We start from the raw sequence: 113,644 nt of genomic DNA on the forward strand, positions 1-113,644 counted from the left end.
GCTTGACCAGCCCGCTGGCCAAGTTCGTAGCATGGGGCCTCCTGTCCTCTCTTCTGTATCACCTGGTAGCCGGTGTGCGCCACTTGATCATGGACATGGGCATCGGTGAGACGCTGGAAGGCGGCCGCCTGGGCTCGAAAATCATCGTCGCCATTTCCGTGGTGCTGATCGTTCTGGCAGGAGTTTGGATATGGTAACCAGCGTAACGAATCTGTCGCGTTCGGGCCTCTATGACTGGATGGCACAGCGTGTGTCTGCGGTCGTTCTCGCGGCTTATTTCATTTTCCTGATCGGATACCTCGTCGCAAACCCGGGCATCGGCTATGAGCAATGGCACGGCCTGTTTTCCCACAATGCGATGCGAATCTTCAGTCTGCTGGCCCTTGTAGCCCTGGGCGCTCACGCCTGGGTTGGCATGTGGACCATCGCGACTGACTACCTGACGCCGATGGCGCTGGGCAAGTCCGCGACTGCAGTACGTTTCCTCTTCCAGGCAGTATGCGGCGTTGCGATGTTCGCTTACTTCGTCTGGGGTGTGCAGATTCTTTGGGGTATCTGATTCATGGCTAACATTCCAACTATTTCATTCGACGCCATCATTATTGGTGGCGGCGGTGCTGGCATGCGCGCTGCGCTGCAGCTGGCCCAGGGCGGTCACAAGACTGCCGTGATCACCAAGGTGTTCCCGACGCGCTCGCACACCGTATCGGCCCAGGGTGGCATCACCTGCGCCATCGCCTCCGCCGACCCGAACGATGACTGGCGCTGGCACATGTACGATACCGTCAAGGGTTCCGACTATATCGGTGACCAGGACGCTATCGAATACATGTGTCAGGAAGGCCCGGCCGCGGTGTTCGAGCTGGACCACATGGGCCTGCCGTTCTCCCGTACCGAGCAAGGCCGTATCTACCAGCGTCCATTCGGTGGCCAGTCCAAGGATTACGGTAAAGGCGGGCAGGCTGCCCGTACCTGCGCTGCGTCCGACCGTACCGGTCACGCGCTGCTGCACACTCTTTACCAAGGCAACCTGAAAGCTGGTACCACGTTCCTGAACGAGTACTACGCTGTCGATCTGGTGAAGAACGGCAAAGGCGAGTTCGTCGGTGTGATCGCCATCTGCATCGAAACCGGTGAAACCACCTACATCCGCGCCAAGGCTACTGTGCTGGCGACCGGTGGTGCAGGTCGTATCTATGCGTCGACCACCAATGCCCTGATCAACACCGGTGACGGCGTCGGCATGGCTCTGCGTGCTGGCGTACCGGTACAAGACATCGAAATGTGGCAGTTCCACCCGACCGGCATCGCCGGCGCCGGTGTACTGGTGACAGAAGGTTGCCGTGGTGAAGGTGGTTACCTGATCAACAAGCACGGCGAGCGTTTCATGGAGCGTTATGCTCCGAACGCCAAAGACTTGGCCGGTCGTGACGTTGTGGCCCGTTCGATGGTTAAAGAGATCATCGCCGGTAACGGCTGTGGCCCGAATGGCGACCACGTACTGCTCAAGCTCGATCACCTGGGCGAAGAAGTGCTGCACAGCCGCCTGCCTGGTATCTGCGAGCTGTCCAAGACCTTTGCCCACGTTGACCCGGTAGTTGCTCCGGTTCCGGTTGTTCCAACTTGCCACTATATGATGGGCGGCGTGCCGACCAACATTCATGGCCAGGCAATCACCCAGAATGCCGAAGGCGTGGACGAGATCATTCACGGTCTGTTCGCGGTAGGTGAAGTGGCTTGCGTATCGGTTCACGGTGCCAACCGCCTGGGCGGCAACTCGCTGCTCGACCTGGTGGTATTCGGTCGCGCGGCCGGCCTGCACCTGGAAAAGGCGCTGACCGACGGCATCGAATACGATGACGCCACCGACGCCAACATCGAAGCTGCCCTGGCGCGCCTGAACGCTCTGAACGAGCGCACGGATGGCGAAGACGTAGCAACCCTGCGTCGCGAGCTGCAAAGCTGCATGCAGAACTACTTCGGTGTGTTCCGTACCGGCGAATACATGCAGAAGGGTATTGCTCAGCTGGCTGACCTGCGCAAGCGTATCGCCAACGTCAAGATCAACGATAAGAGCCAGGCGTTCAACACCGCTCGTATCGAAGCCCTTGAACTGCAAAACCTGCTGGAAGTGGCTGAAGCGACGGCGATCGCCGCCGAGGTTCGTAAAGAATCCCGTGGTGCTCACGCTCGTGAAGACTTTGAAGATCGCGACGACGAAAACTGGTTGTGCCACACCCTGTACTTCCCGGGTGACAAGCGCGTAACCAAGCGTGCCGTGAACTTCTCGCCGAAGACGGTGCCGACGTTTGAACCGAAGATTCGGACTTACTAAGGGTGGCTGCCATGTTGAAAGTCAGTGTTTATCGCTACAACCCTGATCAGGACGCTGCGCCGTTCATGCAGGAATTCCAGGTCGATACCGGCGGTAAAGACCTGATGGTGCTGGATGTATTGGCACTGATCAAAGAGCAGGACGAAGGTTTCTCCTATCGTCGCTCTTGCCGTGAAGGTGTGTGCGGTTCCGACGGCATGAACATCAACGGCAAAAACGGCCTGGCGTGCATCACGCCGCTGTCCGCCGTGGTCAAAGGCAACAAGCTGATCGTTCGTCCACTGCCAGGTTTGCCGGTTATCCGTGACCTGGTCGTCGATATGAGCATCTTCTACAAGCAATACGAGAAAGTTAAGCCGTTCCTGCAGAACGACACGCCGGCTCCGGCCATCGAGCGTCTGCAGTCCCCGGAAGAACGTGAAAAGCTCGATGGCCTGTACGAGTGCATCCTGTGCGCTTGCTGCTCGACATCCTGCCCGTCCTTCTGGTGGAACCCGGACAAGTTCCTGGGTCCAGCTGCGCTGCTGCAAGCCTACCGCTTCCTGGCAGACAGCCGTGATACCAAGACGTCCGAGCGTCTGGCTTCGCTGGATGACCCGTTCAGCGTATTCCGCTGCCGCGGGATCATGAACTGCGTCAACGTATGTCCTAAAGGCCTGAACCCGACTAAGGCCATTGGTCACATCCGTAACATGCTGCTGCAGAGCGGCGTGTAACTGACGTTGTAGTAAAAGCAGGACCGTTGTGCCCGTAAATGCTGCGGCGCAGGCTTCAACCGGCGCCGTAGTTTTAACTTGAGCAGCGACTTACAAAGCCGCGGCTCTTATTTTGAAGAAATGAGACAAGCAGGGGCATTCGGGTTGGTACCCGAACTATCAGCGTGATCCTAAGTGGCTTGTTTTGGTCGCTGCACTTGGCCTTTTGCAAGCAAACTCGGTGTTTTCGCCGGTGGTGTCCCCAAATCGAGGGTGACCAAGCATGCAAGAAAGCGTGATGCAGCGCATGTGGAACAGCGGCTATCTTTCAGGTGGTAACGCTGCCTATGTGGAAGAGCTTTATGAGCTCTACCTGCACGACCCTAACGCTGTGCCAGAAGAATGGCGCACCAAATTTCAGACGTTGTCTTCAGACGGCAACGCTGCCACCGATGTATCGCACGCAACAATTCGCGATCAGTTCGTGCTGCTGGCAAAGAACCAGCGCCGCGCCCAACCGGTTTCCGCCGGCAGCGTGAGCAGTGAGCATGAGAAGAAGCAAGTTGAAGTACTGCGACTGATCCAGGCCTACCGTATGCGTGGCCACCAGGCAGCCCAGCTTGACCCGCTGGGGCTGTGGCAGCGTCCTGCACCTGCAGACCTGTCGATCAATCATTACGGCTTGACCAATGCCGATCTTGATACGACCTTCCGTGCCGGCGACCTGTTCATCGGCAAAGAGGAAGCGAGCCTACGCGAAATTCACGAAGCGTTGCAGCAGACATATTGCCGCACCATCGGCGCTGAATTCACGCACATCACCGATTCCGAGCAGCGCCACTGGTTCCAGCACCGCCTGGAAGGCGTGCGTGGCCGTCCGGTATTGTCCGCCGATGTGCGCGGCCACCTGCTGGAGCGCGTGACCGCGGCCGAAGGCCTCGAGAAATACCTGGGCACCAAATACCCAGGCACCAAGCGTTTCGGCCTGGAAGGCGGCGAAAGCCTGATTCCGATGCTCGACGAGTTGATCCAGCGTTCCGGTTCCTATGGCACCAAGGAAATCGTGATCGGCATGGCTCACCGTGGTCGCCTGAACGTGTTGGTCAACACCTTCGGCAAGAACCCGCGTGAGCTGTTCGACGAGTTCGAAGGCAAGAAGAAGGTCGAGCTGGGTTCCGGTGACGTTAAATACCACCAGGGCTTCTCGTCCAACGTGATGACCACCGGCGGTGAAGTTCACCTGGCCATGGCATTCAACCCCTCCCACCTGGAAATCGTTTCGCCAGTGGTCGAGGGTTCGGTACGTGCTCGCCAGGACCGTCGTAACGACGCCACCGGTGAGAAAGTGCTGCCGATTTCCATCCACGGTGACGCGGCATTCGCCGGTCAAGGCGTGGTCCTGGAAACGTTCCAGATGTCGCAGACTCGCGGCTTCAAGACCGGCGGTACCGTTCACATCGTCATCAACAACCAGGTGGGTTTCACCATCAGCAACCCGTTGGATGCGCGCTCCACCGAGTACGCCACCGACGTTGCCAAGATGATCCAGGCGCCGATTCTCCATGTGAATGGCGATGATCCGGAAGCCGTGCTGTTCGTGACCCAACTGGCTGTCGACTACCGCATGCAGTTCAAGCGTGACGTGGTCATCGACCTGGTTTGCTACCGCCGTCGCGGTCACAACGAAGCGGACGAGCCAAGTGGCACCCAGCCGTTGATGTACCAGCAGATCACCAAGCAGCGCACCACCCGTGAGCTGTACGCCGAAAGCCTGACCAAGGCCGGCGTGGTTGACGATGCGCGTGTTCAGGCGAAAGTCGACGAATACCGCAACGCGCTGGACAACGGCCTGCATGTAGTGAAAAGCCTGGTCAAGGAACCGAACAAAGAGCTGTTCGTTGACTGGCGTCCATACCTGGGTCACACCTGGACTGCACGTCACGATACCTCGTTCGATTTGAAGACGTTGCAGGAACTGTCCGCCAAGCTGCTGGAAATTCCCGAAGGCTTCGTCGTACAGCGCCAGGTTGCGAAGATCTACGAAGACCGTCAGAAGATGCAAGCCGGCGGCCTGCCGATCAACTGGGGTTACGCCGAAACCATGGCGTACGCGACCCTGGCGTTCGAAGGTCACCCGATCCGCATGACCGGCCAGGACATCGGCCGCGGTACGTTCTCGCACCGTCATGCTGTATTGCACAACCAGAAAGACGCGGGCACCTACATCCCGTTGCAGAACCTGTACGAAGGCCAGCCACGTTTCGACCTGTACGATTCGTTCCTGTCCGAAGAAGCCGTACTGGCGTTCGAATACGGTTACTCGACCACCACGCCTAATGCGCTGGTGATCTGGGAAGCCCAGTTTGGCGACTTCGCCAACGGTGCCCAAGTGGTGATCGACCAGTTCATCACCAGCGGCGAGCACAAGTGGGGCCGTCTGTGCGGTCTGACCATGCTGCTGCCACACGGTTATGAAGGTCAGGGGCCAGAGCACTCCTCGGCCCGTCTGGAGCGTTACCTGCAACTGTGCGCCGAGCACAACATCCAGGTGTGCGTGCCGACGACCCCGGCCCAGATCTACCACTTGCTGCGTCGCCAGGTGATCCGTCCGCTGCGCAAGCCGCTGGTGGTGCTGACACCGAAGTCGCTGTTGCGTCATAAACTGGCCGTTTCGACCCTGGAAGATCTGGCCCAAGGTTCGTTCCAGACCGTGATTCCAGAGATCGACACGCTGGACGCCGCCAAGGTCACTCGCCTGATCCTGTGCAGCGGCAAGGTCTACTACGATCTGCTGGAAAAACGCCGTGCCGAAGGCCGCGAAGACATCGCCATCGTGCGTATCGAGCAGCTTTATCCGTTCCCGGAAGATGACCTCATGGAGATCATCGCGCCTTACACCAACCTCACGAACGTTGTGTGGTGTCAGGAAGAACCGATGAACCAGGGCGCCTGGTACAGCAGTCAGCATCATCTGCGTCGCAGCATCGGCAACCACAACAAGGCTTTGGTCCTTGAGTACGCCGGTCGTGATGCTTCTGCTGCACCTGCCTGTGGTTATGCGTCGATGCACGCCGAGCAGCAGGAAAAACTGCTGCAAGATGCTTTCACTGTTTAACGCCTTCGCGCTGACTGAAACCGAATTTTAAGGACCTACAGATAATGGCTATCGAAATCAAAGCCCCGTCATTCCCGGAATCGGTTGCCGATGGCACCGTTGCCACCTGGCACAAGAAACCAGGCGAGGCCGTCAAGCGTGACGACCTGATCGTCGACATCGAGACCGACAAAGTCGTACTGGAAGTGTTGGCCGAAGCTGACGGCGTGCTGGGCGCGATCGTGGCTGAAGAGGGCGCTACCGTTCTGTCGAACCAGGTACTGGGTTCGATCGAAGAGGGCAGCGCTGCTGCGGCTCCTGCTCCTGCCGCCGCTGCACCGGCTGCTTCTGCGCCTGCCGCACCGGCTGCGGGTGGCGAAGACCCAATCGCTGCACCGGCTGCGCGTCAACTGGCGGAAGAAAACGGCATCAACCTGGCTTCCATCAAGGGCACTGGCAAAGACGGCCGCGTGACCAAGGAAGACGTGGTTGCCGCCGTTGAAGCCAAGAAGAACGCTCCGGCTGCCGCACCTGCCAAGCCAGCCGCGCCTGCTGCCGCTGCACCTGTGTTTGCTGCGGGCGACCGCACCGAGAAGCGCGTACCGATGACTCGCGTACGTGCCACCGTGGCCAAGCGCCTGGTTGAAGCACAGTCGAACATGGCGATGCTGACCACCTTCAACGAAGTCGACATGACCGAAGTCATGGCCCTGCGTTCGAAGTACAAGGACCTGTTCGAGAAGTCCCACAACGGCGTGCGCCTGGGCTTCATGTCGTTCTTCGTGAAAGCGGCCACCGAAGCGCTGAAGCGCTTCCCGGCAGTCAACGCTTCCATCGACGGCGGCGACATCGTTTACCACGGCTACTCGGATATCGGCGTTGCCGTCTCCAGCGACCGTGGCCTGGTGGTTCCAGTACTGCGTAACGCCGAGCTGATGAGCCTGGCCGAAATCGAAGGCGGCATCGCCGGCTTCGGCAAGAAAGCCCGTGACGGCAAGCTGACCATCGACGAGATGACCGGCGGTACCTTCACCATCACCAACGGTGGTACCTTCGGTTCGATGATGTCGACGCCGATTGTCAACCCACCGCAAGCCGCGATCCTGGGCATGCACAACATCATCCAGCGTCCGATGGCCATCAACGGCCAGGTTGTGATCCGCCCAATGATGTACCTGGCACTGTCTTACGATCACCGCCTGATCGACGGTAAAGAAGCCGTGACGTTCCTGGTGACCATCAAGAACCTGCTGGAAGACCCGGCTCGCCTGCTCCTGGACATCTGATAGAAGCAGTTGCACGTTGCGAGCTACAAGCTGTAGGAAAAAGCAGCTTGGCTTGCAACGTGTGGCTAGAAGCTTGTCGCAAATAGAGGATCTATTTTCATGACACAGAAATTTGACGTTGTAGTGATTGGTGCAGGCCCTGGCGGCTATGTTGCCGCCATCAAGGCCGCGCAACTGGGCCTCTCCACTGCTTGCATCGAAAAATACACCGACAAGGAAGGCAAACTGGCGCTGGGCGGTACTTGCCTGAACGTAGGTTGCATTCCGTCCAAGGCGCTGCTGGACAGCTCCTGGAAATTCCACGAAGCCCAAGACGGCTTCGCGATCCACGGCATCAACCATGCTGGCGTGACCATGGACGTGCCAGCAATGGTCGGCCGTAAAGCCAACATCGTCAAAGGCCTGACTTCCGGCGTTGCCACCTTGTTCAAGGCTAACGGCGTTACGTCGATTCAAGGCCACGGCAAGCTGCTGGCCGGCAAGAAAGTTGAAGTCACCAAGCCAGACGGTTCGGTTGAAGTCATCGAAGCCGAAAACGTGATCCTGGCCCCAGGTTCGCGTCCAATCGACATCCCACCTGCACCTGTTGATAACAACGTGATCGTTGATTCGACCGGCGCCCTGGAATTCCAAGCCGTACCTAAGCGTCTGGGCGTGATCGGCGCTGGCGTTATCGGCCTGGAGCTGGGTTCGGTATGGTCGCGTCTGGGCGCTGAAGTCACCGTGCTGGAAGCCCTGGACACGTTCCTGCTGGCTGCCGACACCGCGGTGTCCAAGGAAGCGCTGAAAACCCTGACCAAACAAGGTCTGGACATCAAGCTCGGCGCCCGTGTTACCGGTTCCAAGGTCAACGGCGAAGAAGTCGTAGTGACCTACACCGATAAAGACGGCGAGCAGACCATCACCTTCGACAAGCTGATCGTCGCCGTGGGCCGCCGCCCAGTGACCAACGACCTGCTGGCTTCCGACAGCGGCGTGAACATCGACGAGCGTGGTTTCATCCACGTTGACGATCATTGCGCCACCACCGTGCCTGGCGTCTATGCCATTGGCGACGTGGTTCGTGGCATGATGCTGGCCCACAAGGCTTCCGAAGAGGGCATCATGGTCGTTGAGCGCATCAAGGGTCACAAGACCCAGATGAACTACGACCTGATCCCATCGGTTATCTACACCCACCCGGAAATTGCATGGGTCGGCAAGAACGAACAGCAGTTGAAAGCTGAAGGCGTTGAAGTTAACGTCGGCACCTTCCCGTTTGCCGCTTCTGGCCGTGCCATGGCAGCTAACGACACCGGTGGTTTTGTCAAAGTCATCGCTGATGCCAAGACTGACCGCGTATTGGGCGTCCATGTGATTGGCCCAAGCGCTGCAGAACTGGTTCAGCAAGGCGCAATCGGCATGGAATTCGGCACCAGTGCCGAGGACCTGGGCATGATGGTCTTCTCCCATCCGACCCTGTCCGAAGCGTTGCACGAAGCCGCGTTGGCAGTGAATGGCGGCGCCATCCACATCGCCAACCGCAAGAAGCGCTAAGCGAGATAATAAGAAACCACGGCGGAGTTGCCCGTCGTGAGCCTTGCGCGCAAGACTCACCGCGGAATATCCGCTGGACGCAGCCTTGCGCAGCTTTACGGGCCATAAGCCCCGCAAGTTGCGCAAGCAGCAGTCACAGGTGGCGCGGCACTCATAATGAGCGCAGCGCCGAATGCGCAGTACCTAACGAAGACGGTAAAAAGCATGAATCTTCACGAGTATCAGGGTAAGCAGCTGTTCGCTGAATACGGCCTGCCAGTTTCCAAGGGCTACGCAGTAGACACCCCGGAAGCAGCAGCAGAAGCTTGCGACAAAATCGGCGGCAGCGAGTGGGTTGTCAAAGCCCAGGTCCACGCCGGTGGTCGCGGTAAAGCGGGCGGCGTCAAGCTGGTTCGCAGCAAAGAAGACGCCAAGGCCTTCGCACAGCAGTGGCTGGGCAAGCGTCTGGTGACTTACCAGACTGATGCCAATGGCCAACCAGTCACCAAGATCCTGGTTGAATCGTGCACTGATATCGCTAAAGAGCTGTACCTGGGCGCTGTCGTTGACCGTTCGAGCCGTCGCATCGTGTTCATGGCTTCCACCGAAGGTGGCGTGGACATCGAGAAAATCGCTCACGAAACCCCAGAAAAAATTCTGAAGGCCACTATCGATCCACTGGTTGGCGCACAGCCATTCCAGGGTCGCGAGCTGGCTTTCCAGCTGGGTCTGGAAGGCAAGCAAGTTGCCCAGTTCGCCAAGATCTTCGTTGGTCTGGCCAAACTGTTCCAGGATCACGATCTGGCCCTGCTGGAAGTGAACCCGCTGGTGATCAAGGCTGACGGCGATCTGCACTGCCTCGACGCCAAGATCAACATCGACGCCAACGCCATGTACCGTCAGCCTAAGCTGAAGACTTTCCACGATCCGTCGCAAGACGATCCGCGCGAAGCGCACGCTGCCAAGTTCGAACTGAACTACGTAGCCCTGGAAGGTAACATCGGCTGCATGGTCAACGGTGCTGGCCTGGCCATGGGTACCATGGACATCGTCAACCTGCATGGCGGCAAGCCAGCCAACTTCCTCGACGTAGGTGGTGGCGCTACCAAGGAACGCGTTACCGAAGCGTTCAAGATCATCCTGTCCGACTCCAACGTCGCTGCAGTACTGGTCAACATCTTCGGCGGCATCGTTCGTTGCGACATGATTGCCGAAGGCATCATCGGTGCAGTGAAAGAAGTCGGCGTTAAAATCCCGGTTGTTGTTCGCCTTGAAGGTAACAACGCTGAACTGGGCGCTAAAGTACTGGCAGAAAGCGGTTTGAACATCATCGCGGCTACCAGCCTGACCGACGCTGCTCAACAAGTTGTCAAAGCTGCGGAGGGCAAGTAATGAGCGTCCTGATCAATAAAGACACCAAAGTTATCTGCCAGGGTATTACCGGTTCGCAAGGTAGTTTCCACACCCAGCAAGCCATCGAATACGGTACCCAGATGGTTGGCGGCGTAACTCCTGGCAAAGGCGGCACCGAGCACCTGGGCCTGCCCGTGTTCAACACCGTGAAAGAAGCCGTAGAAGCCACTGGCGCCACCGCCAGCGTGATCTACGTTCCAGCTCCTTTCTGCAAGGACTCGATCCTGGAAGCGGCATTCGGCGGCATCAAGCTGATCGTCTGCATCACCGAAGGCATTCCTACCCTGGACATGCTGGACGCTAAAGTTAAGTGCGACGAGCTGGGCGTAGTCCTGATCGGCCCTAACTGCCCAGGCGTGATCACCCCAGGCGAATGCAAGATCGGCATCATGCCAGGTCACATTCACTTGCCAGGTAAAGTCGGTATCGTTTCCCGTTCCGGTACCCTGACCTACGAAGCTGTGAAGCAGACCACTGACGCCGGTTTCGGTCAGTCGACTTGCGTCGGCATCGGCGGTGACCCGATCCCAGGCTCCAACTTCATCGACATCCTGAAGCTGTTCCAGGAAGACCCGAAGACCGAAGCGATCGTGATGATCGGCGAGATCGGCGGTTCGGCTGAAGAAGAAGCGGCTGCCTACATCAAGGCCCACGTGACCAAGCCGGTTGTTTCCTACATCGCTGGTGTGACTGCCCCTGCGGGCAAGCGCATGGGCCATGCTGGCGCAATCATCTCTGGCGGCAAAGGCACTGCAGACGAGAAATTCGCTGCACTGCAAGACGCAGGCGTTAAAACCGTGCGTTCGCTGGCAGACATCGGCAAGGCCCTGGCCGAGCTGACCGGTTGGGCTGTCAAGTAAGCCTCGCGCTTAGCTGACGCTTCACCACACAAAGGCCACCTTCGGGTGGCCTTTGTGCATTCTGGGTATACGCAGATTTGGGGATGTACTCGGTTCAATGTGGGAGCTGGCTTGCCTGCGATGCAGACACCTCGGTGCATCAGCCATACCGAGTCGATGCCATCGCAGGCAAGCCAGCTCCCACAGGGTGGGTATTGCCCAATTAAGTATGAAAACGCGACATTGAAATGTCGCTTATCGGACAGTCCGCCCCGCAACAGTGCGTTTGTCAGCCTAATTCTGTACTCTAGCCGCCTCTTTATGCGTCCGCGTCCCAAAAGGAAGCTGCGCGCTAGACCGGTCGGTCCCCACAAGGGCCGGCAGCATTTCCCTCATCCATAGGGAAGCCCTCTCTAAATTCCGATTCAGTAGTGTGGTATTTCCTCAAATGAAAGTGTTGAAAAGCCAGGATATCCTGGCGCTGGGCTTTATGACCTTTGCCCTGTTCGTGGGCGCCGGCAACATCATCTTCCCGCCTATCGTTGGTTTGCAGTCCGGGCCGCATGTGTGGATGGCGGCGCTGGGCTTTCTGATCACCGCAGTCGGTTTGCCGGTGGTCACCGTGATCGCCCTGGCCAAGGTCGGTGGTGGCATGGATGCGCTGAGCAGCCCGATTGGCAAGATCGCCGGTGGCCTGCTGGCGGCAGCGGCCTACCTGGCCGTGGGCCCGCTGTTTGCGACCCCGCGCACCGCAACCGTGTCGTTTGAAGTGGGCCTGGCGCCCTTGACCGGTGAAAGTCCGTTGGCGCTGTTCCTCTACAGCTCGGTGTATTTTTTGGTGGTGTTCTTTGTCTCCCTGTACCCAGGTCGACTGCTGGACACCGTGGGCCGTTTCCTGGCGCCGCTGAAGATCATCGCCCTGGCCATTCTCGGCATCGCTGCGTTTGCCTTGCCCGCAGGTGAGGTGGGGGTTGCCACGCCGGAATACGTGGCCGCGCCATTCTCCCAAGGCTTTATCAATGGTTACCTGACCATGGATACTTTGGGCGCCCTGGTGTTCGGCATCGTGATCGTCAACGCGATCCGCTCCCGTGGCGTCGAGTCGCCCAAGCTGATCACCCGCTACGCGATCATTGCCGGGCTGATTGCCGGCGTGGGCCTGGCGCTGGTGTACGTCAGCCTGTTCCGCCTGGGTTCGGGCAGCCATGCCGTGGCCGCGGGTGCCAGCAATGGCGCGGCGGTACTGCACGCCTACGTGCAATACACGTTCGGCTCCCTGGGCAGTGGTTTCCTCGCCGTGCTGATTTCCCTGGCATGCCTGGTGACTGCCGTGGGTCTGACCTGCGCCTGCGCCGAGTACTTCAGCAAGATCCTGCCACTGTCCTACAAGACCCTGGTGGTGATCCTGGCGCTGTTCTCGCTGTTTGTGTCCAACCTGGGCCTGACCAAGCTGATTGCCTTCTCGATTCCGGTGCTGACCGCGATCTACCCGCCGTGCATCGTGTTGGTGGCCCTGAGCTTCTGCAAAGGGTTCTGGCAGGAACAGGGCCGTATTGTCGGCCCGGTGATGCTGGTGTCGTTCATCTTTGGCTGCATCGACGCACTCAAGGGTGCAGGCCTGGCGGGTTGGATGCCAACGCAGTTGGTAAACCTGCCGTTGAGCGAACAAGGCTTGGCGTGGCTGGTGCCGTCGGTGATGACGCTGGTGGCGGCGGTGGTGATTGACCGTATGCTGGGCAAGCGCAGCGAAGCCATCGCGTAACACGCGGTTCGTGCTGTACTGAAATGCCCCGTATCAAACGATACGGGGCATTTTTTTTGAGTCGATGGCAGTGTCTTTTTTTTGGGGATGGCGTCAAAAATCTCAAGTTGAAAACACTGGTCGGTGTGGGAGCTGGCTTGCCTGCGATGGCGGCACATCGGTTGTGCGCGGTGGTGACTGCAAAGACGCTATCGCAGGCAAGCCAGCTCCCACATTTGGACTGTGTCGGCCCTATCATCCTGTGTACAAGGACCTGCATGTCGTTCGTTGAAGCCAATTGGATCCACCTGATCGCCGCCCTCTGGTTTGTTGTCTGCTGGGGCGGCTACACCCGTTACGCAACCTGGAAAGCCCGGGACACCGCGTGCCTGGCCAGTGTGTTGCACCTGTACCGTGAAGACTGGATGCGCCGCATGCTATTGCGCGACAACCGCATCGCCGACGCCAGTGTGATCGGTAACCTGGAGCGCAATGCCTCGTTCTTCGCGTCCAGCACCTTGATCATCCTCGCCGGTATCCTCACTGTGCTGGGGGCTTCGGAGCGGGCGGTGTCACTGCTGGCAGATATTCCCATGGTGCAGCAGGCATCCCAGGGCATGTCGGAGATCAAATTGCTGTGCCTGGCACTGGTGTTCGTCTACGCCTTTTTCACCTTCAGCTGGTGCATGCGCCAGTACAACTTCGCGGCGGTGCTGGTGGGCTCGGCGCCCATGATCGGTGAACGGCATGTGTCGGAGCAGGAGCGCAAGGCATTTGCTTTGCGGGCGGCGCGAGTGATTTCGATGGCGGCCAACCAGTTCAACTTTGGCCTGCGTGCTTATTACTTTGGCATGACCATGCTGGCCTGGTTTGTCAGCCCCTGGTTGTTCATGTTGATGAGCAGCGGGGTGGTGTTGGTGCTGTACCGCCGTGAGTTCCATTCCGATGTATTGCAGGTAATGGTGTATACCCCGACCGATATGCCAGCAGTCGAGGCTGTAAAAGACGGCGCATCGTAGCGCTGGCGGCAAATCGCAGACAAAGAAAAGCCCGCTTAGTCAGCGGGCTTTCTTTTTGCTGCAATACAGCTTTAAACCGTGCGATTACTGCTTGGCAGGTTCTGCTGGTGCGGCAGGTGCAGCTTCTTTTGCAGCAGCTTCGTTCGATTCGGCCTGAGCTTTGGCAGCTTCGGCGTTTTCTTTCGCAGCGTCGTTCACTTTATCCTGTGCTTTAGCCATATCTTGCTGAGCTTGCTCAGAATGTGCGGCAGCGTCTTGAGCTTTGTCTTCGGATTTCTTGTCGCAGGCAGCCAGACCGAGAGCAGCGGCCAGCATCATGGAAATAGCTAATGTCTTACGCATGGGGTGTTTCTCCTTATTGAAGATATCTACTGGCCTTTCGAACCCAAGGGGCCAGCATTAGTTCCTTATGTCCCACAGATATATAGCATGTTTCGTACAGGAACTTTATCCAGTCATTCCCATCCGCTGAATTCACACTAATAAGAGTCTAAAAACAATGACCGAAAACCCTTTGTTAGAGCGTGCGGTGCGCTTCGTTTCGGCCCTGCGCCATTGCCAGGTGCTGGGTGTGGCTGTGCATGAAGCCAGCGAGGAGGGCATGACTCTCGTACTGCCGTATGGGCCGCATATCGTCGGTGACCCCCTGAGCGGGGTGATCCACGGCGGCGCGCTCACCTCGTTGATGGACACCGCGTGCGGCATGGCAACCCTGTGCGTACTGCCCGAGTTCGAAGTGTGCCCCACCCTGGACCTGCGTATCGACTACATGCATCCCGCCGAACCCCATAAGCCGGTGTATGGCTTCGCGCAATGTTACCGGGTGACCACCGACGTGATTTTCACCCGTGGCGTTGCCTATCAGGATGACCCGCAACAACCTATCGCCCATGTGGTGGGCACGTTCATGCGCATGGGCAAGCGCCTCAAAGGCACCCAAGGCTTGGGTACGGTCATCAAGGGAGAGCAGGCATGACGCATCGGTTCAAGACCCGTCTGGAGCAAGCCCTCGATCGTGGCAACTATGACGCGCTGCTGGAGTTGGTGCCCTATGCCAGGTTGATCGGCATCGAATGCACCCGTCTGGGGGATGAGTTGCTGTTTCGCCTGCCGGCCAACAAGGACAACATTGGTAACCCCATATTGCCGGCGTTGCATGGCGGGGTGATCGCAGGCTTCATGGAGCTGGCAGCCGCCCTGCATCTGATGGTGTTTACGGGCGCTCCGGGCCTGCCGAAAATCATCGATTTCTCCCTGGATTATCTGCGCGCCGGCCAGTTTCGTGACACCTATGCCAAGTGCCAGGTATGGCGCCAGGGCCGGCGCGTGGCCAACGTGGCGATTACCGCCTGGCAGAGCACCCCGGCCGAGCCGATTGCCACCGCCCGGGCACATTTCAAAATTGAGGAATTGGCCCGCCCTTGAAATCCTGGCCTGAGCCCCCAACTTTGATGACAACCCGCCGCCAACCCTTTCGGGCGCGGCCACTGCCATCCAATTGGAGTTTGATGACCATGAGTGTGGAAACTCAAAAGGAAACCCTGGGCTTCCAGACCGAGGTGAAGCAACTGCTGCACCTCATGATCCATTCGCTGTATTCCAACAAGGAAATTTTCCTTCGCGAATTGATCTCGAACGCCTCTGACGCTGTCGACAAATTACGTTTCGAAGCCCTGTCCAAGCCTGAGTTGCTGGAAGGCGGCGCGGAACTGAAGATCCGTGTGAGCTACGACAAAGACGCCAAAACCGTCACTCTCGAAGACAACGGTATCGGCATGAGCCGTGACGATGCGATCACCCACCTGGGGACCATCGCCAAATCCGGCACCGCAGATTTCATGAAGAACCTGTCGGGCGACCAGAAAAAAGACTCTCACCTGATCGGCCAGTTCGGCGTGGGCTTCTATTCGGCCTTCATCGTCGCCGACAAGGTTGAAGTCTTCAGCCGCCGCGCCGGCCTCGACGCCAGCGAAGGTGTGCACTGGGCTTCCAAGGGCGAGGGCGAATTTGAAATCGCCACGATCGACAAGGCCGACCGCGGCACCCGCATCGTGCTGCACCTGAAAGCCGGTGAAGATGAATTCGCCGATGGCTGGCGCCTGCGCAACATCATCAAGAAGTACTCCGACCACATCGCGTTGCCGATCGAGTTGCCCAAGGAGCAGACCGTTGCCGAAGGCGAAGAAGCCCCGGCGGTAGAGTGGGAAACCGTCAACCGCGCCAGCGCCCTGTGGACCCGTCCGCGTACCGAGATCAAGGACGAGGAATACCAGGAGTTCTACAAGCACATCGGGCACGATTACGAGAACCCGCTGAGCTGGAGCCACAACAAGGTTGAAGGCAAGCTCGAATACAGCTCGCTGCTCTACGTCCCGGCCCGTGCTCCGTTCGACCTGTACCAGCGTGAAGCACCAAAAGGCTTGAAGCTGTACGTGCAGCGCGTGTTCGTGATGGACCAGGCGGAATCCTTCCTGCCGCTGTACCTGCGCTTTATCAAAGGCGTGGTCGACTCCAACGACCTGTCGCTGAACGTCTCGCGGGAAATCCTGCAGAAAGACCCGATCATTGACTCCATGAAGTCGGCGCTGACCAAGCGTGTACTCGACATGCTGGAAAAACTGGCGAAGAACGAGCCTGAGCAATACAAGAGCTTCTGGAAGAACTTCGGCCAGGTGATGAAAGAAGGCCCGGCGGAAGATTTTGCCAACAAGGAAAAAATCGCCGGCTTGCTGCGTTTTGCTTCGACTCAGGGCGAAGACGGCGAGCAGGTTGTGTCCCTGGCTGACTACCTGGCGCGCGCCAAGGAAGGTCAGGACAAGATCTACTACCTGACCGGCGAAACCTATGCCCAGGTCAAGAACAGCCCGCACCTGGAAGTCTTCCGCAAGAAAGGCATCGAAGTGCTGCTGCTGACCGACCGTATCGATGAGTGGCTGATGAGCTATCTCACCGAGTTCGACGGCAAAACCTTTGTCGACGTGGCCCGTGGTGACCTGGACCTGGGTAACCTGGACTCCGAAGAAGAGAAGAAAGAAGCCGAAGAAGTCGCCAAGTCCAAAGAGGGCCTGGTTGAGCGCATCAAGGCTTCCCTGGGCGACGCGGTCAGTGAAGTGCGGGTTTCCCACCGCCTGACCGACTCCCCGGCGATCCTGGCCATCGGCGAGCAGGACCTGGGCTTGCAGATGCGCCAGATCCTTGAAGCCAGCGGGCAGAAAGTGCCGGACTCCAAGCCGATCTTCGAATTCAACCCGTCTCACCCGCTGATCGAGAAACTCGATGGCGAGCAGAGCGAAGAGCGGTTTGGCGACCTGTCGCACATCCTCTTCGACCAGGCCGCCCTGGCAGCCGGCGACAGCTTGAAGGACCCGGCCGCGTATGTGCGCCGACTGAACAAGCTGTTGGTTGAATTGTCGGTTTAACACCGTTGTAGAAAAACCCGCTTCGGCGGGTTTTTTCATTTGTAGGAGCGAGCTTGCTCGCGAAAAACGTCAACGATAACGCGTACATCCTGAATCAACGCGGTGCCCTGAAGTTTTTCGCGAGCAAGCTCGCTCCTACCGTTGCATTACCGTTTCTGCGTGTACCTCAACTGGAGTGAATCATGAGCCAAGTCACTGTACGTTCCGTGGTCTATCAGATTGATGGCCAGTCTTATGAAAGCCGTCTGGCGTTCGATGCCAGCCACAAAGCCCCGCTTCCGGGCTTGCTGATGGCGCCGAACTGGATGGGCGTGAGCGCGGGGGCCGAAGAGATCGCCAAGGCTGTCGCCAGCAAAGGCTATGTGGTGTTGATTGCCGACCTCTACGGGCAAACCGTGCGGCCTTCAAATGGCGATGAAGCCGGTGCGGCGATGATGCCGTTGAAGAATGATCGCCCGCTGCTGAACAAACGCATGCAAGCGGCCTTCGAGCAACTGCAAGGCCAGACTGAAGCCGCAGTGGACACGTCGAAACTGGCCACCTTCGGCTTCTGCTTCGGCGGTTGCTGCTCCCTGGAGCTGGCCCGTACCGGTGCGCCGTTGAAGGCCGCTGTGTCGTTCCATGGCACCCTGGATACACCGAACCCGGCGGACGCGAAGAACATCAAGGGGGCAGTGCTGGTGCTGCATGGCGCCGCGGACCCGTTGGTGCCCAAAGAACAACTGCCGGCGTTCGAAGATGAAATGAACGCGGCAGGTGTGGATTGGCAGTTGCTCAGCTACGGCGGCGCGGTGCATTCCTTCACCGACCCCCATGCCAATGTGCCAGGCAAGATGATGTACGACGCGAAGACCGCTGCTCGGGCGTTCCAGGCGATGCATAACTTGTTGGATGAAGTGTTCAAGGGCTGATTTCTCAGCGCCCGATCGGACGCCATCGCAGGCAAGCCAGCTCCTACATTCTAAAATGTGTATACCCATCAAATGTGGGAGCTGGCTTGCCTGCGATAGCTATTTAACAGGCAACTCGATTCTTTCTGACTCCCCCGGCACAGTGGGCCAGTCCCCAGCCGCCCAGCGCTGCCTCGCCTGCTCGATCACCGCCGGATCGCTCGCCACAAAATTCCAGTTGATCCGTCGTGGCCCATCCAGCGGCGCCCCGCCAAATACCATCAGGTGGCAATCACTCTCGGCATACAGGGTCATCTCCTGCCCAGCCGGCAATACCACCAGACTGTTCACCTCCAGCGCTTCACCGTCCAACTGCACCTCACCCTCCAGCACATACACCGCACGTTCCTCATGCTCATCGGCAATCAGCAGGGTCGTGGCGGTTTGCATCTGCACTTCGGCATACAGCGTCGGCGACAGCACCGGCACGGGTGATTTGAGGCAAAAACCATTACCGGCGATCAAGCGGATTTGCACACCGAGGTTATCGCTCACCGGCAAGCTTGCAGCGGGGTGATGGCTGTAGTGTCCAGGCCCCGTCTCGTGGTCCTTGGGCGAGGCCAGCCACACCTGCAGGCCATGCAGGTTGAAACCCCTGGCCTTGAACGCTTGCGGTGTGCGCTCGACGTGGGCAATTGCGCTGCCAGCGGTCATCCAGCTGACATCGCCGGCTTGCACCACCTGGTCCGAGCCAAGGCTGTCCTTATGCTGCAAGGCGCCTTCAAACAGGTAGGTGAGGGTGGACAGGCCGATGTGGGGATGCTGGCGGATATTCATGCCGGTACCCGGCGCATAGCGGGTCGGCAGCATATGGTCGAAAAACACAAAGGGCCCGACGCTGCGGCATTCACGCGAGGGCAGGGGGCGCAGGATGGGCTGGCCTTCTACATCTTCGGGGCGAGGGCGAATTACGGTGAGGGGGGTCATGGGCATCCCAGTCTGAGCGGGTTGGATGCGATGAAGCATAACCCGCTCGGTGGGAAGTTGGGGCTATTGGCTGAAGGCGCCTTCCGACAGTTTTGTCTCAATAGTGACTTCGGCGGTGGTCATCAGCTTATGTACCGGGCACTTATCGGCCACCCGATGCAGTTCATCGCGCTGGGCGTCGGTGAGCACGCCCTTGAGGGTCAGCTTGACGTTGAGCTTGTATTTACCCTTCTGCTCCTCGGTGCTGTCGTGGGTGACCTCCACGGTCACGCCGGTCAGCGGGATACCTTTTTTCTGCGCGTAGAGCCTTACGGTCAAGGCTTTGCACGACGCCAGCGCAGCATCGAAATAATCGTGAGGGGAGGGGGCCGAATCGTCACCGCCCAGGCTCTTGGGCAGGTCGGTAAACAGCTCGTGATTATTGATATTCACGCTGTGACGGAAGTTTTCAGCGTTCAGCGTATTGACGGTAACAGGCATGGCAAACCTCGTAAGGGCGCAGGATGAAGGTCATGCAGTTATAGAGCATGCTGGCACTCCAGTGTTCCGGTTTTTTCCATGCTGAACCCGCAAGGCTGGCGCAAGGTCTACCCGTATCCGCCCTTATTGAGGTTTTACCGTGTTTGGAGCCCGCCTGAGTCTTGCCTTGTTGCTCGCCGTCAGCAGCCTTGCCGCGCAGGCCCGTGACTACGCCTACAGCGACGCGCACCTGCATTACGTGGATTTTTTCCAGGAAACCGCCGGCATGGACAAGCTGCTCAAGGCCATGGCGGACAACCGCATTGAGCACGTCATGATTTCCGGGATTCCCGTGGCCAAGAAATGGCACGAAGACGAGCCCAAGCGCCCGCGCTACTACGCCGGTGACGACGCCGACGCCTATTGGTACAGCGCCACCGATGTCATCGTCGCGGCGGCGGTCAATAAACTTTCCCGTGAGCAACGCCAGCACTTTCATCCGTTCCTGGCCGGTTTCAATCCCAACGACAAGAACTCCGCGGCCCACATCCAGCGCATGCTCGACCTCAACCCAGGGCTGTGGCAGGGCATTGGGGAAGTGTTCACCCGCCACGATGACCTTACCGCCCTGACCTCGGGTGATACGCCCCGCGCCAATAACGAGGCCATGACACGCATTTACCACCTGGCGGCCGAAAACGATCTGCCGGTGATGCTGCATTCCAACATCACCTCCAAACGTGAGCGCAACCCACTGTACCTGGCGGAAGTCGAGCAGCCGTTACGCAACCACCCGCACACGCGTTTTATCTGGGCGCATGCGGGTACCAGCAAGGAAATCCACCGTCATCAAGTACAGATGGACTTTTTGCTGCCCACCTTGAATCGTCTGCTTGAGGCGTACCCCAACCTGTATATCGACTTGTCCTGGAGCATGCTCACGCCGTATCTGCTGGATGAGGCGGGTAAACCTCGGCCTGAGTGGGTAAAGCTGGTGGAGCGTTTCCCGGATCGCTTCATGCTCGGCTCCGACGTGGTGGGGCGCTTCAATAAGCTGGGCAAGGAAATGCGCCGTTTCGATCCTTTCCTCGATGCGTTGCCCGAAGACGTTGCCCACAAGGTCGCGCGCGACAACTTCCTGGCCATCCTGCCCAAGCCGCCTCGCGATGGCGAGGCGCGTTGATATCGCGTTTTGGTCTTACGCCAATGACCTGAGGTGCCGATAACGTCCAAGAGACCCGCTGCAGGTGGATGCAGTACTTTTGGAAGGAACCCTGGCATGAATATCCGCAGTTTGAATATCGCCCCTCGCGCCGGCCTGGGCTTTGGTGTGCTGGCGTTGATGGTGTTCGTCTTGGGCGGCTTTGCTCTGTTGCAGATGGCCAATATGCGCCAGCAGTCGGACCAGGTGGAGACCAACTGGCTGCCCAGCGTGATGGCGGTGGGGGAGATGAACCAGGATGTGTTGCGCATTCGGGCGCTGACGTTACGCTTGGTGGTCAACCGCGACCCCCAGGCGGTGGCGCAGAACGAGCAGAAAATCGCCGAGATCAAAACCGGTTTGTACCACGCTGAAGGCGTGTACGACGCGTTGATCGTCTTGCCTGAAGAGCGCGTGCTGTTTGATCGCTTCAAGGTCGAGGAGCAACAGTACCTGCAACGCCAGGAGCAGGTGGTGGGCCTATCCAAGGCGAATCGGCTGGAGGAGGCCATTGCGGTGGTCAATGGCGAAATGAATCAGATGGCCGACCAAATGGCTGTCACCCTGCGTGAGCTGGTCAATCTGAACAAGTCCAGCGCCAACGAGGCCGCCCGGCTGGCACAGCAGGTGTTCAGCCAGTCGCGGGTCTGGGTGATGGGCATGATTGGCGTCACGGCGCTGATCACGATCGGCCTGGCGGTGTGGCTCACACGCAGCATCGTGCTGCCGCTGGCACAGTCGTTGAAAGTAGCCCAGGGCGTTGCCAGTGGCGACTTGACCGGCGAGATCAGGCTCAGTGGCAGCGACGAACCGGCGCGCTTGCAGCAGGCGCTCAAGCGCATGCAGGAGAGCCTGCGCGACACTATCCGGCGCATATCTGAATCGTCGAACCAATTGGCGTCCGCGTCCGAAGAGCTCAGTTGCGTTACCGAGGATGCGACCCGTGGTTTGCACCAGCAAAACCAGGAAATCGAACAGGCGGCCACGGCGGTCAATCAGATGACAGCGGCGGTGGAGGAGGTGGCGAGCAATGCCGTGGCCACTTCCCAGGCATCTCGCGAATCCGACCGGATTGCCCAGCAAGGGCGTGAACAGGTGCAGCAGACGGTGGTGTCGATTGAAGCCCTGGCGACCGATGTGACCGCCAATGTGACCCAGGTCGAGGAGTTGGCGCAAAAGGTCTATGGCATCAGCACAGTGCTGGACGTGATTCGCTCGATTGCCGAGCAAACCAACTTGCTGGCCCTGAACGCGGCAATTGAAGCGGCGAGAGCCGGGGATGCCGGGCGCGGGTTTGCGGTGGTGGCCGATGAGGTGCGGGCCTTGGCCCATCGCACGCAACAGTCGACCCAGGAAATCGAACAGATGATCAGCGGCATTCAGCAGGGCACCGACCTGGCCGTCAGCTCGATGCAGCAGAGCAACACACGGGCGCGGTCCACGTTGGACATCGCCAAATCGGCGGGCATGGCCCTGGAAGAAATTGCCTCGGCGTTCACCTTGATCAACGAACGCAACCTGGTGATTGCCAGTGCCTCGGAGGAGCAGGCAGCGGTGGCGCGGGAGGTGGATCGCAACCTGATGAATATCCGCGACCTGGCGCACCAGACGTCGACCGGGGCTAACCAGACCAGTGCGGCGAGCCAGGAGCTGTCGCGGTTGGCGGTGGATCTGAATTCGATGGTGGCGCGGTTTTCGGTGTAGGGCTGGGGGCCGGGTTGGCCCATTCGCAGCATAAGTATCTACACAACTTCGGGATGACGCCGAACCTGTGGCGAGGGAGCTTGCTCCCGTGACGGCCTGACAGCCGGCACTTATCTACCTGCCGCCCCGCGATCAAACTGTGGGAGCTGGCTTGCCTGCGAAGACGGCCTGGCAGTCAACACAGGTGGACTGTGTACATATCCATTCCTGCGGTAACGGCCACTTAGGGTTCCGCCCTGACGGCGGCTCACTTTTGAAAAGCGCAAAAGTAAGCAAAACGCTCTTGCCCCACCACTCGGCACCTCGCCTAGGCTCGGTGTGCCCGTAATCCGCCAGTGATTTGGGGGGCCGCCGCCACGCGCCATCCATGGCGCGGGGCGGCTAAACCGGCATCCCTGCCGGTTTACCCCCCAAATCCCTGTCGAATTCCGGCCAGCGTGGTTTAACGGGGCGCTTAAGATCAAGATCAAAAGCAGATCAAGAGCGGCTCGCTTCGCATCGTGGTTACCGTGTGCTGCTATAGCCCACAAAGTTGTGTAGCTACCGATGCCATTCGCAGGCAAGCCAGCTCCCACATTTGACTGGATTCACAATTCAAAGGTGGGGCTTGCCTGCGATAAAGGCGACGCGGTTTCAAATCAAAGCGCAAAAAAAAGCCCCGAACCAGTCGGGGCTTTTTCATGTGATCAACCTGCGGGGCTTACTTGCCCTGCCAGCGCTTCAGTACCAGGGTGGCATTGGTGCCACCAAAGCCAAAGCTGTTGCTCATCACGGTGTCGATCTTGGCGTTTTCAACGGTCTTGGTCAGGATCGGCATATCGGCCACAACCGGATCAATCTCGTCGATGTTGGCCGAGCCGGCCATGAAGTTGCCTTCCATCATCAGCAAGCAGTAGATCGCTTCGTGAACGCCAGCGGCGCCCAGGGAGTGACCCGACAGGCTCTTGGTGGAGCTGATCTTCGGAGCCTTGTCGCCGAATACCGCACGCACACCTTCCATTTCCTTGGCATCGCCGACCGGGGTCGAGGTGCCGTGGGTGTTGAGGTAGTCGATTGGGGTGTCGACGGTGGACATTGCCATCTGCATGCAGCGGATGGCGCCTTCACCGCTTGGCGCAACCATGTCGTAGCCGTCGGACGTCGCGCCGTAGCCAACGATTTCCGCGTAGATCTTGGCGCCACGGGCCAGGGCGTGTTCCAGCTCCTCGACCACCACCATGCCACCACCGCCGGCGATGACGAAACCGTCACGCTTGGCGTCGTAGGCGCGGGAGGCTTTTTCCGGGGTTTCGTTGTACTGGGTGGACAATGCACCCATGGCGTCGAAGAGGAACGACTGGCTCCAATGTTCTTCTTCACCGCCGCCGGCAAATACGATGTCCTGCTTGCCCAGTTGGATCTGCTCAACGGCAGTCCCGATGCAGTGGGCGCTGGTGGCGCACGCGGAGGAGATCGAGTAGTTCACGCCCTTGATCTGGAAGGGCGTGGCCAGGCAGGCGGAAACGGTGCTGCCCATGGTCCGCGTGACACGGTACGGGCCGACGCGCTTCACGCCTTTTTCGCGCAGGATGTCCAGCGCTTCCATCTGGTTGAGGGTCGATGCGCCGCCGGAGCCGGCGATCAGGCCGGTGCGTACGTTCGAAACCTGATCTTCGCTCAGGCCGGAGTCGGCGATCGCGTCTTTCATGGCCAGGTAGGCGTAGGCGGCAGCGTGGCCGACGAAGCGATAGATCTTGCGATCAATCAGTTCTTCGAGGGGCAGGTCAATGGAGCCGGAAACCTGGCTACGCAGACCCATTTCGGCATATTCCGGGTTGAAGCGGATGCCAGGGCGACTTGCACGCAGGTTAGCGGTGACGGTCTCTTTGTCATTGCCCAGGCAAGAAACGATGCCCAGACCAGTGATAACGACGCGGCGCATGCGGATAACCCTTAAAAGTTGTCAGTGGAAGTGAATACGCCGACCCGAAGGCCTTCGGCAGTATAGATCTCGCGACCGTCGACAGTCACCGAACCGTCGGCGATGGCCAGGTTCAGCTTGCCCTTGAGGACGCGCTTGATTTGAATGTTATAGGTGACTTTCTTGGCGCTCGGCAGTACCTGGCCAAAGAACTTCACTTCGCCCGAACCCAGGGCGCGACCGCGGCCCGGCAGGCCTTGCCAGCCCAGGTAGAAACCGACCAGCTGCCACATGGCGTCAAGGCCCAGGCAGCCTGGCATCACAGGGTCGCCTTCGAAGTGGCACGCGAAGAACCACAGGTCAGGGGTGATATCCAGCTCGGCGACCAATTCACCTTTGCCGTACTTGCCACCCTCTTCGCTGATATGGGTGATGCGATCCACCATCAGCATGTTCGGGGCGGGCAGTTGCGCGTTACCTGGGCCGAACAGCTCACCGCGACTGCAGCGCAGCAGGTCTTCCCGAGTAAAGGCGTTTTGTTTGGTCATGCGAGCTCCTCAATAATCCCATGCGGCAGGGTAGGGCAAATCTTCCCGAACCGAATGAAGCGTTCATGCCTCATAGCGGCAGCCTACACATAGACTATTGCGTTGTAGTGAAAGTCACAGCGGCAAGGCACTGAATGTACACTTGTTCACTGAAATTTTAAACCGGGCCTGTTTATCGGCCCGTTCGGGTGCCTAAGACTGCCGCACTTTCGTCTTTCACGCCAGTCGCAGTTGGCTGATGGCGCGGCGCTACTGTACCCAGCGCTGTAGGATTTGCTGCAAATCCGTGCGTTTGAACGGCTTGGCCAGGTAATCGTTCATTCCAGCTGCGAGGCAGGCTTCGCGGTCGCCCTGCAAGGCGTTGGCCGTCAGGGCGATGATTGGCAGATCGGCGCAGCCGGGCAGTTGGCGAATCTGCCGCGTGGCTTCGTAGCCATCGATCAAGGGCAGGCGGCAATCCATCAGGATGGCGGTGAAAATCAGGCTCTCGGCGCTGCGGATCGCCTCGGCGCCGTCCGTGGCCAGGCTGACTTCAAAGCCCAGGCTGCGCAGCATCGCTTCGACCACGGTGCGGTTGACCGGGTTGTCTTCCACCAGCAGCACGTGGCGCCCGTCGCCGGCGCTGGCTTTGCCGAGTGCGTCAGGCGCGGCCACCGGCACATGCTGCTGGTCGATGGCCAGCGGAATTTCCAGGGTGAACACCGAGCCTCGACCCTCTTCGCTCTGGGCGCGCAAGGTCCCTCCCATGCGCTCGGCCAGGGTGCGCGCAATCGGCAGGCCCAGGCCAGTTCCACCGTAACGCCTGGAAATCGAGCTGTCGGCCTGCTGGAAGGCATCGAACATCAATTCCAGGCGCTCAGCGGAAATGCCAATGCCGCTGTCGCGCACGGTGCAGGTGAACCACACCAGCTCATGGTCCAGGGTTTGCCAGTGGGGCTCGACGGTCACGCTGCCACGTTCGGTAAATTTCAGTGCGTTGCCGATCAGGTTCACCAGGATCTGGCGGATCCGTGTCGGATCGCCGCGCACCCGCAGGGCCTCCATGCCCATGGGAATCGGCAGTTCCAGGCTCAGCCCGCGCTGCTGGGCGCTGTGCTGGAAAGCCTGGGCGCAACTGTTGATAAGGTCGGCGAGGTTGAACGCAATGTGTTCCAGTTCCAGGGCGGCGCGTTCAATGCGCGAGAAATCGAGGATGTCATTGATCACCTTGAGCAAATGCTCGGTGGACTCGGACGCCAGCGCCGCGTACTCGGTCTGCTCCTCGGTCATCTCGGTGGTTTCCAACAGTTGCAGCATGCCCAGCACGCCATTCATGGGCGTGCGCAGTTCGTGGCTCATCATCGCCAGAAAATCCGACTTGGCGTTGTTCGCCCGCTCGGCTTCTTCACGGGTCTGGATCAACTGGGCCATGGCTTGCTGCTGTTCGCGACTGGCCTGTTGAAGGCCCTCGGCCAGGTTGTTGATATGCCGCGAAAGGTCGCCCAGTTCCGAGTCATCTACGATGGGCAGTGGCGTTTTGTAGTCGCCTTGCTGGATGGCCTTGACCGCATGCCCCATGGCGCTGATCGGTTTTGACAGGCTCGCCGACAAGCGTCGCGCCAGCAGGAAAGTAAACAGCAGGGCAAACAGCGCCAGCACCCCGGCCTTGAACAGGATTTCCTGCTGGCGCTGGCTGAACGCATCGTTGGACATACCCACGATCACCCGCCCCAGGTAATCCGCGCGGGGGGCCTTGGGTTCGTTGAGGTTGTCCTGGAAAAAGTCATTGTTGAGCTGAATGTGTTGCAGGCGGATCGGTGCCTGGAACACCTTCACCGACAGCGAGCGGTCGTGCCGCTCGGATGGCTGCTCCACGTACACCAGGATGTTCTCGGCGCTGTCCTGGATCTCGAGGAAGCGCACATGGGGGGTGGCCAAGGTCGCACGCAGCAGGGTTTCAAGCACATCGTTGTTGCCGGAAATCACGCCGTACTCAGTGGCAGGCGCCAGCTGGTTGGCGATCAATTGACCGGTGTGGTCCAGCTCCTGGCGCAAATCCTGGATGCGCACGAAGGTGAAGAAGGTGATGAGCAGCAGGGTCAACAGCAGCGCGGGGCCCAGCGTAATGAGCTGGGTGCGGGTGTTGATATCCCAACGACGACGCAAGGTCATGGGCGTTTTTCTCCTTCGGCCAGGCGGGCGGCAACGGCGACTTCATCGACCTGTTCTATGCCCAGTGAGCGCGCCACTTGCGGGTTGCCTACGACTTTGAAGTGTTGCGGGTAGAGCGTGTGCGGCCAATTGGCCGGCGGCTGGTCCAGCAGCTGGCCCAGCACGGCGAGCCAGTCGGCCTGATCGCTGTAGGTGCTGGCCAGGCTGCCGGCTCGCACAAACCCGGCATTGGGCCCTACTAACGGCAGTTGCTGGGCATAACTGCTCAGCAACAGGTTTTTTACGGTCTTGGGGTTGTACAGGTTCGGGTCGTCGAGGCCCAGTAGCACGTCGCTGTTCTTGAACAGGTTTTGCAGCGGGCGGCTGTCACTGGTGTTCTCCCAGAGCTGGGGCACGATTTCCAGGCCCATGGGCTTGGCGGATTGAGTCAGTTCGCGCAGCAGGAACTCGCTGCCAGACTCGTAAAGCACGCCCACGCGCTGGGCCTGGGGCAGAATATGGGCGATCAGGCGCAACTGACGGTCCAGTGGCGGGTCGCTCCAGAGCAGGCTGACTTTAGCCGGATGGGTGTTGCCCAGGCGTTGCCGGGCCTGCAGGCGGCTGATGCGCAATACCAGGGTGGGCGGCCCTTGGGCATCCTGCAGGCGCCAGTCCAGGCCGGGCAGGTCGAGGAGGATCAGGCGGGTGCTGGCGGGCAAGTCCCTGGGCGCCGGCAACTCGCTGAGGGGGGTGAAGCTGACCTGGTCGTCGGGGCGCTGCTGGGCAAGATCCTGGGTAAAGGCGCGCACGCCGGCGCTGTCTTCGGCGGCCGTCAGCAGGATGTTGGCGCTCCACGCTGGCGCCGTCAGCAACAGGCACGCGAGCAGCAGGCCGCGGCGCCAAAACCGTGAAACCAAGAAGAGGGTCATCCGTGACTGATCGGCCATGTCAGAAGTCCAGCTCGGCGCTGAAGTAGAGAACGTGGCGATGGTCGTAGTTGTTGTCGGCCCAGGTGGTGGGTTGGTTGTCCAGGCGTTGTTGCAACATGCCCGCCAGCTCCACATTGGTTTTGCCTACGGCGATGCGTTTGGCCACCCGCAGGTCGACCCGCTGGAAGCGATATTGGTTGAGTGCGTCGTCGCCATAGTAGAACAAGGCGCTGGACCAACCCTGGCCCCATTCACGCAGCCAACCGGCCGAGCCGCTGTTACGCGCGGTTTGCGCCTTGTCCCGCGGGTTGCTGGAGGTGGCGTCTACATAAGCATAGGTCAGGCGCAGGCGGTCGGCGTTACTCACGCGCCAGTCGAACTGCGACTCGGCACCGCTAAAGCGCGCACTGTTGGCGTTGCTGGCGATGTATTGGTTGTTGCGCAGCGGCGAACTGATCATGTCGGTGATTTCGTCATAGAACAGCTTCACGTCGACATTCAGCCCCAGCTCGGCAAAGAAGCCGTTGTAGCCCAGCTCGCGCGAGCGCATCAACTCTTTGTCGAGGTTGCCGGGGCCGCGCGTCACGACAAAATATTGCCCGGCGTTTTGCCCATAGGTCGGCGAGCTGAGATTGGTGACGCGGTAGCTCCAATTGACGTTGTTCTCGAACATGTCCGGCGAGCGGATCGCTTCGGAGTAAACCGCGCGCAAGCCGTGGCGGGGATTGATCAGGTAATTGACCGCCACACGCGGGGTCAGCGAGTTGCCGCTCAGGTGGGTGTCTTCGTACATGGCGCCACCTTGCAGCAGCCAGTGCTCGCTGGCGCGCCATTCAAGGTGCCCGAACAGGCGCCAGGTGGTGTCGTCCAGTGTGCCATTGAAGTAGGTCTCGGAATCGGCGCGGTCGTAGCGGTAATTCATGCCGCTGACCAGGCGCAGGCTGTCGGAGAGGCTGAGCGTGTCCTGGATCTCCAGGTCGTAGCGGCTTTCACGGGTGCTCTGGTCGATATCGCCGCATACGCTCTGGTTGGCACCGTTGCGCCACTGGTCCAGCACCTGGTTGGCCAAGGCTTGTTCGGCGGCGTTACCTGGTGGGGCGGAGCCTTGGCTGTAAGTGTCCATGTGCCGCGCCAGCAATTCGGCATAGTTGGGGTTGAGCTGCCATAGCTGGGTCAATTCAGGGCTGAACGAGACCTTGGCGTCACAGGCTTTCCAGATTTGCTTGCGGTCCCATTGCTGTGCCGAGCCCTGGATATACAGGCTGTGGTCGGGGTTGAAGTCGAAGTTCCAGCGCAGGGAGCCGGCGTAGTCTTTGGCGGTGACGTCGGAATTGCTGCCGCCTTCGGTAATCCCGGCAAACACTGGGGTGTAGGTGTATGGGCGTTGGTTGGTGCCTTCCTTGACGTTCAGTTGCCAGTCGAGGCTTTGTTGCGCGTTCAAGGTCTGGCTCACCGCCAGGCTGAAACGGTTGAGACGACGCCCGTCACGGCGGTCGGCGCCGGCCGCGTCGCTGTCAAAACCATCGTCCTGTTGCCCGGACAGGGACAAGCGCAAATCGCCGGTCTCCCAGCCCACACCCTGGCTGGCATAGAAGTCATTGATGCCACGCTCGCCACGGATGACCTTTACCCGAGAGCCGTGGCTGTTGGCCGGCGAGCGGGTGAGGATATTCACCACCGCCATCAGCGCATTGGCACCGTAGCTGACCGTGTTGGGGCCGCGAAACACCTCGATGCGCTCGATATCTTCCATGGCCACCGGGATATCGCTCCAATCCACCGTGGCCAGGCCGGCGCGGTAGACCGAGCGCCCGTCGATCAGCACCTGCATGCGCCGTGCATCACTGGCGCTGGTGCCGTGGTAATTCACCGAGGCCTGGTTGCCGCTGGTGTAGCCGACCATCATCCCGGGAACCAGCCGCAGCAGTTCCGAGATGTCCCGGGCGCCGCTGGCCTTGATCAGCTCACTGTCGATCACCGTCATGCTGCCGGGCACGGCGGCGGCCGATTGCTTGAGGCGCGTGGCGGTCAAGACCTGCGGCAGCGGCTGGCTGTCGAGGAATAGATCGTCGGCTTGCGCGCAGGTAGCGCACGCCAGCATCAATAACAGTGATGAGCGAGGAGGGGGGCCTAGATACACGGCACGGCCTTGTTAATTGCGGATAGCCGCCCATGTTAACCGAGGCGCGGCTATTTGCCAGTCGTAGGACTTGCAATTACTTCGCACCTGCATGGCATTTTCCGACAACCGCGCGAATTGATACGGGGGCTGGCCGCAAGCCGGGCGCCCCGTATAATGCCGCCATCGCCACTGGTATGGATTAACGGATTGCATATGACTGAACAGCGCCCTATTGCGGTCCTGGGAGGCGGAAGTTTTGGTACCGCCGTGGCTAACCTGCTGGCCGAGAACGGCCACGCGGTGCGCCAGTGGATGCGCGACCCCGAGCAGGCCGAAGCCATTCGCGTGCATCGCGAAAACCCCCGTTACCTTAAAGGTATCAAGATTCATCCTGCCGTCGAGCCGGTGACCGACCTGCTGGAAACCCTCACGGCCTGCGACCTGTGCTTCGTCGCGCTGCCTTCCAGCGCCTTGCGCTCGGTATTGGCGCCCCACGCCGAACGCCTGGCCGGCAAGCTGCTGGTCAGCCTGACCAAGGGCATCGAGGCCCACACCTTCAAGTTGATGAGTGAAATCCTCACCGAAATCGCCCCTCAGGCGCGCATTGGCGTGCTGTCCGGGCCAAACCTGGCGCGGGAAGTTGCCGAGCACGCATTGACCGCCACCGTGGTTGCCAGTGAAGACGAAGCCTTGTGCGAGCGCGTCCAGGCGGTGCTGCATGGCCGTACTTTCCGGGTCTACGCCAGCGCCGATCGCTTCGGCGTCGAATTGGGCGGGGCGTTGAAAAACGTCTACGCGATCATTGCCGGCATGGCTGTGGCCCTGGGCATGGGCGAAAACACCAAGAGCATGCTGATCACCCGGGCCCTGGCCGAGATGACCCGTTTTGCGGTGAACCAGGGTGCCAACCCCATGACCTTCCTCGGCCTGGCGGGCGTGGGCGACCTGATCGTCACCTGCTCTTCGCCTAAAAGCCGCAACTATCAAGTCGGGTTTGCCTTGGGCCAAGGGCTGAGCCTGGACGAGGCGGTGACCCGTCTGGGCGAAGTGGCCGAAGGGGTCAACACCCTCAAGGTCTTGAAGGCCAAGGCCCAGGAAGTGGGCGTATATATGCCGCTGGTCGCCGGGCTGCACGCGATCCTGTTCGAAGGGCGCACCTTGAACCAGGTCATCGAGTTGCTGATGCGGGCCGAGCCCAAAACCGATGTCGACTTTATTTCCACCAGTGGTTTCAACTGAGGAACGCGTCATGAACGATCCCAAAGCTGCCCCTCCTTACGAGTCGATTGTCTTGCGCATCCTGTGGATGCTGGTGTTTGCGCTGGTATGGCAGGTGGCGCAATTCCTGCTCGGCGCGCTGGTGGTGGTGCAATTGATTTACCGGCTGATCTACGGCGCACCGAACCTGGGCCTGATGAATTTTGGCGACAGCCTCAGCCAGTTCCTGGCGCAGATCGGCCGCTTTGGCAGCTTCCACACTGAACAAAAGCCTTGGCCGTTCGCCGATTGGCCAACCCCACGTGCGCCCGAAGGTGAAGCGGCCCACAGCGTACCGCCGGCACCGCACCCGGTGCGTGATGAAGAGCCGAAGCTATGAAGGTATGGATTTTGCGTCACGGTGAGGCCCAAGCGCATGCGCGCACGGACGCCGAGCGCAACCTTACCGAGCATGGGCGTGCCGAAGTCTTGCGCAGTGCTGCGCACCTGATTGGCCAGCCCTTGGGCGCCATTATTGCCAGCCCTTATGTACGGGCGCAGCAGACGGCGCAGTTGGTGCGTGATGTGCTGGGGTTTCAGCCCGAGATCCTTACGGTGCCGTGGTTGACGCCCGATGAGGATGTTCGACAGGTGCTGAAGAAACTCGATACCGATGACGACGTGCTGTTGGTCAGCCACCAACCGTTGGTGGGCAGCCTGATCAGTTTTTTGCAGCATGGTCATCAGCGTCAGCCACAGCCGATGTACACGGCCAGTTTGGCGCAGCTTGAGGGGGACTTTCCGTTGGCTGGCTTGATGAGTCTGGTGGATGTGAAGAATCCCTAGGTACTGTGGGAGCTGGCTTGCCTGCGATGACGGCCCGCCAGCCGACGCCTGTCTACCTGACACCCCACAATCCAACTGTGGGGGCTTGCTCGCGAAGGCGGCTTGGCAGTCAACACAGTTGGATTGGGTACATATCCATTGCTGCGGTAACGGCCACTTAGGGTTCCGCCCTGACGGCGGCTCACTTTTGAAAAGCGCAAAAGTAAGCAAAACGCTCTTGCCCCACCACTCGGCACCTCGCTTAGGCTCGGTGTGCCCGTAATCCGCCAGTGATTTGGGGGGCCGCCGCCACGCGCCATCCATGGCGCGGGGCGGCTAAACCGGCATCCCTGCCGGTTTACCCCCCAAATCCCTGTCGAATTCCGGCCAGCGTGGTTTAACGGGGCGCCTAAGATCAAGATCAAGAGCAGATCAAGAGCCAGATCAAGAGCGACTCGCTTCGCATCGTGGTGACCGGCAGGTCGTTTCCTTTTCCTGTGCTATACAGTCAACCAAGCAAGTGCTTGGTTGACTGTATCTCGTATCACAAAGGAGCGCGTCCCATGCCTGTCGCTTTTCGTTTGCCGTTGCAGGTCTTCTTTGAACGTGAAGCGCGGCACCCGCGTAAAGTTTTTCTTGTTCAGCCCATCGGCGGCGGTGAGGTGCAGACCCTCACCTGGGGCGAGGTGGGCCACCAGGCGCGTTGCGCTGCACACTGGCTGCGTGCGCGGGAGTTGCCCCAGGGCTCGCACATTGCGCTGATTTCAAAAAACTGCGCCCACTGGATCATCGCCGACCTGGCGATCTGGATGGCCGGGCATGTGTCGGTGCCGCTTTATCCCAACCTTACCGCTGAGTCCGTCGCGCATGTGCTGACCCACTCGCAGGCGCGGTTGGCGTTGATCGGTAAGCTCGATGACTGGCCGGCGATGGCGCCTGGCGTTCCTGCGGGGGTGCCGACTATCAGCCTGCCGCTGTGTCCCAGCGGGGCTTTCGATTTCAGTTGGATGGACATGCAAGCCTGTTCTCCTATCCAGGACAACCCGCTGCCGGATGCCGCCAGCCTGGCAACTATTATCTACACCTCCGGTACTACCGGCCTGCCTAAAGGGGTGATGCACAGTTTCGGCGCCTTGGGGTTTGCTGCCACGCGCGGTACTGAGTTGTTCGGCCTGGGGGAGGGTGACCGGTTGCTGTCGTATCTGCCGCTGTGCCATGTGGCGGAGCGGATGTTTGTAGAAATGGCGTCGATCTATACCGGGCAAACCGTTTTTTTCGCCGAGAGCCTGGAGACCTTCCTCACCGATCTGCGCAGGGCGCGGCCGACGGCCTTGTTTGGTGTGCCGCGCATCTGGACCAAATTCCAATTGGGCGTCTACGCCAAAATCCCGGGAAAACGCCTCGATACCTTGTTGCGCCTGCCTTTTATCGGCAAGCGCGTCGGCCATAAAGTCCTCGCCGGTCTGGGGCTGGATGCGCTGCGTATCGCTCTGTCCGGCGCGGCGCCGGTGCCCGAGGCGTTGCTGCGTTGGTATCAGCGCCTGGGCCTGGATGTGCTGGAGGTGTATGGCATGACCGAAAACTGCGGCTATTCCCATGTGTGTCGCCCTGGCGGGCAAAGGCTCGGTTGGATCGGCCAGTCCTGCCCAGGTGTGCAAGTGCGCATCGACCCGTCCGGCGAAGTGCAGGTACACAGTGACGCGACCATGTTGGGCTATTTCAAGGACCCGCAGAAAACCGCGGATACGCTCACCGCAGATGGCTTCCTGCGCACCGGTGACAAGGGCGAGCAGGACGCTGACGGCCGACTGCGCCTGACCGGGCGCCTCAAGGAGATCTTCAAGACCAGCAAAGGCAAATATGTGGCCCCGGCGCCGATTGAAAACCGCCTGGCCGAACATGCGCGTATTGAACAGGTGTGTGTGGTCGGCGAGGGGCTCAGCGCGCCGATCGGGCTGTGCGTGTTGTCGGCGCCGGGCGAGGACCGCCACGCCCTGGGCAGTGGCCTTGAGCGTTGGTTGGCACAGGTGAATGCTGGCCTGGACAAGCATGAACGCATGGGGCAACTGGTGGTGGTGAAAGATCACTGGGCGGTGGAAAACGGTTTTCTCACGCCGACCCTGAAGATCAAGCGCAACGTGATCGAGTCGACGTACGGGCCACAATTACAAGCGTGGAGCGCGCGCGCCGAAACCGTTCTGTGGCAGGATTAGGGCCGTAATAAAACCAACAAGGACAACCGTATGAGCCTGTGGCGTACCCAACCGAATATCGAACACCTCAACGCGATCCAGAAAAACACCATCGGTGAATTGCTGGATATTCGTTTCGAAAGCTTCGACGACGAATCCCTCACCGCCAGTATGGTGGTCGACCACCGCACCCATCAGCCCTACGGCCTGCTGCACGGCGGCGCCTCGGTGGTTCTGGCCGAAAGTGTCGGCTCCATGGCTGCCTATTTGTGCATTGATGCCAGCAAGTTCTATTGCGTGGGCCTGGAGGTCAACGCCAACCACCTGCGGGGTGTGCGCAGCGGGCGGGTGACGGCGGTGGCCAAGGCTATTCATATCGGGCGCACCACCCAGGTGTGGGACATCCGCCTGAGCAGCGACGAGGGCAAGGCCAGTTGTGTCTCGCGCCTGACCATGGCCGTGGTGCCGCTGGGTGAACAACCGCCGGCGCGATAGGCGTGGCGTGAGTGTCATCATTCCTGGCAGTTACAGTCATTGCTGTAGGCGCCGGGCATGGTGACAATCCCCCTCTGTTTTGGTTGATGGAAACTGTATGTCGCAGCACGTGTTTTTTACCCACGCCAATGGCTTCCCTTCGGCCACTTACGGCAAGCTGTTTGCCGCCCTGGCCCCGGAGTATGCGGTGGCCCATCTGCCGCAGCACGGTCACGACCCCAGGTTCCCGGTGGATGATAACTGGCAGAACCTGGTGGACGAACTCATCCACCATCTGGAGCAGCAGCCAGAGCCGGTCTGGGGCGTAGGCCATTCCCTGGGCGGCGTGCTGCATTTGCACGCGGCCATGCGTTGCCCGCACCTGTACCGGGGCGTGGTGATGCTGGATTCGCCTGTGCTCACCCGCGCAGACCGCTGGGTGATCCGCGCTGCCAAGCGCTTTGGCTTTATCGACCGCCTCACCCCAGCCGGGCGCACGCTTGGCCGGCGCGAAGAATTCACCGACCTGGACACCGCGCGCAGCTACTTCGCCGGCAAGACCCTGTTCCGTGGCTTCGACCCCGATTGCTTTGACGCGTACCTGCAACATGGCCTGCAGCAAGTGGGCGACCGCCTGCGCCTGCGGTTCGACCCGGCCACCGAAATCAGCATCTATCGCGGCGTGCCCCACACCAGCCCGGGCCAGGTGCGCCAGTTGAAGGTGCCGCTGGCCGTGGTACGTGGTCGTCAGAGCCGGGTGGTGATGCGTCACCATGCCAGTGGCGTCGACCGCCTGCCCATGGGCGAAATGCTCACCATGCCCGGCGGCCATATGTTCCCCCTCGAACGCCCTCAGGACACTGCTGCCTTGATCAAGACGCTGTTCGCTCGCTGGCAGGCCCGTGAGCGAAATTGCGCATGAGCACGCCTGTCGAAGAGGTTCGCCTGAGCCTGCCGCACATCGAACTGGCCGCGCATCTGTTCGGGCCCGAGGACGGCCTGCCGGTGATTGCCCTGCATGGCTGGCTGGACAACGCCAACAGCTTTGCGCGCCTGGCGCCCAAGCTGCACGGCTTGCGCATCGTTGCCCTGGACATGGCGGGGCATGGGCATTCGGCGCACCGCCCGGCCGGCGCCGGTTATGCCTTGTGGGATTACGTCTACGACGTGCTGCAGGTGGCCGAGCAACTGGGCTGGAAACGTTTTGCATTACTCGGCCACTCTCTTGGCGCCATCGTCTCCCTGGTGTTGGCCGGGGCCTTGCCGGAGCGGGTGACACACCTGGGCCTGATCGATGGCGTGATCCCGCCGACCGCCAGCGGCGAGAACGCGGCCGAGCGCCTGGGCATGGCCTTGCAGGCGCAATTGAGCCTGCAGGACAAGCGCAAGCCGGTCTACAACAGCCTTGATCGAGCGGTTGAGGCGCGGATGAAAGGTGTGGTGGCAGTCAGCCGTGAAGCGGCGCAGCTCCTGGCCCAGCGCGGTTTGATGCCGGTACCGGGCGGTTACACCTGGCGCAGCGATAGCCGCCTGACCCTGGCGTCACCGATGCGCCTGACCGAAGAACAAGCCATGGCTTTCGTGCGACGGGTAGGGTGCCCTACGCAGTTGGTGGTCGCGGCTGACGGTATGCTGGCGAAACATCCCGAATTGCTTTCTCAGCTACCCTTCACGGTTACCACGCTGCCAGGCGGCCATCATTTACACCTGAATGACGAGCCCGGCGCGGTTCTTGTTGCAGACTGTTTCAATCGGTTCTTCTCCACGCCTTGACTTGGCGGGGTCAACTGCCGAGGCTGGGCGGATTGAAAGGGAGTCAACCATGAACACACTCAATATCGCTGTGACCAATATTGGCCAGGGCTCACTGATCCGATGAGCCTGGGTAAAGGAAGTATCCGTGCCCTTGGCCTTTGCTGTTTCAGCCCCCTGGTATTTGCCGCCGACCTGCCCGGCAGCCAGGATTTACCGGCGGTAGCCCGCCAGGTTGATGCGCAAATCGTCGATTACCGCCCCGCTGAAGACAAGGAACGCATCTACCCCATGGGCGCGATTCGCAAGATCAGCGGCCAGTTGCGTTACGAAGGCCAGGCCATCGCACGCGGCCCGGCCACTGCCATCACCTATGAACTGCCCGCTGAACACAGCTCCAGCGCTGCCTTTACCGCAACGCGCGAAGCCTTGCAGGCCAAGGGCGCGCAGTTGTTGTTCTGGTGCAAGGCCCGCGATTGTGGCGAAAGCAGCCTGTGGGCCAACGAAGTGTTCGGCAACGCCAAGCTGGTGGGCGCCGACGGCCAACAGGAATACCTGCTGCTACGCCTGGCCGCCCCGCAGGACAATTCCCTGGTCGCGCTGTACGGCATCACCCGTGGTAACCGCCGCGCCTACCTGCATGTGGAGCAACTCGACGCCAGTGCGCCCTTGGGCGACCTGTTGCCCACCTCGGCCACCCTGCTGCGTGAACTCAAAAGCACCGGCGAGCTGGATTTTCCCGCGCTGGGCGCCGAACCGGATGACACCTGGCTGACCCTGATATCCCGCGCCTTGAACCTCGACACCACCCTGCGCGTCAGTCTGAGTGGGCCGCAGGCCGAGGCCTGGCGCCAGGCGCTGGTGGAGAGGGGCGTGCGCACCGCCCGTCTGGAAACCGGTAGCGGTGAAACCCAAGGGCTGCATCTGCATCTGATACGCTAAGCACCACAGGGCGAACGGACCCGCGCCGTTCGCCTAAGCTCTCTTTCTACAGCCTTCTTCTCGAGATACCCGATGCTCAATAACGATCGCCTGCTGGTGCAAATCCTGCTGCTGGTGCTGTTTGGTGCCAGCTTCTGGGTCATGGCGCCGTTCTGGTCGGCGCTGTTCTGGGGCGCGGTGCTGGCCTTTGCCAGTTGGCCGCTGATGCGTTTGCTCACCCGCTGGCTCGGCGGCCGGGAATCCCTGGCCGCCGGAATCCTGACGCTGGGCTGGATGTTGCTGGTGGCGGTGCCATTGGTGTGGCTGGGGTTCAACCTGGCTGACCATGTGCGTGATGCGGTGGCGCTGATCAAGGACATCCAGGTCGACGGCTTGCCCGAGGCGCCGACCTGGTTGGGGTCGATCCCTTTCGTAGGCGAGCGCCTGGTGGCGACATGGGACAGCATTGATCAACAAGGCGCGGCGCTGATGGTCAGCATCAAGCCTTACCTGGGCCAGGTCGGCAATTGGTTGCTGGCGCGCAGTGCGCAAATTGGTGGCGGCATTCTTGAGCTGACCCTGAGCCTGGTCTTCGTGTTCTTTTTCTACCGTGACGGGCCGCGCCTGGCGATGTTTGTGCACCGCCTGTTGGAGCGCCTGATCGGCGAGCGCGCGGGCTATTACATCGAACTGGTGGCTGGCACGGTGCAGCGGGTGGTTAATGGTGTGATCGGCACCGCGGCGGCCCAGGCGCTGCTGGCGCTGATCGGCTTTCTGATCGCTGGCGTACCCGGCGCACTGGTGCTGGGTATCGTGACTTTCCTGCTCAGCCTGATTCCCATGGGCCCGCCGCTGGTGTGGATCCCGGCCACGGCGTGGCTGGCGTGGAAGGGCGACTACACCTACGCGGTGTTCCTGGGCGTGTGGGGCACGTTCGTGATCAGCGGCGTGGATAACGTGCTCAAGCCGTACCTCATCAGCCGTGGCGGCAACCTGCCGTTGGTGATTGTGTTGTTGGGTGTGTTTGGTGGGTTGATAGCGTTCGGCTTTATCGGCCTGTTTATCGGCCCGACGTTGTTGGCGGTGGCTTACAGCCTGCTGACAGACTGGAGCGCGAGCCAGGCGCAAGTGCGCCGTGAAGATAAGCCGTGTAACTGATCGGTGACTACATAACTGTCATGCGACGCTGCACCTGTGGGCTGGCTTGCCTGCGATAGCCATAGGTATCTACACAGCTTTGTAGCCTGTAGCAGCCGACGGTAACCACGATGCGAAGCGAGCCGCTCTTGCTCTTGCTCTTGCTCTTGCTCTTGCTCTTGCTCTTGCTCTTGCTCTTGCTCTTGCTCTTGATCTGCTTTTGATCTTGATCTTAGGCGCCCCGTTAAACCACGCTGGCCGGAATTCGACAGGGATTTGGGGGGTAAACCGGCAGGGATGCCGGTTTAGCCGCCCCGCGCCATGGATGGCGCGTGGCGGCGGCCCCCCAAATCACTGGCGGATTACGGGCACACCGAGCCACAGCGAGGTGCCGAGTGGTGGGGCACGAGCGCTTTGCTTACTTTCGCGCTTTTCGAAAGTGAGCCGCCGTCAGGGCGGAACCCTAAGTGGCCGTTACCGCAGGAATGGATATGTACACAATCCAACTGTGTTGACTGCCAGGCCGCCTTCGCAGCGATGCGGCGACCCGACAAGCCAGCTCCCACAGTTTGATCGCGGGGCGGCAGGTAGATAAGTGCCGGCTGTCAGGCCGTCGCGGGAGCAAGCTCTCTCGCCACAGGTTCGGCGTCATACCGAAGTTGTGTAGATACCTATGCTGCGATAGCGGCGGGCCAGCCAACACTTCATCGACTGACACTGCGCAATCGCAGGCAAGCCAGCTCCCACATTTGGATCGCGGCGCGTCATGTAATGGGAGTGCTTAAACCCTCGGCAACCACATCACCGCCGTCAAACCACCACCCGGTGTGTCCTCCAGGCTCAGGTGGCCGCCGAGTCGCTCGACGGCCTCCCTGGCAATGGTCATCCCTAAACCGACCCCTCCAGAATTGCGGTTGCGCGACCCTTCCAGGCGAAAGAACGGCTCGAACACCGCTTCGCGCTTATCGGCGGCGATCCCCGGGCCGTGGTCGATCACCCGGATCACCAGGGCGCCACGGCTGTCGGCCAGTTCCACCCGGGCGGTGCCGGCATAGCGCAGGGCGTTGTCGATCAGGTTGTTCAGGCAGGAACGCAGGGCCATCGGCTGCACCTGCAACGGCGTACAGGTGCCGGAAAATTGCACGTCGCGGCCTTGGTCCTGGGCGTTTTCACTTAAAGACTCCACCAATGCCTGCACATCGAGCCAATGCCGTGTCTCGCTGGTGCGCTGTTCGTGCAGGTAGCTCAAGGTGGCATCGAGCATGCCGATCATGTCGTCCAGGTCCTGGCGCATCTGGCCTTGCAGCTTGGGGTCTTCGATTTGTTCCAGGCGCAGCTTGAGGCGCGAGAGCGGGGTGCGCAGGTCGTGGGAGACCGCGCCGAGCATGCGGGCGCGCTGGCTGACTTGTTCGCGAATGCGCTTTTGCATCAGGTTGAAGGTGGAGGCCGCCTGGCGTGCTTCGCGAGGGCCGGATTCCACCAGGGGTGGGCTGTCGAGGTCGACGCTCAAGCGCTCGGCCGCCGCGCTCAGGCGCTGGATCGGCCGGCTCAGCAGTTTGGCGCCGTACCAGGCGGCGATGATCAGCGAAATAAACTGAAATGTCAGCGGCACCACCGGGCCGCCAAACCAGGGGCGAGGCGCTTTGCGCAAAGGCGTGAGGCTGCCGTCCGGTTGCTCGACGAACGCCGCGCGGGGCGGTGGCGGCGGGCCGTAGTGGTGGAACCAGAAGAACGCCAGCACATGGGCCAGCACAATCGCCACCAGCAACAGGCCGAACAGCCGCCCGAACAGCGTGTTGAAGGGGGCGCGCATCAACCGATATCCCTGGCGTCGAACAGGTAGCCTTCGCCGCGTACGGTCTTGATCAATTGCGGAGCCTTGGGGTCATCCCCCAGCTTTTGGCGCAGGCGCGACACCAGCAAGTCGATGCTGCGATCAAAGGCCTCAATGGAGCGTCCACGGGCCGCGTCCAGCAGCTGTTCGCGGCTCAGCACACGGCGGGGGCGTTCGATAAATACCCACAACAAACGAAACTCGGCGTTGGACAGCGGCACCACCAGGCCATCATCGGCCACCAGCTGGCGTAGCACGCTGTTCAGGCGCCAAGTGTCGAAACGGATATTGGCCCGCTGTTCGGTGCGGTCATCACGCACCCGGCGCAGGATGGTCTGGATACGCGCGACCAGCTCCCGGGGTTCGAACGGCTTGGACATATAGTCATCGGCGCCCAGTTCCAGGCCGATGATGCGGTCGGTGGGTTCGCAGCGGGCGGTGAGCATCAGGATCGGAATGTCCGACTCGGCGCGCAGCCAGCGGCATAAGGTCAGCCCGTCTTCGCCCGGCAACATCAGGTCGAGCACCACCACATCGAAGGTCTCCGCTTGCATGGCCTGGCGCATGGCGGTGCCGTCGGTGACACCCGAGGCGAGAATATTGAAGCGTGCCAGGTAGTCGATCAGCAGTTCGCGGATCGGCACGTCGTCGTCGACAATCAGCGCGCGGGTGTTCCAGCGCTTGTCTTCGGCGATCACCGCGTCTTTTGGCGCTTCGTTTACAGGGTCGCAAGGGGTATGCATAGCGAGGTCATCTGCCTGGTTGTGGCTGTCAGCATAGGCGCCCAGTTCCAGGGCTGGAAGTGCTGGGCGGGCGGTCATGTGCGCGAGGCTAGCCGGGCGGCGTATTGGGGGCGTGTCGTGAATGTATCGGGGTTGAAACAATTGCCCCGAATCGCCGGTATTGGGCGCTTGATCGGTATTTACCGATCATCGGATCCCGCAACGGCGCTGCTTGCGCTACAATCCGCGCCGATTTCGACTTGCCTGAGAGCCCATTCCAATGTCCGTCTGCCAGACTCCTATCATCGTCGCCCTGGATTACCCCACCCGTGACGCCGCACTGAAGCTGGCTGACCAGTTGGACCCCAAGCTTTGCCGGGTCAAGGTCGGCAAGGAATTGTTCACCAGTTGCGCGGCGGAAATCGTCGGCACCCTGCGTGACAAAGGCTTCGAAGTGTTCCTGGACCTGAAATTCCATGACATCCCCAACACCACGGCGATGGCCGTCAAAGCCGCGGCCGAGATGGGCGTGTGGATGGTCAATGTGCACTGCTCCGGTGGCCTGCGCATGATGAGCGCCTGCCGCGAAGTGCTGGAACAGCGCAGCGGCCCCAAACCGTTGTTGATCGGCGTGACCGTGCTCACCAGCATGGAGCGCGAAGACCTGGCGGGCATTGGTCTGGATATCGAGCCGCAGGTGCAAGTGTTGCGCCTGGCAGCCTTGGCGCAGAAGGCCGGCCTCGACGGCCTGGTGTGTTCGGCCCTGGAAGCCCAGGCCCTGAAAAACGCGCATCCGTCGTTGCAACTGGTGACACCGGGTATCCGTCCCACCGGCAGCGCCCAGGATGACCAGCGTCGTATCCTGACGCCGCGCCAAGCCCTGGATGCGGGCTCGGATTACCTGGTGATCGGCCGTCCGATCAGCCAGGCGGCGGATCCTGCAAAAGCGTTGGCAGCGGTCGTCGCCGAGATCGCCTGATTTTTAGAGTGAGCAAAAAATGTGGGCTGCCCACAGAATCAGTGCCAGGAACAGATCCCCTGTGGGAGCGGGCTTGCCCGCGATGGCCATAGGTATCTACACAATTTTGGGTCGACACTGGTCCTGTGGCGAGGGAGCTTGCTCCCGTGACGGCCTGACAGCCGGCGCCTATCTTTCTGACGCACTTGATTCAAATGTGGGAGCTGGCTTGCCTGCGAAGACGGCATGACAGTCGACACAGTCATACCGAGTACATATCCATTCCTGCGGTAACGGCCACTTAGGGTTCCGCCTGACGGCGGGTCACTTTGGAAAAGCCCCAAAGTAACCAAAGGGCTCTTGCCCCACCACTCGGCACCTCGCTTAGGCTCGGTGTGCCCGTAATCCGCCAGTGATTTGGGGGGCCGCCGCCACGCGCCATCCATGGCGCGGGGCGGCTAAACCGGCATCCCTGCCGGTTTACCCCCCAAATCCCTGTCGAATTACGGCCAGCGTGGTTTAACGGGGCGCCTAAGATCAAGAGCAGATCAAGATCAAGAGCGGCTCGCTTCGCATCGTGGTTACCGTCTGTTGCTACAGCCCACAAAAAGTTGTGCAGATACCTATGCCGCGATGGCGGTGGGTCAGATTAATTAATCTGCAACTGAACCACCGCTTTCGCAGGCAAGCCAGCTCCCACATTTGTTTTTGTGGTGTTTCAGCTGACTTTGAGCACCAACTTCCCGAAGTTCTCGCCGTTGAACAGCTTCATCAGCGTTTCCGGGAATGTCTCCAGCCCTTCGACAATATCTTCCTTGCTCTTGAGCTTGCCCTGGGCCATCCAGCCGGCCATTTCCTGACCCGCCGCCGCGAAGTTCGCCGCGTGGTCCATCACCACAAAGCCTTCCATGCGCGCACGGTTGACCAGCAATGACAGGTAGTTCGCCGGGCCTTTGACCGCTTCCTTGTTGTTGTACTGGCTGATTGCACCGCAAATCACCACGCGGGCTTTGAGTGCCAGGCGGCTGAGCACCGCGTCGAGAATATCGCCGCCGACGTTATCGAAATACACGTCCACGCCTTTGGGGCACTCGCGCTTGAGGGCGGCGGGCACGTCTTCGCTTTTGTAGTCGATGGCGGCGTCGAAGCCCAGCTCATCGACCAGGAACTTGCACTTCTCGGCGCCACCGGCGATCCCCACCACGCGACAGCCTTTGAGCTTGGCGATCTGCCCGGCAATGCTGCCCACGGCACCGGCAGCACCGGAGATCACCACGGTGTCACCGGCTTTCGGTGCGCCGGTCTCCAGCAGAGCAAAGTAGGCCGTCATGCCGGTCATGCCCAGGGCCGACAGGTAGCGGGGCAGGGGCGCCAGCTTGGGGTCCACCTTATAGAAACCACGGGGCTCGCCGAGGAAGTAATCCTGCACGCCCAGTGCGCCGTTCACGTAGTCCCCCACCGCGAAATTCGGATGCTTCGAGGCAATTACCTTGCCTACGCCGAGGGCGCGCATCACTTCGCCGATGCCCACCGGTGGAATGTAGGACTTGCCTTCATTCATCCAGCCACGCATGGCCGGGTCGAGGGACAAATATTCGTTGCGCACCAGCACCTGGCCGTCCTGGGGTTCGCCCACCGGCACTTCCTGGTAAGTGAAGGTCTCGCGCGTGGCGGCACCGACCGGGCGTTTGGCGAGCAGAAATTGGCGGTTGGTCTGGGCGGTCATGGCAAGGACTCTTTAGAAATGGAACATGAGTGATAGACCCTCAGGGGCAGAAGGGCAAGGGTGTGCGGGGCCGGCGAATGCCCGGCAATAGGCCTCATTGATAATCAGCCGGGCGGCTTTATCACTGCGATTCATGCACTGCCAACCGGCCTTCTGATAGTGCTGACGCGCGGCTCCCGGCGTTGGCTAGACTCGCTCCACCGCTACTAACTCCACAGGACAGTTCCCATGAGCATGACGTTTTCCGGCCAGGTCGCCTTGGTAACCGGCGCCGCCGCTGGTATTGGCCGTGCCACCGCACTGGCATTCGCCGCCGAAGGCTTGAAGGTGGTGGTCGCTGACCTCGATGTGGCGGGAGGAGAGGGCACTGTGGCATTGATCCACCAGGCCGGCGGCGAAGGGATATTTGTGCGCTGCAACGTCACCCTCGACACGGACGTGCAGCAACTGATGGCACAGACCGTCGCCACCTATGGGCGCCTGGACTACGCCTTCAACAACGCCGGCATCGAGATCGAAAAGGGCAAGCTGGCCGACGGCAGTCTCGATGAGTTCGATGCCATCATGGGGGTTAACGTCAAAGGCGTGTGGCTGTGCATGAAGTATCAACTGCCGTTGCTGTTGGCCCAGGGCGGCGGGGCCATCGTCAACACCGCATCGGTGGCGGGGTTGGGGGCGGCGCCGAAGATGAGCATCTATGCGGCGTCCAAGCATGCGGTGATCGGCCTGACCAAATCAGCGGCCATCGAGTACGCGAAGAAGAAAATCCGCGTGAATGCCGTCTGCCCGGCCGTGATTGATACCGACATGTTTCGCCGCGCCTATGAGGCTGACCCGCGCAAGGCTGAGTTTGCCGCAGCCATGCACCCGGTCGGACGCATTGGCAAGGTTGAGGAAATCGCCAGCGCCGTGTTGTACCTGTGCAGTGATGGCGCAGCGTTTACCACCGGTCAGGCCCTGGCGGTGGACGGTGGCGCGACGGCGATCTAGGACGGCAGGTCGCGCGGCATTCGAAAACAGAGCCAGGTGCTGTGGGGCGTTTCCATGGCAGGCAGTGGGCTGTGCCTGAATATGTTTCAGTAGGTAAATAACCGAATAAAATCAATACTTTAATAAAAGTTGGCGGCCGGTTTTAACAGGCTTCTGTGCTTAACTGTTTTGGGTTAACAGACAGTTTAAGTGAGTGGCTCATGGATTTAGGGATTGATCGACAAGCCCAGGTACCGGTTGTTCAGCAGATCGTCAGCGCGGTGGCAGAATGGATTCGCAAGGAGGGGGTGAGCCCTGGCACACGCTTGCCGTCCATTCGCCAATTGGCCCTCGATAACCTGCTGAGCCAGGCCAGCGTGATCGAGGCATTCGAGCGGTTGGTGGCCCAGGGGCTGCTGGCCCCCAGGCAGGGTTCGGGGTTTGTGGTAGCGCAGCCCATCACGGCCCATGAAAACCACTGGTATGAGGGTGCGGAGCAGGGCTGGGGCGCCTTTACCGATGGCCCGCTGGGCGAGCTTAAGCTGGGTTGCGGCTGGCTACCCGACACCTGGCGCGAAAGCGATGACATCAGCTACGCGATCCGTGAACTGAGCCGTACTGACACCGGGGGCCTGTTCAACTACAGCACACCTCTGGGGCTGCCGGCGTTGCGCGAACAACTGCTCAAGCGCCTGACCCAGATTCACGTGCCCGCCAGTTTGGACCGTATCCTCACCACCCACGGCGCCAGCCATGCCCAGGACCTGCTGATACGCACGCTGCTCAAGCCCGGTGATGAGGTGGTGGTCGAGACCCCTGGGTATGGCAACCTCTATCGCCAACTGGCCTTTCAGGGGGTCACGCTACTGCACGTGCCGCGCACCCGTGGCGGCCCAGATATCCCGGCATTGGAAGCGTTGCTGCACACCCACCGGCCCAAGTGCCTGTTCATCAACAGCCTGTATCACAATCCCACAGGGACCAGTTTGAGCCGTCCGGTGGCGGAGCGGTTGTTGGAGCTGGCACGCGAGCGCGACTTCCTGATTATCGAAGAGGACGTCTACGGCGACCTGCAACATGCCAGTTGCACACGCTTGGCGGCGCTGGCCCATGATGATCGGGTGATCTATGTGTCGAGCTTTTCCAAGACCCTGAGCAGCGCCCTGCGCGTGGGTTACCTGTGCGCCAGTGCCGCGATCATCACGCAATTGGCCCAGCTCAAGACCCTGACAGGCATAGGCACCTCACGTTTTGCCGAAGCCATGGTGGCGACGTTGTTGAGTAACGGCACTTACCGTAAGTGGGTGCAGCGTCTGCGCAAGCGCCTGAACGCGCAGATGGCCGCGACGTTGCAGGTGCTGGAGGATGAAGAGTGGCAGGTATTTGCCGCACCCGCGGGCGGTATGTTCCTGTGGGCGCGACCAGGCTTGGCCGACCCTTTGCGATTGCAAGCCTGCGCCCAGCGCCTCGGTGTGTTGCTGTCGCCGGGGGCGTTGTTCAGCCCCACGGGTGAGCGCAGCGAATGGCTGCGCATCAATGTGGCCTACGCGGCTGACCAGCGCGCATTGACGCTGTTTCGCGCCATGGGCGCGGCAAGATCGACCTCGACCATTCTGAAAACGACGCACATGTAGCTTTTTGCCATTATTCCGGCGCCAGCGGCTTGTGCTCAGTGCCTCGGGGTTGCGAATCTCGCTGCTTGTAAACCTGGCTTATGGCATTTGCCATTGCAAGAGGATCAAGTGCAATGATTTCGGGCGTTCAACGACATTTCGCCAACCTCGGTATGGCAAAAAAACTCGGCTTGGGTTTTACCCTGGTACTGCTGCTGACGGCCCTGGTCGCGGCCATTGGTGTGTGGTCCCTGCAGACCATCGGCCAGCGCTTCGAAGGCCTCACGTCGATGTCGACGCTTAACAGTGACCTGCTCAAGGTGCGCTTGATCGAGCAGGACTATGCGCTGCACGCCGACCCCAAGGCCGTTGATGCCCTGCATGCCAGTGTCGATGCGCTGTTGGCCCAGGCCACGCTTCTCAAGGCTCGGTCCGCCAGCAACGAACGAGTGATGGGCGACGTTGAGCAAGCCTTGGTCGCCTATCGCCAGGCATTCGATGAGTTCGTCGAGTTGACCCAGACCAAAGACCTCGCCCTGGACATGGCCAGTTGGTCGGTGTCCAGCGTGGCCAATAACCTGGATGTGCTGCAAGCCGGGCTGGCGGATGACGGCGCCTACGGCCTCAAGGAAAGCCAAGGCAAGGAGGGCGCGGACTTTATCGAGCAGGCCGGGCAGGTCAGCCAGGTGTCGCGGCTGATGTTGCAGGCCATGAACGAGGCGCGGGTGCGCCTGGACCAGAGCCGCAGGGCGGACGCAGACGATGCCGGGCAGGGCAAGATCGAGCAAGCCGACCAGGCCCTGGCTGAAGTCGAGAAACTCAAAACCGCGGTCAAGGACGCCGGCTACCAGACCGTGCTCAACGAAGTCTCCGGGCATATCGCGTCGTTCAGTGAAAAACTCGGCGAATACACTGGGTTGTTGGCCCAGGAAAAAGTGGTCTACACACAATTGCATGACCGCGCCGAGCAAGTGGTCAGCCGGGTCAACCAGGCGTATGCCGCCGAAGACCAGTCCATGCAAACGCAGTTGCAACACAGCACGCTGCTGATCATCGGCTCATCCGCCTTGGCGCTGCTGGTGGGCTTGATCGCTGCATGGGTGATCACCCGCTTGATTGTTGCGCCGTTGCGCGCGGTGATCGCCGTGGCCCAGCAGATCGCCTCGGGTGACCTGAGTGGGCGCATGGAGGTCAGCCGGCGTGATGAAATCGGCCAGTTGATGCAGGCGATGCAGCAGATGGGCAACAGCTTGAGCCAGATGGTCAGTGGGTTGCAGTCGGGGATCGAACAGCTCGCCAGTTCCGCGCATTCGCTGTCCAGCGTCACCGAGCAAACCACTGCCGAAGTCAGCAATCAGAAGGACGAAACCGAACAGGTCGCCACGGCGATGAACCAGATGACCGCCACAGTGCATGATGTGGCACGCAATGCCGAGCAGGCGGCCCAGGCCGCGCAGACCGCGGATGCCAAGGTCGACAGCGGCCAGCAGGTGGTGCGCATGAGCCTGCAGCGTATTGAACTGCTGGCCACATCCAGCAACAGTGCCAGCGCGAGCATCGAAAGCCTCAGCGCGCAAATCCAGAACATTGGTACCGTCTTGAGTGTGATCCAGAGCGTGGCCGAACAGACCAACCTGCTGGCCTTGAACGCTGCGATTGAGGCGGCGCGTGCCGGTGAGCAAGGGCGTGGCTTTGCGGTGGTGGCCGATGAAGTGCGGGCACTGGCCAAGCGCACCCAGCAATCGACCGAAGAAATCGAACGGCTGGTCAGCACGCTGCGTAGTGCGGCGCAGTCCTCGGTGCAGCAGATCCAGCAGAGCGGCGAGCTGGTGAAGCTGGCGGTCAGTGATGCGCTGGAAACCGAAGGGGCCCTGGGCAGCATTGCGGCGGCCGTTTCATTGATCCAGCAGATGAACCAGCAGATCGCCGCCGCCGCCGAGGAGCAAAGCTCGGTGGCCGAAGAGATCAACCGCAGCGTCACCAGTATTCGGGCGAGTGCCGATCATTCGGCGTTGAGCATGCAAGACAATGCCGCCTCGAGCATCCAGCTGGCGCAGTTGGGCGCGCAACTCAAGGGGATGGTGGGGCATTTCCGCCTTTGATCGCAGCGTAGGCGCTGCGATCTGAGGGCAGGGCGATCAGGCGTGGTTGGCGAGGAAAGTCAGCAGCGCCTCGTTGACGAAGTCCGGGTTCTCGCGGCTGGAGATATGCCCGGCTTCAGGGATGAGAATAAGGCTGCAACCGATCAGCTCAGCCATTTCCTCCGACTCTGCCGGTGGCCGGGGCTTGTCCTGCTCGCCGCACATCACCAGGGTGGTGTCGGAGTCCAAGGCAGGTAATTGCGCCAAGATGTCCTCGCGGCTGAAGATCAGGCGGCCCAGCGGCACGATACTGTCCAGCAATCGTTCTTTGGGGAAGCCTTGCAGTGACTGGCGAAAATCCTGGTACAGCGCGGATTCGCGGTCGATGCCCGGGCGGAAGAAGATCGGTGCGATCACATCCAGCAACGGTTCGGGGATCGCCCCGGCGTCTTCAATCATCTTGAACAGCGAGAAATAGTACTGGCGCGTTGCCTCGGGTTCGGCCCCGAGGTAGGTGTCCATCAGCACCACGCTGTTGATGCGCTCGGGAGCCAGCAGTGCCAGGCGTGCGCCCCACATGCCGCCGACCGAGAGGCCCACCAGGTTGGCCTCTGCGATGTCCAGGTGATCCAGTAGTGCCAGGGCCTGGCGGGCAAGGTCATCCAGGGAGCGGGTGGGTGCTGGCAACGGGCCGGACTCACCGTGGCCCCACAATTCTGGGACGATTACGCGGTATTGCTGCGACAGCGCTTCAATCTGCGGCGCCCACATGTCGCTGGCCCATAGGTAACTCGAACCCAGTAGCACGACGGGGCCGGTGCCCTGGTCGATATAGTGCAGCGGTTGTCCATCAATCACGGCGACAGGCATAACAGGCCTCTAGTTTCACGGAGTGAGGGGCACTTTTTTACGCTAGTCGGGGGCGGGGGGATAGGGTCATATTAATGGCATGTGTCAGAATCGGATTTTCCTTAGCGGCCCCATTGTGGGAGCTGGCTTGCCTGCGATAAAGGCCTGCCAGCCGATGCTGATCTACCTGACACCCCACCATCGAACTGTGGGAGCGGGCTTGCTCGCGAAAGCGGCGGGTCAGTCAACATCAATCTTTGCTGAGCCGACGTCGTCGCCGGCAAGCCCCACCTTTGACCTTCGTTGCTTTGAGCATTGCGCTCGCGTTGCCATCAATCGTAAATAGCTTTCTTCTTCCACTCGGCGTCAGCGTCAACAACTTTCAAGCCCTCGGTCAGCTCGTTGACTTCGTCCTCGGCAGGCTGGCTGTTGGTCAGCACTGTGGAGTTGGCGCGCGCCAATTGGGACTCCAACAGTTGCAACTGAGCGCTGTAGAGCACCGGCTCCGGCTGTTTGCGCAAGTACTGCACGCCGCGCTCGAACGCCAGGCGTGCTTGGCCGGGTTGGCCTTGCAGCAGGGCGTGCTGGCCGAGGTTGTTGAAAAACTCGATGTGCAGCAGCACCAGGATATGCCGGATTTCCTTGATCCAGTGCTTGGCCTCGTTGGTCGGCAGGAAGCCGTCCTGGGCGGCGCGGGTGACTTGGCCGTGCAGGGCTTCGAGCAGGAAGCGCACGTCCTTGGCCTTGGCTTCGGTCTGGATCGGCGCCGGCGGGTTGGCCACCGGAATCGACTCGCCTTGGGCGATCAGCGCATTCAGTTCGGTGATACGCGCCTTGAGTGGTGCGCTGGACTTGTTCAGGTTCAACAGGCGCTGGTTGACGTTCAGCTCCAGGCGAGCCAGCAACAGCTTGAGCGCTGGGGTCATCAGTTGGCCGGGGAAGGTCTCGGTGATTTCACCGCAGCGACGCAGCCGATCGTTAAGCTCGATCTCGGTGCGCTTCTTTTCCAGCTTGTTGTTTTCCACCACGTGGTTCATGTAGCCAATGGCGATCAGTATTACGATCCCGGCTATTACCAGCAGGGTGATCATGAGTGGTGTCACCGGTGTGACCTCTTTAATAGGGTTTGCTGTGGAGTGTAGTGACTGGGTCATCCGGCGGATAGGACCGATCGACCAGTTGCCCAGGTGATTTCTTCTATATAGGTAGGCGTTGCCTGAATGGATGCACATTGCCATCATTTGCCTGGGTGAACTATAGCGCCTTGTCGAACGCCAGAATATAGGCGCCAAGGCTCGGACGGTACCAATGCCCGCGAAGGCCGTGAAACCATGGCGAAGTCATTGATTTAAATAAATTTATCCTTGGGGGTTGACGACCTTTCAATCCATCCATAGAATGCGCGCCACTTACAGCGTAAAGCACACAGCGAAACGCGGTAGGGAGTGAATGTTGTACGTGTGTCCCCTTCGTCTAGTGGCCTAGGACACCGCCCTTTCACGGCGGTAACAGGGGTTCGAGTCCCCTAGGGGACGCCATATGCGGGAATAGCTCAGTTGGTAGAGCACGACCTTGCCAAGGTCGGGGTCGCGAGTTCGAGTCTCGTTTCCCGCTCCAATTTACAAGCAGTGTGGCCTTCGGGCGGCATTGAGTGAAACCAGGACCAAGTCTTCGGACAAGGCCTCTGGGCACTGGAACACACACCATGTGTTTCAGTAGCGTGTCCCCTTCGTCTAGTGGCCTAGGACACCGCCCTTTCACGGCGGTAACAGGGGTTCGAGTCCCCTAGGGGACGCCATTTGCGGGAATAGCTCAGTTGGTAGAGCACGACCTTGCCAAGGTCGGGGTCGCGAGTTCGAGTCTCGTTTCCCGCTCCAAATTTTGATCCACAGACTTCTACTGGGGTCTGTAGGTCATTGAAAAAAGGAGCTTCGGCTCCTTTTTTCATTCCAGCGAGTGCCACGGAAATCCACCCACAGCTACCGTTTTTGAGTGACCAAATAAGGCACAAGAATACGGGTGGGTCGGCTACCGGATAGTTGCTGGGGCTGAGCGGGGACCATGACGAGCATAGGGCCTAAGTCATTACTTAGGAGTCTCGAAATGGCGCTCTCTGATCTGACCGTCCGGCAGGCGAAGACCACCGGAAAACGCTACACCCTCTCCGACAACGACTGCCTGGGCCTGATGGTCTCAGCCGCAGGCGGCAAGTCATGGCAATTCCGCTACTACTGGCTGGGCAAGCAAAAGCGCCTGTGCCTGGGCGGCTATCCTGCTCTCAGCCTGCGCGAGGCCCGGATCGAGCGAGACAAGGCCCAGGCCCTGCTCGCCAGGGGGATCGATCCTCAGGTCGAGCGCGACCAGAAACGGCACGCGGCCAAGCTGGCGGGCGAATACACCTTCAAGACCGTCTTCGATGCCTGGGTCGAGCATCGCCGCAAGGAACTCAAGGAAGGCCGTCAAAGCACGCTGTCGCAGATCCTGCGCATCTTCAACAAGGACGTGTTGCCCACCCTGGGAAGAATGTCGATCTACGACATTCGCCGCCCCCAACTCCTGGGCGTCTTGGCGGCGATCGAGAAACGCAAGGCGTTCACCACCGCCGAGAAGGTCCGCACCTGGTTCAACCAGTTGTTCCGCTATGCCCTGGTCATTGCCGAGGGGTTGGAAGTCAACCCGGCCGCCGACCTGGACGTGGTGGCAGAGCCCAAGCCCCCCGTAGCCCACAATCCCTACCTGCACCTGCCCGAGATGCCCGAGTTCCTCCAGAAGCTCCGGCTCTACAACCCCCGTGGCTGGCAGACCCAGCTTGGCGTCCGGCTGCTGTTCCTGACCGGGGTGCGCACCGGCGAACTGCGATTGGCCGAACCCGAACAGTTCGACCTCGACAGGGGCTTGTGGATCATCCCACCGCAGATCGTCAAGCAGCTCCAGGATGAAATGCGCAAGGCAGGGAAGCGGCCGCAGGATGTGCCCCCCTATATCGTGCCGCTATCCCTGCAGGCCATCGAGATCGTGCGCTATCTCCTGGGGGTGATGCGGCCGGCGCAGAAGTACTTGCTGTCACACCGCAGCGAACTCAAGAAGCGCATCAGCGAGAACACCCTCAACAAGGCCGTGCAGCTCATGGGCTATGAGGGGCGCCTGACCGGCCACGGCATCCGCGGCACTATCTCGACGGCGCTCAACGAGATTGGCTACCCGAAGATTTGGGTGGACGCGCAGCTTTCCCATTCCGACCCCAACAAGGTGAGTTCGTCCTACAACCACGCCAAGTACGTTGAGCCGCGCCGTCGGATGATGCAGGACTGGGCCGATCGGCTCGACCTGCTCGAACAGGGCGAAGTGGAAGCCGCGAGCGCGCATCTGACCATCCGTATCGACGGGGTGCCGGCGATGGCAGAAGTGGAGGAAGCGGTGGATGCGACCCTCGCGATGGCCGAGCCCACTCCTCCCGGCGTCCCGCCCGTCGTGGCCACGCCTATTGTCGTAACCCCGAGCAACGGCGGCATCACGTTCCAGCGGCTGTCTCAGGTACCGCCGCCTCCGACGCATGCCCCAGAGCCGGAAGTGTCCGCGATCCAGCGCGAGCGCGAGGAAATGCTGACCATCTACGAGTCTCCAAGCAGCTTGCCGGTCCCGCTGTTCGGCAAGCTGGCCGGAAAGTCCAAGGACCAGATCAACCGCGAACTGAAAGCGGGCAAGTTGCTGTCCATCAGTTTGGGCAATCGGGGGCAGCGTGTTCCCGATTGGCAACTGGTGCCGCTCAAGCACAAGCTGGCCCAGGTGCTCATGAACCAGTGCCCGCACGCGGATTCGTGGGATCTGTACCGCATGCTGACCCAGCCGCACCCTGACCTGGGGGACCGCGCGGCCATTGATGCGGTCACGCCGACCAACGTGCCGGCGATCATCCAGGTCATCATGGGCGACTACCAGCACTATGCGGATATGCCCGAGGCCATTGCCCCGTACCCCATCCCCGAGGATGTGCGGCAAAGCGTTCGTCGGCTGGTGGATAGCGCAGTAGTTCTAGACGGAGCATAGGGCTCTCAAACCTTGCAGGGGCCTTGCGGCCCCTGCATTACGCTTGCACCGCCTCCACGAGTTCGCTCAGCGTGCGCGGTGCGGGAGCGAAGAACACGGCGCCGGTGTGCGCCGTCGAGAAATCGAGCAGGCGGTCGTGCATGCCTGGCGGATCGCCGAGGAACATGCGCTCCAGCATCTTCTGCGTCACCCACAGATGCCTGGAGTAGCCGATGAAGTAGGTGCCATATTCGCCCTGGCCGGGGCGGCCGAAGGGCATGTTGTCGCGCAGGATGTCGTGCTCGGTGCCGTCGTCGTCCACGATCGTGGCGAGGGTCTTGTGCGATTTCTGGCCGCTCGTCGCGTCGGGCAATTCGACATTGCTGACGATCTCCCGGCCGATGATCCGCTCTTGCTCGTCCTTGGCGAGCCGAGCCCACGGCTGCATTTGGTGCAGATACTTCTGCACCACCAAGTAGCTGCCGCCGGCGAACGCCTGATCTTCACTGCCGACCAGCGTCGAGGCGCCGATGTCGTGCCCGGTCGGGTTGGCCGTGCCATCGACAAAGCCAAGCAGGTCGCGGGAGTCGAAGTAGCGAAAACCGACCACCTCGTCGGCCACCGTCACGCTGCTGCCCAGTTGGTCCAGCAGCAGGCGCTCGAATTCAAAACAGAGGTCCTCGCGTTCGGCACGGATGTGAAAGAACAGGTCGCCGGGCGTGGCAGGCGCGGTGTGCTTGGCACCCTCGATGGGCACGAAGGGCCGTAGTTCCTTCGGGCGCTTCCCGGTCTGGAAACGGTCCCATAGCGCCGATCCCAGTGCAGTGATGCACGACAGCCGGCCGTTGAGATCGCGGAAGCCCACCGTTTTGATCAGGTCGTCCAGCCCGTCCAAGACGCCGGCGACCGCCTGAAGGGCCTCGTGGCCCTCGGCGACTGTCAACGTGAGAAACACCGCCGCGCGCGACAGCGGCGCATCGATGCTTTGCGAGTCAATTGGTACTCGATCCCAACCACTTCCAACCATTCGTGCCTCCAAAGACCATGTTAATTCATCATATTGCCAGAGATGGAAGCGCTATCACTGGCGCGCTAACAGGCGCGTGCCGCTGCAATTACCCGCACGCAGCCTCGGCGAGAGCGGGCTATGGGGTATTCGAGCAAGCCGCCCTGTCCCTGGCAACCAGCATTGCCCTGTGCTCGAACCGCTCAGAAACAACATTGGCTCGTCCGTGGGGCCGCTGCAGATATGTCACGATCTCGTAGGGGCCGTCTGAAAGCGGTCGCATAGTGATCCCCCACGCATGGGCACGCTCAATGCGCGATTGCGCGGAGAGCCCCACTCCGTAGCCAGCGGTCACCCAAAGCGCCATCATCTCGAACGAAGTCACGTGCTGAATGCTCTGCTGGCTCAACGGAAGAAAGGACAGTCGCTGATCCAGCAGTAGGCAAGCCTCCGCCGGCCAGCGAAACACCGGATAGTCCAGAAGCTCGGCAAGCGTGATCTTCGCCTGGGCAACTAAGGGGGACCCCAGCGGCACTGCAACAGCCACGTTCTCCACCCAGAGCGGTTGGCTTTTCACGGCCGGAGCACCAGCGTTCCGAAGCGTCATTCCAGCGTCGTAGCGGCCTTCCTCAAGGCCCGTCAACAGATCATCGGCTGAGGTCTCAAAGAACGTGATGGTGACTTCTGGTTCCTCCGCGCGCTGTAGGGCAAGAAGCGTTGTGAGGCAAGAGGATGGCACTCCGGGCGCGATAGCAAGCCTGAAATGGGAAAACTGGCTGGTGGCGTCATGCATGAGGGCCCCCAATAAGCGATCTGTCCAGAAAGGCAAACCAGCGTTGCAGGAAAGAGTGAAGTTTAACGTCGTTATCTTTAACGTGGTTAATTGTGGCAGATTGTTTGACGCTTCTGCTAATGCAGAAATCAACAATTCAGCCAGGCCGTCCTTCTGGCACATCGACGTATGAATCCGAGTCGGCGTTAGCCTTCGGACAGGCCGTGCGCGCTGCGCGCGTCGCTCAAGGAGTCGCGCAAGACGAGTTCGCATCTCGGGCAAGCATTTCGCGTTCTCACATGGGTAAGATCGAGCGTGGTGAGCACGTGCCCACGCTTCCGCTCATACTGAAAATTTCTACGGCACTTGGAATAAGCGCGGCTGACCTGATGACGGCGACCGAACGCAATCTGCGTGCCGACACTGATCCCTGAGTGTCTAGCCTGCCAGGCTCCGTCAACCGTCCGAAGAGTCGCGAAGGCGAACGATAAATCGCTCCACCGAAGCCGATAAATTGCCGCCGTCGGGCCGAAGCAGGTAGGTGGTGATCACGGCAGAATCCATCGCCAAGGGGCGGATCACCACATCCGGCCGTTGGGAGATGGGAATCTTGGTCGCCGTCATGAAGCCGATGCCGTAGCCGGCGCCGACCAACGTGAGCATCATGTCCAGCGAGGACACTTCCTCGACAACATTCAGCTTGTGCTCCAACGTGTTGAGCAGCCGCTTGAGTTCGCGGCAATAGCCCTCGCATACCTGCGGGTCGCACAGGACAAGTGGATGGCCTTGAAGTTCTTGAAGTGGCACCTCCTTGTAGGTGAGCAATGAGTGACGAGCTGGCACCGCAATCACCAGCGGGTCGTGCCAGATTGGTTCGGCAGCGATACCGTCGCCGACATCGCCCGTGTGCGCGAACCCGATCATGAAGTCGCCCGAACGCAAGCCACGCACTTGCTCTGCCAGAGGCACTTCTGACAAGCGTATTTCGATCTCCGGCTCCTCGGCGCGGCAACGAGCCAGAAATGCCGACAGCCGTGGATCGATAGCCCCATCTGATACAGCGATGCGCAGGCTACCGCGCAAGCCCGATGCCACAGCCTTGGCATTTTCACGAGCCTGTTCCAGCACTGTGAATAGACGGCGAACATCTTGCAAGAAGACCGCGCCCGCCGCCGTTAGAACTGTTCCTCGTCGGTTTCGGTCGAAGAGCACTACGCCCAACTCGTCCTCAAGTTCCTTGATGGCTCGTGATAGCGGTGGTTGTTCGATATGCAGGCGCTCAGCCGCCCGCGTGAAATGTAGCTCCTCAGCAAGAACTACGAAGCAGCGAAGATGGCGCAGCTCCATAGGCCACCCTCCCGTTCCGACTTATCCAACACTGTGCTATCTCCCTATAGAAGTGACTGCCATTCTGGCGGCGGCGAGTTCGGCCACATCATTGGAAACTTCTGGCTGAATGAGCCAGGGCTGGGTTGACCGTGCGATGGCCCGAGGCAGGCACAACACCAGGCGAGCCTGTCAAGTCCGTGGGGTGATAAGGATCAGACGAAGGCTATCTCCAGCCACGCACGTCAATGGATGCCGTGCATCGTCCCCGTCTGACCCTTGGCCGATTGCGAACCAAGCGCTTGAACACGCTTGCGGTTGATCATCACCTGCGGATTGCTGAGGCTCTGCTCCTGGTCCGAGCCAAGGCAAGTACCCTGGGGCAGACGGCAAATGCCGGCGAAAATATTCGCCGGCTCCAGTTGCTGCCCGGAGAATGCCTCTCACCAGAAAGTGTGAGACATCCTGATGCTTAGCCCGCGCCGGATGCTTAATGCCGCACTGAACCATGCGGGTCGATGACGTACTTGTATGCAGAACCCGCGTCGAACTCTTTGTACGCGGCGGGCGCGTCTTCGAGCTTGATGAACTTAGTGTTCATCATCGGCGAAAGGTAAGGCATGCGATCGTTCAGTATCGCCCGCATTAACGCGTGGTTGTAGTTGGCCGTCGGAGATTGACCAGCCGACATTCGCGGCGACTTGATCCAGGCGTTGGACCATTCCAGATCCATATGGCCTTTCTTGGCTTTCGGGTCTTTCGAGATCGGGTTTGCGCAGTACACACCGACCGTACTGGTCATTCCGCCGAAGCGGACATATTTGAGCATTGCGTTGGTAACAGCGCTCTCCACGATCTTGTCAGCCTCCGCGCCAAACCCGCGGCAGTCCACACCAACATAGTCGATGACGCGATCCACCTCCCTGTGCCCGGTAATGCGTTCGAGATGCTCCTCGATCGGCACGCCGTCGGAAAGGTTGATGGTTTCCACGCCGTGTGGCTTGAGAAGGTCCAGCCGCTCTTGAATGTAATCGGCAACGATGATGGCGCCTGCACCCAGAAGTCTGGCGCAGGCGGCACCCGCTCTGCCGACCGGCCCGGCACCGAAGATCAGGATGTTTTCGCCGACGACGTAGGCCGGCGCGGCTGGCCAGTCTGGGCCAGCGAACCCATGGAAAGCTGTGGGTAATACGTCAGAGAGAAGGGTCAGGTCGCGGATTTTTTCCATGGCGGCATCCTTGTCAGGGAAGCGAAGGAGATTGAAATCCGCATACGGTACGAAGAGATAATCACCTTGCCCCCCCGTCCAGCCACCGAGGTTGAACCCGTAGGCTCCGCAGTCGATTTCGGGGTTGGTGTTCTCGCATACATCGGAGCGCATATGCTTGCAGTTGTAGCAACGCCCACACCCCACATTGAAGGGAACGGAAACGATGTCGCCCTTCTTCACGACTTCGACGTCTGATCCCACTTCGATCACTTCGCCGGTCATTTCATGGCCCATGGTCATTCCCTTGGGAACAGCAAACGAACCGCGATAAATGTGAAGGTCGCTGCCACAGATATTTGTGGTAACTATTTTGAGGATAGCGCCATGGGGTGCGCTTTTCCCTTGAGGGGTTATCAGCTCTGGAAATTTGAAGGTGTTGACCTTCATTTCCAAGGGCTTCTCGAAAGTCACGATTCGGTTACCGGTCGGAGTCATTTCGTCACCTCTGTGCGTTAATGTTTCCATCTTCTAAATCGAAGTGGGAAACGAAATTTACCGCTGTCAAGAAGAACGATCGTGGTATTGCCTAGCCGTTGGTCGCGTCTCCTTCTGCGGTCTTGACAGCATCGGATCAAGCTCAGAAGTGGTCAAACTGGAATAATCTATGTGCAGATAGGCACGATCTATCTACGCGGGATCGTCGAGCCGTGCTCGTCTCCTAGCCGGGAGAGGGCAACGATCATCGCTACATCGCGCCTCCTAGCTTGATCTAGGAACAGTCAGCTCGACCCAGCGAGACATGAGGAGGCCGCATGCAGCAGGTACTCCTGCCCCCCGAGTTGCCCCTGGACCTAGTGGCCTTCGATGGGTTGCTCAGCACGTGGCGCCTGTTAGCGGCGCACACGGCATGCCTGCAATCTTCGCCTGGTTGAAGCAATACAGAGTTGCTCTTCAAGACTCGCTATTTCAGGGGGCTTTGAGATGAGTCTGCTTTGGGCTGGAACCGACGATGGATCGATATAACGGATTGAAGAGTGGCGGCGAGTTCGGGGGTGTGCACCATTTCGAGCAATGCACGCGATGACGGTGCCTCGAACGCATTTTTCCCAGCAACGAATCCGACATTTGAGTGCGACATTGGTCCATTGATTGCGATTGCGTGGAGATTTGGAATGTGCGCGAGTTGGCCGGCGAGAGATTGCGGAAGAACTGCCGAATATTTTCCTGTCGCCACGTGTGCCGATAGCACGTCAATTGAATCAGTGCGAATAGTCTGCGCGGTACATTGCATCAGCCTATCTTGAATGGGTTCAGGTACTGCCGAGTTCAGCACGCAGAGTTGTCTATTGAGAACATGGTCCCACGTTGTGCTTCGGGGTTGCTGTGTTCTCGCGGCGTGAAAAAGGAAAATGCGTTCACGGTACAGAAGGTGAGTATCGAAGTCTTCCCCTGGGATATCCTCCAAATGCATGAGTGCGATATCCAAATTGTTTTCTCGAATCGCCTGTAGCAGGGAAGAAGCGCCGGAAACCAGAACTGATTGTTGAAGTAAGGGTGTTTTTTCAGCAAGGGCGATGCTTAATGTGGGCGCTACACCGGCAGTTCCTGGGAGTATCCCTAGCCGGAATTGCCCCTCTATACCTCGCCGTAGTGCGGAGAGTTCTCGCTCCAGCCCTTTGCAGTCGTCATACATCTGCTGAGCCCAAGACAGTACGCGCATCCCTTCAGAAGTGAGGCCGTCATAGCGTCGGCCATGACGCACGATCTCGACACCCATGTCTTCCTCCAATTGCTTAATGCCCGCGGAGAGTGTCGGCTGAGAAACATTGCAGCTTTTGGCCGCGTTGCCAAAATGGCCTTCACGGTGCAAAGCAAGCAAGTATTCAAAGTTTCTTACGATCATATATTTTCTTCTGATAAAGTTGATTGGATTTTATACTTTCACGAAAAACCCTGCGCACGCTTCGATCCGCGTCCAACCTTGGGCACGTAGCTGGCACGCATGAAAGGCTGCCGCGCGCAGTGTCCATACAGTAGGTTCGACTCGTCATCGACGGTCAGCACCACAACGCACGGGACAGCCAATAGCGCGAACACAGGTGCTTTGCGCTGTGGGCGAGTCGTCCTCATGTAGCTTAGCAGTTGGCGCGTTCTGGAAGGGAGTAAGCGTGAGTGGTGAGGCACGCAACCGCAAAAGGCGGTGCTAAGCTCTTGAGCTGTTCGGGTCGTGGCCGTTGAAGCGGCGAGAGAATGGAGCCTGCCATGGCCGTTGTGGCGCAGCTAGTACACCATGCCCCCAGCGTTTCCTTAGCTGCGATTGACGGGCATGCCTGGCGGTAGCTCAATAACAGCCATTTATGGATGAAGGAACGAGGGGAATAAGGCAGATGAAGATATTCACGATTGGATTCACTAAGACCTCCGCGCGGTCCTTCTTCACCAAGTTAAGTGCTTCTGGTGCCAAGCGCCTTGTCGATGTTCGCCTGAATAATGTTTCGCAATTGGCCGGATTCGCTAAACGCGAGGATCTTCGATATTTTTCCGAGGCGTTGTGTGGGATGGAATATGAACATCTACCAGCACTTGCTCCAACCAAAGACATGTTCGAGGAATATAAAATAAAAGGGGGAGATTGGGATATCTACGCCAGTAAATTTCTGGATTTAATGTCGTCCCGAAAGATTGAGTCAATCGATAAAGAAAAGATTGATAACAGTTGCCTGCTTTGCAGCGAAGACAAGCCCCATCACTGCCATCGGAGGCTAGTGGCCGAGTACCTTGCAGGCAAATGGCCGAATGTTGAGATCGTGCATCTTTAGAGGGGCGACGTAGCTCCCAATGTCATCAACTTAAGCCCCCAGCCCTGGCCGGGGCAAGAAATCCCGGGGCTTGGACGCGCGGTTGCAGCAGTGCCTTCACTGGTTTTGCTCCCCAGTTCAGCGCATGTGCGACCCAGACGCCAGCTTAATGGATGCCGGTTCGCCTCGGCGGGCGGGATTTCTCGTTTTCCGGGCGAGCGCGTGCCGGCCGCTGTCTGGCCAGCTTTTTTGCGGTGCAGTTCGGGTGCTGCTTGTTCTTAGCGCGTCGGTTTGTAGCCCTCGCAGCCGCGACTGGCCAGGCGCATACGCTGGCGCGGGAAGCTGCGGCCCGGGCGCACAGCGCTGAGGCTGTTGGCCATCAACTCCATCACGTTGGCCAGCCCCTGCACACCGGGGCGTACCAGCAGGTCGACCAGGGTGTTCTTGAGGCGTGACACCCCTTGGGTGAAGTTGACCTTCCAGCGCAGCTTGCGGCCTTTGTGGCGCTGCTCGATGACCGGTTGCAGCAGATGTTGCATCAGCAGCGCTAGGTTTTTCAGCAGTTGCCCGGCATGAAAGTCCTGCTTCACGGCCGTCACGCTACGGCCGCTAAAGTTGTCGAGGCAGAGGGTCTGCTTGAGGCGGCGGTAGTCCGTTTCGATGCCCCAGCGGCGGTGGTAAAGATCCGCGAACACCTCGGCCGGGAAGGCCTGTCGATCCAGCAGGGAGGTCAGCAGCACTTCGCTTTCACCGCTGGCTAGCTCGACCCGGATCAGGCGCAATTCGACCCGGCCCGCGGGATCGACGCCGGCCTCGGTACAGAACAGGCGCGCCTCGGGATGACTGGCAGAGAAGAACTGCGTGTCTTCTGTCTGCCCCGAGCGGAGAAACTGTTTGACCTGCGCGTTGTAGCCACACGGCAGGCGCATCAGGAAATGTCGCCGGTGCTGCTCGAACAGCGCAAACAGCCAGTGTCCGGGGTAGCCGCGATCAAACAACGTCAGGCTGTCAGCGGGCAGATGCTCGAGGTGCAGATGGGCGCAATCGCGCTCGCCGACTGCGGATGGCACGATCAGGCTGTGTAGCGTCTGGCCGTCGGCGACGTCGTAGAGCATGGACAGACGGGCAACGGGAAACTCGCTATGGCAGCCGAAAAAGCGCGTCATGACCGACTCCAGCGGTAAATGGACGGTCGAGCCGTCCACGGCGAGTACCCGTAACCCGCGCCACGTCTGGCGCAGCCCGAGGCTGTCGAGCTGTTGCTGAAGGGTTTGGTTGAGGCTCTCGAAGACCTCGGGCTTGAGCTTGCCGCGCGCCTTGCTGAAGGCCTGCGCGGTGACCACCTGGGTCTCGGCCGAGGCCTGGTTGAGCACGCGATAGAACTGATCGAGCTCGGTTTGCAGGGCGGTGCGTGGCTGATTGAGCAAAAACAGGACGAGGTTCTTGAAGGTCAGTTGGCGTCGGCGGGTAAAGTCGTGAGGGCGCTGGCGGTGGGTATCGATGAAGTCGGGACAATCGAGCTGACTGGTTATTTTTTGTACAATTTTCAAGCCAGGGTTTGCTGGGCGGTGTCAAACGGTGTGGAATGAGGGGCCAAAAGGGTTTCTCCTATGCGCTGAATTTAGCGCTAATTATATGATATTTATAGGAAAAATTCCTTAAGTTGATGACATTGACGTAGCTCCACGTTTCCAACGCCTCGTCTGGAGGGCTGAGAGAGACAAAGGCGCGTATCGGCGGGAGCCGGCGCCACACATTGGGCGTACAGAGCAACCTCGCCCGCCACGGCTCGATGTCAGCGCTCAACGAGGCGAGTGGCTCCAGGTGCATTGGCAGACGGGCCGCTGGCTGACGTCGTGGCGATCGGCGGATATGCACTGGGAAGCCCGCCCATGTGCTGGGCTATCATGTTGGCGACGCCTACGCCCAGGTGGGGCGCGGCAGGATCGCCGTCATTTACACCCCAGTTTGGTACTGCTATAGGTCTTCTGGAATAGCCGATACATCAGGACAAATTGAAGTAGCTCAATTAGGAGATATCTAATGTCAACCGGTATGTTTATTCTGCACTCCAACTATACGCCGGCGGGGGACCAGCCAGAGGCGATAGCGCGCCTGCTGTCGGACATAGAAGAAGGTGCGACGCACCAGACGCTGAAAGGTATCACCGGCTCAGGTAAGACCTTCACCATGGCCAATGTGATTCATCGTCTGAAGCGGCCTACGTTGATCTTGGCTCCTAACAAGACGTTGACCGCGCAGCTTTATGGTGAAATGAAGCACTTCTTTCCTGAGAACGCGGTCGAGTACTTCGTTTCCTACTACGATTATTTTCAGCCCGAAATCTATATGCCGGGCACCGATCGTTTCATTCCAAAGGACTCGGCCATCAATGACCACCTTGAGCGCCTGCGCCTGTCCACGACCAAATCCTTGATTGAGCGTCGTGACGTGATCGTCGTCGCTTCGGTGTCTTCAATCTACGGCCTGGGTGATCCAGATGCATACCGAGCGCTACAGATCGCTCTGTCCCCTGGGGTCAAACTAAACCAGAGAGAGCTAATTCGTCGCTTGGCTTTGCTGCAATATGATCGCACGGAGCGCACTCTCAAGCGTGCAACGTTCCGCGTCCAAGGTGATGTGATTGACATTTTCCCCGCTGATTCCGAGTACAGGGCGGTTCGGGTGGAACTGTTGGATGACACTGTTGCGTCTGTCCAATGGATGGACCCTGTTACCGGCAAGACGTTGGGAGAGATAGACCATTATTTGGTTTCGCCAAAAACGCTTTTCGCGCCGCCCACGAACAAAATAGATTCTGCATCCAAAAAGATACTCGCTGATATGGAAGAGCGGGTTGCCGAGCTGAACAGGAATAATCGCTTGGTCGAGGCAATCAGGCTGTACGAGCGGATCACGCATGACGTGGAAATGATGCGCGAGGTCGGCTATTGCTCGGGGATGGAGAATTATTCCTGCTACTTCAGCGACCGAGACGCAGCTTCTCCTCCGATCACGTTGCTGGATTATTTGCCGAAAGACGGGCTGCTGTTCGTCGATGAATCTCATGTCATGGTGCCACAGATATCCGCAATGTACCGGGGGGATCAGGCGCGCAAGGACACGCTGATCGATTACGGGTTCCGTTTGCCTTCATCGAAGAACAACCGGCCATTGAACTTTGACGAGTTCGAGAAGGTCAAGCCTCAGACCATCTTTGTTTCCGCTACTCCGGGCGACTACGAGCTGAGGGTGTCGAAAGGCAGGGTTGTCGAACAGGTTATCAGGCCAACGGGACTGCTTGACCCCAAGGTTGAAGTGCGGAAAGCGGATGGATACATAGATGACCTGCTTGCCGAAATATCGAAGTGCGTGAAGAGAAAGAATCGAGTGCTTGTGACTACGCTGACGAAGGTCAGTGCAGAAGAGCTAACGGATTTCTTGACGGACAACGGGATTCGAGCGCGCTACATGCATTCGGACATAAAAGCGGAGGATCGTGTTGAGATCATCAATGGCCTGCGCGCAGGAGAGTTCGATGTTTTGATTGGGATTAGTCTTTTGCGCGAAGGGCTGGATATTCCAGAGGCATCATTGGTTGCCATTCTCGATGCAGACCGTGCAGGGTTCTTGCGTTCGGCCCATGCGCTCATTCAGATGATCGGTCGAGTCGCTCGGAATGAAAACGGCAAGGCGATCTTGTACGCCGACGCGGTGACGCCGGCGATGAAGCAGGCGATCGATGAGACCAATAGGCGCAGGCAGCTTCAAATTGCCTTTAACGAGGAAAATGGGATTTCTCCAGCCTCGTCTGTGCGAAAACTAGCAGGGGAAGAGACGAATACGGAGGAGCCCACCGTTCATTCCGAGGCTTTCTGCGAGAACTTGTCCGACCTTTGCGATCAGATCACTGCCAAGGAACAGCAGCTACTCGAATTTACCGATACCGGTGACGAGCAGCGCGTCGAAGACATTCGTCGTCAGTTGGATGGGTTGTACCGGCAATTCATTTACATCTAATCGTTCGCCGGCATTGGGTTGCATGGCCGACCGATCTGCATCTGGGGCAAGCGGGCAGACGGTCGGTTCATCATTCAACCGGAGGGGTGAGCCGCCGAGGCTCAGTGCCCCGCTTTCCAAGATGTGTGCCCTACAGCGTCTTGCGACGTGTCAGCGCAAAGCTGGCAACGATCCAACGGCGACCAGCATTTCATCAAATACCGCTCGAACCCTTCCCGGAATGGGGCCACGCTGAGGCCGATAGACGTACAACCCCCATGCCGGAGGTTCTTCGTTCTCCAGCACTCGCACGAGCTTCCCGCTGGCAATGTAGGGGGCGGCCATGTAGTCCGCCAGTTGCGCGAACGCGATCCCGGCCAGCGCCGCTCCCATTTCCATGTCGGCATTGTCGGCGACGAGAGTGGGTGCGGTAGGTGTCCACTGGCGTCCCGCCTTGAAGTGCCAAGGCCAGGGACGGCCGGTATTGATATCCAAGGCCACGGTAACTGGCAGGCTGCTTAGCGCATCGATGTTTGCAGGTACGCCCACTTTCTTGATCAGGCGCGGAGCGGCAACGATGGGGAGTCTCATGTCGGCGGCCTTGCGTGCGACGAAGCGGCTATCGCGCATGAATCCGACCCTGATCCCGACGTCAATCCCTTCGTCAACCGTATTGCTGATGCGATCGGACAGGCGCACATCCAGCGTGATGCCGGGATGACGCGCGGCCACGCGCTCCAGTGCCGGTAGCACCGCTCTGGTGCCCAAGCTGTGCGGTGCGGTGATGCGAACCGTACCGGACAGAGAGGCCTGCTGGTCGGAGCTAGGCGTTCGCCACAGATCCTCGAACCGCTCCAATGCGGGGCGCACTTGGTCTAGCAGCCCTTCGCCGAAGGCGGTGATGCGCACCTGGCGCGTGCTTCGATGAAACAACACCTCGCCGTAGTGTTGCTCCAGTTGCTGGATGGCACGGGTTACACCTTGCGGAGAAGTCCCCAGCCGGACGGCCGCATCGCGAAAACTGCTGCTTTCGGCCGCCACCCGAAAGATGCGCAGTAGTTCCATTTCTTTGTTCATGACGCACGCCTCATGGCCGGTTTCGCTGCTCGTTAATTGTTCCAGATTGTGGAATTATAAAATCGCAACAATTCCATATACAAGGAGAGCGCGGTTGCCCAGACTGACAACACCCCGGAATGCTCCGCTCCGAACAACCCAACAAGGAACGCGAATGAACGCTGCGACTCTCATCACTGCCTACTACGACGCCTTCAACCGCGGCGACCGCGAGGCCATGCTGTCAATGTTGACCGATGACGTCGCGCACGACTTGAACCAGGGCGCTCGTGAGGTCGGTCGCGAAGCCTTCCGCGCCTTCCTGCAGCGCATGGACCGCTGCTATGGCGAGCAACTGCGCGGGATCGTGGTGATGGTCAGCGCCGACGGCCTGCGTGCAGGCGCGGAGTACGTGGTGCATGGCGAATACAAGGTGACGGACGACGGGCTGCCGGAAGCCCAGGGCCAGCGCTACGTGCTGCCGGGCGGCGCGTTCTTCGAGATCCGCGATGGCAAGATCGCTCGTGTCACCAACTACTACAACCTCGGCGACTGGATCGCACAGGTTGGAGGGGACGCCTGAAATGACCAGCGACGTGCAGGTGCTGGTTCGTCGTGGCCCGGACATTGCCGAATGGTTCGATGCCGTGGCAGGCCTGCGGGCGAGCGTCTTCCGCAGCTTTCCTTACCTGTACGAGGGCGACACCGAATACGAGAAGCACTACCTCGCCATGTACGCCCGTTCGGCAGACAGCCTGCTGGTACTCGCGCTCGCTGATGATGTGGTCGTGGGTGCGTCCACGGGGTTGCCGCTCGGCGATGCGGAGCCGGCCTTCCATGTGCCGTTCGCCGATCGAGGAATCCCGGTGGAGGCAGTGTTTTACTGTGGCGAATCAGTCCTGCTCCCGGCCTTCCGGGGCCTTGGCCTGGGCCATCGCTTCTTTGACGAGCGCGAAGCGCATGCCCGTTCGTTGGGCGGCATGCAGTGGGCATCGTTCGCGTCGGTGGATCGTGCAGACGACGATCTCCGGCGTCCTTCCAACTACCGCAGTAATGACCCCTTCTGGACCCGTCGCGGCTACGTGCGGCAGTCGGACATGAAGGTTACGCTGCCCTGGAAGCAGGTGGGTGAGCCGAGCGAAACCGAGCAGACGCTCACGATGTGGCTGCACTCCCTGGAGAACGCGAAATGAAAGTAGCAGTTGCGAAATACTCAGTGGGTCAGCCCGCGGGCTTCGAGGCATTTGCTGCGCGGCAGCGGCTGGTTCTGGAGGAGGCGCGCCGTGGCGGGGCGGAACTGGCCGTGTTGCCCGAGTATCTATCCCTCGAACTGGCTGCAACGTTCGAGCCTGGCATCCGCCATGATTTCAACGCCTCTCTGGCCGCGCTGCAGGCCTTGCAGCCTGCGTGGCTGGCACTGTATGCCGACCTGTCGCGCGAGTTGTGCATGACCATTCAGGCCGGTACGTTTTTGACCCAGGTTGGATTGGACCGCTACCGCAACCGGGCTTGGTGGTTTGCGCCTGACGGCACACGCGACTACCAAGACAAATTGCAGTTGACGGGGTTCGAGAAAGACGCCGGCGTCATCGAGGGTGGCGACGAACTGAAGGTGTTCGATTTGAAAGGCGTGCGTGCCGGCATCGCTGTTTGCTATGACAGTGAGTTTCCATTGCCCGTGCGAGCCCAGCGAGAGGCGGGAGTGCGCCTGCTGCTGGTCCCGAGCTGTACCGACACCCAAGCAGGTGCAACCCGGGTCCGTGTGGGCTGCATGGCGCGGGCACTGGAGAACCGAATGTTCATCGCGCAGGCCGTGACGACCGGAGCTGCTGACTGGAGCCCGGCGCTGGACACGAATACTGGCGAGGCCACGATCTATGCACCCATGGATCGCGGATTCCCGGAGGATGGCATTCTCGCGACGACTTGCGGCACGCAGACATGGGCGATTGCTGATCTGGACGTTGAAGCCCTCGAACGAAACCAGGAACAGGCCCAGGTTGCGGTCGATCGTGACTGGGACGGCCAGATGTTGCCTGCACTGAGGAAGGCTCGGTACTCGGGTCGTCAGGTCGCCTAGCCGGTCTCATCTTGATAGCTTCAGCTCGATGAGTTGGCTTAGATAGGCCATATCTATCTGCGCATAGATTTTTCCAGTTTGACCGGTTTTGAACTTGCCCCGATGCTGTCGATACATGCAAGAAATATTCATTGATTTGAATGTTTTGCGCTTCTTGGGAACAAATCTGTACTAGCCTGTAATAGTGCTCGAAGAGCACAGAATTTGTGGCGAAGTTCGGCCGCATATACTATGGTGGAGTATTGTATAATGCGGCGGTGTACCCAAGTAGAGAGGTGTTCGATGCCACACAGCCCGGAAGAAAAGAAGCAAGCCCTGACGCGCATCCGGCGCATCAAAGGTCAGGTAGCGACTCTTGAGCAAGCGCTCGATGCAGGTGCGGAATGCCCTGCAATTCTTCAGCAGCTTGCGGCCGTTCGTGGGGCAGTCAACGGATTGATGGCAACCGTTCTGGAGAGCTATCTGCGGGAAGAGTTTCCCAGTAGCGAAATCAGGAGCGATTCGCAGAACAAGTCCATTGACGAGACCATCTCTATCGTCCGCTCCTATCTGCGGTAGAGGCACCAGGGTGCCCTCGGTGAGGGCAAATTTAGTTAGCTAGTAAAGGAAGCGACATCATGAAATCACGTGCAGCAGTTGCCTTCGGGCCAGGAAAGCCGCTGGAAATCGTCGAGATCGACGTCGAGCCGCCGCGCAAGGGCGAGGTGCTCATCAAGATCACGAACACCGGCGTTTGCCATACCGACGCCTTCACCCTGTCGGGCGACGACCCCGAAGGTCTCTTCCCGGTCGTGCTGGGTCATGAAGGTGCGGGTATCGTCGTGGAGGTGGGTGAAGGTGTGACCAGCGTGAAGCCTGGCGATCACGTCATTCCCCTCTATACCGCCGAGTGCGGCGAGTGCCTGTTCTGCAAGTCCGGCAAGACCAACCTGTGTGTCGCGGTGCGCGCCACCCAGGGCAAGGGCGTGATGCCCGATGGCACCACCCGCTTCAGCTACAACGGCCAGCCGATCTACCACTACATGGGCTGCTCGACCTTCAGCGAATACACGGTGGTGGCCGAAGTCTCGCTGGCCAAGATCAACCCGGACGCCAATCCCGAGCATGTCTGCCTGCTGGGTTGCGGTGTGACCACCGGCATCGGCGCTGTTCACAACACGGCCAAGGTTCAGCCGGGTGACTCTGTGGCCATCTTCGGCCTCGGCGGCATCGGGCTCGCTGCGATTCAGGGGGCACGCCAGGCCAAGGCAGGTCGCATCATCGCCATCGACACCAATCCAGCGAAGTTCGAGCTGGCTCGTACCTTCGGCGCGACCGAATGCCTCAACCCGAAGGACTTCGACAAGCCGATTCACGAGGTTCTCATCGAGATGACCGGTTGGGGTGTCGATCACACCTTCGAGTGCATCGGCAACGTCAACGTGATGCGCTCGGCACTAGAAGCAGCACATCGTGGCTGGGGCCAGTCGATCGTCATCGGCGTGGCTGGTGCAGGCAAGGAAATTTCGACGCGCCCGTTCCAGTTGATCACCGGTCGCACCTGGAAGGGCTCGGCTTTCGGCGGGGTCAAGGGCCGCACTCAACTTCCCGGCATGGTGGAGGACGCAATGAAAGGCGAGATCGATCTCGCCCCGTTCGTCACCCACACCATGGGCCTCGACGACATCAACAAGGCCTTCGACCTGATGCATGAAGGCAAGTCGATTCGCACGGTGATCCACTACTGACCGCCCACTACCCATTCAACACCAACCACCAAGGAAATTAATCATGTCCACTCCTGTCATTTCTGGCGATGGCATCTTTTCGCACATTTTTATCGGCGCTGCCGACCTTCAGAAGTCGGTCGCGTTCTACGACGCCGCTCTGGGTGCTCTTGGCATCAAGAACCTCGGTCCTTTCAACAACGGATGGGTACTTTTCGGTCGCGAAAAGCCGGCTTTCATCATCGCCCGTCCGGGCAATGGTGAAGCGCCCTCCAGCAACGGCGTGACGATCGGCTTTGCGGCCGCCACTCCCGCCGAAGTGGATGCCTTCCATGCTGCCGGCCTTGCCGCAGGCGGCACCGACGAGGGCCAGCCTGGCGCACGTGGTCACCTGCCGGGTGCCTATGCGGCCTACCTGCGTGATCCGGCGGGCAACAAGGTCTGCTCGTACACCTTCGTCTGAAAGCAAGGAAGCTGAGGGCGTTCTGAAAGGGCCAGCACAAGCCTCTATACGGCGAGCCTATTAGACGGACCGTGTAGAGCGGTGCCTGCTCATGAAGATCGGCCCGCAGCCATGTGCGAAACGCATGGCTGCGGGCATTTGCTTTGAAGCGTGTTTTTCAACCAATGAGAAATGAGGTCGTTATGCAAGAGCCGGCCAACATCAATGCGACGACCGTACAACCCGCCCCGACCGCCACCGTGTACGGCATGCCGGCCTATGCCGATCGTGCTGCGGCCGTGGGTGAAGTGCATGCGCGCCCGCATCTGTTGATTCAGGCCCCCCGCGGCATATTGCAGCTCGCTTTCATGACCGAAGGCGATCAGGCCAGGGATCAGATGGCGATGAGTGAGTTGTCTCATCGCTTCGGCGTTGCCGAGCCCGACCACGCTACGCCGCTTCACGGCATGACATGGGATGAGGGAGACCTGCACTGTGAAAAGCACACCGAGTTCTCAACGTATCTCTGGTGCGCTTCGCTGGATTCCGAGACGGGAGAGCCGTGCGGCGAAAATCCGTTCAAGCATGGATTTGTTCCTCCCGGCCCGGTCGTATCCGGCATCCGTTTGAGACTTCTTCCATGGACGCCGGAAACGGAGAAGGAGGCCGATCGCTTCGATCCTGCCAGCCTGTGCTACTCGCTGGTGGAGAACGGCTCTGCCGCCATCCTCACCGACTTCCGACAGGATGAGGATGGCCTGACGCAGATCCTCGTCCTTGCCCGCGATTTGACCCCGGCGCGGGCGGGTGCGCTGGCTCAACGTCTGCTGGAGATCGAGACCTACCGTACCTTGGCGTTGCTGTCCTTGCCGTTGACGCGGTCGATGACGTCGGAGCTGCGGCGCATGGAGTCGCGCCTTGCGGCGATCACCGACGAGATGTGTACGAGCTTGGTGGAACGGCGCGACAGCGACGTGCTGCTGTCCGAATTGACCGGCCTGGCTGCCGAACTGGAAGCTGGCGTTGCGGCGAATCTCTATCGCTTCGGCGCCAGTCGTGCCTACTACGAGATCGTCGAGGAAAGGCTGGCAGCGCTTTCGGAAGAGGCCGTATCCGGGTACTGCACCTGGGCGGATTTCCTGCAGCGTCGCATCGCTCCCGCCATGCGGACATGCCAATCCGTAAAGGAGCGCCAGACCAAGCTCTCCGACAAGCTGACCCGGGCCATCGCGTTGCTGCGTTCCTGGATCGACGTCGAGCTTGAACGCCAGAACCGCGATCTGCTTGCGTCGATGAACAACCGGGCCAAGATGCAATTGCGCCTTCAGCAAACCGTCGAAGGCCTGTCGGTCGCGGCAATTTCTTATTACGTCGTGAGTCTTCTCGGCTATTTGCTCAAGGGCATTCCGATGGTTCACGACAGCGTGGCGCCGGTGATGGCGGTTCTGGTGCCTGCGGTGATGCTGACGATCTGGTGGATCGTGCGCAGGATCAGACACGCCCACGGCGACACGGCAGCGGAAGAGAAATCTTCCTGACGAGCTGCCGTCCTGGCGCGCGAGAGCTGCGCCGTTCCTTTGAACATAGGAGAACTACATGGAACGCATCGAACATCACGCCAGCTTTGATGGTTGGCAGGACGTTTATCAGCATGAATCCACGACGCTCGGTTGCACGATGAAGGTCGGCGTCTATCTGCCTCCGCAGGCACAGCACGGCAAGGTGCCGGTGCTGTACTGGCTTTCAGGCCTCACCTGCACCGAGCAGAACTTCATCACCAAGGCCGCCGTCCAGCGCTACGCGGCCGAACATGGCATTGCCGTCGTCGCGCCCGATAGCAGTGCTCGCGGCGAAGGCGTTGCCGACGATCCTGCCTATGACCTCGGACAGGGGGCGGGTTTCTACGTCAACGCCACACAGGAACCCTGGGCTGCGAATCATCGGATGTACGACTACGTCGTGCAGGAATTGCCGGCGCTGATCGAGGCCCACTTTCCCGTGACAGCGGAGCGGAGCATCAGCGGCCATTCCATGGGAGGACACGGCGCTCTGGTCATCGCCCTGCGCAACCCGGGCCGTTATCGAAGCGTCTCGGCCTTCTCGCCCATCGTCGCCCCCACCCAGGTTCCCTGGGGGCACAAGGCCTTCGAGGCGTACCTGGGCAGCGATCGGGAAGTGTGGAAGCAGTACGACACCGTGGAGCTGATTCGCACCGTGCAGGAGCGTTTGCCGTTGCTGGTTGATCAGGGCTTGGGCGACGAGTTCCTGGAGAGCCAGCTTCAGCCCGACCTGCTGCGCAAAGCCTGCGACGAGACGGGGCACCCGCTCACGTTGAATCTGCGCCCAGGCTACGACCACAGCTACTACTTCATTGCCAGCTTCATTGGCGAGCATATGGCACACCACGCATCGGCGCTGAAACGCTGAGAGAGGAGATCAGGTCATGACAAAGACCTCCAAAAACCGACATCACGTCGTCATTATCGGAGCGGGCTTCGGCGGGATCGAGGTTGCCAACCAGCTTGCTGGTGTCGAGGTCGATGTGACGATCATCGATCGGCGCAATCATCACCTGTTCCAACCCTTGCTTTACCAGGTCGCAGGTGCGTCACTTTCGACATCCGAGATCGCCTGGCCTATTCGCTATCTCTTCCGAAATCGCCCGGAAGTGAACACCTTGATGGCGGAAGTGGAAGGTATCGACCAGGACGCGCGTCAGGTCATTCTCAACAATGGAATGCGGCAAACCTACGACACGCTCGTGCTCGCGACAGGTGCTACCCATGCCTACTTCGGACACGACGAATGGGGGGCTTTCGCGCCGGGGTTGAAGACGCTGGAAGATGCCACGACCATTCGGGGCCGAATCCTCGCGGCTTTCGAGGAAGCTGAGCGCACGAGCGATCCTCAGCAGCGTGCCGCGCTGCAGACGTTCGTCATCATCGGTGGTGGTCCCACCGGGGTTGAATTGGCCGGAACCATCGCCGAGCTGGCACGAGACACGCTGGCGCGTGACTTCCGCTCGATCGACCCGAGCACATCGCGGGTTGTACTGATCGAGGCTGGCCCGCGTCTGTTGTCGGTCTTTCCAGAGGATCTTTCGGCCTATACGCGCCAGGCACTCGAAAAACTCGGGGTCGAGGTCGTGCTGGGTACTCCGGTCACCGAATGCTCGGCCGACGGCGTGGTGTATGGCGGCAAGCCCCTTTCGGCCAAGACCATCGTCTGGGCCGCCGGAGTCCAGGCGTCTCCCGCGGCTCGCTGGTTGGGCGCTGCGTCTGATCGTGCTGGTCGAGTGGTCGTTGGCCCTGACCTGACGGTGGCCGGTCGCCCGGAGGTCTTCGCCATCGGCGATACAGCCTCGTGCACCATGGCCGATGGGAAGCCCGTGCCGGGCATCGCCCCGGCCGCCAAACAGCAAGGGAAGTACGTCGCTAACCTGATTGGACGGCGTTTGAAGGGCAAGCCCGCTGACGGGCCTTTCAAATACCGGCATCAGGGGAACCTGGCCACCATCGGCCGCAGCCTGGCGGTGATTGACATGGGGCGGGTGAAGCTGCGTGGTGCCTTTGCGTGGTGGATCTGGAAGCTGGCGCACATCTACTTTCTGATCGGCACGCGAAATCGTCTCAGTGTCGCTTTGAGCTGGGTATGGAACCACAGCATCGGCTACCGCGGCTCTCGCATCATCATGCATGCGATTGCCGACAAAGAGCCCACGGCGTTGGATAAATCCGGCTCTCTGGATTGAGGTGCCCACCTTATCGGAACGTCAACTATCAGAAATGCCAGGGAGAGGAACTTGACCGATCTATTCACGACAAAGCCCAAGCCTCCCTTGGCCGAACTCCTGCGGCCCAAGACGCTGGACGAATTCGTCGGGCAACGGCACTTGCTCGGCCCCGGCAAGCCGCTGCGTCTCGCGTTCGAGGCGGGCAAGTTGCACTCGTTCATCCTCTGGGGGCCGCCAGGCGTGGGCAAGACCACCCTAGGGCGCCTGGCCGCCAGTGCGACCGACAGCCGATTCATCGCCATCTCGGCCGTGCTGGCCGGGGTGAAGGACATCCGGCAAGCCATCGACGAGGCCCAGGCCGAACTGGACAACCATGGTCGATCGACGGTGCTTTTCGTCGATGAGATCCATCGCTTCAACAAGGCGCAGCAGGATGCCCTGCTGCCCCATGTCGAGTCGGGGCTCCTGACCCTGGTGGGGGGGACGACCGAGCATCCGGGGTTGGCGGTCAATTCCGCACTGCTCTCGCGCGCGCAGGTCTATACCCTCGAACCGCTGTCCAGCGACGAACTGAACCAACTCTACGAACGCGCACTGCCGCATCTCCAGGGCGTCACGTTGGACGCGGACGCGCTGGATCTGCTCAAGGGCTTTGCCGATGGCGATGGCAGGCGCTTCCTCAATCTGCTTGAGCAGGTGACGAATGCGGCGTCGGGCGCTGGCAAGACCGTGGTCGATGGCCAGTCCGCCAAGCTGTCCACCAGTCCATCGCTGCGCAGGTTCGACAAGGGCGGTGACGAGTTCTACTGGCAGCTCTCAGCCTTCCACAAGTCGCTACGGGGCTCCGACCCTGATGCGGCCCTGTATTGGCTGGCCCGCATCCTTGACGGTAGCGGCGACGTCAGCCAGGTGACCCGCCGCATGGTGGTAGTGGCCAGCGAAGACATCGGCAATGCCGACCCGCAGGCGCTGCAACTGGCGCTCAATGCCGCGCTGGCTTATGAGAGGCTGGGTTCCCCCGAAGGCGAAATACCGATTGCCCACGCGGCGACCTACCTTGCTGCCGCCCCCAAGTCGAACGCTGCCTATGCCGCCTGGAACAAGGCGAAGACCTTCGTCAAGAACAGCGGCTCCCTGCCTGTGCCTCTCCATCTTCGCAATGCGCCGACGAAGCTGATGCAGCAGATGGGGTATCACGAAGGCTACCGCTACGCTCCTGACGAGCCCAACGGCTACGCCGCTGGGCAAAGCTACTTTCCCGAGGGCGTGGCGCGGCCGGGCTGGTATCAGCCAACGGACAGAGGTGTTGAGCGCAGGCTGGGAGAATGGCTTACTTGGCTGCGCTCGCTGGATGATGGGACGCTGCCAGAGGCGGACGCCTGACCGGTCGCCTCCGAAACCTGCCCATCGTGATCTCACAAACTACAGGATAAGCACATGCCAGCCTCTTCTTTTGGTGAGTCCTCGGCGCATATCAGACGGAGACGCGTTGCCCACTATCTACGCACGGAGTCTGGCGCTGCGGTGCTGCTGGTGATCGTCACGGTTGTGGCGCTCGTGTGGGCGAACTCGCCGCTATCTAACGCCTATTTCGAGTTGTGGCACCTAGACGTCGGGTTCAACTTCGGGCCACTGCGCCTACACATGGATCTGCATCACTGGGTCAACGACGGCCTGATGGTCGTCTTCTTCTTCCTGATCGGACTGGAGGTGCGTCAGGAGTTCGCCCACGGATCGCTCCGTGACCGCAGCCGTGCCCGCCTCGCCCTGATCGCGGGGGTCACGGGAGTCGTGCTTCCCGCGCTGGTGTATGTCCTGATCGTGAAACTAGCCGGAAGTGAGGGCCTGCACGGGTGGGGTGCGGTGGTCGGCACCGATACGGCGTTCATGCTGGGCACCTTGGCGATCGTCGGCCCGCGGCTATCGGGTCAGTTGCGCGTGTTCCTGCTCACCCTGACCGTGGTCGATGACTTCCTCGCAGTGTCCATCATCGGCATCGTCTATAGCGAGGAGATCCGGATCGTCCCGTTGCTTATCGCCCTCGCCAGCCTCGTTGGATTGTGGTTGTTGGGGCGCACCCGCCAGTGGCGGGCGACGCCGTATGTGTTGATCGTGATCGTGCTGTGGTTCGCAACCGTGTATTCCGGCATCCATGCCTCCCTCGCCGGGATGGCCGCGGGGCTGCTGATCCCCGCCTATGCGACGCAACGTCACGGGGTCGTTGCGGCAAGACAGTTGTTCCGTGACTTCTGGCAGTCGCCGAGTGCCGCATCGGCCCGCGCGGTGGACTGCGGGCTGTCCCGGGGTATCTCGGTGAACGAGCGATTGCACGAGTTCCTGCGGCTGCCGACGGCGCTGCTGATCGTGCCGATCTTCGCCTTGGCGAACGCCGGGGTGGACGTGCGTGGCGGGCTGCTCGCCGAGGCCTTTGGCTCGCCAGTCACGTGGGGCGTCATCGCAGGGCTCGTGCTCGGCAAGCTCTTGGGCATCGGGCTCACCACGCTCGTCGCCGTCCGTCTCGGCCTGGGCCGGCTGCCCGAGGGCGTCGGGGTGGGGAGCGTGTTCGGTGGGGCGGCGCTGTCCGGGATCGGCTTCACCGTGTCGCTGCTGATCATCGGGCTCGCGTTCGGCACGACCTCCGACCTGGGCCGCCAGGCGACGGTCGGCGTGCTCGTGTCGATGGTGTTCGCCACGTTGCTCGGGTGGCTGATCTTCAAGGTCGCCGCCCAGCGGTGGGGTGAGAAGACCGCTGACCTGCCGATGGTGCTTGAGCCGCCGGTCGATCCGGAGATCGATCACATCCGCGGGCCGGAGGACGCCCAGCTCACACTCGTCGAGTACGTGGACTTCGAGTGCGCGTACTGTGCGCACGCCACCGGTTCGTGGGACGATCTGCGCGCCCACTTCGGTGACGACCTGCGGTATGTGGTGCGCCATCTGCCGCACCACCCGCACGGGCCGATTGCCGCGCGGGCGTCCGAGGCAGCGGCGAACCAGGGGATGTTCTGGCCGTGGCTGGACTTCGTGTTCACCCGTCAGCATGCGCTGGAGCGCGAGCATCTGATCGGCTACGCCGCCGAGCTTGGGCTCGACGTCGAACGGTTCATCGCGGATCTCGACAGCCCTGCGGTGATCGAGCGTGTCGAGCGCGACCTCGCCAGTGCGGTCGCCAGCGGTGCGCACGCCACGCCGACGTTCTTCGTCGAGGGTCGTCGTCTGCGCGGCAGCTACGACGCCCGCACTGTCACCGCAGTGCTCGAAGCCAGCCGCCGCGGCACCCGAACTCAGGAAGTCCCGTCCTGAGCGGGACGAACTACAGGATAAAAACTTGCCAAACAATTCTTTCGGTGAATCCTCTTGTACCGCTGCGGCCAGCGGCATGGTGGAAGTGCGCGGTGCGCGCGAGAACAACCTCAAGGAGGTGGACGTCTCCATCCCGCGTAACGCGCTGGTGGTGTTCTCGGGTGTCTCCGGCTCCGGCAAGTCCTCGCTGGCCTTCGGCACCATCTATGCCGAGGCCCAGCGACGCTACTTCGAGTCGGTGGCCCCCTATGCGCGGCGACTGATCGAGCAGGCCGGCGTGCCGGACGTCGATGCGATCGACGGCCTGCCGCCGGCGGTGGCGCTGCAGCAGCAGCGGGGCTCCAGCAACGCGCGTTCCTCCGTGGGCAGTGTGACCACCTTGTCCAGCCTGGTGCGGATGATGTATTCGCGCGCCGGCGCCTATCCGGCCAACCAGCCGATGCTGTACGCCGAGGATTTTTCGCCCAACACGCCGCAGGGAGCGTGCCCGACCTGCTACGGCCTGGGCCATGTGTACGAGGTGACCGAGGCCATCATGGTGCCCGATCCCTCCCTGAGCATCCGCGAGCGGGCGATCGCCTCCTGGCCCCCCGCCTGGCAAGGCCAGAACCTGCGCGACATCCTGGTCAGCATGGGCTACGACGTTGACCGACCGTGGAAGGACCTGCCGAAGAAGGATCGCGACTGGATTCTGTTCACCGAGGAAACACCGACGGTGCCGGTGTACGCCGGCTTCACGCCCGCCGAAACCCGCGCCGCGCTCAAGCGCAAGATGGAGCCGAGCTACATGGGCACCTTCACCGGCGCCAGGCGCTACGTGCTGCACACCTTTGCCAACACCCAGAGCGCGTTGATGAGAAAGCGCGTGTCCCGGTTCATGGAGGGCAAACCGTGCCCCACCTGCCACGGCAAGCGGCTCAAGCCCGAGGCGCTGTCGGTCACCTTCGCCGGCGTGGACATCGGCGCGTTCATGCAGATGCCGCTGGACCAGTTGGCGGCCTTGCTCGAACCCATCGCCCAGGGCGATTTCCGCGCCCATGCAGCGGGGGCGGCTACGGACAAGGAAGCGACCCGACGCGACCGTGCCGAACGCGCGGCCTCCGGCCGCGCCGTCCATGCGGTATCGCCCGACGTGCGCCGCACCTCGGCGCTATCGGAAGAAAAGCGCCTCGCCGCGCAGCGCCTGGCCGGTGGCGTGATGGCACGCCTGCGCCAACTGCGTGGGCTGGGCCTGGGCTACCTGACGCTGGACCGGGCCACGCCGACGCTTTCGGCCGGCGAGTTGCAGCGCCTGCGGCTGGCCACGCAATTGAGTTCCCTGCTGTTCGGTGTCGTGTACGTGCTCGACGAGCCCTCCGCGGGCCTGCACCCCTCCGATAGCCAGGCCCTGTACGACGCGCTCGACCGGCTGCGCGACGCCGGCAACTCGGTGTTCGTGGTGGAGCACGACTTGGACCTGATGCGCCGCGCGCAATGGCTGGTGGATGTCGGGCCGGATGCTGGGGAGCGTGGCGGCCGCGTGCTCTACAGCGGCGAGCCGGATGGCCTGCGCAAGATTGCCGAATCGCGTACTGCACGCTACCTGTTCGATGAGATCCCCGCGCCGGGAAGCCGGGCACGCGAAGCGACCGGCTGGCTGGAGCTGCAGGACATTCACCGCCACAACCTGCATGGCGTGAATGCGCGCATTCCGCTGGGCGTGCTGACGGCCGTCACCGGCATCTCCGGCTCGGGCAAGTCCAGCCTCGTCGCGCAGGCCCTGCCGGAGCTGGTGCTGCTGCACCTGGGCCACGAGCCGGAAGACGATGTAGCCGAAAGCGCCACCAGCGAAGGGCCGGCAGTGATCGAAGCGACCGGCGGCCATCTGGCGGGCGACGTGGACGCCGTACAGCGTCTGGTGCAGGTGGACCAGAAACCGATCGGGCGCACGCCGCGGTCGAACCTGGCCACCTACACGGGCCTGTTCGACCATGTGCGCAAGCTGTTCGCTGCCACGCCCGATGCTCGACGCCGCCGCTATGATGCCGGACGGTTCTCGTTCAACGTCGCCAAGGGGCGCTGCGAGACTTGCGAGGGCGAGGGTTTCGTTAGCGTGGAACTGCTGTTCATGCCCAGCGTGTACGCGCCGTGCCCGACCTGCCATGGCGCGCGCTACAACGAGGCCACGCTGAAGGTGCAGTGGAACGGGCGCAACATCGCCGAGGTGCTGCAGATGACCGTGGACGAGGCCAGCGAATTCTTCGCGGGTGAAGACGCGGTGGCAAGGCCCCTGCAACTGCTGCGCGACATCGGACTGGGCTATCTGCGCCTGGGACAACCAGCCACTGAGCTTTCCGGTGGCGAGGCGCAGCGCATCAAGCTGGCGACCGAGCTTCAGCGCAGCCAGCGCGGCCGAAGCCTGTACGTGCTCGACGAGCCGACTACCGGGCTGCATGCGTCGGACGCCGACCGGCTGCTGGTGCAGTTGCAGCGCCTGGTCGATGCCGGCAATACCGTAGTGATGATCGAACACGATATGCGCGCGGTGGCCCAGGCCGATTGGGTGATCGACGTGGGGCCTGGTGCAGGCGCTGCCGGCGGCAGCATCGTGGTGGCGGGCTCCCCTCAGCAGGTGGCCCGAACGTCTGGCAGCAGAACCGCTCCGTTCCTTGCACAGGAGTTGGCGCGGGCCGAGTAGCTCAGTTCGCCAAATGTTGCCAATTTTCGCGGGGCATTGATCGTCGCCACACGACGGTGGCGATCAATGCCCGAATCGCGTCATCCTTCCTGAGTCAGAGCAAGATAGGGATTGTTGGGCGGTATTTCGGCGAGTGCCAAGGACCCATCTTCGAGGAGGTAGCCATGCAGTCGGCGGGACTTCCTCGGGCCCGTGACTTCACAGGTCCAAATGTTCAGGCCATTGGGCTGCTTTCGATGTAGCTGCAGCTTCTCGAAGCGCTTCTGCACCCACTGCCAATCCTGTTGATTCTCCTGCTTGGCGAGTGCGGCCACTTCGGGATGCTCCTGCGCATAGCGTTGGAACACACCCGGGCTGACCAGGTAGGCCGTCTCATTCACCGTATGCACGAGTGCCTTCGCGTCGTTGATGATGAGCCGTCGTGAGGCGATTCCCTGCTTCAGCCAAACCATGAACTGTTCCCCGGATGGCTTCGTTGCCGATGACCCAGGCGTAGGCGCGGGTGCAGGTGCAGGCGATGGAATGGACGTCGCGGCTGTTGCTGGCGCGGGGGTGTGGAGGAACTCCTCGGCATCCTGGCCAACGCCGGCCGACTCACCCAAGCCCACCATCGCGAGCAAATCCTCCATGACGTCGGGCACGGGCTGGGCTGCGGGCGGTGAAACGATGGTGGTGCTGTCGCCCTCCCAAATCGGAGGCTCTTGACCTCCCTGCGCTGGGTTCACCGAGACGGTAGGCGCGGGAGCCGACATGCAGGCGTCGTTTTCCGCGGGCGTCGCGTCGATCTCTACCGTGCCCGCGAAAGGTGCTGGTCGCTCGCCAGACTCCCAGATCAGCGCGGGAGCGAGACGCAACAGGGTGAACGAATGGGACCAGCCGGTCGTGCTGGTCACGGTCGCGCGCCAGACCGCTTTGCCGTCCGAGGTGGGCTGGAGCATGCCGTGGTCTTGCAGCACGTTGAACACGGCGGTGTTGTTCGCAGGAATGCCATCGATCCCCTGAGACAGGAGGTGTGCGCGCAGTTTGTCCGAAACCGTCTTGCTCACCAGCCACAAACCATCCTCGGTGAGCCAGCCATCGGAGGCTTCCGGCTGGTTCAGCTTCAACTGTTCCTTGAGCAGGTAGCGCAACCCGTCCAGCAGCTTGCGTTGCAGTGCGTGCTTGGGCGCGGCCATGGCGCGCACCGGATCGCCGCCCAGCTCCTGGGCCACCGACGCCCGGTCTGCTTGCACGACAAGTTCCCCCAGTACACCGGCATGTTCGTACTGACCGGCCAGCACATAGAGCAGCGGTGCCCAGAGAGCCGGATAGTCGCTGAGCCAGTCCAGGACGTGGCGGTCGAGCAGTTGGCGATAGAGCAAGCCTGTTGCGGCGCTGTGCAGGCGGTATTCGCGGTCGTCACGGTAGCGAAATCGGTACGCCTGGTGCAGCGGGCCATGCCACGGATGCCAAGTACTGCCGTCGGCCAGTTCGACGTGTAGATCGACGGCGATCTTGCCAATATCGTGGAGCAGCGCAGCATAGGCAACGGCGGCGGTCCAGGCTTCGGACTGCGCCGCCTGGTCTTCGGGACTGGCACCGATGGGCAGCAGATGGGACTGCCGCAGTTTCAGGCTGTAGGCGACGATCTCCAGGCCGTGGTCGAGCATGCCGCCCGGGTAGGCATGGTGATGCGCCTCGGAGGCCGGGAAGGCCTGGACCAGTTCGGCATAGCGTTCCAGGGGCGTGCGATACAGGGTGGCGAATTGCCTACGCGAGAGCGAGGTACGCTGCCAGATGTGCTCCAGCAGCTTCTGCCGGCGTGGGGTGGCCAGCAGCGATGCGGCCGACTCAGGACGCAGCAGCCCTTTCGGGAGGGCGGTGACGGGTGGTGGCGTCGGTGCGGCAGCGACCGGGGGCCGTTTTCGCTGGAACAGGGAAAGCATGTGGGTGTCCTGATGACGGGCCGACCGGGAGGCCTTTTGGCCTTTTCGAGGTAGGGCCTTTCCCCTTGCACCCCATTCCCTTGCCATTTCGGCCCTTTGGCCTTTAACCGTTTCGGTATAGCGAGGCCTGGGTTGCGGCTCCAGCGTCAATGTGGAACCCGCTCGAATGCATTGGACGGCGACCCGGCGCTGGCCTCTGCCTATGCTGTGGGAACGCTGCTTCCGCCAGGTAGGTTGTTCTCACTCAGGCGACTAAGTTGACAAACGCGACAAAGGCGACTAGAGTGAATCCTGTCCCAAACCTACTCGGGAGATGACCATGCCCACTGCCATTGAATTCATTGCCGACCGTCTGCCGCGCGTCACGGTGGAAGATGTACGCCGCTTCGCGGATACCGTCGAAATCCGGGATGCCACGGCTTTCGCGGCCGAGTTGCAGGCGTTCGTCCACGAGCGTGTGGAAGCGGTGACACTGCCCGCCAACTTGGAGGGGGAGACCGTTGGGCAGGCCCTTGCACGCAAGGCGGCCGCGCTGCGTGCCGACACGCGCTGGGCACCGAATGAAACCGACGTCCAGCGAGGCCGTGCCGTGCTGCTGGAAACCTTCAACCAGCCGCACAACCTGCCGCCCGCGGAGTTCGCCAAGCTGGCGGACAAGTCGCGCCAGCAGATCTACAAGGACATCCTCGCGCGTCGGCTGCTGGCGCTGAACGTGGGGCCGCGCGGTCAGAAGCTGCCCGACTGGCAGCTCGACCCGGTGAAACAGCAGTTGACCCAAACCGTGCTTCAGGAGGTCGAGGGTATCGATCACTGGACGATCTACCGCGCACTGTCCGAACCGCTCGAAGGCTTGGGTGGGCGCTCGCCGGTGGATGCGGTGACGCATGGCACGATCGACGACGTGGCCGAGGTCGTGTTCAACGTGCTGGGCGTTCAGGTGCATTGAAGCGAGATCGCCATGAGCCACGAGCTGCCTTCGTTCCTGATCGATGCCGGTGAACTGCTCCAGCATGTGAGCCGCGTCGTCTATCGGGGCAGCCCGCTGTACTATGGTCGCAGCAGCACGAATCGCTACGATGACCCGGCGGGGGCCTACGGCGTGCTCTACCTGGGGCGAGACCTGCCCACGGCGCTGATGGAGTCGGTGTTTCACAAGCACCAGTGGCTTGAAGACACGAAACGCTCCATCGCCCTGAAGGAGGTCCACGCCCGGATGGTCCGCGCTGTGGGCGTGCTGGACGACGTGCTCCTGGCCGACCTCACGGCGCCGGGCGTGATGGCGGGCTACTTCGGCCTGAATCTGGAGCAGTTGGCGAGCCGCGATTACACGCACACGCAGCAGGTGTCGGCCCAGGTGTATGCGATGGTTGGCGACGACGGCCAGCCGCTGTTCGACGGGGTGCTCTATCCGTCGCGCAACAACTATCCCGCCGCGAGCATCGCTCTGTTCGAGCGTGCGGGAACGAAGGTCAGCATTGTCGAGGACATCGACCTGGTTGACCATGTGGACTGGCCGCGTTTCGTTGCCACCTACCGCATCGGCGTGGAGCCCGACTCCGGCCCGGTGGAACCGGATGACGAAGCGTCCTGAAGCAGCAAGAAAACACATTGAAGCCCGAAACGGAATGAAGTGGAGCACACTGGAATAGGCATTCCTCAGTAGCAGGAGACGACCATGAACACCACAACCCGCACCAGCACCGCAGAACGTATCGGCCGCGCCTTTGGCCGTGGATGGCGTGCCTATGCGCGTGGCGAACGGCGGGTGTCGAATTGGTTGGTGGCCAAAGGGGTGCCTTCGGTTGGTGCCACAGTGCTGCTGTGGGCGGTCAAGCTGGCTGTGCTGGGCGCGCTGCTCTACGCCGCCTTCTGGTTCGCACTCGTGTTGCTGGGAGTCGTGGTGGCGGGATGGGCGGCGGCTGCCAATACATCGGAAGAAGACGAGTGGCCGTTCACCGACCTCACCGAACTGCGCAAGACACCCGGCTACGATCCCAATCTGTACAACGATACGTCGCACGAGTTGTACACCGACGACTGATCGGCACCGCGCTACTTCAGCTTACCTCCGGTAAGGGCCCCAGCGCCCTTACCGCCTGCTTGGCCGGCGCTCTTGCTGCCATCTGAAAGCCCCTGGATGACCTGCCCGGCCCGAATCCCAACCCAGGTAAGGCTCGCAAGCCAAAAGCCCGGCAAGACCAGGAACATCGTGCCCATGACGAACATCAGGAGCAGGTCGCCAAAGGCATTGTTCAACCCCACCAGCGGATCGAAGTTAGTGTGTGGCCGGTTCCAGCCGAAGCCCCACCCATAGAGCGCATCGAGGATGGTGCTGTCGATCCAGCGTGCGAGTTGGAACCAGAAATCGGTGAAGAACAGCGCGAACTGCACGACGCTGACGGTGACGACCGTCTTCAGGTCATAGGTTCCGACGACCAGTACGAGCGGGATGCAGATGACCAGTGCCATCTTGAGCAAGGCAAGCACCATGGGCAGCGCCTGGCGCACCACGTCCATGGCGGGAAATGCGGCAAGTGCCCCGACCGCCATTCCTACATCCCCCGTGGCCCGCGTCACGATGTTCGGCAGGGTCTTGTCGATCTGGCCGCCGTAGTCGGTATAGACCGAACCCTGGTTGAGCTTCTGCTGTCGCGGTGACGCGATGGTACGGACCACCGAATCGTCCACCTCGGTACGGCTCAGGAACCCGGCCCAGCCCGCCAAGCGATTCAACAGGCTGGGGTCCACCTGGCCCAGCAGCCGTGCCCGCAGGCCGTTGCTGCCATCGGCCCACCACTGCCTGCAGGTCGGGTAGCCGCCGCCACTGGCCACCTGCGCAAGCCCTGCGTCGCGGGTGTCGTCATAGGGCCATGACTCGCGCGCCGTGCTGGAACGGTAGCTGTCGTAGTAGCCGCCGGTATCCGTGAAAAACCTCGAACCGATCCAGGTCACGTCGTTCATTTGAGCTTCGTCCAGCTGCGGCCGCGCCATGAACAATTTGGCCCGTGCAGGCCCATAGCAATCCCGCGAGAAATCCGCTACTTCCTGAGCCAGCACCGGGTCATCGATGCGCGTGGCGTCGATCTCCATGCGCATCTGCCGCAGGTCCGTGCCACACGGGATCGCCGCCACCGAGGCGCTCGTGACGGCGCGCGAGAGTGCATGCATGAACGCCCACCAGACGGGCACCTTCGCCGACTGGTTGTTGATGGTGCTGAAGGACTGCGACCAGCCGGTATCCGTGGGCTGCGGCACGCTGACCTGGCACTGGGCCGAGCGCGAGCTGTCGTACTGGATGGTGTTCAGGTCCACGTCGATGAACGGAATGCCGGCGAACATCACCACCACGATGGCGACGAAGACCCGGTTCTCGATGCGGGCGGCGCTCAGCACGCCTTTATTGCCCTCGTCGGCACCTTCCGCACGGGCCTTCAACCACTCCTGCACGATGATGGCGACGAAAGGCAGCCCGAATACCCCGCTGGATACCAGCACCGCCCAGATGCCGTTGTTGACGATCCAGGACACCAGCGTCAGGTAGTACTCCAGGTAGTCGGTCGTGAAAAGCGTCATCGCGCCATCTCCCCTCAACCGGCCTGCATCAGCAGGCTGGCTTCCAGCGCCACGATGGCGACGACGCCCGCGACCTCGGTGCGCACCAGGCGGCGCCGCGCCTGGGCGTCGTCCTCACGTACCAGCAGCCGGCGCCGCATCCAGACCCAGCCATAGGCCGTCGCCCCGTACAGGCACAACCGCCACACGAAGAAGTAGCCCGATGCGGCCGCGAGCCACCGCTCCCAGCCGGCCACGCTCCCGACCAGGTAGATGCCGGCGACGTTGGCCCCCACCGCAGCGGCGACGATCACCACCGCCCACAGCAGTGCTTTCGCCGCGCGCCGGCTGAACAGCCAGCGCAAGGGGCGCCAGGTCATGCGCATTGCGCTCATGGCCGGACTCCCGGATTGCCCTTCTGCAACTGGTCGAGGCGGTCGGGCACCGGATCGCCCTCGTAGATGCCGCGCGAGCCGGCCGCGCGCGTACCATGGCGCTGGATGATCGCCATCGGCGAGTTGTTCGCCAGCTCGCGGCGCAGCTCCAGCTCCGTTTTCAGGTTGCGGATCTCCCGGTCGAGCGTGTCGCTCTCGTGGTTCACAGCCTCGACCGCCAACTCGTTGGCCGCCACGTTGGGCTCCTTCTTTCCCGTGAGCAGCGTGCGCTGGAGCAACAAGGCCTTCTCCAGCACCGACGACAGCGCCACCTCGGACGCAAGGCGCCGCGCCAGCAGGTCCTGGTCCGGCTCGTCGCGCAGCGCCTCGATGACGCCGCGCGTGATCGGCAGCGACGTGCTGCCGGCCTCGCGCAAGTTCTCGAAGGTGGTGTTGCGCACGCCGGAAACCAGTTCCTGCAAGACTTCCAGTTTGGCTTCGTACTCCTCCTGGATCAGCGGCGTCAGCCCGACGCCGGGCACCGTCTCGGTCTTGGTGCAGGAATCGCACGTGCGCTGCACCTGTTCCCCGAGGACCCGGGTGGCCCATTCGGTCGCCTGCTGCGGCGACGTCCAGGTCTGGCAGGACAGGCTCGCGCAACTGGCGGGCGCGATGGAGGATGTGTCCGTCACGCCGCGCCCGTTGACCAGGTTGTAGCCCGCGCGGGTGACGTCGCCGACCACCCGAATGGCGGACTGGCCTGCGCCACCGGCATTGCTGCCGCCCACCCAGGGAACGCCGTCGTTGCCGCGGCGCGTCTCAGCCTGCTCGACGGCCGAAACGGCATCGTTGCTGCCAACCGCGTCACGCAGGGCCATGCCTTCGGCCATCTGGCTCCAGCCAAGCTGGCCGCCCGCCGTCTCGGCCATCTTCTCGGCCATCGCGCGGCACGTCAGCTTGGAGCGGTCGAAGTCCAGCCGCGCCTGCAGCACGCCGTTGGTCAGCAGGTTGTACAGGCCGGGATCGGCGCGCTGAATGATCAGCGCCGGCAGGGACGCCACCGCGCTGGTGGCACTCTGGATCACGTTGCTCATGATCTGCTGGAAGCCGTTCGTGATGCCGTTGAGCTGGTTGCGCAGCGTGGTCTGGATGCTCATGTCGCCGCAGATCAGGTTGCTGTTCCACCCCAAGCCGACCCCGATGGAGCGCATGCCAGCCGCGCGGCCCATGGACACCGCGCTGCCGCCTCCGATCGAGTACATGACGTCATCGCCAATGACGGGGCCGCTGTTCTGGTATCCGACCTGCGCCCACGCCAGGCCGCAGACCAGAGCGAGCGTGCCGGCCAGCGCCGTCGGGCGCAGCAAGTAGCACGTCTTGGCGGAAAGGTTCATCGGTTCAGGACGCTTCATCGTGGCACCTCAGAGGAAATCGACGCTGCCCAGGAACACCTGCCCGCGGCGTTCGCAGCAGGCATACGGCCGCCACAGCGCCCAGGCGTAGTCGCCTTGCTGGGCCTGGGTCAGCGTGCCGCTGTGGGGGAAGACCACGCAGGTGTTCGACAGACGAGGGGTCAGCTCCTGCCACTTCCCGGTGGAGGTATCGCCTTCGACCAGCGCCCCGGCCGGCCAGTAGCCGTCACGGGCGTTGGCGAGCAGTGGCTGGTACACGTGCAACTGCCCGCGGCGCGTGACGACATCGCCCGCGCGCTGGGCCACCACCGCCCCGGATTTGTGGTCGTCGGTCTGGTGCAGGAAGCCACCGCGTGGATAGACATTGCCCCAGAGGTTCATCGTGGTGCGCGCACCGACCTCACGCATGCCCGGAATCAACGCCTCCGGGTAGGCCATCTCGGGCACGTTGTAGCGCCAGGCCAGCGTGTCCAGGGTGCTGAGCAGATACGGCATGAAGGCCGTGCCCGCGCCTTGGCAGAAGTAGCCGGAGGACGAGGCGAACTGGTTGAACACCTCGCCGCCGGGATGGCCGATAACATCGCTGTTCTTGAATTTGGCGAGGTTGTTTTCATGATCCTCGTTCGTGGTGCCGTCCCCGCCGGCCTGGGCCGAAGGATTGGGCGTGCTCATGGCGCGCACTTCAACCCAGGGGTTCTCGCCGGTGTTCGAGTACGACGACACCACTGCATCGGGGATGTAGTGCCTGACCTTGACGGAGGTACGCACCGTGCAGCCGGTCCAGGTGCAATAGAGCCAGTAGCAGATACCCACCACCCGGTATTCCAGGCAATCGGGCGAAGCCACTGAACCCACGATGGTTGCCGTGTTCAGGGCGTAGCTGCCCGTGGCGCTAAGCAGCAGCACGGACGCGACAGCAGCTCGCATGCGGCGCAGAAGGTCGAATGGGTGGATCACGGTTCGGTCCTCCGGTGCTGTTCGATCCGCGCGATGGCGCGGGCCACGTCCGGCTCGCCATAGACCACATAGCGCTGGTCCACCACGACGGCCGGGACGGCGGTGATGCCCAGGCTCCATGCGTCCGTCACGCCCTGGTAGGCCGTCGCGATGCGCCGCTGAAGGTCAGTGCCTCCCTGGGTCAGCCGACGCTTGACCAGGGCTGTCGCCTGGTCGGGGTCGGTGGGCAGATTCGCCGAAAGCTCGGCCTCGATGCGCGGCGCTTCATCCAGCTCGATCAGCCGTTCGCCGCCCATGGTCTTGACCGGGTGGTGGCCGTCGGTGACGACCACCACGTCGGCGGCGAAGGTGACCGGGCTGAACACCGCCAGGGACGCCGGCAGCGCCACGGCCAGGCCAAGGGTTCGCCAGCCTGGTGCGAACCGGGTAAAAGCTGCTGGCATGTCATGCGCCCCGGAAGTTGATCAGGGCCATAGTCAAACGCCGAACCCCATGCGGTCCCAACAAACAATGCGCATCGCGGCCACCCCGCATACCTGCTTGTGTCGCCGCGAAGAAAAAGCGGAGGCCGAAGCCTCCGCGCTGATCAACGAAGCAGTGCAACACTTACAGCAGGCCGGACTCCGCAAAGGAGAACGGGGCACCCTGGCCGACGATGATGTGGTCCAGTACCCGCACATCGATGAGCGCCAGCGCGGCCTGCAGTTGCTGGGTCAGCACGCGATCCGCGATCGACGGCTCGGACATGCCCGAGGGGTGCTGATGTGCGAAGACCACCGCAGCGGCATTCAATTCCAGCACACGCTGTACGACGACACGCGGATAGACCGAAGTCGAGTTGATCGTGCCCCTGAACAACGGCTCGTAGGCCAGCACCTGATGCATGCTGTCAAGGAATACAGCGACGAATATTTCGTTGGGCTCGGCCACCAGCTTCACGTGCAGGTAGTCGCGCACGGCCGTGGGGTCGAGGAGTTTCGGACCCGCTTTGAAAACCCGCTTCTCCAGCAGTGCAATGGCTTGCTGGATGATCCAGTCCTCGTGCTGGGCAGCGATGGCGGAAAGCGACTCCAGGCAGGAGTCATTGACGACGAAAGACATGGCGAACCTCCAAATGGTGAGATCGGAGGGCGCGCGCCCGGGGAGGGCAAGCCCTCCTGGGGAACGAACAAGGTGCATCCATCACCGCGGGAGCGGTGATCGTTCGCGGCCAGGATGCGAGGCGAACGGGTTGCGGTCAGCGCAGCGGACTGCGCCGTAGCCTTGAAGACCGGGGCTACCTGGGCATGTCGCCGACGACGTCGGCAGGCATTTCCGATGTAGGTGTGGCGGCGGGATCGCGGGCCGCGAGCATGTCCATGGCCGACAGCAAGGCATCGCCCTCGATCGGACCCTGCAGCAGGATAGCCTTGCCGGTTTCGCGATCGTGTAGCCGCAGCGACGGCGTGGCGGTCACGCCGCTGTTCGTGGCTTCCGCAGTTTGGGCGCGAATCGCCGCGTCGGGCCGCTCGCTCGCGATGCACTGCTCGATGGGTGGCGTAAGGTCGGGGTAGCGCAGGTCCTCGGGCAAGCCCTGACCGTCGCTGCGCGTGTGGGCATATACCCACTCGACGGCCTGCCAGAAGGCGGCATGACCGCTGGCTTGGCCCGCGCATTCCGCCAGGCGCGCTTCCGCGGACGCGGCCGGCTCATGCGCTGCCAACGGGAGGTGATGCCATTGCAAGGCCACGTCCGCATTGCCGGCCACCCAACGCTTGAGCACTGGGAAATAGGACCGGCAGAACGGGCATTCGAGGTCCGCGTAGAGCGTCAGCGTGAAGCGTCCTTCCGGATTGCCCATCTGCCACGGAGGCCCAGCCACCTGCGTCTCGCTGACTGGCGCTGAAGTCTGAGGCGTGGACTGCCCGGGCCAACGGGACACGAGCCAGATCAGCAGCAGTGCAACCAGCGCTGCGGCCACTGTCCAAGGCCAGCTGGGCCGCCAGTGCCGACGGCGGAACGCCTGCACCTGCATCGGAATGGAAGGACGTTTCTGTTCCATGGCGTTCTCCGGTGTACGGCAGATTCAGGGCAGGTCCAGGGTCGGCGACTCGATGCCACGTGCCCGGTCGATCTTCTCAGCCACCTTGAAGGCGGCATCCAGCTCGCTGACGCCGTGCTGCTGCATGAGTTGGTAGCGTTCTGCCTTCTCCTCGGGCTCGGTTTGCGCGAGCGCGAGGTAGAGACTTGGCGGCACGGCGCGGAACAGCACTTCCATGCTCTTGGAGAGGATGACGCCCTCGGTGAACTTGCCCGCTTCCTTGCGTGCGGAGAGCATCAGCGCCTTCTGCGCCGGCGAGAGTTCGCGGAAGCGCGCGATCTTCTCCACCTCGTCCGGCGGCATCGACAGGCACACCCACCACTCGATCATGTTGAGCATCGGCTCCGCTGCACGTGGCAGGTCGTCGATGTTCTGCGTCGCCAGCCAGAACCAGGCGCCCAACTTGCGCCACATTTTTGTAATTTTCACGACATAGGGCGCGAGCAGCGGGTTCTTGGTGATGATGTGACCTTCGTCGGTCACGTTGACGATCGGCCGTCCCAGGTACTGGTCGCGCTCGGCGATGTTGTTCACCGTGCTGATCAGGCTGATGTAGGCGATGGAGAGCTGCGCGTTGTAGCCCTCGCGGGCATAGGTCGCCAGATCGACCAGCGTGATGTCGGCCTCGGGCCACGGCGTGCCGTCGCGGTCGAACATCTCGCCGTCCGTGCCTTGGCAGAACATGTCCATCGCGTCCGCCATCTCCAGCAGCCGCGCACGGCGCATCTCGGGCAACGTCGGGTCCTGGCCACGGATGCGCAGTGCATTGCGCACATCGCGCGTGAGCACGGTGCGCTTCTCCGCCACGCAATGTTCGGCGGCGTCGAGGATGCACTGGCGGATCAGCGAGCGGTCGGCCCGCGTCATCCGCGCTTCTTCCTTGTCTTCGCCGCCCGTGATCATCAGCCGTGCCGTGATCTCCAGTTCGCCGAGCACGTCGCGCTGCTCATCCGCCTCCATGGCCGAGGCATCCGGTGGCTGGTCTTCGTCCAGGGCATCGGCATCGAGCGTCTGCACGTCGCTGGGCGTTTCGATCAGCCGGCGTGCGTCGGCGAACGGCGCCAGGCTGATGCCCGATCCGGGGGCCAGCTTGACCCGGTTCACGGTCAGGCCCAGGCGCCGCGCGAAGTCGCTGAACAGGCCGAAGCTGTTGCCGGCTTCCACGATGAAAAGCCGCGGCCGGTAGATGGCCGTCACCTGGTTCAGCAGGTTGTTGAGCGTGGCGGACTTGCCCGAGCCCGTAGGGCCAAACAGAAACAGATGGGCATTCATCTGCCGATCCAACCTGTTCAAGGGGTCGAACGTAATCGGGCCGCCTCCGCGATTGAACATCGTGATGCCGGGGTGCCCCGTGCCCTGGGCGCGGCCCCACACCGGCGACAGGTTCGCCGCGTGCTGGGCGAACATCAGCTGCGTGTACCAGCGGCGCCGATCCTTGCCGGGGTTGTAGCAGCACGGCAGCCAGCGCAGGTAGCTGTTGAGCGGCGCCACCTCGTCGTCCTCGCGCACCGGTTGCAAGCCGGCGTTGAGCATGACGTTCGCCAGGTCCAGGCCGCGCCGATCCAGTTCCGCCTCGTCGCGCCCGCGCAGGTAGAACGCCAGCGTGCCCCGGTAGAGCTTGTGCGCGCTGCCGATCAGGGAGCGGGCCTCGTGTACGTCCTTGAGGGTCTGCTCCGACGCCAGCGTCTCGCCCACGGCCTTCTTCGCCAGGTGGTTCAGATCCGATTCCAGGACATCCTGCGGCGTGGCGACCATCGTGAGACACATCAAGGTGTCCTCGGGCATCTGGTCGAACAGCGTGTTGATCGCGTCCCCCTTGCGGGTCTCGCCGGTCAGGTGCCCCGTGCCGGGCGGCATGCGCAGCCGGTCGGTGATCAGCACGCGGTGCGGCATGCCGTCGAAGTACCAGGCCCCTTGCGCCACGTCCGAGCGCGGCTGCCCGAAGAACAACCGCTGGCTGAAATCCCGCCCGCTCGCCAACTCGATCTCGCCGGCCTCGGTCTCGTCCGGGTAGCGCGCCAGCGAGTAGAAGCGCTCCCGGTCCTCCGCCCCAGGACCGAGCAGCGTGGGGCGCGGGTTGAACCATCGCAGCAGCCAGTCGTGAACGTCCGCTGCAACCATGCGCCGGGCCTGGATGCCGGCATTCGCCAGCCCGCCGCACAGGCGATCGCAAACGATGCCCAGCATCTGCTCGGGTGTCTGGCCGCGGCGGTTTGCCTGTCCCTGACCGCTCGCGCGGCGGTACACCACCATGCGCACGCGCCGCGTCTGGCCGCGCCAGCGCAGCCGCGTGACCACCGTGTCCTCGAACAGGCCGCCGGGCTTGGCCACAGCGCGCATGTGGTGGCCGAAGAAGCGCAGGTAGAACTCGGTGAACGCCGAGCCGCGCGCACGTGGCTGCACGTAGTCGCGCAGCGTCTGCATGTACTGGTCGAAGCTCGGTTCGTCCTGGGCATAGAGCTGGAGCACCCAGGGGTTCTCGTCCAGTTCATCGAAACTGTCTTGGAGTGCGTTTTCCAGGGCATCGCGGGCGTGGGCGAGCCAGCCAGGCTCCCGGCCTTCGGTGCCCAGCGGCACCAGCTCGAAGAACGCCGCCACCGATTGGCCGTCCTCCAGGAGCATCGATTTCGACTCGGGCATGAACTCCACCCAGGGCAGCAGTTCCACGAAGGACGGCGCAACGTCGTACAGCGCCTGCTCGTCGGCCAGGGTCGCTGGCTTGCGGCCGTGGACTGCCGAACCGGGTTCGGGGATGCCGGCCTGGCGCAAGGCCTCGACGTGGCGCTGCCAGCTGTCCGGCTGCTCATCGCTGGCCGGGTTGCTAGAGCCGACGCCGGCCAGCTTCGGCCAGGGGAGTTTCCACCGCATCAGTAGTCCTCCACGCGCTCGCCCGGCATCGCGTACTGGATGCGCTGGTAGAGCGGGAAGACGGTCGTGTAGCCGGGCACCGGCACGGGATCGGTGCCGGCCAGGTGCGGGTACACGTACATCACGAGATCGGGATTGGGCAGGCGCTGGAACTGGCGGTGAACCTCATTGCGCGCGGTGCGCGTGTAGCGCATCTGCTCGACAGGTGCGGCCTGCACGTCGGCGTCGGTCAGGGGCCGACGCAGGCTCTGGCGCGCATCGAGCAACTGGCGGCCGGCGTTCCGTCCGGCTGCGCCACCGCCGTCGCCGGCCTCCTGCTGCCAGATGTCCATCATCGTGCGGTCACCGTGGGTCAACAGCTTTTCCTTGCTGGTGGCGCAGCCGGCGAGCACCGCGACGGCGAGGGCCAGTGCTAGGCCACGGGCCAGGTTAGTCAAGTTCAAGGGCATGGCTTTCTCCTGCGCGGTGATCGACCTTGCGGCCTTCGGGATCGAAGTCGATGGCGAGCGGCTTTTCGAGGTGGACGGCAACCTTGGCGCCGGGTTGGACATAGACGGCGGCGAAGGCTTGGCCGTAGAGCTTGTTGACCCAGGCCGACATGTCCCGGACACCGCCCGCGAGAATCTGGCCGACCGCTTCTTGGCCGGTGATGCCCACGGTGCCGATGGAGCCGTCCGAGCCGACATAGGACATGCGGCCGCTGCCACTCTCGATGAGCGAGGCCACACCGGCACCGGCCGCGGTGATTAGGGCCTGCGAGCCGAGGTATTGCTGGGCGTTGCTGCGCCGCTCGCCGCTGACGCAAGGAATGCCGTGGGGATCGCTGATCCAGCCCAAGCCGTCGCGCTGTTGGTTGTTCTGCTGGTTGCCCTCGCGGTCTTCGGGGATCGTGCGAATCGTGCCGTCGTTGAAGACGAACGTGATGCTGCGCACCTGACCTCGCACGCACGAGAGCGTCCAGTCGCCCGAGGCGGTGCCGCTGAACACGGCGCCGGCCACGTCGGGAATGTCGATGCCATTGGCGGTCAGGTTGTCCGGCCCGACCAGAACTTTGAACGGATAGGGATCGTTGACCGTGCCGTCGATCGGCACGCGGCCGATCAGGGCCGTCATCGCCACCGATCCCATTAGCGTCGAGTTGGTCGGCACGGTATAGACCGGCTTGGCATTCTTGACCCCGGCGGCGCGGGCGCCCGCGTTGGCCACGGTTTCAGCGGTGGTTTCGAGCGTGCTCTGCGCCGGGCCGAAGCTCGTGGGGAAGCTCATGCCGCCGCTCGCGCCACGCCCCCCGTTGCGCCCCTCGGCGGGCTCTGCGTCGTCCGGCTCGACCCACCGCACGCCGCCCTCCATGCCGGCCTCGTCGCCGCCCTGCAGCCCCAGGCCCACGGGCAGGTCCGCATGGCCGCCGCCGCGCCCGCCGATGCTGTCCAGGCGCCGCTGCAGGTCGGCGAGCAGCCCTTCGGTCTGCTGGCGCGCGCTGGCCGCCTGCTCTTGGTCGCGGCGCAGGTTGGACCGCTCGGATTCGAGCGCCGAGTTGATGCGCTGGTCGATGGAGTTCTCGCGCTGGCGCAGCCGCTGGTTCTCTTCACGCTGCGACTTGTTGTCCGAGAGCGCGGTCTGAAGCTCGGTGCGCAACTGCTTCACTTGGGCAACGAGCGTCGCCACGGTGTCGCGCGGGGTGTCGCCTTCGATGCCCAGCGCCTTCATTTCCTCGGGCGTGAGCTGGGCGCCGTTGTCCGCCGCGGGTGGCGCCGTGCCGCCTCCACCCGAGAACAGCCGGATACCGGCGAACAGCACCAGGATGGCGACAGGGATCATCAGCCACTTGAGCAGGCCGTTACTGCGCATGGCGGGCCTCCTTGGCGTTCTCGTCGCCGTCCGGCTGCGGCAGATGCACGGCAGGGTCGAAGCGGTGAATCGCCGGCAGCAGCGACTGCGCGAGGCCGCGGCCGCGCGTGACCAGGTACAGCACGGTCGTGTCCTCGGTCGTGCCGCGCGGGCCCAGCGCCTCGTGCTGGAAGGTGGCGGTGAGGAAATCGCCTTGCAGCACGCGCGGGTCGAGCGCGACCCAGTCGGCGCCGGTGTTGGTGAGGCGCACGGCAGTCACCCATTGGTCTTCCAGGCGCCACGACGCGAGCACGGCCGCGCGCACCGGCAGCGTTGGCATCAGTGTGTCCAGGTCGAGGTCGCGGGGAAGGTTGACCCGCATGACGCCCGGAAGCGGCTCGACGGTGCGCAGCGGTGCGTAGAGGTTCTGCGCGGCGAAGCGCGTCAGCACGACAGGGACCGGAGTTTCGCGCCGCGCGGTCCGCGCACCTGCCTGGCCCTGGGCGCGTGCCGGGGCCTCGGCACTGTCGGCCTGCTCGCCATAGCGTCCCGGTGCGCTGTCACCCTCGACGATGCGCACCGGCTCCAGCTCGGCTTCCCCGTCCTTGGGCGGTTCGGCTGCGATGTCCAGCAGGATCAGCGCGCCCGTGTCGGCGTCCTGCAGTTGCAACCGCGTGGGCTCGATCGGCTCGCTGGCACGCAGGTACACCGCGCCGCCCGCACTCTGCACGCGCAGGCGTTTGCCCACGCCTGCGGGCACGCCCACGCGCACGTTCCGGTCGATGAATACGATGCGTTCCTGACCGACCTTCAGCGGCACTGCCAGTGGCATGCGTTCCCAACGCAGGATCTCCACCGCCTGGGCGACGGGTGCCGCGGCCACGGCCAGTAGCCCCAGCAGCGCGAGTACAGGATGCTTCATGGGGTGTTTCCTCCTTGAGGCGCTTGCGGATTCAGGTCACTCGGCGCCGGGCGCGCCGGCTCCGGTGCACTGATGCGCTGGGGCGCGCCTTCGTAGCAGTCCAGCGCCAGGCCGAACGGGTTGCGGGCGGGATCGACGTCCACCCGCGTGACCTTGATCGGATAGCGCACCAGGGCGCGTTTGACCTGCTCGGCGCCGTAGTACTCGTCCGCCGTGATGTCCAGCGTCACCACCCAGTCGCGATCGGATACGGTGCGCACGCGCGCCGTGGGGTCGTCGCCATAGCCGCGGCCGGGAATCTCGTAGATGCCGCGCACGCGCTGACGCAGCTCGCCCGTGGAGCGGCGGTAGTCATAGTCCGCCCGCAGGAAGGCCTGGCAGGACGGGGTGAGGTACGGCGAGAGCGTATGGAGGTTGCGCGAGTAGTCTTCTTCGCCATTGGTCGGCCAGCGGTTCAGCGTCTGGAACACGTAGAACGTGAACGCATAGACCGATTCGGGCGGCACTTCCCACCACTTGCGGGTACTGCCAGAGCGCAGGTCGGGCGGGACGTGGATGGTCAGGTCGCGCGGCGCGCTCCACCAGCCGCCGCCCATGACCAGGGCGACAATGACCAGCGCGCCCGCGCCCAGGCGCAAGGTCTTGATGTGCGCCTGCAGGTGGGCGATCTCGTTCTTGAAGCGGCTCATCGCATGCTCCTGCGGGTGGACCAGAAGCCCGAGCGCGAGATCAGCACGTGGCCGCCCACCCAGCCGGCCATCAGCGGATGGCGCGTTGCGATGCGCCACTGCAACTGTCGATACAGCCAGGTGTCGGGGCGCCCACGCTTGAGGCGGCGCAGGATGCCGCCGCCGATGAACACGCCCAAGGCCACGCCCAGGACAACGAACGTCGGTGCGATGGCGATCGTGCGGAACACCCACGAAAGCGGCGCGCCGACCAGCAGGCCGGCCGCGCCGGACAGGCCGCAGCAGATCCACAGCTCGTCGGCGGTGAGGCCGCGCACGACCACGGGATGGCGGTTGAGCCGGTGCGGAAGGAACGTGACCGTCCCGTCCGCACGGACGTGCTGCTGCTCGGACATACCGGCCTCGCTTACAGGATGCCGGTGGCTTCGGTGAGCAGCCAGATGCCGATCACGAGCAGCACGGCGCCGATGGCGACCGTGAGGCCGAATTGGCCCCACGTCTTGCGGCCGGTGTGGATCTCCGCGTAGGTGCCGTAGGCGTGGTAGCAGACGCCGATGAACATCGACGCCACCACCAGCAGGGCCACGAGCATGATGATGTCGTAGCCGTAGTTGCGGATGGTCTCCATGATGCCGTTGCCGGTGCCGCGCGTCGGGTTCTCCAACTGCGGCAGACCTTGCGCGAACGACAGTGCGGGCAGCGCGGCGGCGCCCAGGGCCACGGCGGCGCGCTGGGCAAAACGGGAAGTGAGGTTGCGGTTGTGCATGGTCGGGCCTTTCATGTCAGGACAGGAGGAAGAAACTCAGGACGAGGTACATCGCGACGAAGCGGATGCAGACGCCGAGGAACTGGCGCTGGTTGAGGCGGCTCTCGGACCACCCCACATAGGCCGTTCGGATGGCCCAGACGCCCCACACGAGCAGGACCGCGAACACGACGCCGACCAGGACGGTCGCCATCGCGGAAGGCGCGATACCGCTGTTGGCTTGAAATGCCGAGACCTGGGCGCCGTTCATTGCTCGCCCTCCGCAGTCGTCTTCGGCGATGGCGAAGCGGCCCGCTCGGTGCGGTAGTCGCCGGCCAGTTCGGAGGGGTCGCGCGGCTGAGCGCGTGATGGCGTCAGGTGGAACTGGATGCCGGCGCGCACGCGCGCCAGGTCAGCCAGCAGCCGTGGGTAATCGAAGTGGTAGCGCTCGCCCGGCTGGATGGGGGCATGCGCGGCGCTGTCCGCGACGGTGCGTTCCAGCGCGTCGAGCTGGCGCAGCGCGGCGACCAACTCCTGGCGCTGCGCCGGGGACTCGGCCAATGCCATCGGGGACTGGCCCAGCACGAGGGCCGTCACGAAAAAAGTGGGCACGCCGCGATGCGCGGCGCGCAGCCAGATCGAAGCCACCATCGCGCCATTCCTGTGTGATCAGCAATGGGTTGATCGTGGAGATCAGGGCTGTTTCAGGCCGCAAACAATAGGAACTGGCGGACGACCGGATTGGGCATGCTGCGAGCGAACCTACAAAAGCCCGGGTCGCGCTTCGATTATTGCGTTTTTCGAGTATTTCGAATATGATCGGCTCTGCAACCGTTTTCGCTTAGGAGCTACCCATGACCACCGCCACTGCCCAATCCAAGATGACCCTTCCCGCCGCGGGAGAGGTGAAGGCAGCCGTCCAGGGTCAACGTGCCTTGGCGGCTTACCTCGCAACCCAGTTCGAGACGCAGCACATCCAGATCTTTGATGACCACAAACAGGCTCATCAGGTGGAACTGCCTACCTCGGCTTTACGCCTGCTGGTCGACATCCTGGCCGAGTTGGCCGATGGCAATGCAGTAAAGGTGGTGCCCGTCCATGCAGAGCTGACGACCCAAGAGGCGGCGGACTTGCTCAACGTGTCCCGTCCCCATTTCGTCAAGCTGCTCGAAGATGGGGTGTTGGCATTTCATCGCACCGGCAAGCACCGCAGGGTGAGGTTCGCCGATCTGATGCAGTACAAGGAAGCGCGCGAGCGCGCCAGTGAGCAGGCGATGGCCGAACTCGCTCAGCAGTCGCAAGAGTTGGGAATGGGATACGAATGAGGCATTCCCCATTCACCGCCGTCTACGACGCGTGCGTTCTATATCCCGCGCCACTGCGGGATTTCCTGATGTGGCTCGGCCTGTCTGGCCGCTTCCGGGCGCGGTGGAGCCAAGCCATTCATGAGGAGTGGAAACGCAACCTGTTGATCAACCGCCCCGATCTCACCCGGGTTCAGGTCGACAGGACGTCGGATCTCATGGACCGGGCAATTCCGGACGGCTTGGTGGAGGGCTACGAAGCGCTCGTGGCAGGCCTGACATTGCCCGATCCGGACGACCGGCACGTCCTGGCTGCGGCGATTCGCTGCGGTGCGAGCGTGATTGTGACGTTCAACGAACGGGATTTCCCGAACGATCTGCTGGCTCCGTACGGCATCGAATCGCAGCACCCCGATGAGTTTGTGGACAACCTACTGGATCTGGACGCGGCCGCCGTGGTGTCGGCTGCGCAGCGCCAGCGTGCCCAACTCAAGCATCCGCCGATCGAGGTGGACCGCTATCTCGAAATCCTGCTGCGCCAAGGCCTTGTGCAAACGACCAAGGTGCTGGCGACCTATCGCACCATTCTCTGACCCGCCGAGAGCCACGGATGACCAAGAATCCTTCATCAGACGCCACTTTGCCGAAAGGCATCCATCGAAGCTGGAAGCTGCCGGACACGTCGCTGGGCGCCCTGTGGGATTCCATCGTCATGGACGAAGCTCTCAAGAAGCAGTTGCTGTCACAGGCGATCGTCAACTTCACGGTGCGCCCCAAGGTGGAGCGCACGGTACTCCCCCTGCACGGCGTGATCTTGTTGGTCGGCCCGCCGGGGACTGGGAAGACCTCCTTGGCACGGGGCTTGGCGCATCGTGTGGCCGAATCTTTTTCTTCTGCGAAGTTTCGATTGCTGGAAGTAGAGCCTCACACGCTGACGAGCTCTGCAATGGGAAAGACTCAACGCGCCGTGGCAGACCTGTTCTCGCAATCGATCGCAGAATCCGCAGCGGCGGGCCCGACGATCGTCCTTCTGGACGAGGTCGAAACGCTTGCGGCTGATCGAGCCAAGCTCAGCCTGGAAGCCAACCCGGTTGATGTGCACCGGGCCACCGACGCGGTGTTGGTGCAGTTGGACATGTTGGCCGAACGCAACCCGCATCTGCTGTTCGTGGCCACCAGCAACTTCCCACAGGCCGTCGACAGTGCCTTCCTATCTCGTTGCGACATGGTGATGGAGGTGCCACTGCCCAGCAAGGATGCCTGCAAGCAGATCCTGGTGGACTGCCTGAATGGCCTGGCAAAGACATTTCCGGGGATTGGCAAGCTTTCCTCGGCTCACCAGTTCGACGCGTGCGCTGGCGAGTGCGTCGGATTGGATGGTCGGGCCATTCGCAAGGTCGTAGCCAACGCCCTCGCGGCCGACCCGCAAGTGGCTATCGATCCGAACAAGCTTTCCGTAGAGCACCTGCGCAGTGCGATACGACAGGCAACGCAAATGCGCCTTCAAGGAGGGAAGCAAAAATGACCACCGTTGTCAGCCGGACGTTTCGCAGCTCGCCGCACCGCGATGCGTTGCAGACGTGGGATGCCATTGTCGAACTGCTCACTCAGGGCAAGGACGGCACGGCTCGCTCTGAACTCAGGGCCGTGGCGGGCGTGGCCGCCAGCTTGATCGCCGACCAGGCACCCAAGAGCGCGCCCATCGTTGCGACATGCGATGGACCACGGACCAGGATCTACTGCCTCTTCGACGAAGACGCGATCGATGGTGATGATGCCAACGAAGAAGTCTTGGGGTTCGAGCCGTTGAAGGGAGACTGGGGAGTCTCGCTGCCGTGTCCGAAGGAGCAGCTCGGCTGGGTGCAAACCGCGCTCAAAAAGCACAGTTCTCGCATCATTGCACGGGACTTGAGCCAAGGAATTGCCACGCAGGCGCAGGCCGATGCTGGACAAGCGCTGTCGCTCGACCTCGGAGGTTTCCTCAAGTCATGAGCACCGTCGCCACCTACTCGTACACGCACTCGGTTACCTATGTGACCGACAACATCCTCAAGAGCTTGAAAGACATCATCCTGCTCAGTGGGCTGGACCCCGAGCACTTCGCGGATCGCTGGGAGAGCAATACCCGAGCCATCAAGACGTGGCTCGGGACCGGTGATCTGCGCAAGGTGATTCTGGAGATCTACAACCCGGCAACCGACAAACTCGTGACCCGATGGGATATCGACATCGTGTATGGGTGGTCCGATGGCGACGGCAGCTTCTGGACAGATACCGAGCAGTTGAAGTACGCGATCAAGAAAGCTGGGCTGCTGCCATCGCAGGCCAAGTACAAGTTAATGCTCGATACAAAGCCAGGGCGGCCTGATGTGGAGGGGTGGAGCAAAGGAAGTTATCGCTCGACGGATGGAATGGTCAAGCAGAGCCTAGGCTCGACTGTCGAACACAGCGGCCTGGCGGGTCAGGCCGGATATTGGAGGCAACGCTGATGCTGTCGATCGATGAAGCTTTTCGCAAGTTCAAGTCGCGTCTGGAACTCAACGAACGCGAGCAGAAGAATGCCTCGCAACGCCAGAACGAAGTGCGGGACTACCTGCAGACCAAGTTCGGCATTGCGCGCAGCTTCCTGACCGGGTCCTATGCTCGATACACGAAGACGAAGCCGCTCAAGGATATCGACATCTTCTTCGTGCTGAAGGACTCGGAGAAGCATTACCACGGCAAGGCCGCATCGGTAGTGCTGGATGATTTCCACTCTGCATTGGTGGAGAAATACGGTTCGGCGGCCGTGCGCAAACAGGCGCGCTCGATCAACGTGGATTTCGGTGTTCACATCGACGCGGAGGACAACACGGACTACCGGGTGGTCAGCGTGGATGCGGTGCCCGCATTCGACACCGGCGACCAGTATGAGATCCCCGATACGGCGTCCGGAAAGTGGATCAAGACGGACCCGGAGATCCATAAGGACAAGGCGACCGCAGCGCACCAAGCCTATGGCAATGAGTGGAAAGGTCTCGTGCGCATGGTGAAGTACTGGAACAACAATCCCAAGCACGGCGATCAGAAGCCGGTGAAGCCCTCGTTCCTGATCGAGGTAATGGCCCTTGAGTGTCTTTACGGCGGCTGGGGAGGATCGTTCGATCGCGAGATCCAGTCGTTCTTTGCCACGCTTGCCGATCGTGTTCATGACGAGTGGCCGGATCCCGCCGGACTTGGCCCGGCGATCAGCAACGATATGGATGCCGCGCGCAAGCAGCGCGCGCAGCAGCTGCTGTTCCAGGCGAGCCAGGACGCAAGCATCGCCATCGACCACGCGCGTCGTGGTCGCAATATCGAAGCGCTTCGCGCCTGGCGCGCACTGTTTGGCCCCAAGTTCCCACTGTCCTGATTCCATCGGCTTCCATACACGTCCCATCGAGGTACAGCATGTCCCAGTGGTCGCTTTCCCAGCTCCTGTCGTCCCTGCATGAAGACATCCAGCAGCGCTTGTCCGTAGTACGCAAGACCTTCGGTCACCCGGGTACGAAGGGGGATGCGAGCGAGAACGTCTGGATCGACATGCTGGATACCTATCTGCCCAAACGGTACCAGGCGGCGAAGGCGCATGTGGTGGACAGCCTGGGGAACTTCAGCCAGCAGATCGATGTGGTGGTGTTTGATCGGCAATATTCGCCTTTTATCTTCACCTACGAGAACGAGACGATCATTCCAGCCGAAAGCGTGTACGCCGTGTTCGAGGCCAAGCAGACGGCTGACGCGGGGCTTGTGGCCTATGCCCAGGAGAAGGTCGCCAGTGTGCGCAGGCTGCACCGCACGAGCCTGCCGATCCCGCACGCTGGCGGGACCTACCCAGCGAAGCCGTTGATTCCGATTCTGGGTGGCTTGCTCACCTTCGAGAGCGAATGGAGTCCTGCATTGGGCCCATCCATGGACAAGGCGCTGAACGCAAACCTCACCGAGGGGCGTCTGGACATCGGATGCGTTGCCGCCCACGGGCACTTTTTCTATGACCAAGCCAGCGGCGCGTACAGCTACACCAACGAAAACAAGCCGGCGACCGCGTTTCTTTTCAAGCTGATCGCGCAGCTTCAGTTCAGTGGAACGGTCCCCATGATCGATGTGGAGGCTTACGGTCAGTGGTTGACCAAGTGAGGGGTCGCTGTGGCAAGCATACGTTCGGAGTACCACCGGTTCCTGGCGCACTTGACGCAGCGGCACGTGCACGACGACGTGCGCCGGCTGGCGCACCTGGTGCTCGATCACCTGCAGCCACTGGCCGAGGTCGGTGCTGCACGCCGGGGGCGCTCCACGCGCTTGGCGCCGCTGGCCATCGCGCATCTGGCGCAGATGCCTGTCGCCTACGACGGGGACGCGCGCGGCCCCGAAAACGGGCCGGCGCTCGGGCGACTGCACCAGCTCGAAGTCGGGCCGTTTCGAGGATTCATGCGGCAGGAGACGTTCGACCTCAGCCATGACATCACCTTGGTCTACGGTGCCAACGGCACCGGCAAGAGCAGCTTCTGCGAAGCCTTGGAAGTGGCGATGCTCGGTTCGATCAGCGAAGCGCAGGCCAAGCGGGTCGACCAGCGGACGTACTGCAACAACGCTCGCCTGCGCCGCCACATCGCGCCAGTCCTGTCGTCTACGGCGGCGGGCGAGGCGCAGGCCGTCCAGCCCGACGAAGCTGAGTATCGCTTCTGCTTCATCGAGAAGAACCGCCTCGACGATTTCGCCCGAATCGCCGCGCGGACCCCGAGCGATCAGCGCCAGCTCATCGCCACCCTGTTCGGCGTGGACCAGTTCAGCGAGTTCGTGCGCGGCTTCAACCCCTCGCTCGATCAGGACCTGATGCTTGCCGGCGTGCAGGCGGCGCAGCTGGCGCAGCGTCGCCTGCAGTTGGCGAACTCCGAACAGACCATCGCCGCCTACCCGCAGAAGATCGCAGCGGTCGAGGGCCTGGAACAAGCTTTGGCGCAGCGCATGTCACCTGGCGCGACCTATCAAACCTGCGTGGACTGGCTGCTGGGTACGCCGCAGCAGCAAGGACGGCTACCGTATGTCCAGGCTCAGCTGGACGCCAACCCGCCTGCCATTCACGAGGTGACCCAGGCCCGCCTGCAAGCGTTGCTGGCAGAGGCCTACCGCGTCCAGGGACTGTGGCAAGCGTCTTCCGCGCAACTCGCGGCCCGCGCCGGCGAGGTGTCGTACGCGAAGCTCTACGAGGCCGTGCAAGCGTTGGCGGACGGGGCGACCGCGTGTCCGGCATGTGGAACCGAACTGGCCGCCGTGGCGCAGGACCCGTTCGCCAGGGCGCGAATGGGCCTGGAGCAGCTCGCGCAACTGGCCGTCCTGCAGCAGCAGGAGGCCGGGCATCGGACGCAGTTGAGCGAGGCGGTCCGAGCGCTGTGTGACGAAATGCGCCGCGTGGTGGCGGCGGCTGGGGTCGCTTGTCCTGCCGAATCGCAGGCCGCGGGCCTGCCACTGCTGCCTCCCACGTCGGCGGGCAATTGGCTCGGCGGCGGGGTGAATGGGGACCAGCGCGCCTGGCAAGCCCTCTTACGGATCGCACAGATCATCGAAGGCTTCGACGCGCAGGCGCGCGACGTGAATGCCCAGCGCGGCGCGATAGCCCAGGAGCGGGACCGCCTGCAACAGCATCAGCTGGAGATCGAACGGCTGCGGACCATGCGCACGACTGCGGATCAGGAGCTGGCGGCCGCCCGCCAAACCGTGGCCCAATTCGACGACGCGAACCGCGGCCTAATCCAGGCGGCCACGGACGAAATGCCGGTGGTGGTGCACCATCAGCGGGTCAAGGCCGCCTACGACGGCTTCCTGCCCGAGATTCAGGCATACCTAACCGCTCTGCCGGGGGTTCTGCTACAGGGGCTGGGAGACCAAGCCCGCCATCTCTACAACGCATTCAACCGGGCCGATCCGCCCGGCGATCTGCTGCACGCGCTGTGGTTGCCCGTGGCCGAGAACGGCAAGATCGAGGTGGAGTTCGCCGGCGAGCCGGGCGCGCGCTACGACGCGTTGATCGTCTTCAGCGAAGGGCACATCAAATGCCTGGGCCTGGCGATTCTGCTTGCCAAGAACCTCGCGCAGGGCTGCCCCGTGGTCATATTCGATGACGTCGTCAACGCGATCGACGACGACCATCGCGATGGCATCTGGCGTACCTTCTTCGAGGACGGTTTGCTCCACGGCAAGCAGGTTATCCTCACCTCGCACGCAGAGGAGTTCCTGCACCGCATCCAGCAGGAGTTGGGCGTGCGCCGCGCCGCGGCCATTAAGCGCTACAAGTTTCTCCCGCATCAGGGAGAGCACGAACTGCGGGTCGACAGCGACCCGCCAGCGAAGAACTATGTTCTTCTGGCCCAGCAGGCGTTGGCGGCTGACGAGAAACGCGAGGCACTGCGTCAGGCCCGGCCGGCGCTGGAGAGTCTGACGGACCGCCTGTGGACGTGGCTGGGTCGGCGGGCGGACGGCCGGATCGACATCAAGCTGAGCGGGCCCCGCGCGCCTTGGGAGCTGAACAATAAATGCACCAAGTTGCGGTCGGCCGTCGAGCGTATCGCGGCGCAACATGCGGGTGCGCCGGATGCCGTAGGGGCGTTGGTCCGGCTGCTCAATGTCAGCGGTACGAGTATTGAATGGGGTTACCTCAATAGCGGTGTGCACGACGCTCAGCGCGATCATGAGTTTGATCGGGCGACGGTAAGAACGGTCGTCGAGGCGGTTACGGCGTTGGATGCTGCTCTTGATACCCTGCAGAACCGATGAACGGCACACGGCTTTGCAGAGCCGTGCCGCCCGTGTCACCTCATAAGTACTTCTTGAAGCTGCCTGCGGTCAGGCTGACTGCCATCCCCAGCAACGCCGCGCTGGGCAGCAGGATGACCAGAGGATGCACCGATATGGGCAGAGCGAGATAGGTGACCCAAGGCAGCACGGCCAACGGCATCAGGCTGGCCTTCGCGCGGTGGTAGATGAAGCCGGATTCGCGGCCCGCGCCGAACCGGCGCACATCCCGTCGCACCAGGCCGTCAATCAGGCCGACGAATGCCGCCGTGAGGATCAGCGGCAGCGTGAGCACCAGGACCAGCAGGCGCACCAGGAAGGTGAGCGTCGTGAAGGCCGCAGCGATCAGGTAGCTTTCGGCCCAGACATAGACTTGGCTGATGTAGTAGCGGAAGTTGCGGCTCTGCCCGTGGCTGGGCGCGCGGACGCGCTCGGCGGTCTGGCTCATGCGCTCCAGCAACCCCGAGCGCACGAACACCCACTCGTACCCGGTATCCACCAACTCGTGCGCCGTGCGCCCGGGCTCCTGTACCACCACGCTGCGCGTGAAGTGGTTGGACAGGTGCCCGAGTTCGTACCGCAGCATCTGCTGGGAGTGGCGCCAGCCCTGGTCCTTCCAGAACATGTGCATGCCGGCGCACTCCACCACGATCGAAAACAGCAGCGAGCCAATGAGCACCCCGAGCAGCCGGAACGGTAAGGTGATGGTGCCGACGATCAAGCCTTGGCGATGGTTCTGCTCCCGCTGCGCGGTCGAGGCGGCATCCTTCATGGCACGGCCTCGTTGCCCGCGCCATCGTCGGCGCCGGTGGCCACCGCGCCGGGCTCGGCCGCAGCGGCATCGTCCAGCAGGTCGTCGGGCAAGGCCGCATCCTGCAAGGCCGACGAGCTGGTGAACTCCCACCACTGCGTGGCCTCGCTGTAGCTCTGGCGCATGTACCCGGCCAGTTGCTGCAGGTCCGCCGGCATCACTTCATCCGGGTCCGGCGCCGGCAGCGGCATACGCACCTTCCAGAGCTGGCCGCCCTGCAGCAGCGCGAAGCACTGGCCCTTGGGCAGGCCGACGACGTGTGACGGCTCGATCATCGGCACGCTGGCCATGCTGATGCGGTCCTGGGTGTTCGACGTGAAATCCGTCGCGCCGCGGATGTCTGAGCTGTCCGTCGCGCCCGAGACGATGGTGGTTGTATAGACCTCGACCTTCGGCAACTGCCTCGTCAGCAGTTCCGCGGTGGCCGTCTCGCGCACGCGCAACATGAATAAATTGTTGAAATTCCCGATCACTTGGCCGGCCTTCGCGCGATTTCCGATGCGGGCCTCGATGTCCGAGAGCGTCTGCGTGTACGCCGTGACTTGCAGGCCGGCACCGCCGCCCTTGTTGATGAGCGGGATGAATTCATCGCCCATCAGTTCATTGAATTCGTCCGCGTGCACGTTGATCGGCACGCGAGCGCCAGCCACTGCGCCGGGCAGGCCATCGTCGATTCCGTGCTTGTAGATGTGTCCGGCCACCGAAACCAGGTCAGAGAACATCGAATTGCCGACCGCTGCGGCGACCTCGGCGTCAGACAACGCATCCAGACCCACATAGACGATGGCCCGCTTTCGGATGACCTGCATCCAGTCGAAGATCGGGCGCGGGTCGGCCAGGTCGGAGTAGTTCGGCGCCAGGAGCTGGGCGATCTTGCCGCTCGTGAGCTTTTCCAGCAGCGGCAGCAGCGATGCAACGATCTTGTCGAAGTAGGTCTTGTCGTAGCGCACCGCCGAGCGCAGGCCATCGAGCACAGGGTCGTAGTTGCGCGCCTGGGAGAGGTATTGCTCCAGCGCCACCACACGCTTCTCGCGCCCGATCATGTTCCTTGGGATGCTCTTCTCGTTGAGCTTGGCCTCGATCTGGACGATCACCTCCCAGGCCTTGGGCTCCGTCTTGGCAAAGTAGTGCTGGGCGTACTCAATGAACAGCGCGTCGATGTTGATGACGTGGCGCTGGATCAGCATGTAGTCCGGGCGCTGCCCCAGTTCCACCAGGGCGCGGGCGATGATGTTCACGAAGCGCCATGCGAACTCGCGGAACGCCGCGCTGTTGCCTTCGCCGGAGAGCTGCCCCGCGATGCGTGTCGCCACTTCCGAGATCCGACCGAAGCGGCCCACGGCGTTGTAGCGGGCGCTGATTTCCGGCCAGCCCAAGTGGAAGATGTAGAACTCGCCTTCGCGGCCAGCGCGCTGGGCTTCGACGTACATCCGTTTCAAGAGATCGGCATCCCCCTTGGGGTCGATGACGATGACGACCTCATGCTCGCCGGCAGCATTCCTGCGGCGGATGTCCTGCGTGACGAACAACTCGGCCAGGCGCGTCTTGCCCACCCGCGTGGTGCCCAGCACCAGCGAGTGCCCGACGCGCTCGCCCAGCGGCAGGCTGACGTCCACTTCGTCGGGCTCGATGCCGTGCAGCCTTGGCAGGCCGCCGACAGGCGGCAACGGGCGCACGGGGTTGAAAGGCGCGTCCCAGCCGGTGAGCTTCGGCAGGCGCGAGAGCGGCAATGGCGCGAACTCCAGCCGTTCCTCCAGGCGCCTGGTCAGCCGGTAGGCCGGCGTCGGCTCGACGTAGCGGCGGAACTCGGGCCGGTACGTCTGCATCAGCCGATGCGTGTGCTTCTGCTCCCAGAGAAAGCCGCGCCCCACGAATAGGCGCTGCTGGCTGACCGGCACGTCCTTGCTGGTCATCACGTAACGCGGCAGACGGCGGATGTTGCGCCGGTAGCGCAGGATGATGCGGGCATCGCGGTAGCGGATCGCGCCGTAGGCGCCGAACGCCAAGGCGCTGCCGATGCCCATGGCCGGGCTCAGCGCGACCGACCATGGGGCCACCAGGCACAGAAACGCGGCGCCTGCACACGCCGCGACGGTGTATAGCTCCACCGCTGGGCGTAGCAGAACCTCGACCGGCTGTTTGCCCGACATGGCTTCATTGCTCGATGCCGGTGGCCGTGATCAGCGCCGGGTAGTGCCGCAGGCCCAGGCGATCGGCCAGGTCGTCGCCGGCCACGGGCGCGAGCGGCACGCCCGGCACCAGGGCGCGCAGCCGCGCCAGGCCCTGCGCGGTCTCGACGTTGACGACCAGGCCGACCGCGCCACGTTCGCGCAAAGCGGCGGCGCGGCGCTGCAACCAGGCCCGGGAAGCCTCGTCGTCGCCGATGACCACGAACGGCCGCAGGCCGGGCGCTTCAATCACACGCCGCGCCACGGTGCCAGGCGTGAGCTTGGCGCTGCGCACCGGCAGCATCGCGGCTTCGTCCGCCCGTGTGGCAGGAACCTGGGGCGTCGGGATGGACGGCCGCGCCGGTGCGTTGGCGCGCGGCTGGAGATTCAGGGCTTCGTAGTACGGCAATGCCGACGTGCCGCCACGGTCCTCGACAACGATCAGTGGCTCGCCGGCACGCGAGGCCAGCGGCAGGCCTGACAGCAGCATGAGTAGGCCCGTGAACGCGAGATGGGCGGGATGGGGTTTCGTCATGGGGAGGTCTCCTGGCGCGCCGCGAGGACCGCGGCGGCTGGTCGCGTGCCCTGCACGCGGGCAAGGTGGCGCGACACGCTGCGCCGATAGCGGGCGGCGGGCTCGCCGCCTGCGGGGCGGTGGTAGCGGCCGATCGCCAGCAGCCAGTCCTCGCCGGGGGTGTGCTGCTCCTTCAGGATCTCGGCGGCAACGGCCAGGTTGCGATACGGATCCAGCAGGTCGCACGCGCCGGTAAAGCGGTGCTTGTGGTAGCCGAGGTTGATCTGGCCCAGGCCCGCATCAATGCGCGTGTGCGGCGTGGCGCGCATCGCCTGCTGCAGGCCAGCGCAGGCGTCGGCGCGCGTGGCGAAGCGGCGCGACTGGCCGGCGACGTTGAGGGACCACGGCCACGGCACCAGGCGCCCGTTGCGCCGGATGCCGCTCTCCTGCAAGGCCACGGCGTAGAGCACGGTCGAGGGGATGCCTGCGCGCTGGGCGGCAAGCTGGTAAGCCGGTGGCGGAACCTCCTGGGCCAGGGCGGCAACGGCATACAGGCCCGCAGTGAGCACCAGTGCGCGCAGGGGCATGGCTACGGCTGGCGCTGCCATTGGCCGTTCACTTCGCGCACGGCGGCGGGCAGATCGCCGGGCAGGCCCAGTGACAGCCAGCGGCCGCCGTCGTGGTTGAGCGTGATGCTGCCGGCGCGCACGCGCGCCGGGTCGATCTGCGCGCGCTTGGCCCAGTCGCGGATGCGCGCGTCATCCTGGCGGCTGCCCACCATGTACAGGTCGAACTCCGCGCCCGAGGATTGCAGGCGCTGCACGAGCTGTCCGCAGGCTGCGCAGCCGTCCTTGACGAACACCGCCATGCGGCCGCTGCCGCGCAAGGGACTGCTGGATGTGCCGGCGCCCGGCTTGTCGTCGGGCAGGTTCACGCGCTGCATCCCCGGATTCAGGCGCTGCCAGGCCTCGTCGTAGGCGCGCTGGTAGGCGAGCAGCTTCTCGACGCGGCGCGCTTCCACCTGCACCTGCAGTTCCGCATAGCGGCGCCGTTCTTCGTCCGTGCGAGCTTCGATGCCCAGGGCGGACAGCGGGTCCAGGTTGGGCGAGTAGATACCCAGCGGCCCATCCATCAGCTCGCGGTAGCGTGCCCATTCTTGTGGCTGCAAGCCCCATTCGGTTGCCACCCGGTCGTCCAGCACGCGGGCGGCCAGCGGGCGCTCCTGGCTCTGTGCGTTGCGCGCCGAGGTCGTTGCGGGCTGCTGCGCCCAGGCGGGCCATTGCGACGACGCCACCAGGACCGCGAAAAGGAGGATCGACGGCTTCATGGGGTGCTCCGGTCAGGGAATCGCCACGCGGCGGGTCTGGTTGCCGGCCTGGAACACTGCGGTGTTGCCCTCGATCGCCTGCAGGCGCCACGGGCCGACCGCATCCCCGGGCAGCAGCACCTGAAGTTGGGCGGGCGTGAAGTCCCCGATGCTCGGCGCGACGGACACGCTGCGCTGGCCGGCGCGCAGTTCGGCGCCGACGACGCGAAATGGCAGCGGCGGCGGTTCGGACTTGGCGGTGGCCGGTTGGCTCGGGGTGCGCCGCTGGGTAGGCGCCGCTGCACGCGCAGTCGCTTGGCGCACCTTGATCTGCTCGACTTCGGTACGCAGCGCCTGAACGTCCTCGGCGGTGGCATAGCCACCCAGCGCCTGTTCGGCTTGAACGATGCGCGCCTCCATTGCCTGCCGAGCGTCTTGCAGGCCTGCGGCGGTGGCGGCTGCGGGCTGCTGCTGCAAGGCCCGCGTGGTCTCGGCCAGCCCGGTCACCTGGGCTTCGAGGCGCTGCAACCGGACATCGAGCTGCTGCTGGTCGGCCTGATCGGTCATCGTCTGGTGGCCCAGGATCGCGAAGACACTGAGACCCAGCAGCCAAAGCCAGAGCAGGCTTTGCAACACCACGGCGGCGGTCGGGCGCCGGAGCGGCTGTGCCGCGTTCATGGCTGGCCTCCCGCAAAGGGGAACGTCTGCACGGCCTCGGCAGCAGGCGGCTCGGACACCGGCTCGGCACCGGTGTCGCGACCAGGCCGCTCGAAGCAGACCTGCCGCGTCCGGTCATCGGCGTGCAGTTCCCAAGCCGGACCGGCCAGGGTGAGCAGTGCATCGCGCAAGGTCATGGGGCCGAGATGCAAGTGCGCCGCCGGCAGCGGCAGCGCGTACAGCTCGATCACCGCATGCGGGGTCTCGCAAAGCTGGTAGCCGCTGCGTTTGAGCACATGCCGCAGCCCGTCGCCGACCGTGGCGCGGACCTCCTCGGGCATGGACACGTCGATGGTCTGCACCAGCAGATCGCGCTGCGCCGCCATCGGCGCCAGCTCCACCAGGGTGTAGCGGCCATAGCGCACGACGGGAATGAACTCGGGCGGTGCAGCCTCGGGCGCGGGTGGGACGTCCTCGACGGTGCTGGCGGCCAGCGGCGGTGGCGTGGTCGCGCAGCCGCTGGCCAAGGCTGCGGCCAGGAGGCTGGTACCGACCAGACACCGGGATACATGGATTGCAGGCATGGCATCGGCTCTTCTGTTGCGATGCCGATACCTTGGCTGCGCGCGGCTGCGCGGTCAGTCAGGAATGCGAACTGGGGGGTGCCCGCTTTTGCAGTCCAACACATAGCGCAACCCGCAAATCCAACTGTGGTTTGCACATTAATTCTATAAATGTTGTATTATCGAATCATGAAAGAGGATCAAGCCATTTCCGCCTTAAACGCCCTGGCTCACACCCAGCGCCTGCGCGTGTTCCGCGCCTTGGTCGTTGCTGGCCCGGGCGGACTGACGCCGAGCACGCTAGCTGACCAGCTCGACGTGGCCCGCAACACCTTGTCCTTCCACTTGAAGGAACTGGCCCATGCTGGCCTCGTCAGCATCGAGCAGCAGGGCCGCAACCTGATTTATCGCGCCGAGTACGGCCGCATGGACGGTCTGATCGGTTACCTGACCGAGCATTGCTGCCAAGGTGGCGTATGCGAGGTTTCTCCATCCAAGACCTGCTGCTGACCATGACCGATACCACTTACAACGCCTTGTTCATCTGTACGGGCAATTCGGCCCGCTCCATCCTCGCCGAAGGCATCCTCAACGACATGGGCCAAGGGCGGTTTCACGCCTGGTCGGCAGGTAGCCATCCGAAAGGCGAAGTTCACCCGCTGGCACTCGCCACGCTGGAGCGGCTGCACCTTCCGACAACGGGCTACCGCAGCAAGAGCTGGGACGAGTTCGTGAAGCCCGATGCGCCGGTGTTCGATTTCATCTTCACCGTCTGCGACAACGCAGCCGGCGAGGCGTGTCCGCTGTGGCCGGGCAAGCCGGTGTCGGCGCATTGGGGCGTGCCTGACCCGGCAGCCGTGGAAGGCACCCTGGAACGACAAAGCAAGGCGTTCTTCGATACCGCCATGACGCTGCGCCGACGTATCGAGTTGTTCCTGTCGCTTCCGATCAAGAGTCTCGATGCCATGTCGTTGCAGCGTGAACTGCGCGACATCGGCCGCCAGTGAGGCCCGCCCGATGAGCGCAACCGATACTGCCGGCCCCGCGCCAGCAAACTCCGCCATGAGCGGCTTTGAGCGTTACCTGACGCTATGGGTGGCGGTGTGCATCATCGCGGGGATCGCTCTGGGCCAGTTCGCGCCCGCCGCATTCCAGGCCATCGGCCGCATGGAGATTGCCAAGGTCAACCTGCCGGTCGGCCTGCTGATCTGGGTAATGATCATCCCCATGCTGCTGAAGGTGGACTTCGCCGCGCTTGGCCAGGTGCGCCAGCATTGGCGGGGCATGGGGGTCACGCTGTTCATCAATTGGGCCGTCAAGCCGTTCTCAATGGCGTTGCTGGCGTGGATCTTCATCCGCCACGTCTTTGCCGACTGGCTGCCCGCCGATCAGCTCGACAGCTATATCGCCGGCCTGATCCTGCTGGCTGCTGCACCGTGTACCGCAATGGTTTTCGTTTGGAGTCGGCTGACTGGCGGTGATCCGGTATTTACGCTGTCGCAAGTGGCCTTGAACGACACCATCATGGTGTTCGCCTTCGCACCCATCGTCGGCCTGCTGCTGGGCCTGTCGTCGATCACGGTGCCGTGGGACACCTTGCTGGTGTCGGTGGGTTTGTACATCGTCATTCCGGTCATCCTGGCCCAGCTCTGGCGCCGGGCGCTGCTGCGCAAGGGGCAGGCCGTGTTCGACAGGGCACTGGAACGCATCGGCCCATTGTCCATCGCCGCGCTGTTGCTGACGCTGGTGCTGCTGTTCGCCTTCCAGGGCGAGGCCATCATCCGGCAGCCGCTGGTGATCGCCATGCTGGCGGTGCCGATCCTGATCCAGGTGTTCTTCAATTCCGGTCTGGCGTACTGGCTCAACCGCCAGGTGGGCGAAAAGCACTGCGTCGCTGGGCCATCCGCGTTGATTGGTGCCAGCAACTTCTTCGAGCTGGCCGTGGCCGCCGCCATCAGCCTGTTCGGCTTCCATTCCGGCGCAGCACTCGCAACAGTGGTCGGCGTGCTCATCGAGGTGCCGGTCATGCTGCTGGTGGTGCGCGTGGTCAATCGCTCACGCGGCTGGTACGAACGCCGCGCGACCACTTCGTAACCTCCAAGAGGCATCCATGAGCACCATCACGATCTACCACAACCCAGCCTGCGGCACCTCGCGCAACGTGCTGGGCCTGATCCGCAACAGCGGCGAGGAACCGACCATCATCGAGTACCTGAAAACGCCGCCCGACCGCGACACGCTCCAGGCGCTGATCGCGGCGATGGGCGTGCCGGTGCGAGACGTGCTGCGCGAGAAAGGCACGCCCTATGCCGACCTCGACCTGGGCAACCCGAAGTGGAGCGACGACGACCTGATCGGCTTCATGCTCCAGCATCCCATCCTCATCAACCGGCCTATCGTGGTCACGCCGCTAGGCACGCGCCTGTGCCGGCCTTCGGAAGCCGTGCTCGACCTGCTGCCGCAGCCGCAGCGCGGCGCGTTCAACAAGGAAGACGGCGAGCCGGTGGTCGATCAGGACGGCCGCCGTGTCTGAATCTCGTCTCGACCTGCCGA

Annotated in this window: 105 protein-coding genes, 4 tRNA genes and 3 pseudogenes (2 of these 112 running past the window's edge); 68 read left to right on the forward strand and 44 right to left on the reverse strand. The window is 62.0% G+C overall.

What is annotated here, in order from left to right; translation table 11 throughout:
• The 11 genes from sdhC to V8689_RS09095 all read left to right on the forward strand — a co-directional run.
• On the forward strand, positions 1–197 hold the 3' portion of the coding sequence (sdhC, locus tag V8689_RS09045; protein WP_014717729.1) for a succinate dehydrogenase, cytochrome b556 subunit. Its footprint begins 178 nt before the window's first position; 197 of the gene's 375 nt are visible here — the last part of the coding sequence; its start codon lies off the left edge, out of view; it ends in the stop codon at positions 195–197.
• On the forward strand, positions 191–559 hold the full coding sequence (gene sdhD, locus V8689_RS09050) for a succinate dehydrogenase, hydrophobic membrane anchor protein (protein ID WP_003172805.1): 369 nt from the start codon (positions 191–193) through the stop codon (positions 557–559). Before sdhC ends, sdhD begins: the two co-directional genes overlap by 7 nt.
• Before the next feature lie 3 nt (positions 560–562).
• Positions 563–2,335: a succinate dehydrogenase flavoprotein subunit gene (gene sdhA / locus V8689_RS09055; RefSeq protein ID WP_056788547.1), complete on the forward strand. Its 1,773-nt coding sequence runs from the start codon at positions 563–565 to the stop codon at positions 2,333–2,335.
• A gap of 11 nt (positions 2,336–2,346) precedes the next feature.
• Positions 2,347–3,051, forward strand: coding sequence for a succinate dehydrogenase iron-sulfur subunit (locus tag V8689_RS09060; protein ID WP_003172807.1), 705 nt, complete (start codon positions 2,347–2,349; stop codon positions 3,049–3,051).
• Positions 3,052–3,313: 262 nt separating this feature from the next.
• Positions 3,314–6,145 carry a 2-oxoglutarate dehydrogenase E1 component gene (locus tag V8689_RS09065; protein ID WP_032892637.1) on the forward strand — a complete coding sequence of 944 codons (2,832 nt, stop codon included), beginning with the start codon at positions 3,314–3,316 and terminating at the stop codon, positions 6,143–6,145.
• A 44-nt stretch (positions 6,146–6,189) separates the two neighbouring features.
• Positions 6,190–7,410 (forward strand): 2-oxoglutarate dehydrogenase complex dihydrolipoyllysine-residue succinyltransferase, encoded by a 1,221-nt coding sequence (gene odhB / locus V8689_RS09070; protein ID WP_056788544.1) that lies wholly within the window; start codon positions 6,190–6,192, stop codon positions 7,408–7,410.
• Between the two features lie 99 nt (positions 7,411–7,509).
• Positions 7,510–8,946: a dihydrolipoyl dehydrogenase gene (lpdA, locus tag V8689_RS09075; RefSeq protein WP_003190010.1), complete on the forward strand. Its 1,437-nt coding sequence runs from the start codon at positions 7,510–7,512 to the stop codon at positions 8,944–8,946.
• A 204-nt stretch (positions 8,947–9,150) separates the two neighbouring features.
• Positions 9,151–10,317 carry an ADP-forming succinate--CoA ligase subunit beta gene (sucC, locus tag V8689_RS09080; RefSeq protein WP_003190011.1) on the forward strand — a complete coding sequence of 389 codons (1,167 nt, stop codon included), beginning with the start codon at positions 9,151–9,153 and terminating at the stop codon, positions 10,315–10,317.
• On the forward strand, positions 10,317–11,198 hold the full coding sequence (gene sucD, locus V8689_RS09085; RefSeq protein WP_003190013.1) for a succinate--CoA ligase subunit alpha: 882 nt from the start codon (positions 10,317–10,319) through the stop codon (positions 11,196–11,198). Before sucC ends, sucD begins: the two co-directional genes overlap by 1 nt.
• Before the next feature lie 427 nt (positions 11,199–11,625).
• Positions 11,626–12,939, forward strand: coding sequence for a branched-chain amino acid transport system II carrier protein (gene brnQ, locus V8689_RS09090; RefSeq protein WP_047710425.1), 1,314 nt, complete (start codon positions 11,626–11,628; stop codon positions 12,937–12,939).
• A gap of 257 nt (positions 12,940–13,196) precedes the next feature.
• Positions 13,197–13,937: a DUF599 domain-containing protein gene (locus V8689_RS09095; protein WP_056788542.1), complete on the forward strand. Its 741-nt coding sequence runs from the start codon at positions 13,197–13,199 to the stop codon at positions 13,935–13,937.
• An 84-nt stretch (positions 13,938–14,021) separates the two neighbouring features.
• Here V8689_RS09095 and V8689_RS09100 read toward each other — a convergent pair whose 3' ends face one another.
• Complete coding sequence (locus tag V8689_RS09100) at positions 14,022–14,279, reverse strand: hypothetical protein (RefSeq protein WP_003190018.1); 258 nt, start codon at positions 14,277–14,279, stop codon at positions 14,022–14,024.
• A gap of 157 nt (positions 14,280–14,436) precedes the next feature.
• On the opposite strand from V8689_RS09100, the gene V8689_RS09105 reads away from it, so the two are divergent.
• The 4 genes from V8689_RS09105 (at position 14,437) to V8689_RS09120 (ending at position 18,267) form a co-directional block, all read left to right on the forward strand.
• Complete coding sequence (locus V8689_RS09105) at positions 14,437–14,913, forward strand: PaaI family thioesterase (protein ID WP_056788539.1); 477 nt, start codon at positions 14,437–14,439, stop codon at positions 14,911–14,913.
• Positions 14,910–15,362 (forward strand): PaaI family thioesterase, encoded by a 453-nt coding sequence (locus V8689_RS09110; RefSeq protein ID WP_056788537.1) that lies wholly within the window; start codon positions 14,910–14,912, stop codon positions 15,360–15,362. The genes V8689_RS09105 and V8689_RS09110 overlap by 4 nt, the downstream gene beginning before the upstream one ends.
• Positions 15,363–15,451: 89 nt before the next feature.
• A complete protein-coding gene (gene htpG, locus V8689_RS09115) occupies positions 15,452–17,356 on the forward strand; it encodes a molecular chaperone HtpG (RefSeq protein ID WP_044273084.1) in 1,905 nt (634 codons plus the stop codon).
• Positions 17,357–17,538: 182 nt separating this feature from the next.
• A complete protein-coding gene (locus V8689_RS09120) occupies positions 17,539–18,267 on the forward strand; it encodes a dienelactone hydrolase family protein (RefSeq protein WP_056788534.1) in 729 nt (242 codons plus the stop codon).
• Positions 18,268–18,366: 99 nt separating this feature from the next.
• On the opposite strand, the gene V8689_RS09125 is transcribed toward V8689_RS09120, so the two are convergent.
• Together V8689_RS09125 and V8689_RS09130 are read right to left on the reverse strand one after the other, a co-directional pair.
• Positions 18,367–19,233 (reverse strand): pirin family protein, encoded by an 867-nt coding sequence (locus V8689_RS09125; RefSeq protein ID WP_056788530.1) that lies wholly within the window; start codon positions 19,231–19,233, stop codon positions 18,367–18,369.
• Between the two features lie 63 nt (positions 19,234–19,296).
• A complete protein-coding gene (locus tag V8689_RS09130) occupies positions 19,297–19,713 on the reverse strand; it encodes an OsmC family protein (RefSeq protein WP_056788527.1) in 417 nt (138 codons plus the stop codon).
• A 139-nt stretch (positions 19,714–19,852) separates the two neighbouring features.
• On the opposite strand from V8689_RS09130, the gene V8689_RS09135 reads away from it, so the two are divergent.
• The 3 genes and pseudogenes from V8689_RS09135 to V8689_RS09145 all read left to right on the forward strand — a co-directional run.
• On the forward strand, positions 19,853–20,875 hold the full coding sequence (locus V8689_RS09135; RefSeq protein WP_056788524.1) for an amidohydrolase family protein: 1,023 nt from the start codon (positions 19,853–19,855) through the stop codon (positions 20,873–20,875).
• A gap of 159 nt (positions 20,876–21,034) precedes the next feature.
• Positions 21,035–21,694: pseudogene (locus V8689_RS09140) on the forward strand (MCP four helix bundle domain-containing protein); the annotation flags it as partial.
• A gap of 309 nt (positions 21,695–22,003) precedes the next feature.
• Positions 22,004–22,597 (forward strand): annotated as a pseudogene (locus V8689_RS09145) (methyl-accepting chemotaxis protein); the annotation flags it as partial.
• A gap of 700 nt (positions 22,598–23,297) precedes the next feature.
• On the opposite strand, the gene fabB reads toward V8689_RS09145, so the two are convergent.
• The 5 genes from fabB to V8689_RS09170 all read right to left on the reverse strand — a co-directional run bounded on the left by fabB (position 23,298) and on the right by V8689_RS09170 (position 30,244).
• Positions 23,298–24,518 (reverse strand): beta-ketoacyl-ACP synthase I, encoded by a 1,221-nt coding sequence (fabB, locus tag V8689_RS09150; protein WP_003190033.1) that lies wholly within the window; start codon positions 24,516–24,518, stop codon positions 23,298–23,300.
• A gap of 11 nt (positions 24,519–24,529) precedes the next feature.
• Positions 24,530–25,045, reverse strand: a complete 516-nt coding sequence (gene fabA, locus V8689_RS09155) for a 3-hydroxyacyl-[acyl-carrier-protein] dehydratase FabA (protein ID WP_003190035.1) — start codon at positions 25,043–25,045, stop codon at positions 24,530–24,532.
• A gap of 249 nt (positions 25,046–25,294) precedes the next feature.
• Positions 25,295–27,196 (reverse strand): ATP-binding protein, encoded by a 1,902-nt coding sequence (locus tag V8689_RS09160; protein WP_056788520.1) that lies wholly within the window; start codon positions 27,194–27,196, stop codon positions 25,295–25,297.
• A complete protein-coding gene (locus V8689_RS09165) occupies positions 27,193–28,122 on the reverse strand; it encodes an ABC transporter substrate-binding protein (protein WP_056788512.1) in 930 nt (309 codons plus the stop codon). Before V8689_RS09165 ends, V8689_RS09160 begins: the two co-directional genes overlap by 4 nt.
• A 1-nt stretch (position 28,123) precedes the next feature.
• The gene (locus tag V8689_RS09170) at positions 28,124–30,244 is read right to left on the reverse strand and encodes a TonB-dependent receptor plug domain-containing protein (RefSeq protein WP_150073325.1); all 2,121 of its coding nucleotides are present in this window, start codon (positions 30,242–30,244) and stop codon (positions 28,124–28,126) included.
• A 195-nt stretch (positions 30,245–30,439) separates the two neighbouring features.
• Between V8689_RS09170 and V8689_RS09175 the strand changes: the two genes are divergently transcribed.
• The 9 genes from V8689_RS09175 (at position 30,440) to V8689_RS09215 (ending at position 38,745) form a co-directional block, all read left to right on the forward strand.
• Complete coding sequence (locus V8689_RS09175) at positions 30,440–31,465, forward strand: NAD(P)H-dependent glycerol-3-phosphate dehydrogenase (protein ID WP_044273025.1); 1,026 nt, start codon at positions 30,440–30,442, stop codon at positions 31,463–31,465.
• A gap of 10 nt (positions 31,466–31,475) precedes the next feature.
• Positions 31,476–31,823 (forward strand): DUF4389 domain-containing protein, encoded by a 348-nt coding sequence (locus V8689_RS09180; RefSeq protein ID WP_003190047.1) that lies wholly within the window; start codon positions 31,476–31,478, stop codon positions 31,821–31,823.
• Positions 31,820–32,269 (forward strand): phosphohistidine phosphatase SixA, encoded by a 450-nt coding sequence (gene sixA, locus V8689_RS09185; RefSeq protein WP_056788505.1) that lies wholly within the window; start codon positions 31,820–31,822, stop codon positions 32,267–32,269. The genes V8689_RS09180 and sixA overlap by 4 nt, the downstream gene beginning before the upstream one ends.
• 542 nt (positions 32,270–32,811) lie before the next feature.
• Positions 32,812–34,461 (forward strand): AMP-binding protein, encoded by a 1,650-nt coding sequence (locus V8689_RS09190; protein WP_056788503.1) that lies wholly within the window; start codon positions 32,812–32,814, stop codon positions 34,459–34,461.
• 30 nt (positions 34,462–34,491) lie between these two features.
• On the forward strand, positions 34,492–34,935 hold the full coding sequence (locus V8689_RS09195; protein ID WP_032892618.1) for a hotdog fold thioesterase: 444 nt from the start codon (positions 34,492–34,494) through the stop codon (positions 34,933–34,935).
• A gap of 97 nt (positions 34,936–35,032) precedes the next feature.
• Positions 35,033–35,836: an alpha/beta fold hydrolase gene (locus V8689_RS09200; RefSeq protein WP_056788499.1), complete on the forward strand. Its 804-nt coding sequence runs from the start codon at positions 35,033–35,035 to the stop codon at positions 35,834–35,836.
• Positions 35,833–36,687 (forward strand): alpha/beta hydrolase, encoded by an 855-nt coding sequence (locus V8689_RS09205; RefSeq protein WP_056788496.1) that lies wholly within the window; start codon positions 35,833–35,835, stop codon positions 36,685–36,687. Before V8689_RS09200 ends, V8689_RS09205 begins: the two co-directional genes overlap by 4 nt.
• Before the next feature lie 102 nt (positions 36,688–36,789).
• The gene (locus tag V8689_RS09210) at positions 36,790–37,608 is read left to right on the forward strand and encodes a DUF4892 domain-containing protein (RefSeq protein WP_056788493.1); all 819 of its coding nucleotides are present in this window, start codon (positions 36,790–36,792) and stop codon (positions 37,606–37,608) included.
• 72 nt (positions 37,609–37,680) lie between these two features.
• Entirely contained in the window at positions 37,681–38,745 is a 1,065-nt protein-coding gene (locus tag V8689_RS09215) for an AI-2E family transporter (protein WP_003190063.1), read from the forward strand.
• A gap of 760 nt (positions 38,746–39,505) precedes the next feature.
• Here the strand turns inward: V8689_RS09215 and V8689_RS09220 are convergent.
• Both V8689_RS09220 and V8689_RS09225 read right to left on the reverse strand, forming a co-directional pair.
• Positions 39,506–40,537 (reverse strand): sensor histidine kinase, encoded by a 1,032-nt coding sequence (locus V8689_RS09220; protein ID WP_044273032.1) that lies wholly within the window; start codon positions 40,535–40,537, stop codon positions 39,506–39,508.
• The gene (locus tag V8689_RS09225; protein WP_014717756.1) at positions 40,537–41,301 is read right to left on the reverse strand and encodes a response regulator; all 765 of its coding nucleotides are present in this window, start codon (positions 41,299–41,301) and stop codon (positions 40,537–40,539) included. The genes V8689_RS09220 and V8689_RS09225 overlap by 1 nt, the downstream gene beginning before the upstream one ends.
• 259 nt (positions 41,302–41,560) lie before the next feature.
• Here V8689_RS09225 and pyrF point away from each other — a divergent pair, with 259 nt between their 5' ends.
• Positions 41,561–42,259 carry an orotidine-5'-phosphate decarboxylase gene (gene pyrF, locus V8689_RS09230; protein WP_003190068.1) on the forward strand — a complete coding sequence of 233 codons (699 nt, stop codon included), beginning with the start codon at positions 41,561–41,563 and terminating at the stop codon, positions 42,257–42,259.
• Between the two features lie 697 nt (positions 42,260–42,956).
• Here pyrF and V8689_RS09235 read toward each other — a convergent pair.
• A complete protein-coding gene (locus V8689_RS09235; RefSeq protein WP_056788490.1) occupies positions 42,957–43,964 on the reverse strand; it encodes an NADP-dependent oxidoreductase in 1,008 nt (335 codons plus the stop codon).
• 228 nt (positions 43,965–44,192) lie between these two features.
• On the opposite strand from V8689_RS09235, the gene V8689_RS09240 reads away from it, so the two are divergent.
• From V8689_RS09240 to V8689_RS09255, 4 genes and pseudogenes are all read left to right on the forward strand, one after another.
• The gene (locus tag V8689_RS09240) at positions 44,193–44,954 is read left to right on the forward strand and encodes an SDR family oxidoreductase (protein WP_003190072.1); all 762 of its coding nucleotides are present in this window, start codon (positions 44,193–44,195) and stop codon (positions 44,952–44,954) included.
• Positions 44,955–45,154: 200 nt separating this feature from the next.
• Entirely contained in the window at positions 45,155–46,567 is a 1,413-nt protein-coding gene (locus V8689_RS09245) for a PLP-dependent aminotransferase family protein (RefSeq protein ID WP_056788487.1), read from the forward strand.
• A 995-nt stretch (positions 46,568–47,562) separates the two neighbouring features.
• Positions 47,563–47,742: pseudogene (locus V8689_RS09250) on the forward strand (HAMP domain-containing protein); the annotation flags it as partial.
• A 201-nt stretch (positions 47,743–47,943) separates the two neighbouring features.
• A complete protein-coding gene (locus tag V8689_RS09255; protein WP_434520728.1) occupies positions 47,944–48,648 on the forward strand; it encodes a methyl-accepting chemotaxis protein in 705 nt (234 codons plus the stop codon).
• 36 nt (positions 48,649–48,684) lie between these two features.
• Here the strand turns inward: V8689_RS09255 and V8689_RS09260 are convergent, their stop codons facing one another.
• Positions 48,685–49,497: an alpha/beta fold hydrolase gene (locus tag V8689_RS09260; RefSeq protein ID WP_056788482.1), complete on the reverse strand. Its 813-nt coding sequence runs from the start codon at positions 49,495–49,497 to the stop codon at positions 48,685–48,687.
• 311 nt (positions 49,498–49,808) lie between these two features.
• A complete protein-coding gene (locus tag V8689_RS09265) occupies positions 49,809–50,579 on the reverse strand; it encodes a hypothetical protein (RefSeq protein ID WP_032900506.1) in 771 nt (256 codons plus the stop codon).
• A 359-nt stretch (positions 50,580–50,938) separates the two neighbouring features.
• On the opposite strand from V8689_RS09265, the gene V8689_RS09270 reads away from it, so the two are divergent.
• The 5 genes from V8689_RS09270 to V8689_RS09290 all read left to right on the forward strand — a co-directional run bounded on the left by V8689_RS09270 (position 50,939) and on the right by V8689_RS09290 (position 53,523).
• Positions 50,939–51,014 (forward strand) — tRNA-Glu (locus V8689_RS09270).
• A 3-nt stretch (positions 51,015–51,017) separates the two neighbouring features.
• Positions 51,018–51,093: transfer RNA gene (locus V8689_RS09275), tRNA-Gly, on the forward strand.
• Between the two features lie 105 nt (positions 51,094–51,198).
• Positions 51,199–51,274 (forward strand) — tRNA-Glu (locus V8689_RS09280).
• A gap of 3 nt (positions 51,275–51,277) precedes the next feature.
• A tRNA-Gly gene (locus V8689_RS09285) sits at positions 51,278–51,353 on the forward strand.
• Between the two features lie 226 nt (positions 51,354–51,579).
• Complete coding sequence (locus V8689_RS09290; RefSeq protein WP_009876631.1) at positions 51,580–53,523, forward strand: tyrosine-type recombinase/integrase; 1,944 nt, start codon at positions 51,580–51,582, stop codon at positions 53,521–53,523.
• A gap of 37 nt (positions 53,524–53,560) precedes the next feature.
• On the opposite strand, the gene V8689_RS09295 is transcribed toward V8689_RS09290, so the two are convergent.
• Both V8689_RS09295 and V8689_RS09300 read right to left on the reverse strand, forming a co-directional pair.
• Positions 53,561–54,445: a Dyp-type peroxidase gene (locus V8689_RS09295; protein WP_009876630.1), complete on the reverse strand. Its 885-nt coding sequence runs from the start codon at positions 54,443–54,445 to the stop codon at positions 53,561–53,563.
• Positions 54,446–54,647: 202 nt separating this feature from the next.
• Positions 54,648–55,463, reverse strand: coding sequence for a substrate-binding domain-containing protein (locus V8689_RS09300; protein WP_017514781.1), 816 nt, complete (start codon positions 55,461–55,463; stop codon positions 54,648–54,650).
• Here V8689_RS09300 and V8689_RS09305 point away from each other — a divergent pair.
• Entirely contained in the window at positions 55,421–55,714 is a 294-nt protein-coding gene (locus V8689_RS09305; protein WP_009459591.1) for a helix-turn-helix domain-containing protein, read from the forward strand. The genes V8689_RS09300 and V8689_RS09305 overlap by 43 nt on opposite strands.
• A 22-nt stretch (positions 55,715–55,736) precedes the next feature.
• On the opposite strand, the gene V8689_RS09310 is transcribed toward V8689_RS09305, so the two are convergent.
• From V8689_RS09310 to V8689_RS09320, 3 genes are all read right to left on the reverse strand, one after another.
• Entirely contained in the window at positions 55,737–56,627 is an 891-nt protein-coding gene (locus V8689_RS09310) for a LysR family transcriptional regulator (RefSeq protein ID WP_023103878.1), read from the reverse strand.
• 469 nt (positions 56,628–57,096) lie between these two features.
• Entirely contained in the window at positions 57,097–58,311 is a 1,215-nt protein-coding gene (locus V8689_RS09315; protein ID WP_023093406.1) for a glutathione-independent formaldehyde dehydrogenase, read from the reverse strand.
• Between the two features lie 466 nt (positions 58,312–58,777).
• Positions 58,778–59,719, reverse strand: a complete 942-nt coding sequence (locus tag V8689_RS09320) for a LysR family transcriptional regulator (protein WP_028698648.1) — start codon at positions 59,717–59,719, stop codon at positions 58,778–58,780.
• A 484-nt stretch (positions 59,720–60,203) separates the two neighbouring features.
• Here V8689_RS09320 and V8689_RS09325 point away from each other — a divergent pair, with 484 nt between their 5' ends.
• The gene (locus tag V8689_RS09325) at positions 60,204–60,635 is read left to right on the forward strand and encodes a DUF488 domain-containing protein (protein ID WP_023835768.1); all 432 of its coding nucleotides are present in this window, start codon (positions 60,204–60,206) and stop codon (positions 60,633–60,635) included.
• A 257-nt stretch (positions 60,636–60,892) separates the two neighbouring features.
• On the opposite strand, the gene V8689_RS09330 is transcribed toward V8689_RS09325, so the two are convergent.
• Positions 60,893–62,164 (reverse strand): IS4-like element ISPa45 family transposase, encoded by a 1,272-nt coding sequence (locus V8689_RS09330; protein ID WP_020924943.1) that lies wholly within the window; start codon positions 62,162–62,164, stop codon positions 60,893–60,895.
• Positions 62,165–62,657: 493 nt separating this feature from the next.
• Here V8689_RS09330 and uvrB point away from each other — a divergent pair, with 493 nt between their 5' ends.
• Entirely contained in the window at positions 62,658–64,634 is a 1,977-nt protein-coding gene (gene uvrB, locus V8689_RS09335; protein WP_020924944.1) for an excinuclease ABC subunit UvrB, read from the forward strand.
• A gap of 150 nt (positions 64,635–64,784) precedes the next feature.
• On the opposite strand, the gene V8689_RS09340 is transcribed toward uvrB, so the two are convergent.
• Positions 64,785–65,690, reverse strand: coding sequence for a LysR family transcriptional regulator (locus V8689_RS09340; protein ID WP_020924945.1), 906 nt, complete (start codon positions 65,688–65,690; stop codon positions 64,785–64,787).
• A gap of 154 nt (positions 65,691–65,844) precedes the next feature.
• On the opposite strand from V8689_RS09340, the gene V8689_RS09345 reads away from it, so the two are divergent.
• The 12 genes from V8689_RS09345 to V8689_RS09400 all read left to right on the forward strand — a co-directional run bounded on the left by V8689_RS09345 (position 65,845) and on the right by V8689_RS09400 (position 79,610).
• A complete protein-coding gene (locus tag V8689_RS09345; protein WP_017514126.1) occupies positions 65,845–66,252 on the forward strand; it encodes a ketosteroid isomerase-related protein in 408 nt (135 codons plus the stop codon).
• Between the two features lies 1 nt (position 66,253).
• Positions 66,254–66,862 carry a GNAT family N-acetyltransferase gene (locus V8689_RS09350; protein ID WP_007182546.1) on the forward strand — a complete coding sequence of 203 codons (609 nt, stop codon included), beginning with the start codon at positions 66,254–66,256 and terminating at the stop codon, positions 66,860–66,862.
• On the forward strand, positions 66,859–67,749 hold the full coding sequence (locus tag V8689_RS09355) for a carbon-nitrogen hydrolase family protein (RefSeq protein WP_007182547.1): 891 nt from the start codon (positions 66,859–66,861) through the stop codon (positions 67,747–67,749). Before V8689_RS09350 ends, V8689_RS09355 begins: the two co-directional genes overlap by 4 nt.
• 282 nt (positions 67,750–68,031) lie before the next feature.
• Positions 68,032–68,307, forward strand: a complete 276-nt coding sequence (gene frmR / locus V8689_RS09360; protein WP_007182548.1) for a formaldehyde-responsive transcriptional repressor FrmR — start codon at positions 68,032–68,034, stop codon at positions 68,305–68,307.
• A 59-nt stretch (positions 68,308–68,366) separates the two neighbouring features.
• A complete protein-coding gene (locus tag V8689_RS09365; RefSeq protein ID WP_007182549.1) occupies positions 68,367–69,476 on the forward strand; it encodes an S-(hydroxymethyl)glutathione dehydrogenase/class III alcohol dehydrogenase in 1,110 nt (369 codons plus the stop codon).
• Positions 69,477–69,519: 43 nt separating this feature from the next.
• Positions 69,520–69,918 carry a VOC family protein gene (locus V8689_RS09370; protein WP_017514589.1) on the forward strand — a complete coding sequence of 133 codons (399 nt, stop codon included), beginning with the start codon at positions 69,520–69,522 and terminating at the stop codon, positions 69,916–69,918.
• 182 nt (positions 69,919–70,100) lie between these two features.
• Positions 70,101–71,435 carry a DUF3422 family protein gene (locus V8689_RS09375; protein ID WP_023106334.1) on the forward strand — a complete coding sequence of 445 codons (1,335 nt, stop codon included), beginning with the start codon at positions 70,101–70,103 and terminating at the stop codon, positions 71,433–71,435.
• A 58-nt stretch (positions 71,436–71,493) separates the two neighbouring features.
• Positions 71,494–72,324 carry an S-formylglutathione hydrolase gene (fghA, locus tag V8689_RS09380; RefSeq protein WP_011871465.1) on the forward strand — a complete coding sequence of 277 codons (831 nt, stop codon included), beginning with the start codon at positions 71,494–71,496 and terminating at the stop codon, positions 72,322–72,324.
• A 16-nt stretch (positions 72,325–72,340) separates the two neighbouring features.
• A complete protein-coding gene (locus V8689_RS09385) occupies positions 72,341–73,648 on the forward strand; it encodes an NAD(P)/FAD-dependent oxidoreductase (protein ID WP_011871464.1) in 1,308 nt (435 codons plus the stop codon).
• Positions 73,649–73,699: 51 nt separating this feature from the next.
• Positions 73,700–75,013 carry a replication-associated recombination protein A gene (locus V8689_RS09390; RefSeq protein ID WP_023106336.1) on the forward strand — a complete coding sequence of 438 codons (1,314 nt, stop codon included), beginning with the start codon at positions 73,700–73,702 and terminating at the stop codon, positions 75,011–75,013.
• A 141-nt stretch (positions 75,014–75,154) separates the two neighbouring features.
• Positions 75,155–76,933 carry a Na+/H+ antiporter NhaA gene (nhaA, locus tag V8689_RS09395; protein WP_009876622.1) on the forward strand — a complete coding sequence of 593 codons (1,779 nt, stop codon included), beginning with the start codon at positions 75,155–75,157 and terminating at the stop codon, positions 76,931–76,933.
• A 25-nt stretch (positions 76,934–76,958) separates the two neighbouring features.
• On the forward strand, positions 76,959–79,610 hold the full coding sequence (locus V8689_RS09400) for an excinuclease ABC subunit UvrA (protein WP_020924950.1): 2,652 nt from the start codon (positions 76,959–76,961) through the stop codon (positions 79,608–79,610).
• A gap of 80 nt (positions 79,611–79,690) precedes the next feature.
• Here V8689_RS09400 and mobH read toward each other — a convergent pair whose 3' ends face one another.
• A complete protein-coding gene (gene mobH, locus V8689_RS09405) occupies positions 79,691–81,535 on the reverse strand; it encodes a MobH family relaxase (RefSeq protein WP_042178553.1) in 1,845 nt (614 codons plus the stop codon).
• 319 nt (positions 81,536–81,854) lie between these two features.
• On the opposite strand from mobH, the gene V8689_RS09410 reads away from it, so the two are divergent.
• The 3 genes from V8689_RS09410 to V8689_RS09420 all read left to right on the forward strand — a co-directional run bounded on the left by V8689_RS09410 (position 81,855) and on the right by V8689_RS09420 (position 83,576).
• Positions 81,855–82,481 carry a hypothetical protein gene (locus V8689_RS09410; RefSeq protein ID WP_023103892.1) on the forward strand — a complete coding sequence of 209 codons (627 nt, stop codon included), beginning with the start codon at positions 81,855–81,857 and terminating at the stop codon, positions 82,479–82,481.
• Positions 82,482–82,493: 12 nt separating this feature from the next.
• Positions 82,494–83,126 (forward strand): RES family NAD+ phosphorylase, encoded by a 633-nt coding sequence (locus V8689_RS09415; protein ID WP_023103893.1) that lies wholly within the window; start codon positions 82,494–82,496, stop codon positions 83,124–83,126.
• A gap of 84 nt (positions 83,127–83,210) precedes the next feature.
• Entirely contained in the window at positions 83,211–83,576 is a 366-nt protein-coding gene (locus V8689_RS09420) for a DUF3742 family protein (RefSeq protein ID WP_023103894.1), read from the forward strand.
• An 11-nt stretch (positions 83,577–83,587) separates the two neighbouring features.
• Here V8689_RS09420 and V8689_RS09425 read toward each other — a convergent pair whose 3' ends face one another.
• The 16 genes from V8689_RS09425 to V8689_RS09500 form a co-directional block, all read right to left on the reverse strand.
• Entirely contained in the window at positions 83,588–85,108 is a 1,521-nt protein-coding gene (locus tag V8689_RS09425; protein WP_042178557.1) for a conjugal transfer protein TraG N-terminal domain-containing protein, read from the reverse strand.
• Positions 85,109–85,122: 14 nt separating this feature from the next.
• Complete coding sequence (locus V8689_RS09430) at positions 85,123–85,482, reverse strand: hypothetical protein (RefSeq protein ID WP_009518522.1); 360 nt, start codon at positions 85,480–85,482, stop codon at positions 85,123–85,125.
• On the reverse strand, positions 85,479–86,873 hold the full coding sequence (locus V8689_RS09435) for an integrating conjugative element protein (RefSeq protein WP_042178560.1): 1,395 nt from the start codon (positions 86,871–86,873) through the stop codon (positions 85,479–85,481). Before V8689_RS09435 ends, V8689_RS09430 begins: the two co-directional genes overlap by 4 nt.
• Positions 86,874–86,882: 9 nt before the next feature.
• Positions 86,883–87,800, reverse strand: coding sequence for a TIGR03756 family integrating conjugative element protein (locus tag V8689_RS09440; RefSeq protein WP_031637745.1), 918 nt, complete (start codon positions 87,798–87,800; stop codon positions 86,883–86,885).
• 26 nt (positions 87,801–87,826) lie between these two features.
• Positions 87,827–88,273 carry a TIGR03757 family integrating conjugative element protein gene (locus V8689_RS09445; RefSeq protein ID WP_009518519.1) on the reverse strand — a complete coding sequence of 149 codons (447 nt, stop codon included), beginning with the start codon at positions 88,271–88,273 and terminating at the stop codon, positions 87,827–87,829.
• Positions 88,274–88,436: 163 nt separating this feature from the next.
• Entirely contained in the window at positions 88,437–88,931 is a 495-nt protein-coding gene (gene radC, locus V8689_RS09450; RefSeq protein WP_009518518.1) for a RadC family protein, read from the reverse strand.
• A 175-nt stretch (positions 88,932–89,106) separates the two neighbouring features.
• The gene (locus V8689_RS09455; protein ID WP_023098544.1) at positions 89,107–89,871 is read right to left on the reverse strand and encodes a DsbA family protein; all 765 of its coding nucleotides are present in this window, start codon (positions 89,869–89,871) and stop codon (positions 89,107–89,109) included.
• A 24-nt stretch (positions 89,872–89,895) separates the two neighbouring features.
• Positions 89,896–92,778 (reverse strand): conjugative transfer ATPase, encoded by a 2,883-nt coding sequence (locus V8689_RS09460; RefSeq protein WP_042178564.1) that lies wholly within the window; start codon positions 92,776–92,778, stop codon positions 89,896–89,898.
• Positions 92,778–93,227: a TIGR03751 family conjugal transfer lipoprotein gene (locus tag V8689_RS09465; protein ID WP_042178567.1), complete on the reverse strand. Its 450-nt coding sequence runs from the start codon at positions 93,225–93,227 to the stop codon at positions 92,778–92,780. Before V8689_RS09465 ends, V8689_RS09460 begins: the two co-directional genes overlap by 1 nt.
• Complete coding sequence (locus V8689_RS09470) at positions 93,208–94,626, reverse strand: TIGR03752 family integrating conjugative element protein (RefSeq protein WP_042178570.1); 1,419 nt, start codon at positions 94,624–94,626, stop codon at positions 93,208–93,210. The genes V8689_RS09465 and V8689_RS09470 overlap by 20 nt, the downstream gene beginning before the upstream one ends.
• Positions 94,616–95,527 carry a TIGR03749 family integrating conjugative element protein gene (locus tag V8689_RS09475; RefSeq protein WP_003105643.1) on the reverse strand — a complete coding sequence of 304 codons (912 nt, stop codon included), beginning with the start codon at positions 95,525–95,527 and terminating at the stop codon, positions 94,616–94,618. The genes V8689_RS09470 and V8689_RS09475 overlap by 11 nt, the downstream gene beginning before the upstream one ends.
• Complete coding sequence (locus V8689_RS09480; protein WP_003105641.1) at positions 95,524–96,216, reverse strand: PFL_4703 family integrating conjugative element protein; 693 nt, start codon at positions 96,214–96,216, stop codon at positions 95,524–95,526. Before V8689_RS09480 ends, V8689_RS09475 begins: the two co-directional genes overlap by 4 nt.
• A complete protein-coding gene (locus tag V8689_RS09485; RefSeq protein WP_003105639.1) occupies positions 96,213–96,611 on the reverse strand; it encodes a TIGR03750 family conjugal transfer protein in 399 nt (132 codons plus the stop codon). The genes V8689_RS09480 and V8689_RS09485 overlap by 4 nt, the downstream gene beginning before the upstream one ends.
• Before the next feature lie 11 nt (positions 96,612–96,622).
• Complete coding sequence (locus V8689_RS09490; RefSeq protein WP_003090173.1) at positions 96,623–96,982, reverse strand: TIGR03745 family integrating conjugative element membrane protein; 360 nt, start codon at positions 96,980–96,982, stop codon at positions 96,623–96,625.
• A 16-nt stretch (positions 96,983–96,998) separates the two neighbouring features.
• Positions 96,999–97,232, reverse strand: coding sequence for a TIGR03758 family integrating conjugative element protein (locus V8689_RS09495; RefSeq protein WP_003050225.1), 234 nt, complete (start codon positions 97,230–97,232; stop codon positions 96,999–97,001).
• The gene (locus tag V8689_RS09500; protein ID WP_003120001.1) at positions 97,229–97,612 is read right to left on the reverse strand and encodes an RAQPRD family integrative conjugative element protein; all 384 of its coding nucleotides are present in this window, start codon (positions 97,610–97,612) and stop codon (positions 97,229–97,231) included. The genes V8689_RS09495 and V8689_RS09500 overlap by 4 nt, the downstream gene beginning before the upstream one ends.
• 203 nt (positions 97,613–97,815) lie before the next feature.
• Here V8689_RS09500 and V8689_RS09505 point away from each other — a divergent pair, with 203 nt between their 5' ends.
• From V8689_RS09505 to V8689_RS09540, 8 genes are read left to right on the forward strand one after another with little or no spacing between them, the layout of a single operon-like run.
• Positions 97,816–98,286, forward strand: coding sequence for a helix-turn-helix domain-containing protein (locus tag V8689_RS09505; RefSeq protein WP_003050245.1), 471 nt, complete (start codon positions 97,816–97,818; stop codon positions 98,284–98,286).
• A complete protein-coding gene (locus V8689_RS09510) occupies positions 98,283–98,858 on the forward strand; it encodes a PIN domain-containing protein (RefSeq protein WP_003109777.1) in 576 nt (191 codons plus the stop codon). The genes V8689_RS09505 and V8689_RS09510 overlap by 4 nt, the downstream gene beginning before the upstream one ends.
• A 17-nt stretch (positions 98,859–98,875) precedes the next feature.
• Entirely contained in the window at positions 98,876–99,790 is a 915-nt protein-coding gene (gene cap6 / locus V8689_RS09515) for a CBASS system CD-NTase-associated protein Cap6 (protein ID WP_042178573.1), read from the forward strand.
• A complete protein-coding gene (gene cap8, locus V8689_RS09520) occupies positions 99,787–100,257 on the forward strand; it encodes a type III CBASS phage resistance system CD-NTase-associated protein Cap8 (protein WP_003105626.1) in 471 nt (156 codons plus the stop codon). Before cap6 ends, cap8 begins: the two co-directional genes overlap by 4 nt.
• The gene (gene cap7 / locus V8689_RS09525) at positions 100,254–100,754 is read left to right on the forward strand and encodes a type III CBASS phage resistance system CD-NTase-associated protein Cap7 (protein WP_003090159.1); all 501 of its coding nucleotides are present in this window, start codon (positions 100,254–100,256) and stop codon (positions 100,752–100,754) included. Before cap8 ends, cap7 begins: the two co-directional genes overlap by 4 nt.
• Positions 100,754–101,656, forward strand: a complete 903-nt coding sequence (locus V8689_RS09530) for a CBASS oligonucleotide cyclase (RefSeq protein WP_003105624.1) — start codon at positions 100,754–100,756, stop codon at positions 101,654–101,656. Before cap7 ends, V8689_RS09530 begins: the two co-directional genes overlap by 1 nt.
• A gap of 38 nt (positions 101,657–101,694) precedes the next feature.
• A complete protein-coding gene (nucC, locus tag V8689_RS09535) occupies positions 101,695–102,420 on the forward strand; it encodes a CBASS effector endonuclease NucC (RefSeq protein WP_003050273.1) in 726 nt (241 codons plus the stop codon).
• 9 nt (positions 102,421–102,429) lie between these two features.
• Positions 102,430–105,054: an AAA family ATPase gene (locus tag V8689_RS09540; RefSeq protein ID WP_042178577.1), complete on the forward strand. Its 2,625-nt coding sequence runs from the start codon at positions 102,430–102,432 to the stop codon at positions 105,052–105,054.
• A gap of 40 nt (positions 105,055–105,094) precedes the next feature.
• Here V8689_RS09540 and V8689_RS09545 read toward each other — a convergent pair whose 3' ends face one another.
• Genes V8689_RS09545 through V8689_RS09575 form a run of 7 tightly spaced genes read right to left on the reverse strand, consistent with a single transcriptional unit; the run spans position 105,095 to position 111,112 of the window.
• Complete coding sequence (locus V8689_RS09545) at positions 105,095–105,844, reverse strand: TIGR03747 family integrating conjugative element membrane protein (protein ID WP_042178580.1); 750 nt, start codon at positions 105,842–105,844, stop codon at positions 105,095–105,097.
• Complete coding sequence (gene traD, locus V8689_RS09550) at positions 105,841–108,033, reverse strand: type IV conjugative transfer system coupling protein TraD (protein ID WP_042178583.1); 2,193 nt, start codon at positions 108,031–108,033, stop codon at positions 105,841–105,843. The genes V8689_RS09545 and traD overlap by 4 nt, the downstream gene beginning before the upstream one ends.
• Before the next feature lie 4 nt (positions 108,034–108,037).
• Positions 108,038–108,586, reverse strand: a complete 549-nt coding sequence (locus V8689_RS09555) for an integrating conjugative element protein (RefSeq protein WP_003109779.1) — start codon at positions 108,584–108,586, stop codon at positions 108,038–108,040.
• Positions 108,583–109,173: a transglycosylase SLT domain-containing protein gene (locus V8689_RS09560; protein ID WP_003109780.1), complete on the reverse strand. Its 591-nt coding sequence runs from the start codon at positions 109,171–109,173 to the stop codon at positions 108,583–108,585. Before V8689_RS09560 ends, V8689_RS09555 begins: the two co-directional genes overlap by 4 nt.
• Positions 109,155–109,892 (reverse strand): TIGR03759 family integrating conjugative element protein, encoded by a 738-nt coding sequence (locus V8689_RS09565; RefSeq protein ID WP_042178587.1) that lies wholly within the window; start codon positions 109,890–109,892, stop codon positions 109,155–109,157. Before V8689_RS09565 ends, V8689_RS09560 begins: the two co-directional genes overlap by 19 nt.
• Positions 109,893–109,904: 12 nt before the next feature.
• Positions 109,905–110,549 (reverse strand): hypothetical protein, encoded by a 645-nt coding sequence (locus V8689_RS09570; protein WP_042178590.1) that lies wholly within the window; start codon positions 110,547–110,549, stop codon positions 109,905–109,907.
• Positions 110,546–111,112 (reverse strand): PilL N-terminal domain-containing protein, encoded by a 567-nt coding sequence (locus V8689_RS09575; protein WP_013391799.1) that lies wholly within the window; start codon positions 111,110–111,112, stop codon positions 110,546–110,548. The genes V8689_RS09570 and V8689_RS09575 overlap by 4 nt, the downstream gene beginning before the upstream one ends.
• Before the next feature lie 168 nt (positions 111,113–111,280).
• Here V8689_RS09575 and V8689_RS09580 point away from each other — a divergent pair, with 168 nt between their 5' ends.
• The 5 genes in view from V8689_RS09580 to arsH are tightly spaced (at most 55 nt apart) and all read left to right on the forward strand, a layout consistent with a single transcriptional unit that may run on beyond the window.
• Positions 111,281–111,601 carry an ArsR/SmtB family transcription factor gene (locus V8689_RS09580; protein ID WP_016445103.1) on the forward strand — a complete coding sequence of 107 codons (321 nt, stop codon included), beginning with the start codon at positions 111,281–111,283 and terminating at the stop codon, positions 111,599–111,601.
• Positions 111,568–112,098, forward strand: a complete 531-nt coding sequence (locus V8689_RS09585; RefSeq protein ID WP_016445104.1) for an arsenate reductase ArsC — start codon at positions 111,568–111,570, stop codon at positions 112,096–112,098. Before V8689_RS09580 ends, V8689_RS09585 begins: the two co-directional genes overlap by 34 nt.
• A 55-nt stretch (positions 112,099–112,153) precedes the next feature.
• The gene (arsB, locus tag V8689_RS09590) at positions 112,154–113,185 is read left to right on the forward strand and encodes an ACR3 family arsenite efflux transporter (protein WP_425483440.1); all 1,032 of its coding nucleotides are present in this window, start codon (positions 112,154–112,156) and stop codon (positions 113,183–113,185) included.
• Between the two features lie 16 nt (positions 113,186–113,201).
• Positions 113,202–113,624, forward strand: coding sequence for an arsenate reductase (glutaredoxin) (arsC, locus tag V8689_RS09595; RefSeq protein ID WP_013391795.1), 423 nt, complete (start codon positions 113,202–113,204; stop codon positions 113,622–113,624).
• Positions 113,617–113,644 carry the beginning of an arsenical resistance protein ArsH gene (gene arsH, locus V8689_RS09600; RefSeq protein WP_013391794.1) on the forward strand. The gene runs 695 nt beyond the window's last position, so 28 of the gene's 723 nt are visible here — the first part of the coding sequence; the start codon lies at positions 113,617–113,619; its stop codon lies off the right edge, out of view. Before arsC ends, arsH begins: the two co-directional genes overlap by 8 nt.

This window comes from Pseudomonas sp. AK181 (assembly GCF_051122975.1).
Taxonomy (GTDB): Bacteria; Pseudomonadota; Gammaproteobacteria; order Pseudomonadales; family Pseudomonadaceae; genus Aquipseudomonas; species Aquipseudomonas lactis.

Bases quoted from the DNA above. Each gene is read 5' to 3' on its own strand.
- sdhD (WP_003172805.1), top strand. From the start codon at position 191: ATGGTAACCAGCGTAACGAATCTGTCGCGTTCGGGCCTCTATGACTGG.
- sdhA (WP_056788547.1), top strand. From the start codon at position 563: ATGGCTAACATTCCAACTATTTCATTCGACGCCATCATTATTGGTGGC.
- V8689_RS09060 (WP_003172807.1), top strand. From the start codon at position 2,347: ATGTTGAAAGTCAGTGTTTATCGCTACAACCCTGATCAGGACGCTGCG.
- V8689_RS09065 (WP_032892637.1), top strand. From the start codon at position 3,314: ATGCAAGAAAGCGTGATGCAGCGCATGTGGAACAGCGGCTATCTTTCA.
- odhB (WP_056788544.1), top strand. From the start codon at position 6,190: ATGGCTATCGAAATCAAAGCCCCGTCATTCCCGGAATCGGTTGCCGAT.
- lpdA (WP_003190010.1), top strand. From the start codon at position 7,510: ATGACACAGAAATTTGACGTTGTAGTGATTGGTGCAGGCCCTGGCGGC.
- sucC (WP_003190011.1), top strand. From the start codon at position 9,151: ATGAATCTTCACGAGTATCAGGGTAAGCAGCTGTTCGCTGAATACGGC.
- sucD (WP_003190013.1), top strand. From the start codon at position 10,317: ATGAGCGTCCTGATCAATAAAGACACCAAAGTTATCTGCCAGGGTATT.
- brnQ (WP_047710425.1), top strand. From the start codon at position 11,626: ATGAAAGTGTTGAAAAGCCAGGATATCCTGGCGCTGGGCTTTATGACC.
- V8689_RS09095 (WP_056788542.1), top strand. From the start codon at position 13,197: ATGTCGTTCGTTGAAGCCAATTGGATCCACCTGATCGCCGCCCTCTGG.
- V8689_RS09100 (WP_003190018.1), bottom strand. From the start codon at position 14,279: ATGCGTAAGACATTAGCTATTTCCATGATGCTGGCCGCTGCTCTCGGT.
- V8689_RS09105 (WP_056788539.1), top strand. From the start codon at position 14,437: ATGACCGAAAACCCTTTGTTAGAGCGTGCGGTGCGCTTCGTTTCGGCC.
- V8689_RS09110 (WP_056788537.1), top strand. From the start codon at position 14,910: ATGACGCATCGGTTCAAGACCCGTCTGGAGCAAGCCCTCGATCGTGGC.
- htpG (WP_044273084.1), top strand. From the start codon at position 15,452: ATGAGTGTGGAAACTCAAAAGGAAACCCTGGGCTTCCAGACCGAGGTG.
- V8689_RS09120 (WP_056788534.1), top strand. From the start codon at position 17,539: ATGAGCCAAGTCACTGTACGTTCCGTGGTCTATCAGATTGATGGCCAG.
- V8689_RS09125 (WP_056788530.1), bottom strand. From the start codon at position 19,233: ATGACCCCCCTCACCGTAATTCGCCCTCGCCCCGAAGATGTAGAAGGC.
- V8689_RS09130 (WP_056788527.1), bottom strand. From the start codon at position 19,713: ATGCCTGTTACCGTCAATACGCTGAACGCTGAAAACTTCCGTCACAGC.
- fabB (WP_003190033.1), bottom strand. From the start codon at position 24,518: ATGCGCCGCGTCGTTATCACTGGTCTGGGCATCGTTTCTTGCCTGGGC.
- fabA (WP_003190035.1), bottom strand. From the start codon at position 25,045: ATGACCAAACAAAACGCCTTTACTCGGGAAGACCTGCTGCGCTGCAGT.
- V8689_RS09160 (WP_056788520.1), bottom strand. From the start codon at position 27,196: ATGACCTTGCGTCGTCGTTGGGATATCAACACCCGCACCCAGCTCATT.
- V8689_RS09165 (WP_056788512.1), bottom strand. From the start codon at position 28,122: ATGGCCGATCAGTCACGGATGACCCTCTTCTTGGTTTCACGGTTTTGG.
- V8689_RS09175 (WP_044273025.1), top strand. From the start codon at position 30,440: ATGACTGAACAGCGCCCTATTGCGGTCCTGGGAGGCGGAAGTTTTGGT.
- V8689_RS09180 (WP_003190047.1), top strand. From the start codon at position 31,476: ATGAACGATCCCAAAGCTGCCCCTCCTTACGAGTCGATTGTCTTGCGC.
- sixA (WP_056788505.1), top strand. From the start codon at position 31,820: ATGAAGGTATGGATTTTGCGTCACGGTGAGGCCCAAGCGCATGCGCGC.
- V8689_RS09190 (WP_056788503.1), top strand. From the start codon at position 32,812: ATGCCTGTCGCTTTTCGTTTGCCGTTGCAGGTCTTCTTTGAACGTGAA.
- V8689_RS09195 (WP_032892618.1), top strand. From the start codon at position 34,492: ATGAGCCTGTGGCGTACCCAACCGAATATCGAACACCTCAACGCGATC.
- V8689_RS09200 (WP_056788499.1), top strand. From the start codon at position 35,033: ATGTCGCAGCACGTGTTTTTTACCCACGCCAATGGCTTCCCTTCGGCC.
- V8689_RS09205 (WP_056788496.1), top strand. From the start codon at position 35,833: ATGAGCACGCCTGTCGAAGAGGTTCGCCTGAGCCTGCCGCACATCGAA.
- V8689_RS09210 (WP_056788493.1), top strand. From the start codon at position 36,790: ATGAGCCTGGGTAAAGGAAGTATCCGTGCCCTTGGCCTTTGCTGTTTC.
- V8689_RS09215 (WP_003190063.1), top strand. From the start codon at position 37,681: ATGCTCAATAACGATCGCCTGCTGGTGCAAATCCTGCTGCTGGTGCTG.
- V8689_RS09220 (WP_044273032.1), bottom strand. From the start codon at position 40,537: ATGCGCGCCCCCTTCAACACGCTGTTCGGGCGGCTGTTCGGCCTGTTG.
- V8689_RS09225 (WP_014717756.1), bottom strand. From the start codon at position 41,301: ATGCATACCCCTTGCGACCCTGTAAACGAAGCGCCAAAAGACGCGGTG.
- pyrF (WP_003190068.1), top strand. From the start codon at position 41,561: ATGTCCGTCTGCCAGACTCCTATCATCGTCGCCCTGGATTACCCCACC.
- V8689_RS09235 (WP_056788490.1), bottom strand. From the start codon at position 43,964: ATGACCGCCCAGACCAACCGCCAATTTCTGCTCGCCAAACGCCCGGTC.
- V8689_RS09240 (WP_003190072.1), top strand. From the start codon at position 44,193: ATGAGCATGACGTTTTCCGGCCAGGTCGCCTTGGTAACCGGCGCCGCC.
- V8689_RS09245 (WP_056788487.1), top strand. From the start codon at position 45,155: ATGGATTTAGGGATTGATCGACAAGCCCAGGTACCGGTTGTTCAGCAG.
- V8689_RS09255 (WP_434520728.1), top strand. From the start codon at position 47,944: ATGACCGCCACAGTGCATGATGTGGCACGCAATGCCGAGCAGGCGGCC.
- V8689_RS09260 (WP_056788482.1), bottom strand. From the start codon at position 49,497: ATGCCTGTCGCCGTGATTGATGGACAACCGCTGCACTATATCGACCAG.
- V8689_RS09290 (WP_009876631.1), top strand. From the start codon at position 51,580: ATGGCGCTCTCTGATCTGACCGTCCGGCAGGCGAAGACCACCGGAAAA.
- V8689_RS09305 (WP_009459591.1), top strand. From the start codon at position 55,421: ATGCAGAAATCAACAATTCAGCCAGGCCGTCCTTCTGGCACATCGACG.
- V8689_RS09300 (WP_017514781.1), bottom strand. From the start codon at position 55,463: ATGTGCCAGAAGGACGGCCTGGCTGAATTGTTGATTTCTGCATTAGCA.
- V8689_RS09310 (WP_023103878.1), bottom strand. From the start codon at position 56,627: ATGGAGCTGCGCCATCTTCGCTGCTTCGTAGTTCTTGCTGAGGAGCTA.
- V8689_RS09315 (WP_023093406.1), bottom strand. From the start codon at position 58,311: ATGACTCCGACCGGTAACCGAATCGTGACTTTCGAGAAGCCCTTGGAA.
- V8689_RS09320 (WP_028698648.1), bottom strand. From the start codon at position 59,719: ATGATCGTAAGAAACTTTGAATACTTGCTTGCTTTGCACCGTGAAGGC.
- V8689_RS09325 (WP_023835768.1), top strand. From the start codon at position 60,204: ATGAAGATATTCACGATTGGATTCACTAAGACCTCCGCGCGGTCCTTC.
- uvrB (WP_020924944.1), top strand. From the start codon at position 62,658: ATGTCAACCGGTATGTTTATTCTGCACTCCAACTATACGCCGGCGGGG.
- V8689_RS09340 (WP_020924945.1), bottom strand. From the start codon at position 65,690: ATGAACAAAGAAATGGAACTACTGCGCATCTTTCGGGTGGCGGCCGAA.
- V8689_RS09345 (WP_017514126.1), top strand. From the start codon at position 65,845: ATGAACGCTGCGACTCTCATCACTGCCTACTACGACGCCTTCAACCGC.
- V8689_RS09350 (WP_007182546.1), top strand. From the start codon at position 66,254: ATGACCAGCGACGTGCAGGTGCTGGTTCGTCGTGGCCCGGACATTGCC.
- V8689_RS09355 (WP_007182547.1), top strand. From the start codon at position 66,859: ATGAAAGTAGCAGTTGCGAAATACTCAGTGGGTCAGCCCGCGGGCTTC.
- frmR (WP_007182548.1), top strand. From the start codon at position 68,032: ATGCCACACAGCCCGGAAGAAAAGAAGCAAGCCCTGACGCGCATCCGG.
- V8689_RS09365 (WP_007182549.1), top strand. From the start codon at position 68,367: ATGAAATCACGTGCAGCAGTTGCCTTCGGGCCAGGAAAGCCGCTGGAA.
- V8689_RS09370 (WP_017514589.1), top strand. From the start codon at position 69,520: ATGTCCACTCCTGTCATTTCTGGCGATGGCATCTTTTCGCACATTTTT.
- V8689_RS09375 (WP_023106334.1), top strand. From the start codon at position 70,101: ATGCAAGAGCCGGCCAACATCAATGCGACGACCGTACAACCCGCCCCG.
- fghA (WP_011871465.1), top strand. From the start codon at position 71,494: ATGGAACGCATCGAACATCACGCCAGCTTTGATGGTTGGCAGGACGTT.
- V8689_RS09385 (WP_011871464.1), top strand. From the start codon at position 72,341: ATGACAAAGACCTCCAAAAACCGACATCACGTCGTCATTATCGGAGCG.
- mobH (WP_042178553.1), bottom strand. From the start codon at position 81,535: ATGCTTTCCCTGTTCCAGCGAAAACGGCCCCCGGTCGCTGCCGCACCG.
- V8689_RS09410 (WP_023103892.1), top strand. From the start codon at position 81,855: ATGCCCACTGCCATTGAATTCATTGCCGACCGTCTGCCGCGCGTCACG.
- V8689_RS09415 (WP_023103893.1), top strand. From the start codon at position 82,494: ATGAGCCACGAGCTGCCTTCGTTCCTGATCGATGCCGGTGAACTGCTC.
- V8689_RS09420 (WP_023103894.1), top strand. From the start codon at position 83,211: ATGAACACCACAACCCGCACCAGCACCGCAGAACGTATCGGCCGCGCC.
- V8689_RS09425 (WP_042178557.1), bottom strand. From the start codon at position 85,108: ATGACGCTTTTCACGACCGACTACCTGGAGTACTACCTGACGCTGGTG.
- V8689_RS09430 (WP_009518522.1), bottom strand. From the start codon at position 85,482: ATGAGCGCAATGCGCATGACCTGGCGCCCCTTGCGCTGGCTGTTCAGC.
- V8689_RS09435 (WP_042178560.1), bottom strand. From the start codon at position 86,873: ATGAAGCGTCCTGAACCGATGAACCTTTCCGCCAAGACGTGCTACTTG.
- V8689_RS09440 (WP_031637745.1), bottom strand. From the start codon at position 87,800: ATGCGAGCTGCTGTCGCGTCCGTGCTGCTGCTTAGCGCCACGGGCAGC.
- V8689_RS09445 (WP_009518519.1), bottom strand. From the start codon at position 88,273: ATGCCAGCAGCTTTTACCCGGTTCGCACCAGGCTGGCGAACCCTTGGC.
- radC (WP_009518518.1), bottom strand. From the start codon at position 88,931: ATGTCTTTCGTCGTCAATGACTCCTGCCTGGAGTCGCTTTCCGCCATC.
- V8689_RS09455 (WP_023098544.1), bottom strand. From the start codon at position 89,871: ATGGAACAGAAACGTCCTTCCATTCCGATGCAGGTGCAGGCGTTCCGC.
- V8689_RS09460 (WP_042178564.1), bottom strand. From the start codon at position 92,778: ATGCGGTGGAAACTCCCCTGGCCGAAGCTGGCCGGCGTCGGCTCTAGC.
- V8689_RS09465 (WP_042178567.1), bottom strand. From the start codon at position 93,227: ATGCCCTTGAACTTGACTAACCTGGCCCGTGGCCTAGCACTGGCCCTC.
- V8689_RS09470 (WP_042178570.1), bottom strand. From the start codon at position 94,626: ATGCGCAGTAACGGCCTGCTCAAGTGGCTGATGATCCCTGTCGCCATC.
- V8689_RS09475 (WP_003105643.1), bottom strand. From the start codon at position 95,527: ATGAAGCATCCTGTACTCGCGCTGCTGGGGCTACTGGCCGTGGCCGCG.
- V8689_RS09480 (WP_003105641.1), bottom strand. From the start codon at position 96,216: ATGAGCCGCTTCAAGAACGAGATCGCCCACCTGCAGGCGCACATCAAG.
- V8689_RS09485 (WP_003105639.1), bottom strand. From the start codon at position 96,611: ATGTCCGAGCAGCAGCACGTCCGTGCGGACGGGACGGTCACGTTCCTT.
- V8689_RS09490 (WP_003090173.1), bottom strand. From the start codon at position 96,982: ATGCACAACCGCAACCTCACTTCCCGTTTTGCCCAGCGCGCCGCCGTG.
- V8689_RS09495 (WP_003050225.1), bottom strand. From the start codon at position 97,232: ATGAACGGCGCCCAGGTCTCGGCATTTCAAGCCAACAGCGGTATCGCG.
- V8689_RS09500 (WP_003120001.1), bottom strand. From the start codon at position 97,612: ATGGTGGCTTCGATCTGGCTGCGCGCCGCGCATCGCGGCGTGCCCACT.
- V8689_RS09505 (WP_003050245.1), top strand. From the start codon at position 97,816: ATGACCACCGCCACTGCCCAATCCAAGATGACCCTTCCCGCCGCGGGA.
- V8689_RS09510 (WP_003109777.1), top strand. From the start codon at position 98,283: ATGAGGCATTCCCCATTCACCGCCGTCTACGACGCGTGCGTTCTATAT.
- cap6 (WP_042178573.1), top strand. From the start codon at position 98,876: ATGACCAAGAATCCTTCATCAGACGCCACTTTGCCGAAAGGCATCCAT.
- cap8 (WP_003105626.1), top strand. From the start codon at position 99,787: ATGACCACCGTTGTCAGCCGGACGTTTCGCAGCTCGCCGCACCGCGAT.
- cap7 (WP_003090159.1), top strand. From the start codon at position 100,254: ATGAGCACCGTCGCCACCTACTCGTACACGCACTCGGTTACCTATGTG.
- V8689_RS09530 (WP_003105624.1), top strand. From the start codon at position 100,754: ATGCTGTCGATCGATGAAGCTTTTCGCAAGTTCAAGTCGCGTCTGGAA.
- nucC (WP_003050273.1), top strand. From the start codon at position 101,695: ATGTCCCAGTGGTCGCTTTCCCAGCTCCTGTCGTCCCTGCATGAAGAC.
- V8689_RS09545 (WP_042178580.1), bottom strand. From the start codon at position 105,844: ATGAAGGATGCCGCCTCGACCGCGCAGCGGGAGCAGAACCATCGCCAA.
- traD (WP_042178583.1), bottom strand. From the start codon at position 108,033: ATGTCGGGCAAACAGCCGGTCGAGGTTCTGCTACGCCCAGCGGTGGAG.
- V8689_RS09555 (WP_003109779.1), bottom strand. From the start codon at position 108,586: ATGACGAAACCCCATCCCGCCCATCTCGCGTTCACGGGCCTACTCATG.
- V8689_RS09560 (WP_003109780.1), bottom strand. From the start codon at position 109,173: ATGGCAGCGCCAGCCGTAGCCATGCCCCTGCGCGCACTGGTGCTCACT.
- V8689_RS09565 (WP_042178587.1), bottom strand. From the start codon at position 109,892: ATGAAGCCGTCGATCCTCCTTTTCGCGGTCCTGGTGGCGTCGTCGCAA.
- V8689_RS09570 (WP_042178590.1), bottom strand. From the start codon at position 110,549: ATGAACGCGGCACAGCCGCTCCGGCGCCCGACCGCCGCCGTGGTGTTG.
- V8689_RS09575 (WP_013391799.1), bottom strand. From the start codon at position 111,112: ATGCCTGCAATCCATGTATCCCGGTGTCTGGTCGGTACCAGCCTCCTG.
- V8689_RS09580 (WP_016445103.1), top strand. From the start codon at position 111,281: ATGAAAGAGGATCAAGCCATTTCCGCCTTAAACGCCCTGGCTCACACC.
- V8689_RS09585 (WP_016445104.1), top strand. From the start codon at position 111,568: ATGCGAGGTTTCTCCATCCAAGACCTGCTGCTGACCATGACCGATACC.
- arsB (WP_425483440.1), top strand. From the start codon at position 112,154: ATGAGCGGCTTTGAGCGTTACCTGACGCTATGGGTGGCGGTGTGCATC.
- arsC (WP_013391795.1), top strand. From the start codon at position 113,202: ATGAGCACCATCACGATCTACCACAACCCAGCCTGCGGCACCTCGCGC.